This window comes from Tenacibaculum sp. (genome assembly GCF_048269885.1).
Classification (GTDB): domain Bacteria; phylum Bacteroidota; class Bacteroidia; order Flavobacteriales; family Flavobacteriaceae; genus Polaribacter.
Genome location: NZ_JBLWTZ010000006.1, coordinates 1 through 115,343 on the forward strand (window position 1 = coordinate 1; position 115,343 = coordinate 115,343).

Annotated in this window: 63 protein-coding genes and 2 tRNA genes (1 of these 65 running past the window's edge); 17 read left to right on the plus strand and 48 right to left on the minus strand. The window is 32.0% G+C overall.

The annotated features are described in order from the left end of the window. From ACN0WY_RS05985 to ACN0WY_RS06070, 18 genes are all read right to left on the minus strand, one after another. A partial coding sequence (locus ACN0WY_RS05985; RefSeq protein ID WP_417799824.1) for an amino acid adenylation domain-containing protein occupies positions 1 to 3,045 on the minus strand: 3,045 nt, incomplete at its 3' end. A 76-nt stretch (positions 3,046 to 3,121) separates the two neighbouring features. Continuing rightward, entirely contained in the window at positions 3,122 to 12,925 is a 9,804-nt protein-coding gene (locus ACN0WY_RS05990; protein WP_417799825.1) for an amino acid adenylation domain-containing protein, read from the minus strand. Positions 12,926 to 12,984: 59 nt separating this feature from the next. Continuing rightward, entirely contained in the window at positions 12,985 to 15,525 is a 2,541-nt protein-coding gene (locus ACN0WY_RS05995) for an amino acid adenylation domain-containing protein (protein ID WP_417799826.1), read from the minus strand. Positions 15,526 to 15,629: 104 nt separating this feature from the next. Then, positions 15,630 to 18,737 (minus strand): amino acid adenylation domain-containing protein, encoded by a 3,108-nt coding sequence (locus ACN0WY_RS06000; RefSeq protein ID WP_417799827.1) that lies wholly within the window; start codon positions 18,735 to 18,737, stop codon positions 15,630 to 15,632. A 42-nt stretch (positions 18,738 to 18,779) separates the two neighbouring features. Then, on the minus strand, positions 18,780 to 20,645 hold the full coding sequence (gene asnB / locus ACN0WY_RS06005) for an asparagine synthase (glutamine-hydrolyzing) (RefSeq protein ID WP_330488575.1): 1,866 nt from the start codon (positions 20,643 to 20,645) through the stop codon (positions 18,780 to 18,782). 21 nt (positions 20,646 to 20,666) lie between these two features. Continuing rightward, positions 20,667 to 21,671, minus strand: a complete 1,005-nt coding sequence (locus ACN0WY_RS06010; RefSeq protein ID WP_330488576.1) for a TauD/TfdA family dioxygenase — start codon at positions 21,669 to 21,671, stop codon at positions 20,667 to 20,669. Positions 21,672 to 21,685: 14 nt separating this feature from the next. Continuing rightward, a complete protein-coding gene (locus tag ACN0WY_RS06015; RefSeq protein ID WP_417799828.1) occupies positions 21,686 to 46,906 on the minus strand; it encodes a non-ribosomal peptide synthase/polyketide synthase in 25,221 nt (8,406 codons plus the stop codon). 118 nt (positions 46,907 to 47,024) lie between these two features. Next, positions 47,025 to 48,584: an NAD(P)-binding domain-containing protein gene (locus ACN0WY_RS06020; RefSeq protein WP_330488578.1), complete on the minus strand. Its 1,560-nt coding sequence runs from the start codon at positions 48,582 to 48,584 to the stop codon at positions 47,025 to 47,027. A gap of 89 nt (positions 48,585 to 48,673) precedes the next feature. Further along, positions 48,674 to 49,630 (minus strand): LLM class flavin-dependent oxidoreductase, encoded by a 957-nt coding sequence (locus tag ACN0WY_RS06025; protein WP_330488579.1) that lies wholly within the window; start codon positions 49,628 to 49,630, stop codon positions 48,674 to 48,676. Positions 49,631 to 49,664: 34 nt separating this feature from the next. Beyond that, the gene (locus ACN0WY_RS06030) at positions 49,665 to 50,453 is read right to left on the minus strand and encodes an aspartate/glutamate racemase family protein (RefSeq protein ID WP_330488580.1); all 789 of its coding nucleotides are present in this window, start codon (positions 50,451 to 50,453) and stop codon (positions 49,665 to 49,667) included. Next, positions 50,453 to 51,796 (minus strand): serine hydrolase domain-containing protein, encoded by a 1,344-nt coding sequence (locus tag ACN0WY_RS06035; RefSeq protein WP_330488581.1) that lies wholly within the window; start codon positions 51,794 to 51,796, stop codon positions 50,453 to 50,455. Before ACN0WY_RS06035 ends, ACN0WY_RS06030 begins: the two co-directional genes overlap by 1 nt. 58 nt (positions 51,797 to 51,854) lie before the next feature. After that, complete coding sequence (locus tag ACN0WY_RS06040; protein ID WP_417799829.1) at positions 51,855 to 52,826, minus strand: 2,3-diaminopropionate biosynthesis protein SbnB; 972 nt, start codon at positions 52,824 to 52,826, stop codon at positions 51,855 to 51,857. A 26-nt stretch (positions 52,827 to 52,852) separates the two neighbouring features. Continuing rightward, positions 52,853 to 53,812, minus strand: a complete 960-nt coding sequence (sbnA, locus tag ACN0WY_RS06045) for a 2,3-diaminopropionate biosynthesis protein SbnA (RefSeq protein ID WP_417799830.1) — start codon at positions 53,810 to 53,812, stop codon at positions 52,853 to 52,855. A 341-nt stretch (positions 53,813 to 54,153) separates the two neighbouring features. Beyond that, a complete protein-coding gene (locus ACN0WY_RS06050) occupies positions 54,154 to 55,314 on the minus strand; it encodes a dipeptidase (RefSeq protein WP_330488584.1) in 1,161 nt (386 codons plus the stop codon). Positions 55,315 to 55,328: 14 nt separating this feature from the next. Then, positions 55,329 to 61,781 carry an amino acid adenylation domain-containing protein gene (locus ACN0WY_RS06055; RefSeq protein ID WP_417799831.1) on the minus strand — a complete coding sequence of 2,151 codons (6,453 nt, stop codon included), beginning with the start codon at positions 61,779 to 61,781 and terminating at the stop codon, positions 55,329 to 55,331. 36 nt (positions 61,782 to 61,817) lie between these two features. After that, complete coding sequence (locus tag ACN0WY_RS06060; protein WP_330488586.1) at positions 61,818 to 62,672, minus strand: hypothetical protein; 855 nt, start codon at positions 62,670 to 62,672, stop codon at positions 61,818 to 61,820. Between the two features lie 56 nt (positions 62,673 to 62,728). After that, positions 62,729 to 63,256, minus strand: a complete 528-nt coding sequence (locus ACN0WY_RS06065) for a UpxY family transcription antiterminator (RefSeq protein ID WP_330488587.1) — start codon at positions 63,254 to 63,256, stop codon at positions 62,729 to 62,731. A 141-nt stretch (positions 63,257 to 63,397) separates the two neighbouring features. Continuing rightward, the gene (locus tag ACN0WY_RS06070) at positions 63,398 to 64,003 is read right to left on the minus strand and encodes a hypothetical protein (protein ID WP_417799832.1); all 606 of its coding nucleotides are present in this window, start codon (positions 64,001 to 64,003) and stop codon (positions 63,398 to 63,400) included. Positions 64,004 to 64,184: 181 nt separating this feature from the next. Here ACN0WY_RS06070 and ACN0WY_RS06075 point away from each other — a divergent pair, with 181 nt between their 5' ends. Next, positions 64,185 to 64,943: a response regulator transcription factor gene (locus tag ACN0WY_RS06075; RefSeq protein ID WP_330488589.1), complete on the plus strand. Its 759-nt coding sequence runs from the start codon at positions 64,185 to 64,187 to the stop codon at positions 64,941 to 64,943. Here ACN0WY_RS06075 and ACN0WY_RS06080 read toward each other — a convergent pair. The 3 genes from ACN0WY_RS06080 to ACN0WY_RS06090 all read right to left on the minus strand — a co-directional run bounded on the left by ACN0WY_RS06080 (position 64,940) and on the right by ACN0WY_RS06090 (position 68,936). After that, a complete protein-coding gene (locus ACN0WY_RS06080) occupies positions 64,940 to 65,695 on the minus strand; it encodes a ThiF family adenylyltransferase (protein ID WP_330488590.1) in 756 nt (251 codons plus the stop codon). The genes ACN0WY_RS06075 and ACN0WY_RS06080 overlap by 4 nt on opposite strands. Positions 65,696 to 66,049: 354 nt before the next feature. Further along, positions 66,050 to 66,676 (minus strand): tetratricopeptide repeat protein, encoded by a 627-nt coding sequence (locus tag ACN0WY_RS06085; RefSeq protein ID WP_417799833.1) that lies wholly within the window; start codon positions 66,674 to 66,676, stop codon positions 66,050 to 66,052. 103 nt (positions 66,677 to 66,779) lie between these two features. Further along, positions 66,780 to 68,936: a TonB-dependent receptor gene (locus ACN0WY_RS06090; RefSeq protein WP_330488592.1), complete on the minus strand. Its 2,157-nt coding sequence runs from the start codon at positions 68,934 to 68,936 to the stop codon at positions 66,780 to 66,782. Between the two features lie 235 nt (positions 68,937 to 69,171). Here ACN0WY_RS06090 and pdxH point away from each other — a divergent pair, with 235 nt between their 5' ends. Genes pdxH through ACN0WY_RS06105 form a run of 3 tightly spaced genes read left to right on the plus strand, consistent with a single transcriptional unit; the run spans position 69,172 to position 71,243 of the window. Beyond that, positions 69,172 to 69,819 (plus strand): pyridoxamine 5'-phosphate oxidase, encoded by a 648-nt coding sequence (gene pdxH / locus ACN0WY_RS06095; protein ID WP_330488593.1) that lies wholly within the window; start codon positions 69,172 to 69,174, stop codon positions 69,817 to 69,819. 30 nt (positions 69,820 to 69,849) lie between these two features. Next, positions 69,850 to 70,338: a histidine phosphatase family protein gene (locus ACN0WY_RS06100; protein WP_330488594.1), complete on the plus strand. Its 489-nt coding sequence runs from the start codon at positions 69,850 to 69,852 to the stop codon at positions 70,336 to 70,338. 8 nt (positions 70,339 to 70,346) lie between these two features. Beyond that, positions 70,347 to 71,243, plus strand: coding sequence for an exopolyphosphatase (locus tag ACN0WY_RS06105; protein WP_330488796.1), 897 nt, complete (start codon positions 70,347 to 70,349; stop codon positions 71,241 to 71,243). A 136-nt stretch (positions 71,244 to 71,379) separates the two neighbouring features. On the opposite strand, the gene ACN0WY_RS06110 is transcribed toward ACN0WY_RS06105, so the two are convergent. The 7 genes from ACN0WY_RS06110 to ACN0WY_RS06140 form a co-directional block, all read right to left on the minus strand. Beyond that, positions 71,380 to 72,828 carry a DUF389 domain-containing protein gene (locus ACN0WY_RS06110; RefSeq protein WP_330488595.1) on the minus strand — a complete coding sequence of 483 codons (1,449 nt, stop codon included), beginning with the start codon at positions 72,826 to 72,828 and terminating at the stop codon, positions 71,380 to 71,382. Between the two features lie 119 nt (positions 72,829 to 72,947). Next, a complete protein-coding gene (locus ACN0WY_RS06115) occupies positions 72,948 to 74,063 on the minus strand; it encodes an aminopeptidase C (RefSeq protein ID WP_417799834.1) in 1,116 nt (371 codons plus the stop codon). 70 nt (positions 74,064 to 74,133) lie between these two features. Then, positions 74,134 to 76,533 carry a TonB-dependent receptor gene (locus ACN0WY_RS06120; RefSeq protein WP_417799835.1) on the minus strand — a complete coding sequence of 800 codons (2,400 nt, stop codon included), beginning with the start codon at positions 76,531 to 76,533 and terminating at the stop codon, positions 74,134 to 74,136. Positions 76,534 to 76,648: 115 nt separating this feature from the next. Next, a tRNA-Tyr gene (locus tag ACN0WY_RS06125) sits at positions 76,649 to 76,731 on the minus strand. A 47-nt stretch (positions 76,732 to 76,778) separates the two neighbouring features. Then, a tRNA-Lys gene (locus tag ACN0WY_RS06130) sits at positions 76,779 to 76,851 on the minus strand. 133 nt (positions 76,852 to 76,984) lie between these two features. Next, positions 76,985 to 77,749: an ABC transporter ATP-binding protein gene (locus tag ACN0WY_RS06135; RefSeq protein ID WP_330488598.1), complete on the minus strand. Its 765-nt coding sequence runs from the start codon at positions 77,747 to 77,749 to the stop codon at positions 76,985 to 76,987. After that, positions 77,749 to 78,489 carry an ABC transporter permease gene (locus ACN0WY_RS06140; RefSeq protein WP_330488599.1) on the minus strand — a complete coding sequence of 247 codons (741 nt, stop codon included), beginning with the start codon at positions 78,487 to 78,489 and terminating at the stop codon, positions 77,749 to 77,751. The genes ACN0WY_RS06135 and ACN0WY_RS06140 overlap by 1 nt, the downstream gene beginning before the upstream one ends. Before the next feature lie 118 nt (positions 78,490 to 78,607). Here ACN0WY_RS06140 and pafA point away from each other — a divergent pair, with 118 nt between their 5' ends. Continuing rightward, positions 78,608 to 80,245, plus strand: coding sequence for an alkaline phosphatase PafA (gene pafA / locus ACN0WY_RS06145; protein ID WP_417799836.1), 1,638 nt, complete (start codon positions 78,608 to 78,610; stop codon positions 80,243 to 80,245). Between the two features lie 101 nt (positions 80,246 to 80,346). Here the strand turns inward: pafA and ACN0WY_RS06150 are convergent, their stop codons facing one another. Continuing rightward, positions 80,347 to 80,502, minus strand: coding sequence for a YqaE/Pmp3 family membrane protein (locus ACN0WY_RS06150; protein WP_081728322.1), 156 nt, complete (start codon positions 80,500 to 80,502; stop codon positions 80,347 to 80,349). Positions 80,503 to 80,620: 118 nt separating this feature from the next. On the opposite strand from ACN0WY_RS06150, the gene ACN0WY_RS06155 reads away from it, so the two are divergent. After that, positions 80,621 to 83,392, plus strand: coding sequence for a T9SS type B sorting domain-containing protein (locus tag ACN0WY_RS06155; RefSeq protein WP_417799837.1), 2,772 nt, complete (start codon positions 80,621 to 80,623; stop codon positions 83,390 to 83,392). Between the two features lie 70 nt (positions 83,393 to 83,462). Here ACN0WY_RS06155 and ACN0WY_RS06160 read toward each other — a convergent pair whose 3' ends face one another. The 4 genes from ACN0WY_RS06160 to ACN0WY_RS06175 all read right to left on the minus strand — a co-directional run bounded on the left by ACN0WY_RS06160 (position 83,463) and on the right by ACN0WY_RS06175 (position 88,121). Continuing rightward, complete coding sequence (locus ACN0WY_RS06160; RefSeq protein ID WP_417799838.1) at positions 83,463 to 85,961, minus strand: M14 family metallopeptidase; 2,499 nt, start codon at positions 85,959 to 85,961, stop codon at positions 83,463 to 83,465. 101 nt (positions 85,962 to 86,062) lie between these two features. Beyond that, the gene (locus ACN0WY_RS06165) at positions 86,063 to 86,683 is read right to left on the minus strand and encodes a thioredoxin family protein (RefSeq protein ID WP_417799839.1); all 621 of its coding nucleotides are present in this window, start codon (positions 86,681 to 86,683) and stop codon (positions 86,063 to 86,065) included. A gap of 6 nt (positions 86,684 to 86,689) precedes the next feature. Next, positions 86,690 to 87,202, minus strand: coding sequence for a TlpA family protein disulfide reductase (locus ACN0WY_RS06170; protein ID WP_417799840.1), 513 nt, complete (start codon positions 87,200 to 87,202; stop codon positions 86,690 to 86,692). A 130-nt stretch (positions 87,203 to 87,332) separates the two neighbouring features. Beyond that, complete coding sequence (locus tag ACN0WY_RS06175) at positions 87,333 to 88,121, minus strand: S1/P1 nuclease (protein WP_330488605.1); 789 nt, start codon at positions 88,119 to 88,121, stop codon at positions 87,333 to 87,335. A 122-nt stretch (positions 88,122 to 88,243) separates the two neighbouring features. Between ACN0WY_RS06175 and ACN0WY_RS06180 the strand changes: the two genes are divergently transcribed. The 7 genes from ACN0WY_RS06180 (at position 88,244) to ACN0WY_RS06210 (ending at position 95,508) form a co-directional block, all read left to right on the plus strand. Beyond that, positions 88,244 to 89,104, plus strand: a complete 861-nt coding sequence (locus tag ACN0WY_RS06180; protein ID WP_417799841.1) for an SPFH domain-containing protein — start codon at positions 88,244 to 88,246, stop codon at positions 89,102 to 89,104. A gap of 3 nt (positions 89,105 to 89,107) precedes the next feature. Continuing rightward, the gene (locus ACN0WY_RS06185; protein ID WP_417799842.1) at positions 89,108 to 89,275 is read left to right on the plus strand and encodes a hypothetical protein; all 168 of its coding nucleotides are present in this window, start codon (positions 89,108 to 89,110) and stop codon (positions 89,273 to 89,275) included. A 1-nt stretch (position 89,276) separates the two neighbouring features. After that, on the plus strand, positions 89,277 to 89,444 hold the full coding sequence (locus tag ACN0WY_RS06190; RefSeq protein WP_330488608.1) for a DUF4177 domain-containing protein: 168 nt from the start codon (positions 89,277 to 89,279) through the stop codon (positions 89,442 to 89,444). 1 nt (position 89,445) lies between these two features. Beyond that, on the plus strand, positions 89,446 to 89,946 hold the full coding sequence (locus tag ACN0WY_RS06195) for a hypothetical protein (RefSeq protein WP_417799843.1): 501 nt from the start codon (positions 89,446 to 89,448) through the stop codon (positions 89,944 to 89,946). 138 nt (positions 89,947 to 90,084) lie between these two features. After that, positions 90,085 to 90,252 (plus strand): Arc family DNA-binding protein, encoded by a 168-nt coding sequence (locus tag ACN0WY_RS06200; RefSeq protein WP_081728321.1) that lies wholly within the window; start codon positions 90,085 to 90,087, stop codon positions 90,250 to 90,252. 96 nt (positions 90,253 to 90,348) lie between these two features. Then, positions 90,349 to 93,543 carry a WD40/YVTN/BNR-like repeat-containing protein gene (locus tag ACN0WY_RS06205; protein ID WP_417799844.1) on the plus strand — a complete coding sequence of 1,065 codons (3,195 nt, stop codon included), beginning with the start codon at positions 90,349 to 90,351 and terminating at the stop codon, positions 93,541 to 93,543. Positions 93,544 to 93,588: 45 nt separating this feature from the next. Then, entirely contained in the window at positions 93,589 to 95,508 is a 1,920-nt protein-coding gene (locus tag ACN0WY_RS06210; RefSeq protein ID WP_417799845.1) for a S9 family peptidase, read from the plus strand. Between the two features lie 62 nt (positions 95,509 to 95,570). On the opposite strand, the gene ACN0WY_RS06215 is transcribed toward ACN0WY_RS06210, so the two are convergent. Beyond that, the gene (locus ACN0WY_RS06215) at positions 95,571 to 96,263 is read right to left on the minus strand and encodes a hypothetical protein (protein WP_417799846.1); all 693 of its coding nucleotides are present in this window, start codon (positions 96,261 to 96,263) and stop codon (positions 95,571 to 95,573) included. Positions 96,264 to 96,397: 134 nt separating this feature from the next. Between ACN0WY_RS06215 and ACN0WY_RS06220 the strand changes: the two genes are divergently transcribed. Genes ACN0WY_RS06220 through ACN0WY_RS06230 form a run of 3 tightly spaced genes read left to right on the plus strand, consistent with a single transcriptional unit; the run spans position 96,398 to position 99,159 of the window. Then, positions 96,398 to 97,063 (plus strand): DUF2490 domain-containing protein, encoded by a 666-nt coding sequence (locus ACN0WY_RS06220; RefSeq protein WP_417799847.1) that lies wholly within the window; start codon positions 96,398 to 96,400, stop codon positions 97,061 to 97,063. Positions 97,064 to 97,106: 43 nt separating this feature from the next. Continuing rightward, positions 97,107 to 98,414 carry a DUF819 domain-containing protein gene (locus ACN0WY_RS06225; protein ID WP_417799848.1) on the plus strand — a complete coding sequence of 436 codons (1,308 nt, stop codon included), beginning with the start codon at positions 97,107 to 97,109 and terminating at the stop codon, positions 98,412 to 98,414. Positions 98,415 to 98,454: 40 nt separating this feature from the next. Further along, positions 98,455 to 99,159, plus strand: coding sequence for a DUF4369 domain-containing protein (locus ACN0WY_RS06230; RefSeq protein WP_330488614.1), 705 nt, complete (start codon positions 98,455 to 98,457; stop codon positions 99,157 to 99,159). A 65-nt stretch (positions 99,160 to 99,224) separates the two neighbouring features. Here the strand turns inward: ACN0WY_RS06230 and ACN0WY_RS06235 are convergent, their stop codons facing one another. The 12 genes from ACN0WY_RS06235 to ACN0WY_RS06290 form a co-directional block, all read right to left on the minus strand. Then, a complete protein-coding gene (locus ACN0WY_RS06235) occupies positions 99,225 to 100,061 on the minus strand; it encodes a universal stress protein (RefSeq protein WP_417799849.1) in 837 nt (278 codons plus the stop codon). A gap of 83 nt (positions 100,062 to 100,144) precedes the next feature. Then, the gene (locus ACN0WY_RS06240) at positions 100,145 to 100,843 is read right to left on the minus strand and encodes a sulfite exporter TauE/SafE family protein (protein WP_330488616.1); all 699 of its coding nucleotides are present in this window, start codon (positions 100,841 to 100,843) and stop codon (positions 100,145 to 100,147) included. Further along, a complete protein-coding gene (locus tag ACN0WY_RS06245; RefSeq protein WP_330488617.1) occupies positions 100,843 to 101,289 on the minus strand; it encodes a FixH family protein in 447 nt (148 codons plus the stop codon). The genes ACN0WY_RS06240 and ACN0WY_RS06245 overlap by 1 nt, the downstream gene beginning before the upstream one ends. 65 nt (positions 101,290 to 101,354) lie before the next feature. Beyond that, a complete protein-coding gene (gene ccoG, locus ACN0WY_RS06250) occupies positions 101,355 to 102,776 on the minus strand; it encodes a cytochrome c oxidase accessory protein CcoG (RefSeq protein ID WP_330488618.1) in 1,422 nt (473 codons plus the stop codon). 36 nt (positions 102,777 to 102,812) lie between these two features. Further along, positions 102,813 to 103,736, minus strand: coding sequence for a cbb3-type cytochrome c oxidase N-terminal domain-containing protein (locus tag ACN0WY_RS06255; RefSeq protein ID WP_330488619.1), 924 nt, complete (start codon positions 103,734 to 103,736; stop codon positions 102,813 to 102,815). Between the two features lie 15 nt (positions 103,737 to 103,751). Next, entirely contained in the window at positions 103,752 to 103,919 is a 168-nt protein-coding gene (locus ACN0WY_RS06260; RefSeq protein ID WP_125066974.1) for a CcoQ/FixQ family Cbb3-type cytochrome c oxidase assembly chaperone, read from the minus strand. 5 nt (positions 103,920 to 103,924) lie between these two features. Then, the gene (ccoN, locus tag ACN0WY_RS06265; protein ID WP_330488620.1) at positions 103,925 to 106,126 is read right to left on the minus strand and encodes a cytochrome-c oxidase, cbb3-type subunit I; all 2,202 of its coding nucleotides are present in this window, start codon (positions 106,124 to 106,126) and stop codon (positions 103,925 to 103,927) included. Positions 106,127 to 106,159: 33 nt separating this feature from the next. After that, positions 106,160 to 106,324 carry a cbb3-type cytochrome oxidase assembly protein CcoS gene (gene ccoS, locus ACN0WY_RS06270; protein WP_073184498.1) on the minus strand — a complete coding sequence of 55 codons (165 nt, stop codon included), beginning with the start codon at positions 106,322 to 106,324 and terminating at the stop codon, positions 106,160 to 106,162. Between the two features lie 123 nt (positions 106,325 to 106,447). Further along, the gene (hemN, locus tag ACN0WY_RS06275) at positions 106,448 to 107,812 is read right to left on the minus strand and encodes an oxygen-independent coproporphyrinogen III oxidase (protein WP_330488621.1); all 1,365 of its coding nucleotides are present in this window, start codon (positions 107,810 to 107,812) and stop codon (positions 106,448 to 106,450) included. Between the two features lie 49 nt (positions 107,813 to 107,861). Continuing rightward, complete coding sequence (deoD, locus tag ACN0WY_RS06280; protein ID WP_330488622.1) at positions 107,862 to 108,560, minus strand: purine-nucleoside phosphorylase; 699 nt, start codon at positions 108,558 to 108,560, stop codon at positions 107,862 to 107,864. A gap of 39 nt (positions 108,561 to 108,599) precedes the next feature. Next, positions 108,600 to 109,265, minus strand: coding sequence for a deoxyribose-phosphate aldolase (deoC, locus tag ACN0WY_RS06285; protein ID WP_330488623.1), 666 nt, complete (start codon positions 109,263 to 109,265; stop codon positions 108,600 to 108,602). Positions 109,266 to 109,270: 5 nt separating this feature from the next. Next, positions 109,271 to 111,643, minus strand: a complete 2,373-nt coding sequence (locus ACN0WY_RS06290; RefSeq protein ID WP_417799850.1) for a heavy metal translocating P-type ATPase — start codon at positions 111,641 to 111,643, stop codon at positions 109,271 to 109,273. A gap of 104 nt (positions 111,644 to 111,747) precedes the next feature. On the opposite strand from ACN0WY_RS06290, the gene ACN0WY_RS06295 reads away from it, so the two are divergent. Further along, positions 111,748 to 112,434 carry a Crp/Fnr family transcriptional regulator gene (locus ACN0WY_RS06295; RefSeq protein WP_417799851.1) on the plus strand — a complete coding sequence of 229 codons (687 nt, stop codon included), beginning with the start codon at positions 111,748 to 111,750 and terminating at the stop codon, positions 112,432 to 112,434. A gap of 55 nt (positions 112,435 to 112,489) precedes the next feature. On the opposite strand, the gene ACN0WY_RS06300 is transcribed toward ACN0WY_RS06295, so the two are convergent. After that, the gene (locus ACN0WY_RS06300) at positions 112,490 to 112,801 is read right to left on the minus strand and encodes a DUF3467 domain-containing protein (RefSeq protein WP_417799852.1); all 312 of its coding nucleotides are present in this window, start codon (positions 112,799 to 112,801) and stop codon (positions 112,490 to 112,492) included. A gap of 89 nt (positions 112,802 to 112,890) precedes the next feature. After that, positions 112,891 to 115,343, minus strand: partial view of a DNA-directed RNA polymerase subunit beta' gene (gene rpoC, locus ACN0WY_RS06305; RefSeq protein WP_330488626.1) — the 3' portion only. The gene runs 1,822 nt beyond the window's last position; 2,453 of the gene's 4,275 nt are visible here — the last part of the coding sequence; its start codon lies beyond the right edge, outside the window; it ends in the stop codon at positions 112,891 to 112,893.

Here is a 115,343-nt window from a genome sequence, read left to right on the forward strand (position 1 = left end):
CTTCTCTAATAAAACATACACACTCGGAACCATATACTCTGGTAATACTCCTTGTAAATACTCCTCTAATTCTCTCGAATCTATACCTGTTGGACTCGTGTAATAACAAACCAGGTACTTGTCATTTTCTGATCCTTGTACCTGAACCACACTCTGGGCTACCTTTGAGTAAGATTCTACCTGATTGATAATCTCTCCTAACTCTATACGGTATCCGCGAATTTTAACCTGTGTATCTTTTCTGCCTATAAATTCTATCGTACCATCTGCCAACCATCTCGCCAAATCTCCAGTACGATACATCGTTTCCCCTGCTCTGAACGGGTTTTTTATAAAACGTTCAGCAGTTAGCTCTGGTCTGTTTACATACCCTTTAGCAACTCCTAAACCTCCTATATAAAGCTCTCCTATTGAACCTTTAGGTACTAAATTCCCACTAGTATCTAATATGTAAACATGAGTATTGGATAAGGGGTATCCAATTGGAACATTACTTTTTTGATTTAAATTATAGTCATTTAAAAGTAAGCACGTAGAATCTATCGTTGCCTCAGTAACTCCATAACTATTATAAATCTTAATTTTATTTCCATACTTTTCTTGTAGACCTTTTGCATCATTCAAGCTTAAAATATCAGAACCAATAATGACCGTCTCTAAGCTTGAAATGTTTAATTTGTTTGTATCAGCAAACTCTAAAAAGGGAACTAAAACTCCTGGTGTAAACTCTACAATATTGATGTTGAACTTTTTAATTTGCTCACTAAGTCGTTCTGGTATAAAATCTTCCACTTTACACAACACCATTTGTCCTCCAAAAAGTAATGCTCTACAAAAATCTCCTATGAATACATCAAATGAAAAGTTTGCCATTTGTAACAGCTTTGTATTTTCATCTATTTTATACAACTCCTTCCACATATATGCTTTTTCACAAAGTGCTCCATGAGTTATTTTTACTCCTTTCGATTTTCCTGTAGTACCAGAAGTATAAATGATATAGGCTAAATCATCTTTGGCAACTTCTTCTAGTCTTTCTGTTACTTCAATTTTCTTATTAACATGTTGCTCAAAATCTTCATCAATAACAAATGCTTGAAAACTTTCTGGTAGCTCATTTACACAGTCTTTAGTCGACAGTACCCAAGGTGTTTTTAACTCCTCCAAAATCGCTGCTATTCTTTCACTTGGAAGCATTTTATTGATAGGAGCAAAAACTCCACCTGCTTTCAATATTCCAAGCATATATATCAACGCTTGAGGGCTTTTCTCTACATAAACGGGTAAAATAGTTCCTTTTTCTACACCTTTCTGTTTAAGATATAATGCTAAAGCACTAGATTCCCTCCCTAATTCTTTATAAGTTAAAACCTCATCTTCATAGATTACAGCTATATTACCTGGGTGCAGCTTTTCTTGTTTTTCAAATAATTCCAATACGGAAGTTTCTTCATACACAATAGTGCTAACTCCTTCTCCTAAGTCTTTTATTAACGTACTCTTTTCCTCATTTGTTACGATATTTAACTCCCCTATTGATTTATTAGGTGCTGATAAAATTGATTTTGTTAGTTCTTTAAAATGTTCTCCAAACCTTATGATAGTTGCTTTATCAAACAAGTCGGTTGAAAACGTAATATTAAACAAGAGTCCTTTATCCCATTTTAAAGCTGTTAAATCTAAATCATACAAAAGAGAAGCAAATTGGTTGTTGTAACCAAGCACCTTATCGCTTTCCATACCCACTTCACTCTCAAAATCACTTTCTTCTTCTTCTTGAAGTGTTAACATGACTTGAAACAATGAAGTACGACTTTGGTCTCTTTCTTTTTCTACACGCTGAACTACTTTTTCAAAAGGCACATCTTGGTACTTAAACGACGTAAGAACTTGACTTGTTAGTTTTTTAAGGTAATCTTCATATGTACTGTTTTCATCAATATCACTTTTTAAAGCGATACTGTTTACAAAAAAGCCTATTAAATCTGCTATTTCTTCTTGAGAACGATTGGCAACTGGAGTACCTACACATATACTTTTTTGTCCTGTGTAACGATGCAGTAATATTTTATAAATTGATAATAAAATAATGAAAAGTGTTCCTCCATGCTGTTTAGCCAATGCTACTAGCTTTTCAGTCGTTTCTTTGTCTAATTGAAATTTATGATGGTCTCCTCGTGTACTTTGTATTAAAGGTCTTGGAAAATCGGTGGGAAGCGATAATGGCTCTAAGTTAGACAGGCTTCTTTCCCAAAACTTTAATCTTTCCTCCAATATATCATCTTTCAAGTAATTTCTCTGCCAAATAGCATAATCTGCATATTGAATAGGGAGCTCTTTAAACTTTAAAGAAGTACCTTCTGTATACTCTTTATAAAAAGCTTGCATTTCATTAGCCAGTACTACCATTGACCAACCATCTGATGCTATATGGTGCATGATTAAAACCAACATGTAGTCTTTTTGATCAATGTGAAGAACATTGGCTCTTAACATATAGTCTGAATCTAGCTGAAATGGCTTTTTCATCAAGTCTTTAATCAAACTTTCAAGCTGATCTTCCTGAGTACTTACATATGAAATTTCAAAACCATCTGCTTCCATTACTTCCTGATACCCTACCCCTTCTTCTTCTTTAAGAACTGTTCGCAATATTTCATGTCTATTTATCAGTTTTTTGAAAGCATACTCAATACCTTCTACATTTATTTCTTCTTTAAAACGTAGAATGATAGGCATATGATAATTCAATGTTCCTTGAAGCTTATCAATAAACCAAAGTCGTTCTTGAGAAAAAGATAATGGAATTTTGCTAGGACGAGTTCCTACTTTTATGGCATGATTCTGATCTTGTTTTATTTCAGAGATATCATCCATAAAAAATTGAATAATGTTTTCTTTATTAGAGCGTATATCATTCAATATTGATGCAGGGATTGTTGTATCTTTCTTTTTACGAAACTTTAATTCTCCATTATCTACAAAGAGTTTTATTCCATTCTCCTTAGCTTTATGAATAATATCAAGAACTATATTGCTTTCCATAGTGATAATTAGTGTTAATAGTTAAATACACTCTTATTTAGAATAAGAGTGTATTCTATGTAATTGTTTGAAGGTACTACAGTACTCCTTCTTCAAAATTTTCAGTTAGAGAGAAATCTTCCATATCATCCTCATTGTCTTTTTCTTCTATGGCTAGATTTAAAACTTTAGCAAGTTCATTTATTGTTCCATATTTAAAGACTGTATTAAAAGGAATATCTAAATCTAAAACTCTTCGAATTCTTGCTATAAATTTCATTATACGAAGTGAGTTAGCTCCTAGTTTAAAAACATTATCATGAATACCTATCTTTTCAATACCAAGTATTTCTTCCCAAATTTGAACAAGTTCTTTTTCTAAGTCTGTTTGAGGTGGTGAATACGTATTGGTTAATTGAGCATTCGGTTCTGGCAGAGCTTTTTTATCAATTTTACCACTAACTGTTATTGGAAATTCTTCTAAAACTACAAATGATTCTGGAATCATATAATCAGGAAGTTTCATTGTAAGATTGCTTTTAACCTTATCAACATCTATTAAATTTCCTTTTATATAAGCTATCAACTGTTCATCTCCGTTTTGTTTTTTAACCAAGACTAGTGATTGTCTTACTTCAGGAAAAGTATTTAACGTTGCTTCAATTTCTCCCAACTCTACTCTATTCCCTCGTATCTTAACCTGATCATCAATTCTTCCTAGAAACTTTATATTTCCATCTTGTTGCCATAAAACAAGATCACCTGTTTTATACATTTGCCCTCCATTTATAAAAGGGTTTTCTACAAAACGTTCTTTCGTTAAATCTTTTCTATTTAGGTAGCCTAAAGCCAAACCTTTTCCTGAAATACAAAGCTCTCCAGGAGTACCTATTGGTTGAATCGTATTTTGTTTATCTAATACATAAACATTTACATTAAACAATGGGGTTCCTATAGACACAGAGGTACTTCCTTCTTTCATATTTTCGGTAGAATACCACGTGCTGTATATGGTTCCTTCAGTTGGTCCATATATATTTTCTAAAGCTATCTCAGTGTTCAAGCTATTAAACCTTTCTACTAAATTTACGGGAAGAGCCTCTCCTGCTAAGAAAATATATTTAAGACTTTTAATGTTTTCTATTCCTATATTTTCTACTTCATCTAAGAATACCGAAAACAGTGAAGGTCCAAAGTTTATGTGAGTAACTTTATGTTCGGCTATAATTTTAATAATTTTTGCTGGTTCTTTGCTCTCTGCTCTTGGAAGTATTGTTAATGAACCTCCTCCTTTATACCAGCCAAATATTTCCGAAATAGATACATCAAAAGAATAATTTGTTTGTAATAAATAAGAATCTTTCTCTGTAATTGGATACTTATGGTTCATTGCCGAAAGTAAATTCACCACAGCTTGATGGGATATCATTACTCCCTTTGGTTTTCCTGTTGATCCAGATGTATAAATAATATAAGACATCCCTTCTGGAACAGACTGATCCTCAAAGCTATTGTTCTGTTCATAAATTGTTTGTAAATCCTTTTCTAAGTTTACTATATTTATGCTAGGCTCACTTATACCTTTTACATACTCATTTCTTGTAATGATAAGGTTAAGTCCTGAATCTTCAATAATAGAAACTATTCGTTCGTTAGGGTGTTTTATATCTAGTGGCAAATAAGCTGCCCCAGCTTTTAATATTCCATAAAGTATTGGAATTAAATCCAATTCTCTATCAAGATATACTCCTACTACATCTCCTTTTTTTACTCCTTTCTCTTGAGTTAAATATACCGCTACTTGATTAGCTTTTTGATTAACCTCTTTATAGGTAAGCGTTTCTTCTTTGTAACGAATTGCTTCTTTATTAGGTGTTTTTAATACTTGATCTTCAAATAAAGATATTAATGTTGCTTCATTATCAATCGCAAGTTTCGTATCGTTAAATGCAGTAAGTAATTGTTCTTTTTCTTTTTTACATACAACACTATTATTAGACATTGGAGCATTAATATTACTTATAAACATTTGTAATACATTCGTAAAATGTGTTCGTAATTGCTCTAATAAATAGGTATCTACTATACTTGTTGAATAAGTAAGCACCAATTTAAACCCTTGATTATGAGCAAACATAGAGAAATTCAACAACGTATTCTCATTCATATAGTTATCAAAACCTAATTCTACATCTTCTTTTCCTTTGCTTTCTTCATCTTCAATCATATCATTAAAGACTCTAAAATCAATATAGTTGAATGATGTATCATATATAGAATTACTTTCTTGACTATGCTCACCAATGGTATCCAAGATCTTATAAAAAGGCATACGTTCATGGTGTTTTAACACTCTTAATTTTTGTTCAATAAAGTGGATATAGTCTTTCCATGTCATTTCTTCTTTGAACTGTGCTCTGAAAGGAACCGTATTTAAAAAACATCCTAATAATTCTTCACCATCTGGAACAAGAGGTCTATTATTTGTTATAATTCCTACAGTAATATCGTTGCTATAACTCAGCATTTTCATTGTATAAACATAAGCGGCAAAACACAAATGTTTAAAACTTGTATTGTGTTCTTTTGCTACTTCTTCCAGTTGTTGTCTTAGAGCCACTCCCATATCATACTTGTTGTGCTTGTATTCATGAGGTAATCCTGTAGGTTCAAATTGTAAGCGAGTATAATCTTCTAGTTCTTCTTTCCAATAGTGCTGGCTAGCGGTACTCTCTAATGCTACCATTTCTCCTAAAATTTGATCTTTATATGTACTCTTTAGATTTTCAGGAGCAAATGTTGGATCTTTTAACAATTGAAAATATGTATTGTTAAGCTCAGTCATGAAAGAAGATAAGCTCCATCCATCAAATAAAGAATGGTGCAAATCAAAAAGTAAGAATTGGAAATCGTCTTTTATCTTTATGATATTCATTCTCCACAAAACAGAAAAAGATAATTTTGTTGCTTTTACTCTTTCTTCCTGCATCTTATTGTGAATATAATTTTCCTGCTCTTCTGTTGATAGTTCTCTAATATCTACAAAATTAACTTCAGGAGTAATCTCTTTCTTTACAATATGAGCAAAGTGTTCTAAATCAAATATTTTCCTTAGAGTGTCATGCTTTTTTATTAAAAGATTAAGTGCTTGTTTAAAAACTTCAAAATTGAAGTCTTTGAAAGGAAAAGGATAAATATTTTGTTCATGATAAAGAATTTCATGAATATCGTCAGAGTTTCGCTTTAGAGAATGAAACACCATTCCTTTTTCTATTCCATTCATTGGATACACCTCTTCATACGATTCTAAAAATGTATTACGAGATTTATAATCTTCTTGAAATGAATCTAATTCTTCTATTGCTAATCTCAATGCTTCTTCTTGTTCTTTATGGTCTACATCTAATACCGCTTGTGACAATTCTAAAACCGTTTGATGCGTATATAAATCAGCGATGGTTAAAGAAGACTGCAACAATTTATTAATTTCAAAAATTAATCCTATCGCTTTTAAAGAATCTCCCCCTAGGCTAAAGTAATTATCATTCACTCCTACTCTTTCCACAGCTAATATTTGCTGCCAAACTGCTACAATTATTCTTTCAACATCATTAGAAGGAGCTTTATAACTAGCTTGTAACAAAGCCTTTGGTTCTGGCAATTTTCTTACATCTATTTTATTATTATGTGTTTGTGGAATCTCATCAATCTGCATAAAATAAGAAGGTACCATGTATCCTGGAACTCGTTGGCTAAGGTACTGCCTAAGCTTCTCTACATCTATTTGTGTTTTTGCAAGAAAGTAAGCACATAAAAACATATCTCCTTGCGGTTCTTTCATAATGACAAATGCATCTGTTACTTCCTCATGTGCTGTCAATTGGTACTCTATTTCACTAAGCTCAATTCTATGCCCTTTTAACTGTACTTGATGGTCTGTTCTTCCGATATATGATAACTCTCCATTTTCTTCTAATCGAGCCAAATCACCAGAGCGATATAATATATCATTAGCTTTGTAAGGGTTTTTTATAAAACGCTCATTGGTCAATTCTTTTTTATTCATATAACCTCTAGCAACTCCTAAACCTCCTACATAAATTTCACCTGTTACCCCCTGAGGCACCAAGTTTTGATCACTATCAAACAAGTACATAAGTGTTGTTGGTATGGATTGTCCTATGTTACTAGTTCTTTTAAGCATCTCCGCCTCTTTGATTTCTTTGAATGATGTATGAACAGTAACTTCTGTTATACCATACATGTTAATAAGTTTTGTAGCTGGATGTGTTGTATGCCAAGAACTCAATTTTGAAGGAGTTAATGCTTCTCCACCAAAAACAACATAACGAAGGCTTGATGCCACTTCTTTTGACAATTCACAAGCTTTTATAAAACTATAAAAGGCAGTAGGTGTTTGACTTAAAACGGTTACTTTATGCGCTAAAACTTTTTCTAAACAAATAGTCGGATCCTTTGTTTCTTGTGAAGAAAGTACGATTAGTTTTCCTCCGTATAATAATGCTCCATACATTTCCCAAACACTAAAATCAAAACAGTGATTATGAAACATCGTCCATACATCGTCCTTGTTAAACTCAAACTGTAACTTACTATTTATCAACAGCCTTATTACATTCTTATGCTCTAACATTACTCCTTTAGGCTTTCCTGTAGTCCCAGAAGTATAAAGGGTATAACAAAGATCATCTGGAGAATTAACATGCTTAGGATTAGCAACTGATTCACTAACATTTACTATGGTATCCCATACAACAAGGTCGCACTTTTCTGCAATTATCGAGGCATGTTCTGATTTTGTAACTACCAAGTTTAGTTCGCTATCCTCTAAAATATAGCTAGTACGATTTAAAGGGTAATTTACATCTATAGGTATATAACAGCCACCTGCTTTTAAAATTCCTAACATTGTAATGATTGCATGATGGCTTTTCTCCATATACAAACCAACCTTATCACCTCTCTCAACCCCTTTTTCTAATAATGAATATGCTACTTTATTCGCTAACATATTTACCTCTTCGTATGATAGAGCTTCATCTTCAAAAACTATGGCTGTATTTTTGGGGTGTAAAGAAACTTGCTCTTCAAAAATAGATACAAGAGTTTTTTCTTTAGGGTATTCAATATCACTATCTACATAATCATTAACAGATAATAAGTATTTTTTTTCTTCTTTAGGTAGAATTGCATTTTTATCAATTGGGTCATCTGCATGAGAAATAAATTGATTTAGTATGTTTTTATAATATAAAAATAAGCGTTCTGAAAGAAGTTCATCTAGTACTGTTGTAGAGTAACAAATAGTTAATAGAAACCCTTTTGACTCTGCATTAATATTAAAATCGAAAAGCGTGTTATTATTCATAAAACTTTCGAAAACATACCCTAATTTTTCAGTATGTTCTACTTCATCATCATTCATTAAGCCTTCTAAAACTCTAAAATCTGTGAAGTTAAATGATGTGTCAAAAATGGGATTACTTTCTTGACTTTCTTCCCCTACAGCCTCTAGAACCTTATAAAAAGGCATTTTCTCATGATATTTTAATTCTCTTAGTTTTTGTTCTACAAGCATTATATATTCACTCCAAGTACAGTTTGAAGGCACTTTAGCTCGAAAAGGAATTGTATTTACAAAACATCCTAGTAACTGCTCTCCATCTATGGTTAAAGGACGATTATTAGTAACAATACCTACCGTAATATCATTAGCGTAGGTTAACATACGCATTGTATAAATATAGGCAGCAAACGTAAGATGTTTGAAACTTGTTCCATATTTAACGGCTATGCGTTCTAATGAACTTCTCATTTCTGTACCCAAATCGAACTGGTTCATTTTGTATTCATGTTGCAACCCTGTACTAGGAAATTCTAAACGTTGGTACCCCGCTAATTCTTGCTTCCAATAAGATACACTCGCTGTTTTACTTACCGCAGAAAGTTCTTCTATAATATGATCTTTGTAACTACTTTGTAATTTTCTAGGGAGGTAGTTTTTATCTTCAACCAGCCTAAAATACACACTATAAAGCTCTGATATAAAAGATGATAAACTCCACCCATCAAACAAAGAGTGATGAGAATTGAACATGAGTAAATGAAAACCTTCTTTTACTTTTATAATGTTTATACGCCATAGAAGTGACATGGAAAGAACAATTTCCTTGTAACGCTCTTCATACATCTTCTCTTCTACAATCTTATACTTTTCCTCGTAAGATAATTTCTCGTTTGAAATATCCATATAGTTTATTTCTGGAGATACTTCTTTTAAAACTATATGTGCAAAATTTTTAAGATCGTAGATTTTACGTAGTGCATCGTGCTTTTCTAAAACCAGCTTTACTGTTTTTTTAAATGTGTTTAAATCAAAGTTCTCATACGGTATAGGATATACTTTTTGAATGTGATAAACATGTCTGTCAACATCTTTCATTGAATAAAAAACCATTCCTTTTTCTACCCCATTCATAGGAAATACTTCCTCATAGTTGTCTAAAAAACGGTTATGTTGTTTGTATTCTTGCTGAAAAGCTGATAGTTCTAATTCTGCTTGTGCTATAAACTTTCTGTTTTTTTCATCCTCTTTCTTGTCTAAAAGTAAACTTAGTTCTTTAATTGTTTGATGAGAATGCAAATCTGCAACTGTTAATGAACACTTAAATTTTTTATTAATTTTTGAAATAATTCCTATTGCTCGTATAGAATCTCCTCCCAACCCAAAAAAATTATCATTTGTTCCTATTTTGGATAGTGATAATACATCTGACCAAATATTTACCATAATTTCCTCTTGATAATTTTCTGGAGCCATGTAACTTTCTCCGATCATTTTTATCGGATCGGGAAGCTTCCCATAATCAACCTTATCATTTGCAGTTAAAGGCATAACATCTACTTGAACAAAAAGAGTTGGTACCATATAGCCTGGTAGCTTTTCTGATAAAAATTCTTTTAACTCTTCTGCTGATAGTTGAGTTTTTGCAACATAATAGGCACATAAATTTTGATCCGTTTCTTTATTACTTCCTCTCACCATAAGAGCAACTTGATCGATAAAATGATGCTCCATCATTTGGAATTCTATTTCTCCTAACTCTATTCTAAAGCCTCTAATTTTTACCTGGTCATCAATACGTCCTTTAAATATCATTTCTCCATCTCTTGACCACATTGCCAAGTCTCCTGATTTATACATGTAAGTTCCTTCTGAAACGGTATTTGGAATAAACCTCTGTGCTGAAAGTTCCTCTTTATTTAAATATCCGAGCCCTACGCCTTTTCCAGATATGTAAAGTTCACCAACAACTCCTTTAGGAACAGGTTTCAAATTGCTATCCAACACGTAAGTACTCATGTTAGCAATAGCTTTACCTATAGGAACTGAAACAGATTTTTTACCTGCGTTAAACTCATAAACCATACAGCCTACAGTTGTCTCTGTTGGTCCATATTCATTATAAATTTTCACACTCCCTCCAAATTTACTATCAATATCTTTTGCTAACTGATATGTAAGTTCCTCTCCTCCAACAACAAGCCTTTTTATATTACTGGTTGCTAAGCTTTTTGATAATTTATCACTGATATTTATAATTTTTAAATGAGAGGGTGTTAATTTGATCGTATCAACTTTATTATCAAGAATAATTGATTCTATAGTTGCCTCCTCTTCAACATCTTTATAAACTAACACCTTTCCTCCTGTAACAAGAGGAATAAAAATTGACGTTATAGTAAGATCGAAAGAAAAAGAAGTATATAGAGGGAATGTCGCTGGTTCTCCATGCACATAATGTTCAGATGCCCATCCAATATAATTTAATAATGAGCTATGGCTAATCATTACTCCCTTTGGGTTTCCTGTTGAACCAGAAGTATAAATTACATAACAAAGGTCAGATAACGCTTCTTCTCTTTTAGGCAGCTCTTTAGACCAATCACTTTCTTTGAATTGATCTATAAATAAAACTGTTTTAGATTTCACTATCTCAGTAGTATTAGTACTAGTGGTTATTACTACTTTTATGTTACTGTCTTTTATAATATATTTTATTCTATCCTCTGGATAATCTACATCTATTGGTAGGTAAGCTCCTCCTGCCTTTAATACAGCTAAAAGACTTATAACAGCCTCTGTACTTTTATCTAGTAAAAGTCCTACTAAAACACCTTTCCCTACTCCTAATGCTTGTAGCTTATGTGCTAATTGATTAGAACGTTCATTTAACTCTTTATAGGTTAAAGTTTCCGTACCTGATACTAAAGCTGTGGCTTCTGAAAATTTTAACGCTTGATTTTCAAATAGCGAGATAATTGTTTTTTCATCAAAAAAATGTTTCGATTCTCCCGTGCTTTCACTTATAAGCTCGATACTTTCTGATGTTGATAGTAAGGCTACCTCAGATACTTTAAGTGAGGTATTAGTTGTTACTTGATTAATAACCTTTTTAAAGTACTGAGAAAATTCTTTTATTGTTTGTTCTGTAAATAAATCTAAAGCATATTCAAATTTAAATAGGAGTCCTTCATCTCCTTCAAAAGCAAATAAACTAAGGTCTACTTTTGAGGTATTATAATGCTTGTGCTCATATAATTTTATTTGTAATGAATCTATTTCCGAAGTGTCTTTTTCTATATTCTGAAGAATAAATAATGTATCAAATAATGGGTTATGGGCAGGGTTTCTTTCTAAACCTAAATCGTCAACCAAACGTTCATAAGGATAAGACTGGTTATCAAAACAACGTATCGTTTTGTTGGATACTTCACTAAGATAATCTTTAAAGCTTTTTTCTTGTTCAGGAAACAAACGCAATGCTAAGGTATTAACAAACACACCTATTATTTTTTGTAAATCTGCATGTGTTCTTCCAGCCACTGGAGTTCCAATGATAATATCTTCTTGATTACTTAATTTAGATAATAAAATACTATAAGCTGATAATAGCACTGAAAATAATGAAGTGTTATGTTGCTTAGCTAACTCTTTTAATGAGGCTGTTTCTTCTTTAGATACTTTAAAATAATAGGTACCTCCTCTATACGTCTTTTCTGTTGGTCTAGGAAGGTCTGTAGGAAGGTTTAGCAAGGGCAGAGTGCCTGAAAAATCATTTCTCCAAAAATCTCGTTGAGAAGCTATTGACTGTTGATTCTCTTCACTTAAATACCAATTGAGATAATCTCTGTATTTGACAACTACCTTTGGAAGATCATTCCCTTTATATAACTGTATGAAATCGTGAATTAGCACCTCTTGCGAAGTACCATCTGAAATAATATGATGTAAATCTACCAACAATATATGTAGGTTTGGATTAATTGTAATTAAACCTACACGTAATAAGGGTCCTTCTGAAAGGTCAAAAGATCTTACAAATTTTTCTATAATACCCCCTACTTCAGCTAAAGAAGCATCGTAATATTCTACCTCAAAATTAACTGTTTCTAAAATTTCTTGCTGAGGGTTGTGTGCTGAATCTAAACTAAAAACAGTTCTTAAACTCTCGTGGCGATTGATTAAGTTTTTAAATGCTGTTGATAACTTCAATTTATCGAACTCTCCATGAATTTCATAAGCTTGTGGTAAATTATACACCAATGAATCTCCAGTTAGATCGTCTGAAATAAACATACGCATTTGAGCAGAAGTAAGGTTAAATATCTTTTCTTCTGTACCCTTGGGAATACTAAATACCGCTGCTTTTTTCTCTTGAATACTATTTACATAGGCCATTAACTCAGATTTATTAGCCTTTATTTCTTCTATCAAAGAATTATTAGAAAAAGTTTTCGGTACACTTATTTTTAAGTTATCGTTAACAACACGTATATCTATGTTTTCTTGTTTTAGTTTTAAAATCAGTTCTTCCATAATAATTAGGTAAAGTGTTTATTTGGTATTTTAATAGGTAGTTTAGTTGGAGTAAAAAGTTATATGTCAATTTCTAGTTTTGACTCTTCTGACATGGTTGATGAGCTTTCTTTAAGCCATTGTTTAGCCTCTATAAATTTTGCTTGTTGTTGTATGGTTGCCTGTTGAAATGTTTCAACCAATGTAATTGGTACTTCAAAGTTTTTTTTGATATTATTGGCTATTTGTATTGCCATCAGAGAATGCCCTCCTAAAGTAAGAAAGGAAGCATCTGTACTAATTTTTTCTTTCTCTAGATTTAGAATTTCTGACCAGATAGTTAGCAACTTCTCTTCTGTTTTATTTTCTGGAAGCTTATGCTCTTCAGTTACATTTATTTCTGGGTCTGGAAGTATTTTTTTATTTAATTTGCCACTGGTTGTTAATGGCAATTCTTTTAATTCAACATAGTAAGAAGGAATCATATACTCTGGTAACTTGTTTGATAAGAAATCTCTTATGTTACGCATATCATTATTTTCCTTTACAACACAATACGCTACCAAACAAGGTTCGTTTTTATATTCTCTAAGATCAACAACTACTTCTTTTACCGCATGAAAACTTAAAATGCTATTTTCTATATCTCCAAACTCTATTCTATAACCTCTAAGTTTTATTTGATCATCTTTTCTTCCTACGAACTTAAGATTACCATTTGGTAACCACATGCCTAGATCTCCTGTTTTATATACTTTTTCTTCTCCTCTAATCCAATTTTTTCTAAACTTTTCCCCTGTAAGTTTTTCTTCTTTGAGATATCCATGTGCTACACCATCTCCGGCAATTATAAGCTCTCCTATGATTCCAATTGGCATTAAATTTCCATATGCATCAGTAATATATACGCGCTCGTTAGGCAATGGTTTTCCTATAGGAATAAATGCTTGTTTTTCTATTTCTTTTTTAAGTAATGGATAATAGGTAGAGTCAACACAAGTTTCTGTTGGACCGTACATGTTAAAAATTTGTATTTCTCCATTTACTTTTTTGAAAAAGTGCGCTATTACTTTTTTAGGAAGTTCTTCTCCCGCTAATATCCAAACTTTAAATTCTTTGAATTGGTAGCCTTCCTCTAATTCTCTAACTAATAACCTAAAGTGTGTTGGAGTTCCGTCGGAAAGTTGGATGTTATTTTTTTCGTAAAAGTTTAATAAGTTATTCCCTGCAGAACATTCTTCTTGGCTTGCGATATATAAACTATGCCCTTGTAATAATGCTCCAAATATTTGCTGAATAGAAGCATCAAAAACATGAGAAGCTAGCATTGCAACTCTTAACTGGCTTGTTAAATTATGATATACTTTTTCTTTAAGTCCATTAACTAGGTTAATAACACTCTTATGAGATACCATTACCCCTTTAGGAGTTCCTGTAGACCCAGAAGTAAAAATACAATACGCTATCTCTTCTACCAATCCATTCGACTCTATATTATTTGGTGACTCGCTTGTTATTTCTGGCGTATTTATATCCAATACTTTTCCATGAAAACTAAACGAAGTTTTTAAAAGCTCTTGATGAGTTAATAGTATTTTAACTTCTGCTTTTTGCAGTATATAATCAACTCTTTCTTTTGGAAACTGAGGAGACATTGGAAGATACGTACCTCCTGCTTTTAAAATTCCTAATAATCCTATCATTGTCTCTATAGACCGATCTAGGTATACCCCCACCATTTCATTGCTACGAAGACCTTGTTTTAATAAGTAATTTGCTAATTGATTTGCCTTGGCGTTTAATTCTTCATAAGTTAACTCACTTTCCTTATATTTTATCGCTAAAGCCTTAGGCGACTTAGAAACCTGTTCTTCAAATAATTTATTTAATTTTTTGGTATAGGTTTGCTCTTTAGGCTGCTCATTAAACAATTTTAATTCTTGTAACTCCTCTTCTGTGGTAAGCAAACAATCTTTTAATTGTTTATCCTTTTGTACTAATATTGTCTTTAATAATATAAAATAACGCTTGGCTATCTCTCTTATATAATTAAAATTATAACAATCAGAATTACACTTAATTTCTAAAGAAAGTTCGTTGTTTGCACTAAAAATAAATTGCAAATCTGGGTAATTCGATTGACTAAAATTATCCACTTGTATTTGTTTTAAGTACATACCGATTTTTGTAGCATTCAACTTTTTATTCCAAACATCATCTATTAATGAATTTTCATTCTCAAAATCGGCCTTTAAACAACTTATTAGCTGTATTAACAACGCTTTCAATGTTAACTTGTTTGTGTTTGAAATTCTAACTGGAATGGTTTTCTTAAATACCGAGCTTTCTTCCTTTAAAGAAAAGAGAGGAGTACAAATAAGAGCTTCACTTTTACTTGTTATTTTTTGAATAAGTACTCCCAAAACTGATAGTAATACCATGTATTTTGCTTTATCAGAAGGTGCTATATCATGTAGTAATTTTAACAGTTCTTCTGTTGCAAAAATCTTATCTTCTTTATACGTTGTTGCTTCTGAAAATTCTTCCTTGTTTTCTTCATTGAAATACGCTTCCAACTCAAAACCTTTTAATCGCTTTTCCCAGTAATTATTTGTATTCATTGTAGTAATTATCCTTAAAGGTTTTAGAAATAAAATATAGTTTTCTACCCTAACAATGAATTTTCACTGTTAGCGTACTTTTATTTTACTTAAATATTTTGTTTTTAAAAGTTGAACGAGATTTCGTCCATTATTTGATTGAGCTCAACTTCTTTCTTTGTATAAGTATGGATTTCTCCATTTGGATTGTTTCCTAATTGTAGTAGTATAGATTTAAACTCTTTTACCAATGCTAAAGCATCTTTTTTATCTAAATAGCTCTTTGCATACTTGAGTTTAAAGTTTAACGTTTCAGGCATTTCAAAGACTTTCATTTCTAAAGGGTAGTTAGAAATTTTTGTATTTATTTCATAAAAATTAATAGGATATTCTTCAGAAGATGCGTTTACTTTTGTCATATCTTGATAATTAAATAAAACATCAAACATTCTATTATTATGTTCTTGTTTTTGTTTACTTAATTCTGCCTTGACATCAATTAAACTATATTGTTGTTTACTAGTTGCTTCTATAAAAAACTCTTTTAATTTCAACGCGTAGTTTATAAAAGGAAGGTCTTCTAAAATGGAATGTCTAATAGGTAGCATATTTACGAAAGTCCCCACTATATTTTCAGTTTCTTCTTGAACCCTTCCTGAGGAAGTTATTCCTATTACCATGTCTTTTTGGCCTGTAGCTTTTAACAATAGTAATTGCAGTGCTCCAAATATTCCTGTAAAAACTGTGATGTTTTCATTAAACAACGCATTTATAAAATGTTGAATTGCTTTCTTGTCAATATTGAACTCTATATGTTCTCCTGCTTTATCTGCTTCTTTCTCTGGTACTAAAGTTGAAAATAGATTTAATTTAGGAACTTCATCTTTAAATTTATGCAACCAAAAATCTTTTAATGCATCAAAATCTTTTTGATTTCTGAATTCGTTTTCCCATTCAGCATAGTCTTTATATGTATAATTTAATGGTGCTAGCTCTCCATTCATATATAAAGTCATAAACTCTTTATGAAGTATTTGTTGAGAAACCCCATCTGAAGCAATATGATGCAGATCTACAATAAGGTAAAAACTATCTTCTGTTTTAAACAACCCTGCTCGTAACAATGGTGGATTACTAAGGTTAAATGGCTTAATAAAAGCCTCTATTTCTTTATCTAGGTTTGCCTTTTTTATATCCTTCTGTGCTAAATGAAAAGCTATTTCTTCATGTATTTTTTGTCCAAATGTATTTCCATTTATTGCGAATGAAGTTCGCAAACTTTCATGTCTTAAAATTATTTTCTGTATGGTTTCTTCTACTTTCCTTGCCTCAATATCCCACAGTATTTCCCAAACCATAGGCATATTATAATCGATCCCTTGTTTGTTCAATTCATAGTTATAATAAATTGTTTTCTGCGAAGAAGATAAGTTATAATAATCTTTATGTGCTGCTTTTTTTATTGAGTAAACACTTTCTGTACCTTTACTTAAGCTAGCAATTAAAAGAGCTTGCTTTTCAATAGTTAAATTTTTAAACAAGTCTTTTAATGTCATACGAACACCAAATTCAGAATATAATTTTCCTATAAGTCGCATTAAAGTTAATGAGCTTCCTCCTGCACTTTGAAAGTTTTCATCTACAGAAATAGTTTTATCTCCTAAAATGGTTTTCCAAACCTTCAATATTCTTAATTCATAATCATTTTTAGGCGCGACAATTACTTTTTTCTCTTCATTCAATATCAATGTTTTAAAATCTATTTTCCCATTAGGCAGTAACGGGAACTCATTAACTTCAATAAGTGATGAAGGAATCATATAATTTGGCAGGTGATTTTTTACATAGTCATAAACCTCATCTTTTACCTCTTTTTCTTTAAAAAGTTTTTCCTTAATATAATATGCTATCAATTGCTCATCGTTTGATGTATCTTTTGTTACCACAACATTTTCTACTAGTGGACTTTCAACTAAGACATTTTCTATTTCATCAATTTCAACACGAATTCCTCGTATTTTAATTTGCCTATCCGTTCTACCTAATAGTTCTATTGTATTATTTATAAGCCTCCTTGCAAGATCTCCTGTTTTAAATGCTATTTTTTCTGCTGATGTTCCTTCATTTAAAACAATAAATTTTTCTTTGTTAAGTACTTCGTCTTTCAAATACCCTTTAGTAATATAGGGTGAACTAATATAAAGCTGTCCGGATACCAAGGGACCACAAGGCATAAGGTTATTATCTAAAATCAACACTTCTGTATCATCTATAGGACTTCCAATTGGTACTTTTCCTTTAGACACATCTGAAGGTTGAATCTCATAACAACAACGAATCATGGTTGTTTCGGTTGTTCCATAAAGGTTTACTAATGTAATTCTATTATCAAATACCTCATACCATTTCTTCAACTCGTATGGAATAATCTTTTCTCCAGACAAAAGTACATATCTAAGTTTTGCATAGTTTTCAGAAGAAAGGTTATGAGAGTTAAACACCCTATAAACACTAGGTACACAGTGTATAATTGAAATTTCTTGTGAATCTATCCATTTTACCATTTTTTCTGTAGTAAAAAAATCTTCTTCTTTAGGAGGTACGCAAATCGTTGCTCCATTGAATAAAGGAGTAAAAACATCTCTTAAAAAGGCATCGAAATACGGACTTATAAATTGACTAAATCTATCAGATTCTTTTATCGTGAATTTTTTTGTTTCCCATTGTAGGAATTGAAGTAAACTTTTATTCTTACCTATAATTCCTTTAGGCTCTCCTGTAGAACCAGAAGTAAAATAAACATACAATGCGTCTTCTGCATCGTACTGAGGTGTTGTTATCTCATACGTTTTAGCATAAACGGTCTTAAAGTCTATTTTAGAAACTGTTTCGTATACTCTCGATAGGCTTGTTATGTCATTTGCTACTAAATAAGACAGTTCTAATTTTGATACCATGCCTGCCAATCGTTTTTCTGGTAATTCTCCATTCATCGGTACAAACACACAGCGAGCATTCATTATTCCTAGCATTGCACTAACCATATCGGTTACTGTTGTTGCTTGGATTCCGATGTAGGCACCTTCTGGTACATTTTTATCTTGTAGATATCCAGTAATTTTATTGGCCTTATCTAATAATTCAGCATACGTAATAGTACTTCTATTTTCTTCAATAGCTATTTGTTGGCTATTCGTTAATAAGCTCCTACACAGTGCTTCTTGAATAATCATAAATTATAGTTTAGGTTGTTATAGTTTAAGTTGAAAAGAATTCTAATTCTCAATAAAATTATCGAGAAACATTCCAAAAGTGGTAACGATGAGAAGTAAGTCCATTTCAAAAGGTACATTAACAGTAAATCCTTTTTGACTATATATTTTTTTCAATCGTTCAATTTCATCAGGATTAAAAAATCCTTGTCTTTTAATTCTATCATAAGAAAGAATATCTGATACATATTCTTTGTTGTGTTGTAATAAATAGGGGCTTCCTGGGGCTACAAAACCAAACTTCTCTCTTTCACATACAGCTTTAGGAACAAACTTAGCTGCCATTTTTTTGAGAATATATTTCTCAACAAAATCTTCACTTAATTTTAAAGTATCAGGAACCTTAGTTGAAAATTCAACGATGTTCTTATCTAAAAAAGGGAATCGAACTTCTATAGAATTTGCCATTGCCATTCTATCTCCATGATCAGAGATTAAATGATCTGTTAATCGAAGTTTGTAATCTATATACGCTCTTTTATTTAACAAGCTCCTATTTGCAATACGTTCTGGGTTAATTATAGGATGATTTAAACAGTTTACTTCTTCATAAGCTGTATTTAATGAGGATGAATAAAGTTGTTTTTTAACTTTATTATGCTTCATAAAATCCAACTCATAATAAAATGATTCATCTCCCCATAATTTTTTTCGTATAGCTTTTTCTTCTCTACTGGTATCATTTACCAGCATACTCATTTCTCGCATTTTATCAAACCTAAATCCTACATACCCTGCAAAAAACTCATCTGCTCCTTCTCCTGAAAGAATTACTTTAATTTTCTCATCTCGCACTTTACTAGATAAATACAGAGAGGCTGTATTATAGGTTTCTTTAACAGGACATTCACTATGGTAAACAGATTTTTTCAATCTACTAGCAATATCATTAAAGTAAAACGTTTTTTTATTTAAGTTAGAATTCCCTGCATTGGCAACTATGTTTTGGTAAAATGATTCTGAAATTTTGGCATCAGGAAAATCAATAGAAAATGCTTCTTTTCGAATATTAGGAAGTAATTGGTTTATTTTCATTCCTATCATTGAAGAGTCCAACCCACCACTTAAATAATACCCCGTGGGTACATCTGAACGTAAACGTAAGCCTACCGCTGTTTCAAACAGTTCTTCTAGCTCTTCTAGATATGAGGCTTCTGAACGTCCGTTCATTTTTACTTCTCCTTCAGGATAAATAAGGTCCCAATATTCTATATTTTTAATCTGCCCCTCTTTGGTAACTTCTAAATAATGACCATTCTCTAAGCTTTTAATTCCCTTAAACATTGTTCTTGGACTTATAAGCCCTGCAAAAGTCATTACCTGATCTAAGCCAACTGGATCAACCGATGTTTTTACTTTTGGATACTCTAGAATTGCTTTTATTTCTGATGCAAATACAAATGTATCATCAACAAAAGTGTAGAAAAAGGGTAAGATTCCTAAATGATCTCTTACACAAAACATCGATTCTTTTCTAGTATCGTATAAAGCAAAGGCAAATTGCCCATTTAGTTTATCTAACAGCTTCATTCCATACTCTTCATAAAGATGAACTATTACCTCTATATCTGTATTTGTACTAAAATGATGCCCTTTATTTCTAAGTTCTTCTCGCAACTCTACGTAATTAAAAATTTCTCCATTACAAATAAGGATTAAAGATTTATCTTCATTAAATACAGGTTGCATTCCGTTGTCTAACCCAATTATACTTAATCGGTTAAATCCAAAGGCGACATTTTTATAAAGTAATGTATTTTGCGCATCGGGTCCTCGATGAAATATTTTTTTATTCATCTGTTCAGCAACATACTTATCTTCCTGATTTAGCGCTCTCGTAAAGTTTATGAATCCGTTAATTCCACACATAAAAGGTGCTTTAAATTATATTTATTTTAGGTCTAGGTTAAATTGATGTGGTTGTGACATTGCTGTAAGAATGGTACGCTTTCCATCATAGGGACGTCTACTATGAGCAAACATCATATTGTCTAACAATAAAAAATCATTCTTTTGCCAAGGAAAACTTATGGCATGCTCTTTATAAAAGTCTTTGAATTCTTGGATTACTTCATCACTAATTTCGCTTCCATCTCCAAAGTAAGTTACAAATGGTAAATCTTTTTCTTCGAAAAACTCCAACACCATTGGATCGTATAACGACTTATGACCAAAGTACATATGATTAAACCAAACTTCTTCATTAGTTATCGGATGTTTTTGAATAGCAGGAAGTACCCATTGAATTCTCAAGTGATCATCTCCTACCCATTCATATCCTATTCCATTATCATCTAAATATTTATTAACTTGATTTTTATCTTCTGTTTGATAAATCGTTCTCCAATCTAAGCCTACTCCTGGTATGGTATTTCTAACGTATTTTACTCCTTTTTTTCGAAAGGCCTCTAAAGTTTCTTCTTGTAAGTAATTAAATAACTTACGTTCATCTGCAATAGGGGTTTCTCCTTCTACATCTGGTGGTACTAAACAAAAAAATGCAATTAACCTATTGAATGTTTTTGAATATGAATTCTCTGTATGCATATGAATCTCTTGGTCTTTAGGGTGACTTGTAGAGGTATATACATTTTCATAAACTTGATCTCTTGGAGATGTTCTGTTTTTGTACTCTAACGGATCTCCTGCAAATACTTTAAACATTGTATTAAAATCTGCTGCTCCTTCTATAGTAAATCCTCTTAACAATACTGCCCCATTTTTTAACAGCAGTTCATTAACACTCTCCTTTGCTTTTTTTGCCCACTCAATACCATTTTCATTATTCTTTGCGGTTATTGTAACAGGACAAACTCCTATTTCAGAACTTATTTTCACCTCTGCTCCTAATGCAGTTGATAGATCTTCTGTTGACACAATGGTTACTTTCTCCATAATATTATTGACTTTTAGTAATTAATTTGTTCTTTAATAAAGCTTTCTGACTGTTCTAGTTTAATATCTTTAATCGCTTGCTGAGGATTGTTGATAATAGTCATTAAAATATTGTAATAGAAATTCATAAAAACTTCCATCGTACTATTACTATATAAATTGGGGTCATAAATAAATGCAATACCTATGGTTTCCTCTTTTTCTCTTACTTCTATTTTGAATTCATAATCTTTTCGTGAACTTCTTTTACTTTTAAGAGGAAGGTGTTCAAAAGCATTGGTTTTATCAGAAGCTATTAACAAAGTATTCATAAAAGCAAAGTGTACCTTAATCATTGCTCTTCCTCCGATACTTCCGTCTTTATGTAGTTCTGAAACTAATTGGTCGTATTGATAATCTTGATTATCATAAGCTTCTAATACTACTTTTTTAATTTCAGACAATAAATTAAGGTAAGAGGCTTCTGGCTGTATTCTAAATCGTAATGGTAAAACGTTCACAAATGTTCCAACTATTGTATTAAGTTGATTATGTGCTCTACCTACGATATCTGTTCCAATAATTATATCATGGTTTCCAGAAATTTTAGACAACAAGATGTAGTAAGCAGATAGTAACAACATGAATTCTGAAACCTCAAATTCTTTAGCTGCTTTTGTTAATTCTTGATACTTTTCTACATTAACATAAATTTCTTTTTCTTCTGCTCCTAAAAACGCTTTCTTCTCAGACGAATCAATATCAGTAGGCAGATCTAAATACGGTAATTCTCCAGAAAGCTGATTAAACCAATAATTTTTCTGTTGCTCAAGCTCAGCTCCCATATCTTGCATCCAATGTGCGTAGTCTACATAACGTAGTTCTAAATCTTCCAATGTATTTTCTTGATACATATCGATAAAATCATGAACTAGGATGTTTACAGAAGTTCCATCTGCTACAATGTGATGAATATCTATGAAAAGTAAATCTCCTAAATCACTATCTTTTAATAGACCTGCTCTAAAAAGAGAGTGACTTGTAAGCTCGAACGGACGGATAAAACTTAAAAATGCTTCTTGTGCGTTGTCATAATTTTCTAGGTTCAGAATTTCCAGTTTAAATTCTTCTGCTCCATAAATTTTCTGGAAGATTCCTTCTTCTGATAACACAAAACCTGTTCTTAAACTTTCATGTCGCTTTACTAATTGTCGAAGTGTATTTTCTAACTTTTCTTTTACAACTTCTCCATTAATTTTAATTGGAATAGAAATATTAAAGGCTACGCTTCCTTCGTGCAGCATCTGCTGATAAAACATTCTATTTTGAGCAGGAGATAGTAAGTACAACTCTTTCTCACCTATGTTTTTAATTTGTTTTGTTTCTTCTTTTGGCTGAGTATTTTTTATTATTTGAGATAACTCAATAATCGTTGTATGCTCAAAAATATCTTTCAACTTTAGCTTTACTCCAAATTCTTTCTGAATACCAGACATTAAATGGAAAGCTTTAATTGAGTGCCCTCCCAATTCAAAAAATGAATTTGTAATCCCTATGTCTTCTGTTGAAATTTTTAATATTTCAGACCAAATTTCAATTAGTTTTTCTTGTGTTTCATTTGTTGCTACCTCTACAGTTGTATTAATTAACATAGGTTCAGGTAACATTTTTATATTTAGTTTTCCATTCACATTTAATGGAACGGTAGTTATAGGAATAAAGAAAGAAGGTACCATATAATTAGGTAGCACATCTCTTATAAAAGCTCTTAATTCAGCTACATTTATTTCTTCTTTTTCAATATAATATGCACAAATGTATTGCTCATTTTCAGCATTTTGCCTAACAACTACTACCGCTTCTGTTATCCCTTTATAATTGAGAATGTTTTGCTTAATATCGTCTAATTCAACACGTATTCCTCTAATTTTTACCTGTCGGTCTATTCTTCCTAAAATCTCAATTGTGTTTGTTCTGTCTTTTTTTCCAAGATCTCCTGTTTTGTATAAAATATCTTGTTCACCATCTCCATAAGGATTCTTTATAAATACTTTGTTATTTTCTTCAGGAAGATTTAAATACCCTAAACTTCTATAAGGTGTACGAATGTAAATTTCTCCAACAACTCCTGCTGGGCATACGTTTAAAGACGAATCAAGTATTACAAACTGAGCTCCTATTATTGATTTTATTGGAATATATTTCTTGTCCTTATCTTCTGGTTGAATTAAATAGTAGCCTTTTGCTAATGTTGTTTCAGTTGGACCATAAATATTTACTAACTGTACTTTATCTTTAAATTTATTGAACCAGTTTTGTAGTTCGAACGGAACAATTTTTTCACCTGCAAGTAGAATATACTTAAGTTTAGTGAATAATGACTTCTCTACGCTTTGGGTATTGAATATTTTAAAGAAACTAGGCACACAGTGTATTAATGAAATTTCATTTTCATCTATCCAAGAGCTCAATACGTCTCCTGTAAGGAGTAAATCTATTTCTGGAATACATATAGTTGCTCCGGCACATAGCGGTACAAATACATCTCTTAAGAACACATCAAATCCTGGGTTTGTAAATTGGCTAAATCGGAAAGAATCATCTATACCAAAAGTGTTTATTTCCCATGAGATAAAGTGCTCTAATCCCTTATTTCTTCCTATAACACCTTTAGGTTTCCCTGTAGATCCTGATGTAAAATAAACATACACAGGGTCATTTAATTCGTACGTTCGTTTTTCTACCAGTGTTTTTTCTTCAGTTTCTAAAATGAATGGAATATCTAAATAAGTAGCCTTTGTGGTTCGTTGAAGCTTTTCAATTGAACCCATCTTTTGATCTGTTAAAACATATTGGCTTTGTGTTTGCTCTAAAATTGAAGATAATCGTTCTTGAGGCAACCCAAATTCCAAAGGAACAAACGCTAGTTTGGCCTTTAAAACTCCTATCATTGCGGCAATTAGAAGATGGCGATCTTCACACAATATTCCTACATAAGTATTTTCAGGGATTTTAGCTTCTATTAAAGAGTTTGCTATTTTAGTGGACTCTTCTTCTAATAAAGCATAACTAATTTCCGCCCCTTTGTACACGATTGCACATTTAGTGGGGTTGTTATTTAAACCAATAGATAATGTTTCTTGAATTGTTTTTTCTGTAATTCCTTTGCTAAGGTCTTTACGCAATTCATCTTTTACTTTTTGTAATTGATTACTTGAAAGTATCTCTAGATGTAATATTGGCTTTTCTTCCTCTTTAATAATTGCTTCTATACTATTTCTAAAGGCACTTATTAACTCTTTTATCAGAACTTCTTCATAAATATTCTCATTATAATCAAACAGAATTTCTGTTGTTTCAAATGGTAATATTTTTATGTTCAAATTATAATTAATTTGTACTTCACTTTGTATGCTGGTTACCTCAAAGCCCGTTTGTTCTTTGGTATTATTGGCAACTTGTTTTCCTATAGGGAAGTTTTCAAAAATTAAAATATGGTCTAAAAGGTCTCTTCCTAATTCACTTAATGCTTGTATTTCTGATAACGGATGGTACTGATATTCTTCACTCTCCAAAGCATTAAGTTGTACCTTTTTCAATACATCCTCTATATTTTCTCCTTCTTCAAATCGAATTCTTACAGGAATTGTATTGATAAATAAACCAAGCATGTTCTCTATTCCTGCCAATTCTGCAGGACGCCCAGAAACTACTGATCCAAACACAACATCTGTAGTTGTATTGTATCTGCTAAGTACCATTGCCCAAGCTGTTTGTATTAGTGTATTAAGACTAACTCCGTATTTTCTCGATACATTATGCAATGTTTTGGTTTGTATTTCATCTAAAACAAAACCATCACTTACTTGGTTGTACCCTTCTCTTTTAACTTGCTTTTGAGGAAATGTTGTAACTGTATCAAACCCTGCTAAATATTTTTTCCAATAATTAGCTGATACTTCTTTTTCTCTTTTTTGTAACCATGAGATATAGTTTACATAAGGAGATATTTCTGGCAACTTTATTGGTTTACCATTTATGAATTGTTCGTAAACCTCTTTAAATTCATTTACAATGATTCCCATACACCATCCATCCATAAGAATATGGTGATAACTCCAAATAAACGCAAATGATTTTTCTGTAGTTTCAAGTACTGTTAAACGCATTAAAGCACCTTTTGTAAGATCAAACTTTCTAGCTTTGTCTTTTGTTTTGTACTTTTCTAACACTTTTTCTTCACTACTATTTGCAACCTCATCAATAATTTTTACATATGTAAAATCTAGTTGCTGATGATTCTTCACAAACTGTAATGGTTGGTCTAGACCTTCGTGAAAGAAATTTGTTCGTAAAATATCATGACGTGCTAGTAAGTACTCTAAAGTATCGGATACTGTTTTGATATTTACATCCCCCTCTATATGACATGTTACTTGTTCAAAATAATTTTCAGACAAATCATCATATATTGAATGGAAGAACATTCCTTCTTGCATTGGTGAGAGTAGATATGCATCTTGTAAATCATATCGTTTTTGCAGATTTGTTACTTCGGAAATACTTAATTTATTATATGTAAGATCTGAAGGGGTTACTTCTTTCGTTTCCAAATGCATACAATAAACAATCGTCTCTTCTAAACATTTTTGGTAAGACAGCATCAGAGATTCCATTTCAACAGCATCAAATTCTTCTTCTCCATATGTTAAGCGTATTTCTAATTGTTTTGATGTAACAATTCCTGTTATTTCAACATCGTAAGGTCTCTTGCTTTCTAATGCAACATCGTCTCCTGAAAGTCCATCTACTATTTCAAAGCTTTTTCCTTCTATATCAGTATCAAATTGCCCTAGGTAGTTAAAGCTAATCTGAGCTTTATTTTCTTCAACACTATGCTCTTCTTCAAGGTATGTAAGTAAAAGATAGTCCAAACCACCATTTGGAACCCCGCGAAGCGTTTCTTTTGTTTCTTTAATATGAGACTTTAAATTTTTATGAACATGGAAACTTACAGGATATATAGTCGTAAACCATCCTACCGTTCTATCTATTTTAACATTAGATATACTCTCTTCTCTACCGTGGCCTTCTAGATCAATTTTTAATAAATCGATACCGAACTGGTTTGCGAAAGCTTTTGTAAAGCTCGCCAAAAGTATATCGTTAATTTGTGTATTGAACGGTTTATGAACATCTGTAAGTAATGTTTCGGTCAACTCTTTGTTAAGAGAAAAACGAATACTTTGAGCCTTTTTATAAGTATTAGAAACAGTATTGTTTTTGGGGATTTTCACAAAAGGTTTCTGCATAACTTCCTCCCAATATCCTTTTTGTTTTTTAAATTCATTAGACCTTTTATAAGTCTCAAGCTTATCTGCCCAAAGTTTAAAAGAATCGCTCTTTAATGGTAACGCTAATGCTTCTTTGTTTTTAATTTGCTGATGAAGCGTTTCCATATCTTCAAATAAAATACGCCAAGAAATACCGTCAATTATTAAATGATGAATAATTACAACTAAGTAGGTTCCTTCATCTGTTTCAAAGTATCCTACTTTAAATAATGGCCCTTCTTGAAGAATTATTTCTCTTTGAAGTTTATTACTTTCTGCTAATATTAACTCTTGGAAGTTTCCTTGACTCTTGAAGTTTTTCTCTTCTATCTCTAATGTTATTGTTTCTTCAATTACCTGTTTTTTATGTGCCCCATCATCTACAAATTTTGTTCTTAAAACATCGTGATGTTCAACTAACTTTTGAAATACTTGTTTTACTTCATTTAAAGTTATTCCGTCGTTGAACTTTAAGGCTACAGATTGATTGTAGTGTTGAGAATTAAAATCAGACTCCTTAAAGAACCATTGTTGAATACCTGTTAAAGGCACCTCTCCGACAACTTTTGATTGATCTGCTATAACCTCAATAGATTGAATGGCTCTTGCTTGTTCAATAATTGTAGGTAAAGTCATGATTGTTTTAACTGGTAATTCTTTTCCTAATGCTCTTAGACGAGAACTTATTTGTACCGATTTTATGGAATCTCCTCCTAATGAAAAGAAATGATCTGTTATTCCTACATGGTCTATTCCTAATACAGATTTCCACACATTAACTAATACCTTCTCTTCTGAAGATGTTGCTAAAACATAGGCTGATTTTATTGTTTTTGCTGTTTTTAACAACGCCTTTTTATCCAGCTTTCCACTAGCATTTAATGGCATTTCTTCTAGTGCAATGTATTGACTAGGAACCATATACTCTGGGAGGTTATTTACTAAATATTCTCTAAGATTTTGTTCATTTACTTCTTCATTTGAAACATAATAGGCCACTAAGTTTTTTTGTTCTCCGTGTTCTTGAACAAGTACAACTCCTTCTTTTATTGGTGAATATTTAACCAAATAATTTTCTATTTCTCCTAGTTCAATTCGATACCCTCTTAGTTTTATCTGATCATCAATTCTTCCTAAAAACTCTATATTTCCACTATCAGACCAGCGTACCAAATCTCCTGTACGGTACATTTTTTTACTAGTATCAAATGGATTTTTAACAAATTTACTTTCAGTTAAATCAGCTCTATTGAGATAACCAAGTGCTACTCCTTCTCCTGCAATACACAATTCACCTGGAACTCCTATTGGTTGCGGATTATTAAAAGTATCTAAAACATAAAGCAACACATTGCTAATCGGTTTTCCAATAGGTACATTTACAGAATTTTCATTTCCTGTTGTTGTGTACCAACTACTATAAATGGTACCTTCTGTAGGCCCATAAATATTTTCTAGTGAAATATTCGTTTTTAAAGCATAAAAACGTTTTATAAGGCTTAATGGAAGTGCTTCTCCTGCTAAGAAAATATGTTTTAAGCTTTTTATTACCTCTAGAGAGTTATTCTCTATTTCCTCAAGGAAAACAGCAAATAATGAAGGCACAAAATTAACATGAGTAACTTGATTTTCTTGTATGGCTTTCATCATTTTTAACGGTTCTTTTTCTTCGCCTTTTGGTAAAATGATTAATGTACCTCCATCAAGATACCATCCAAATAACTCAGCTACAGACACGTCAAAAACATAATTTGTTTTTAATAAATAACTATCTTTAAATGTTAGCGGATATTTCTCTTGCATAGATTGCACTAAATTCACAACTGAATGATGTGCAACCATAACTCCTTTTGGCATTCCAGTTGATCCTGAAGTATAAATCACGTATGCTAAATCATTTGAAGACACCTTCAGTTCTATCGTACAAGCCTGATTTAAAACTAAATTTTCTATTGTTTCATAGTATATTTTCTCTGTAGAAACAGTAGCTAACTCCGCTTCAAACTTTTCTATAGAAAGTAGCAGTCTAACTTTCGAATCTTTAATAATTGTTTGAATTCTTTCTATAGGATTATTGGTGTCTAAGGGTAAGTATGCTGCCCCAGATTTTAAGATTCCATACAGTAAGGGTACAAGAAGTAAATCTCGCTCTAAATACACCCCAATTAAGTCTCCTTGATTTATGCCTTTTTCACTAATTAAATAATTGGCTATTTGATTTGAAAGAGCATCCAACTCACCGTAAGTCATCTCTTTACCCTTATAATACAAGGCAGTTTTATTTGGATTTTTTGCTACTTGCTTAACAAATAGCGACATAATTGTTTCATTTGGAGTGAACTCTAAATGAGTATTGTTAAAACCAGTAGTTAGCTGTAACTTTTCTTCATTAGACAAAATTTCAACTTGCCTTACTTTACTGTTTTTAGAACTCGTTAAAATTTCATGCAACACATTTGTTAAATGCTCACTAATTTTTGAAATAAATTCTTTTGAAAATACAGCATTGTTATATAAAAACTTAAATCGTAGATCTTTTCCCGGTACAACTACTAGCGTTAAGTCATAATTGGTTTCTTCAAAAACCTGAGATTCTTCTATCGTAAAAGGAGCTTTCTCATTACCTAGATTATTTGGTAAGTCTTTATTACTTACGGGTAAATTTTCAAAGACTATGATATGATCTAATAAGTTTCTTCCTAATTCACTTATTCCTTGAATTTCTGCCAGAGAATAATGTTGATATTCATCGCTTTCTAATGCTTTCTTCTGTGTATTTGCTAGAAGTTCACTAACTGTAGTGTCTTCATTATAACTAATTCTAACAGGAATGGTGTTGATAAATAATCCTATCATATTTTCCACGCCCTCTATTTCCGAAGGACGTCCAGAAACCACTGTTCCAAATACTACATCTCTTGTATTGTTATATCTTGACAATACAATACCCCAAGAAGTTTGAATTATATTATTTAACGTAACTCCCTGTTCTCTAGAAAGCGTTTGTAACGATGTTACTACTTCTGAACTTATATAGTGTTCATAAACTGCTTGTTTATTTTTTTCTTGAGATTCATTACCTTTTTTCGGAATAGTTGCTAAGGTGTCATAACCTGCTAAGTAAGTACTCCAATAGTTAGATAGTTTAATTTTATCTCTTTTTTCTATCCATGAGATGTAATTTGAATACGGCTTAACAACAGGTAATTCAATACTCGTTTTATTTGTGAAGTGTTTATACACTTGTTCAAATTCTTGTAATAAAATTCCTATACACCATCCGTCCATTAATATATGATGATAACTCCATATAAATTCAAATGATGTGTTACTTATTTGTAATACAGTTAAGCGAATTAACGAGCCTTGTAAAAGGTTAAATTTATTGTTTCTGTCTTTAATTCTATACGCTTCTATTAGCTCTTCTATTTTTTCTCCATCCACACTTTGACGCATATCTATTAGAGAAAAATCGAATTCTTCTTGATCTAAAACTATTTGCAGAGATCTATCAAACTCATCTGAAAACACCGTTCTTAAAACATCGTGACGCTTTAACAAGTAGTTGAGTGTTTTGCGTACTACTGATATATTTAATTCTCCTTCTATTTTACAACTTACCTGTTCGAAATAATGAGATGTTTTTGGGTCTAACAAAGAATGATACATCATCCCTTCCTGCATAGAAGATAAAGGATACACATCTAAGACTTTGAACTTACTTTGCAGATGATTAACATCTGTAATGCTTAACTTACTGTAAGTTAAATCTGACGGTGTTAATTCTCTTCCCTTATAATCACAGCAATAATTAATTACCTTTTCTAAAGAAGCTTGATACTTACTCATTAAACGAGAAATCGTAGCATCGTGAAAATGGTTTGTATTATATAGTAATTGAATTTCTAACTTTCCAGAAACAACCATTCCTAAAATATCCCAATCATAATCTCTTTCATTATGAAGATGAATATCTTCTCCTTTCAAATTAGGTACAATTTCAAAACTTTTGTTCTCTACATCTGTATCGAACTGCCCTAAATAATTGAAACTCACTTGTGAGGTTCTTCTTCCTTCTACTGTTGTACTTTCTAAATTATTGTACAGCAAGTAGTCTGCTCCCTTCATAGGAATGCTTCTCAGTCCTTCCTTAACCGATTTAATTAGTGAAGAAATCGTATTATGTGAAGTAGAGAATGTTACAGGGTAAATACTTGTAAACCATCCTACTGTTCTACCAATATTATTATTAATAAAAGACTCTTCTCGTCCATGACCTTCCATATCCATTCGGATATGATTTATATCGTACTCAGCGGCTACTGCATTGATAAATGCTGCTAATAATAAATCGTTTACCTGTGTATTAAATGCTAAATGAGCTTTAGTTAATAAACGTTTTGTTGCTGCTTCATTTAAATTAAACGCAATCTTCTTAGACGTTAAATAACTATTGTTGCCTTCTTCTCGATCTCTTTTTATGTATGATGTTTCTTTTTTGTCTTCCTTTTCCCAATATTTAACACTGTTAGTAAATGGGGCTCCCTGTAGGTATTCTTTTACTTTTTTTGCCCAAAGCTTAAAAGAATCTGTTTTTAACGGTAACTCTAGTTCTTTATCTGTTTTAACCTGATTATATAACGTTTCAAAATCTTCTAATAAAATTCTCCAAGAAATTCCATCAACTATTAAATGGTGGATTGCTATAAACAAATAACTCTCTGACTCTAAATGATAAAGACCTATTTTTAACAAGGGACCATCTGTGAGATTAATTGTACTTTGAAGTTTATTAACTCTACGAATTATTTCTTCCTCATAGTTCATTGATTTCTCAAAGCTATGTTCATCAATAAATATGTCCATCTCTGGAGAAACTATTTCTTGAATCACTTCCTCTTCTAATCTAAATGTTGCTCTTAAGACATCATGATGTGTTGTTATTTTAGATAAAATTAACTGTACCTCTTCTACACTTAGCGTTGTGTTAAATTTTAACATCACCGACTGGTTGTAGTGTTCTTTGTATGCTTTATTCTTTTTGAAAAACCACTCTTGTATGCCTGTTAACGGGATTATTCCTGTTACCTCCGATTGATCAGAATAAATTTCAATAGGTTTTAATGATTTTGCTTGTTCTTTTATTGTAAAAACAGACATTAAAGTACGAACAGGAATATCATATCCTAAATTTCTAAGTCTTGAACTTATTTGAATTGATTTTATAGAGTCTCCTCCAACAGAAAAGAAATTATCATAAATCCCAACAACCTGTATTCCAAGTACCTCACACCAAACTTTTGTTAATAATTTTTCTTCAGGAGTTTCTGGCAATTCTAAACTCATTTCCCTATTACCTTCTGGAATAGGTAGTGCTTTTTTATCTAATTTTCCGTTAGGTGTTAATGGTATAGCATCTAGTTTATGATAGTAATGAGGAATCATATACCCTAACAGTCTTGTAGATAAAAATTCTCTAAAACGAAGGGGTTCTATATTGTCGTTTGCTATGTAATACCCCACCAAGTGTTCTGTATTCCCTATACTTTTAAGAGTAACAACAGCATCCTTAACTTCAGGAAATTCCATTAAGTTATTTTCTATATCTCCCAACTCTATACGATAGCCTCTTAACTTAATCTGGTCATCTATACGTCCTACAAATTTCAGTGTTCCTTCTTTTGTCCAGCAAGCTAAATCTCCAGAACGATACATTTTCTGACCCTCTATAAATGGATTAGAAACAAACTTTTTATCTGTAAGCTCTTGTTGATTATAATACCCCTTAGCCAATCCTAAACCTGCTATAAACAATTCTCCTACAACTCCTATTGGCATAGGCTGAAGTGCTTCATTCAGTATGTATATTTCTGTATTTAATATTGGTTTTCCAATAGATACCGATACTGCTTTTTCAGTTACAGAAAACTGATGGATTGTACATCCTACAGTTGTTTCAGTAGGTCCGTATTCATTATAAATAGTAACTTTTCCTTTAAATTTATCGTATACTTCTTTTGCTAAAGCATATTCAAGAGCTTCTCCTCCTACAATCATTATTTTTAGCTTACTTTTTTCAAAGTAAGAAGTTAACTTACTACTTGCAACAAGTATACGTAAGTGAGAAGGAGTTAGTTTTATACCCTCCACCTTGTTATCTATAATAATATCTTCTATTAAGCTGTTAGATGTATTCTCTGGGTAAATAACAACACTATCTCCTTTAGTCAAAGGAACAAAAATAGTTACGGTTAAGTCGAAAGAAATTGTTGTATAGAAAGGGAAGTTACCTAGATTTTCTTCAAATGAACAGACATAATTAGCTAGTGATTTATGTTGTATTGCTACTCCCTTTGGAATACCAGTTGACCCAGAAGTATAAATAATATATGCAAGGTCATCTAATTGAACATGCTCTTTGAATTTTGTAGAATAATTGAGTATTGTATTCCAATTTTCTTTAATATTAATAACAATCAACTCTTCCTCTACTTCTTCTATAGACTCACTCGAAAACAAGTGTTTTACACCACTGTTTTTTACTATATTTTGTTTCCTTTTTAATGGATAATTGATATCAATTGGCACGTAAGCGCACCTCATTTTTAATATCGATAACAAAACAATAACCATTACATCGCTTCTCTCCATTTGAATACCGATTAAGGTTCCTGGTGTAATGCTATGATTCTCTACACAATAGTTAGCTAAAGAATTCGACATTTCATCTAGCTCTTTGTATGTTATAGATTTGTTATTAAAAACTAATGCTTCTGCATTTGGGGTTAATGCTACCTGTTTGGCAATAAGATCTAACAGCGTTTCATCAATATCTTTCTTTGCGAAACCTGGATTGTTAAACTCTTTTAAAAGAGTGTTTCTCTCTTTTGTAGATAAATAATTTATTTCATTTATCTGTTGTTGAGAATTTAGAATAGCATTTGTTAAAAAGGATTCTAAATGTGTTAACATTCTACTTATGAAAGACTCTTCATAAATATCTGTATTATATTCTAACAGTACAAATAGCCGCTCATTTTCCTCTTTAAATGAAAAAGTAATATCAAATTGACTTACATTTCTAAGATGTTTTTCATAAGGTTTTACTGAAATATTTTCTAATTCAATAGCAATGTCTTCCTGATTTTGTAGCACTACCATTACATCGAATAATGCAGCTCTAGAGGTATCTCTATTTAAATTTAATTTTTCAACTAAATCATCAAATGGGTATTCTTGATTTTCATATGCTTCTAAAAGCGTTCTTTTTTGTGTTTCAACTAAATCTTCAAAATTCCCCTCTTTATTGAAGGTTGTTCTGATAGCCAAAGTATTTAAAAACAAACCTATCTGGTTTTCTAAATCTGCATGTGTTCTTCCTGCTATTGATGTTCCTAAAATGATATCCGAATTATTAGTATACCTATAAAACAATCCATTAATTCCTGCTAACAAAGTCATAAAAAGAGTTGACTTCTGACGCTCATTAAACAAACCTATGTTTGTATACAACTCATTACTAAAAACATGTGTTAATGTATGTCCTTGATACGTTTTTATTAAAGGTCTTATTTTTTCAGTAGGCAACTCTAAAACAGGTAGGTTACCCGATAATTTAGAAATCCAATAATCTTCCACTTTGCTAAACTCAGGGTTCTTTTTCTTTTCAATATTCCACAATACGTAATCATGGTATTGAATATTCAGATTTGGAAATTCTATTTTATTACCAGTAACTAATTGGTTGTATAAATACATTAGTTCTTCAGATAATACTTGCATTGACCAACCATCACCCATAGTATGGTGAAGACTCAATACTAGGTAATATGTTTTATCTTCTTGCTTGAGTAATTTTATTTTTAAAAGAGAAGCTCCTGATAAATCTATTTCTTCTTCTAAGAATGTTTTAATTTCTTTATCAAGATTTTTGTGGTCTACTGCTTGTTTTTCTAATTCAAATGTAAAGTTCTTAGCATTTATTACTTGTTGTACTATCTCTCCATTCACCTCTAAAAAACTTGTTCTTAAACTACTGTGACGTTGAAATATTAATTTAAATGCTTGTTCTAATTTAGGAATGTCTAAATTTCCTTCAAGCTGTAAAACTCCTGGTATATTATACGCTTTACTACCTCCTTCGAACTGACTAAGTATCCACAATCTTTTTTGAGCTGAACTCAAAGGATAGTACTCTTGACTTTCCGATTTAGGAATTGGTTTATAAGTATCTTCATTTATTATTTTTACTAGCTCTTCTATAGTAGGATATTCGAACACTTGTCTTATTTCTACAGTACTAGATAGTTCTTTATTAATATTATTAATAAGCTGCGTAACTTTTAAACTATGTCCTCCTAACTCAAAGAAATTATCTGTAATTCCTATATTTTCAATATTCAATACATTTTCCCAAATGCGAACCAGTATAGATTCTACTTCATTTCTAGCCGGCACATATTCATTTCTTATAATATCCTTTTCTGAAAAAGTTAAAAGAGCTTCTCTATCTATCTTTCCATTGGGTGTTAATGGCATAGATGACAACTCCTTAAAGTAACTAGGAATCATGTGTTCAGGAAGACGATTTTTAAGTGCTTCCCTCAGATTTTTTGATTTCAATTCAGAATCAGATGTATAATAAGCTACCAAGTATTTATCTCGTTCCGAAGTTATTATTACCACTGCTCCTTGATTTATTGAAGGTAATGAAATTAACGCATTTTCAATTTCTCCTAATTCTATTCGATATCCTCTTAATTTTACTTGCGTATCCTTTCTTCCAATAAACTGAACGTTTCCATCTGGTAACCATCGTGCTAAGTCACCCGTTTTGTACATTTTCTCTCCGTTTACAAACGGGTTCTTTATAAACTTTTCATTTGTTAAATCGGGTCTATTCAAATAGCCTTTTGCCAAGCCTGCTCCTCCTAAATATAACTCTCCAATTGCTCCAATAGGTTGAAGATTATGAGTCTCATCTAAAATATACATCGCTGTATTTGGAATAGGTTTTCCTATAGGAATTATTTGGTTTTTTATTCTTTCTTTATTTTCTATTTCATAAATAGAAGAAGTTACACTCGCTTCTGTAGGCCCATATGCATTGTAATATCTTACATATTTTATAATTTCTGTAACTATCTTATAACTTGGTGCTTCTCCACCTGTCATTAATATTTTTGCTTTGGCTAACTTAGACAAGTCTAACTTGTCAAGATAGGAAGCAGGTAAAGTCACTATTTCTATATCATTATCAAAGATATACTCTCCAAATTGTTTGGGATTTTTTCTGCAATCATCACTTAAAATATGCAATGTTCCATTAAATAATAGTGTAGCATATGTTTCCCAAGCAAAAGCATCAAAAGAATATGAGAAGAATTGAATTGACTTTTTCTCTCCAAAAATTTCTTTTTGGAAATAAATAGTGTTGAGAATTGACTGATTTTCAATCATAACTCCCTTTGGATTTCCCGTACTTCCTGAAGTATATACTACATACACTAAATCTTTAGAGGTTGATTTGATATGTACGGGCTTTGATACTGGAGTTGTATTCTTGAAGTCTAGTAAAACCTCTTCATTTATACTTACTTTACACTTTGAATCGGTTTCTAAATACTGAATACGTTCTTCTGGATATGCTATATCAATTGGTACGTATGCAGCTCCTGTTTTTAATATTGCAAAAATTGTTATAATTATCCATTCACTTCGCTCTATTTTTATAGATACCAAATCTCCTTTTTCTACATGATATGTATCTAATAGATAATTAGCTAGCTCGTTAGATTTTTCATCTAATTCTTTAAACGTAATTTCTTTCCCTTTAAAAACTACTGCTACTTTAGTAGGGTTTCTTTTTACTTGTTCAGTGAACAATTCTACAATTGTTTTTCCTTCAGGATATTTAACAGGGTGATGATTAAATTTTTCTAATTGGATTTTCTCCTCAGCAGGCAAGAAGCTAAACTCTTTAACCTTTTTATCTAAACTTTTATGTATCGATGCGAAAATTTGCCTTAAATAAGAACAGATATTATCTATTAATGCTCTCTCAAAATGATTTTCGTTATATTCAAATTTTATCGCTAGGTTTTTTCCGGGAAATACACCTACTACTAAGTCGTAATTAGTTTGTTCAAAAGCTTTTATATCTTGAATATTAAACGCTCTTTTTTCATTTAACGATTCTGCTGCTAAGAGTCCCTCATCTAAAGCATAGTTTTCAAAAGCTATAAAATGATCAAATAAATTATTTCCTAGACTACTTTGAGCCTGAATTTCTCCAATTGATTCGTAATGGTAAGCTTCACTTTCTAATGCTTTTTCTTGAATTTTAGTAAATAAGGAAACTAAAGAGGCTTCTGAATCAAAAGTAACTCTGACTGGAATGATATTCATAAACAAACCTACCATATCTTCAACTCCATCTAATTCTAGTGAACGACCAGAAACGATAGACCCAAATACCACATCATTCGTATTGTTAAACTTGGCTAAAATTAGCCCCCAAATTCCTTGAATTATTGTATTTACAGAGACTCCTAATGAAGTAGAAACCTTCATTATATTCTTCATTTCATCATCTGTCGTTACAAAATATTTAGAGTTTAATTTAAAATTATTATTCTCTTTTTGCTTACTAGGAAGTGTGACTATTTCCTCATAATTTTCTAAATACTTTTTCCAGAAATTCAACCCCTCATTTACTTCTTTTGATTCCAACCATTTAATGTAATTTTTAAATGGTTGTATGGTTGGTTTTGTTTCTGTAATGTTTTTAAGTTTATTTTCATAAATATGAATAAAATCTTTCAACACCAGTCCTAAACTCCAACCATCAAGGAGTATATGGTGGTAGCTCCAAATAATATGATACAATTCGTCCTCTAACCTCAGAACAGTTACTCTTATTAAAGTATCCTTTCCTAAATCAAATTTTTTACTTCTATCTTTCTTTTCATATTTTTCTATGACCTCTTCATCCTTTGTATTAGCACATTCACTTCTTACATCTAAGTACTGAAAATCACTTTTTCTTTCTTTCATTACCAGCTGCAACGTAGCATCGTATTTATCATAAATAAATGCTGTTCTCAGAATATCGTAGCGTTGCATGAGCTCTTGAATACTTTGCTCCATGATCTCCGTATTTAACCTATCTGTAATTTTATGAGATATTTGGTTAAAGTAATGATCTGAATTTGCATCGCGTAGCGTATGAAATAATATTCCTTCTTGCATTGGAGACAGTTTATAAACATCCTGAACTGTTGGATATTCTAACTTCAATGCTTTTAACTCTGAAAGAGATAAGTCGTTAAATGTAAAATCTGAAGGAGTTAATTCTATGGTGTCTTTTGCGCTACAAAAAGCAATAATCTGTATCAATGAATTTTCATACAAACTCATGAGTTCAGTTATTGTTTCTTCTTTGTACTGCTTTGAACTATACGTTAGCTTCATTTCTAAACAGCCATCAGCTATTAACCCTAAAATTTCCCAATCGTGATGTAATGTTTCTTCTGGAGAAATAACATTTCCAATACCTTCAATAGCAACGTCAAATGATTTATCTTTTACATCTTCATCAAATTGTCCTAAATAATTAAAGAAAATTTGAGCTGCTTCATCTTTAAACCCTTTATTGCTTTCTGACTTGAAATATTTAGCTATTAAATAATCAAACCCGTTGTTTGGAATTTTACGGAAACTTTCTTTGGTTTCAATAATGTTTTCAGTAAGACTTGTACTTTGACTGTTTAAGTATAATGGGTAAATACTCGTAAACCACCCTACTGTTCTATTTATGTTAACATTTGGTAAAATTTCTTCTCTACCATGTCCCTCTAAATCTATTTTAAGGTTGTTAATTCCATACTTTTCTTTTACACTTAACATTAATGCGGTTAATAAAACGTCATTAATTTGTGTATTAAAAGGCTGATGAACAGAAGTTAAAAGAGCATCTGTCAACCTTTTAGTTAGTTTGAATTTTACTGTTTTTTGCTCTTGAACTTTATGATTTCCTTTTGGAAAATCTTTAGGTATTTTCGAATAAGAACAGGTTACTTTATCTTCCCAATAAGTTTTCGCTTTTGCAAAACGACTGCTTTGCATATATTTCTTTATAGCATCTGGCCAAGATATAAACGCATCTGTTTTTAAAGGTAATGCTAGAACTTGCCCATTACTTAATTGTTTAAATAACGTTTCTATATCTTCAAATAAAATTCGCCATGAAATTCCATCAATTACCAAGTGATGAATAACAATAAGTAATTTACTTGTTTTGGTATTATTAAAAAGTGCCAATTGCATAAGCGGTCCCTCTTCAAGGTTGATGCCTGACTGAATTCCCTCCGCTATTTCTAGTAATTTTGCTTCCTTATTTTCTTCTTCTGTAAGATCAAACTCTTTAAGTCCTAAAGGTAAATCGACCCCTTTATTCACCGCTTTTAATTGCTCTTCTTTTTTCTTAAAAATTAAACGTAAAGCGTCGTGATGCTCTTGAAGTTTTGTAAAAACTTTAATTATTTCTTCTTTGGAAACCTTTTTAGGGAAATTAAGTAGTACCCCTTGGTTATAATGATGAGGATGAACGGTAGAATGATCGAAAAACCATCTTTGTATAGGAGATAATTCTTGAGCTCCTGTAACGAGTTCCTGTATCGAAGCTGTTTCGGTTTTCTTTAACTTTAAACTTAATTCTTTAATTGTTTGACTTGTAAAAATATCTTTTACCGAAACTTCGTATCCAAGATTACGCATTCGAGAACTTATTTGGATCGATTTTATTGAGTCTCCTCCTACTGAAAAGAAATTATCCATTACTCCAATAGAATTCACTCCTAAAACTTCCGACCAAACATTGATTAATATTTTTTCTTCTTTTGTAGTAGGTGCAATATAATTTTCACCAGCCTCTACTGTTGGTTCAGGCAGTTTTTTCTTATCAACTTTACCATTAGGAGTTAATGGCATTTTATCTAGAATCGTAAAAAATGTTGGTACCATAAAACTTGGTAACCTATCTGAAAGATATGCTCTGAGTTTAAGAGAATCTGTATTTTTATGAAGTACACAATATCCTACTAAATGTTTTTCTCCTTCATATTCTTTAGCTACAACCACCGACTCTTTTACGAACTCATTTTCGTTTAATAAGCTTTCTATTTCACCCAACTCAATTCTAAACCCACGAATTTTAACTTGATCATCAACCCTACCTAACAATTCCATTTCTCCATTAGGTAACCATTTCGCTAAATCTCCAGTAAAATATATTTTCTCTTCCGGCTTGAAAGGATTGCTAATAAATCTTTCTTTAGTTAATTCCTCACGATTCCAATAACCTTTAGCAACTCCTTTTCCTCCTATGTAAAGATTTCCTACGACTCCTTGAGGCAATAATTTCAAATTATCATCAAGTACATATAATTGGGTATTAGCAATAGGGTTTCCTATGGTAACTTTTGTTAAGTTCTTTTCAAAATGTTTTACACTTGACCAAATTGTTGTTTCCGTAGGTCCGTACATATTGTACACCTCAGCCTCAGTTTTCTGTCTTAAGCTATGAATTAATGTAGCCGGTACAGATTCTCCTCCAACCAAAATAGTTTTAAGTGATTTTAAGAATTTTTCTGATTCTTTATCACTTTCCAACAGCTTTAAATATGAAGGTGTAGCCTGAAATGCAGATATTGGTTTTCGTAAATTATTCTTTTGTATAGAAAATACATCTTTAAGCTCTTTTAAGTATTCAAGGCCTTCAATTATTTTCTTTTGTTCTACGCCAAAATCTATCAAACACCCTATTTCATTTACGCCAGCTGCCGATAGCTTTTGAACCATGTTTATCGCTGTACTTTTCGTTCCAATTAAAGAGCTTGTTTTATAATAGCGTTTAACAGCATTTTGAAGTATTTTATCTTCAAGTTCTTTGGTTAATTCTCCTTCTATATAGCCAGCTTCCTGATATACAATTTTACTAACCCCAATAGCAGTTCTTAAGTATTCTTTAAAAGGTTTTTCTACAACAGCTTCAACTTCTTCCATAGTTTTTCCTACATAGGTATGTAACATCACTGCTACTTTTCCTTCTCCTTCATATCCAGCTTCCTTTCTTGCTTGTCTGTAAACACGTATTTTTTTACTTAATTCTTCAATGTCTTGTCCTAACAGATGTGTTAATAAGTTAGCCCCCATTTGCCCTGCAGATCTAAAAGAAGCTTCATTTCCTGCTGTTGTTAGCCAAATAGAAAGTTCTTTATTTGTCTTATTCTGGGCTTCTTTACGCTTTCTCCATAATTCTTTTATTTTATTGATATTTTCATGTGTTATTTTGTGCCTATCTGCATAACTGTATTGAGATAATGAAAAATCATCATGATTCCACCCAGGAGCAAACGACAAGCCTATTCGCCCTCCTGAAATTTGATCTACGGTATCCCATTCCTCTACGATTCTTTCAGGTGAATGAAGAGGTACCACAACACTACCACTTCTTAATTCAACATGTTCTGTAATTGTTGATAACATTGCACTGGTAACGGAAGGATTTGGAAACAATCCTCCAAATTCATGAAAGTGTCTTTCTGGTGTCCAAATTGCATTAAAACCATTCTGATCAGCATAATTAACTGTTTCTAAGAATAAATTATATTTTCCATCTTCAACCCCATGGTTATAACTAGCAAAAAAGAAGAGACCAAAATCCATAGTACTCACCTCGTTTTCTACATAACGATCTAACTCGTTATGAGAAGCATCTGAAGGGTGAATTGTAACTTCAACTCCTCTACATAAGGTCCATAAAAGCTCTAAAATTGAAATATCAAAAGAGATACTGGTCATTGCTAGCATTCTCTCTTCTGTTGATATCGGTAACCTTTCATCCATTCCTATAAAGAAATTGGCTAGGTTTTGATGTGAAATCATCACCCCTTTTGGATTTCCAGTAGAACCAGAAGTATAAATCATGTAACACAAATCAAGAACAGTATTGGTGTTAGGTTTTATGAGGTTTTCTGCTGGTTGCCAGTTTTCAGTATTAAGTGCTATTAATGCACCGTTATAATTAAAATCTTGATCTGTAATTAATAGTGTAGCCTTACTATCTTTCAGAATATATTCTTTTCTTTCCTTTGGATAGGATGGGTCTATAGGCAAGTATGCTCCTCCCGCTTTTAAAATTCCTAAAATAGTTATTATGGTAAATTCAGACCTGTTAGTCATAAGTCCTACTATATCTCCATTTTTAACCCTATAGTTTTCTATTAAATAATTAGCAAAACCATTAGACAACTCATCTACCTCTTTGTATGAAAACTCTCTTCTTTCAAAAACAATTGCTGTTTGATCTGGTGTCTTCTTAGCTTGTGCTGCAAACAATTCTACAATTGTAAGTTTAGGGGTCTCTTTTTTAGTGGTATTAAACTCATTTAGTAATTGATTTTTCTCTTGACTTGATAAAACATCAACATTAAACAACTGAATAGCCGGATTGTTTGTTACTTCACTAATTATTCTTTTAAAATAATATGCAAAACGCTTAATTGTTTTCTTCTTAAATAATGCAGCATCATAATCAAATTGTAATTCAATCTCTCCTTCTACTTGAGCAGCGGTAAGTACAATATCAAATTTTGATGCTTTATGATCAAACGTGTAAGGTGCTAAAATTAAACCGGGAATTTTAAGCTCTTCTGTTTCGAAATTTTCAAAGAAAAAAGCAACATCATACAATGGGTTATGACTTGGGTTTCTTTCTATATTTAGCTCTTCAATTAATTGTTCATACTGATACTTTTGGTGCTCAAAACATGCTAACAATGTAGCTTTTACAGAATTTAAAAATTCTGTAAAAGATGCTTCTTCCTTAATTTTAGAACGAACCGATAGCATATTTAAAAATATTCCTATAATATTTTCAAGTTCTGCATGTGGTCTTCCAGCTGAAGGAGTTCCGATTACAATATCTTTTTGATTACTTAATTTATTAAGTAAAATATTAAATACTGCCATCAATATCATGAACATTGTTACTTCTTCTTCTTCTGCAATTTTATTTAGTTTGCTAACTTCAGACTCATTAATTTTAAACTTAAGATTTTCTCCTTGATATGTTTTTACTAAAGGTCTTGTAAAATCAGTAGGTAAATTTAATGCCTCGACTTCTTCATTAAATTCAGTCATCCAATAGGCTTTATCTTCAGCAATCATTTTTTTATAATCATCATGCTGTTGCCATTCTGCATAATCTTTATATTGTACTTCTAGGTTTGGAAGCACTTCTTCTTTATATAAAGAAATAAATTCTTTTATAAATATAGCATGAGATAATCCATCATTTACAATATGATGCATGTCAACCATAAATATATATTCTTCTGCATTTATTTCAAATAATCCTGCTCGTAATAAAGGACCTTCGTTTAAGTTAAAAGGCTGTACAAATTCACTACACAAGTATTCTAAATTATCCTCTACTTTAGTATGTTGTAACTCAAAGTTAATTTCATCTGAAATGATTTGTACAACATTTCCTTCTATAATATCAAATTGAGTTCTTAACGTTTCATGTCTATTAATTAACGCTTCAAATGTTTTAGAGAATCGCTCTTTATTTACATTCCCTTTAATCTTAACAGCATAGGGCATATTATATGCTGTAGAACTCTTATCCATTGTATAGAGAAAATACAAACGCGTTTGTGCAGAAGAAGACACATAATAAGGCTTTGACGATGCCTTAGGTATTGAAATAAATTCTGTCGTTTCTGTATTTGGTATTAGAGATGCCAACTCTTTAACCGTAGGATTATCAAAAATTTCCTTAATTGTTATCTTTATCTCAAATTCTTTAAATATAATATTGGCAAACTTGATTGCATTTAATGAGTGCCCTCCTAACTCAAAGAAGTTTGATTTTAATCCGATTCTTTTTTCATCAACTTTTAATATTGAAGACCAAATAGCAATAATCTTTTGTTCTATTTCAGTTAATGTTTCGTTTATAACAAGCGTACTTGTTTCTATCTCAGGGATTGGTAATGATCTTTTATCCAGCTTTCCATTATGAGTTAAGGGAATTCTATCTATATGAATATAGAATGTTGGAATCATATAAGACGGAAGTCTTTCTGCAAGAAAAGAACGAAGTGTTTTTTGATTTATCTTTTCTTCTCCAACATAATACGCTGCTATGTGTTTTTCTTCTTCATGAACAACTTCAACAACTACAACGTCTTTTATTGCTTTAAATGTTGATAGTTGATTTTCAATTTCTCCTAACTCTATTCTATACCCTCTTAATTTTATTTGATCATCAATACGTCCTAAGAACTCTATTGTGCCATCACTCTTCCAACAAGCAAGATCTCCAGTACGATACATTAATTTTCCCTCAGAAAAAGGATTGGAAATAAATCTTTGATTTGTAAGGTCTTCTCTGTTAAGATATTTTAAAGCTAACCCTTCTCCTGATATGTATATTTCTCCTTTAGCTCCTTTGGCTACTGGCTTTAAAAATTTATCTAATAAATAAATTTGAGTGTTAGCTATGGGTTTTCCTATAGCAACAGATGCCGTATTTTTTTCTTTTTCTGAAAATTTATGAATCATACAACCTACTGTTGCTTCAGTAGGACCATATTCATTATATATTTCTATTCTTCCCTTATATTTTTCAGAAATAGATTTTGCTAATGAATAATCTAAAGCTTCACCACCTACAATAAACTTCTTTACATTACTATGTATAAACTTTTCTGTTAAAGACTCACTTATATTAATAATTCGTAAATGAGAAGGGGTTAGTTTAATTATATCTACTTTATCATCTAAGAGTACTTGCTCTATTAATAAACTATCATCTGTATCTTTATATAAAACAACTTCTCCTCCATTTATAAGAGGAACGAAAATAGACGTAATAGTTAAATCAAAAGAGATAGAAGTATATAAGGGAAAGTTTCCTTTTTGGTCATTTAAATAATACTTTGAAGCCCAAGTAATATAATTTAAAAAAGAACGGTGTCCTATAGCTACACCTTTTGGAACCCCAGTAGACCCTGAAGTAAAAATAACATAGGCTATTTCAGATTGCTTGGTATTGAAAAGATATTCTTTTTCTTCTTCAAGAATAAGGCGGTATTCTTCACTAAGATTTAGTACGCTTTTAGGTAAGGCTACGTCTAATGGTACATATTCTTTTCTTGTTATAACAGTTTCTAAACAAGCACTTTTTATAATTGTGTTAATTCGTTCAGCTGGGTATTTTGGATCTATAGGAACATATCCAGCTCCTAGTTTTAACAAACCTAATAATACAGGGATGAATACTGGTTCTCTCTCTAACATCACTCCTACCAAATCGCCTGATTTTACATCTTTCTTAAGAGAAAGATAGTTTGCTATTTGATTTGAAATCATCCCTAACTCATTATATGTCATAAGGAGTTCTCCATCTCTAATTGCAATAGCATTGGGAGTCGTTTTTCTTTGTTTTTCGAAAAGAGATACAACTGTTTCGGTATCTGATAAATCAACTAACGTATTATTAAAATCGACTAATAACTCTTTATAGTTTTCTTCAGACATTAAAGAAACTTCTTCTGAATTTTTAGAGGAATCTGTGATTATTGCACGAAGTAAGCCTTTATAATGTTCTGCAATGGTTTGAATTTGATTTTTGGTTCCATAATGTTCATCATAATCAAATTCAATTTCTAAATTTTCATTAAAAAACACTGTTATCGTTAAAGGAATACTATTGTTCTCATAGGTAGACGCTAAGTGTAATGAGAATTGTTTGTTTTTCCCTAAAACATTATGATCTAAAGGATAATTTTCAATTGCAATTACCGAATCAAATAAGCCTTCATATGATTTTAGTCCAACTATTTCCTTTATTTCAGAATATGCTGTTCCTTCAAACTGCTTATCATTGTCTATAAGTCCTCTATGCGTATCTTTAACTAATTGCAACAAAGATGTTGTAGTGTTGCTTTTTATACGCATCGGTAAAATATTGATTAGATTACCTATAACATGTTCTATTCCTCTTAACGAAGGAGGACGGTTAGATTGAGATCTTCCAAAGATTACATCTTTAGTTCCTGAATATTTTTGAAGCAATAATCCATAAGCAGCATAAATTACTGCTGCTTTGGTTACTTGGTTTTTATTAGCAAAATCATCAATAGGTGCTAAATCAGCTTTAATTACAAACTTGCTTCTATTGGTTACTTTTCTCTTCTCTTTGGTTGTAAACAACTCACAAATAGTATAGTCTTGCAAATAAGACTTCCAGAAGGTTTCTTTTTCTTCTTTTAACTGTATTATTTCAGTTTTCTTATATACTTTTTTTAAATCTGGTTTTGCAGCAAAATGAGGTATTTCTCCATCCTTTAAAGAATTATAGGTCTCAAAAAGCTCTTTTAATATTACCCCTGTACTCCATCCATCGTAAAGCACATGATGATGTGAAATTGTAAGTACGTATTCATCTGTGCTTTTCTTTATCAAAGCTATTCTCAAAGGAAGTTCCACAAGATTAAATCCAATCTTACGGTCTTCATTAATAAGTGTGTTAAGTTTCGTTTCTTTCTCTATTGAATTTAGTGAAGAAAGGTTTATAAACTTATAGGGAGAAGTTGTTTCTTTTAAAATAACTTGTATTGGATTACTTATCCCTTCCCAGCGGAAAACAGACCTTAAAGCATCATTATTTAATTGAACTAAATTTGTAGCTTCTTTAAATAACGATTCATCAAGGGTACCTGTGATTGAAAATGAAATTTGAACTGTATATAAATCTTTGGCACCTTTAATCCACTCAATTAATATTCCTTTTTGAGTATTATTAAGCGCTACAATATCTTGAATATTTGCTTTGTTTAGTTTCTGTTCCATTATCGGTTTTTTTAAACTTTGGGTTGGGTTATATAGATAATTCACAGTGCTTAGATGAAAGCACTATGAATCAATAACTTATTATTTTACTATTAGGAAGAGCTTTTTAGATAATTACTTAAACAGGAACAACTGAAAGTTTCTGCTTTACTTTTTTAATGAATTTTTTAAGAGGATCTATATGAATTGATTCTTTCCAAACCGCTTCTAAATCTTCTATAATATGAAACTCTTCCATTAATTCATCTCCTTTGTAGTAACGAATTATTGGATGGATAAAAGCACTGTTTTGAGCGTTTTCATAATCGTTTCGATGTACACGATTTACCGAAGTATGTTCACCTGTTTCAATTTTTTTCCCAAACTCCATGGTTAAAATAAAGTAGTCATCTGTATCTTTTACAAACTTCTCCTTAATATAATCTACAGGTAAACTATTATAATAAAGCAACTTATCATCTTTAATTAAAACTAAATCTCCAAGATATCCGTATTGATTCCATAACGAAGAATTAGAATTGATACGATCTATTATTTCTTCTCCAATTACATCAACATTCCATTCAATTTCTGATGATAATAAAGAGGCATCGTGATTCTTATAGGCTAATATTCTGGCTAAACAGGCTGCATTGTACCTAAACCCATGTACAAATCCTGAAGCTTGTTTTTTATAGTCTCGCATATGCGTAATTGTTCCTGCATAATACAGTCCTTCTATATTGGTAGATTGGTAATCGCTTTCTTGGTTAGGAAAACGATTTTTAATTGTTAATTCAGGTTTACAACTTTCATCAAAAATAGAATCATCAAACCTAAATCCTGTACAAAGGATAATAGAATCGTATACTAACTCTTCTTCTTCAGATGCATTGTTATTGTAAGTAATGCTTACCTTGTATTGGTTTCCTTCTTTTACTATTTTATTTATACTTGCATCTAATACAGCATTTTGAGCTTTTAATTGATACGTATCTAAGAAATTGTTGTTAACAGCTCTTAAGTTACCTACATAATGTGAGTTCCAAGCCATTACTAAACTATTTTCACTACACACATGAGTAGTAGCTGTCGTTGCTATTAAATCATCTGCTGTTTCAAAAGCAGAATTGCCTTTTCCTATGATTAAAACTTTTTTGTTTTCATACGCTTTTTTGTCTAGAGACATGGTCATATAGTGTTCTCCATGATTTATCCCCGGAATCTCTGGAATGTATGGTTTTACCCATCCTGTAGCGACTATTAAATGATTACAGGTGTACACCTCTCCTGTTGAGGTAGCCAAGGTAAATACCTCTTCTTTTTTAATATTTTGAATCTCTACTCCATAATCAATTGGTAATGCATATGCTTTCGCAAAGTCGTTGAGATAATCGACAAATAAATCTGCATTTGGAAAATACTCTTTACTATACTCTTTGAATAATAATTCATCTTTATCACATAATAACGAATTCCAATCAAATCTTAAGTCCAAGTTTTTATCTTCAAAACCTGTATGAACTTTGTTTATAGAGATTAATGTTCTATGTCTAGGGTAATCTTTAAAATAAGACCCTGCAACGTTATTTTTTTCTACTAGTAAAAAATCTAGGTTATATTTTTGAAAAAAATACCCTAATTGCAATCCAGCTGGACCTGCACCAATGATTATATAATCTTTGTGTTTAGTTTTCATATTAATTTGCTTTATAGGTTATAAAAAAGTTTTACGCACAATAAGCTATTATGAGGCGAGTACCCCCTATCAATTATGCTTGTGCCAACTTATGAGTGGTTACTTTTTTTTAAAAAAGAGAGTAGTTCTAATGTTTTATTAGGAGAGGTTTTTGGAGATAGTATTCCTACAATTTCATTTACGCCAATTGAGCTTACTTGTTTAAGAAAATCTGAGCTAGACTTCTTTGTCGCCACTAGTGAATTTGCATATGTTAAATATTTTTTTTCTTTTTCTAAATCAATATTACAAACTGTTTTATAAAAAGAATTAACATAATCTAAGTATGTTATTAATTCTGTACTCTCAGCCGCTTTTAATTTTTCTTCTTTGTCTATTAAATAAGCTGGTAATATTAATGAAACTATACCCTGAGTGTGATCTTGATTCCCATAAGCTTTTCTATAAGCATTAATTTTTTCTGCTAAGCTTTCAACGGTTTCTTCTAAACAGTAAACAAGTATATTGGCTTTCATAGCTCCAGCCATTTTATACATTAGTTCATTATTATTTTTTATAGAAACCCACAATGGTAATTCTTTTTGAATTGGTTTAGGAAATGTTTTTAGCTCTACATCTATTTCCGCTCCATTCTTCCGAACAACACTCCCCCCTTGCCACAGCGTACGAACAGCTTTAATCTTTTCTTCTATTCTTTTTGCTGCTTCATCAATAGTACATGAATCGATAGATAAACCAACTCTTCCTTTTGAAGTATTATCAATTACTGACCACTCTTCTGTAATTCTTAAAGGGTCTTGATTCCCTGCAATAGAACTTTCTCCTCTTAAACCTATTTTAGAAGTAATCATAGATAATGCTGCGTTTATAACAGAAGGATTGCTATTAGAAGAGTTCATCGCATGTGCTTCAATATCTACTGTCCAAAAAAAATCTAATTCATTACTATCTGCTTTCTGTACAGTTTTAATTACATTATCATACCCATTAACATCAGTGTAATTCTTTAATAATGGATAAAAAGTTCCTATTCTAGAGCTCATCATTTTTTCTTGTTTTTATATTGTGGTTAGGAGTTAATTACAATGTGTGTAATGTTCTTACTTCATTATTTTTTGTATGAACAATGGAAGCTTCTTGTACCAGAGCTCTCGCCAATGACATTGTTGAATCTATAACTTTAATTCCTGAGGTATTTTCAGAAAACACCAGAGATAATTCAGTACAACCAAGAATAATTGCCTCAACATTATTTTTATAAAAAAAATCTAATGTTTTGTTTTTTAATTGTTTTACTTCCTTTGTTCTGATATTAGGGCTGGCCTTTATTCCAAAATCTACGTCATATATCATTTTATGAATCACGTTATCTTGGAATTCAAAATTTGGCAGAATAACTTCGTAACCTCTTTCTTTTAAAGCACTTTCATAAATCTTTGACTTATAAGTTCCGTTGGTAGAAATTACACCTACTCTTTTAACTTCAGGGTATGTTTTACCTAAAATATCACAAGTAATTTGCGGCATGTGTAATAGCTTTAATGTACTTCTTCTTTTATTTAAGTCTTTTTTAATTTCATCGAATATTACACTCGAATGAGCTGTATTACATGCTATACCTATAATTGTAGCCCCTGCGCTTTCTAGTTTTCTAACAACTTTAGATATCTGAAATGCTGGATTTACTCTTATTTTCCCTTCTAGAAAAGCTGTTCTATCAACTATGTGTTTTGGGAATGACATCAATACCATAGAAAGGTGTTCTTGATCTTTCGTTACTGGAGTCAAACTATTAATGTAGTTACATAACATTATACCAGATTCTGGTCCCATTCCTCCAACAATCCCAATTACTTGTTCCCCAATCATTATTTAGTTAACCAACGTGAATACAAAAAATCAAGATTAGGGTCTGGATATGTAGTCGTATATTTATCTGCTATATACTTGGCAATTTCATACTCCCTATCTTTTAAATAATATACTAAGTCAATAATATCATTGGAAGTAAATACCTTTTCTTTTTCATTAAAAATTTTAGTTAACTTTTTCTTAGTTTCTTTCGCTCCTTTTGTTCTGTACAAACTAAAAATCTCATTTGCTTTATTAGGACTTTGATTTGTATACACTATTCCTTTATAATACTCAGAAATTTGGCTCTTAATCGTCAATTCATTAATTGCTACTCCTAACATTTCCGCTCTATCTGAATTTGCAAAAAAGACAAAACCGCAATCTTTAGTTAGTGAATAACATGCCAATCCTTTGAACCCATTGTTATTTCCCCCTTGAAGTAATAATGTATCGTTACTCGTATATAAAATTTCGAATCCTGGCCCATAAAACAACTCCCGATCATTTCTCATTCTAGTGGTTGGACTTAACATGCGCTCTTTTGTTAGGTTTTTTTTCACAAATAGCTGACTCATTAACATTGCATAATCATGAGCATTTGAATGAATTCTTCCTGCTAAATCTGGTTTTTTATTTCTTCCTTTATTTATAACCTCTCCAAATACATTATGTGGCTTTGCGTAATTTATATTTCCGTCTCCAACTGCAGTTGTATAAGTTCTTTTAAGTCCTAATGGCTTATACACGTAGTTTTTCATAAGATCTTCTATTGATTCTTCTTCAACAAGTTCTTTAATTACATTAGCTAGAAATGTATACCCTTCTCCTGAATACACAAATTTTTCTCCTGGGTTAGCTACAATTTCTAATACCTCTGGATCGTTTTTTCCTTGGTGGTTTTCTATTCCTGAATTATGACTTAAAACCATTCTTGCCGTTATCTTTTTATAACGTTCATCGTGTTCTAAAGGTTTGTATTTATAATATTCATATAAGGGCTTATCTAAAGCTAACAATCCTAAATCAACCATTCTATAGGCTGCATAAACTGTGAAACTCTTAGATAATGAACACGCTTCAAAAATTGTTTCTTTATTTATTTTTTCTCCTCTTTCTTCAAGAGATTTTTCTCCAAACGCATTGTAATAAACTTCTTGCCCTTTATTTATAACTGCTAAAGAAAGTCCTGCTATACCAACCTCTTTCATTAAACGCTTTATTTCACCCTCTAAAGTGTTGATGTTTACTTTTTCATTATCAACAATAAAATAAGGTTTTGCTTTTTGAGCTTGAGTACATACAATAGTCAAAAATGTAACCAATATTGTTAATACAATTCTTTTGTTAAAATTTCTCATCTGAATTTCGTTTTTAATTTATCTTAAGTATTTTATTAAACCTATTAGTTACTTTATATTAGTTTAAAAATATCCCTACCTTGTTTTTCATAGCTCTTCTAACATAGTTTTGTGATATGGCAATATCAAATGCAGCCATCCCCATAGGATTAAACATTACTGCTTGGTTTTCTTCTAATGTTAAAAAGATGTTTTCACTTACTAGGTCTAGAATAGATTTTGTATCTTCTTTTTGTAAGCCTTTTTCTAGGTGAAAATTTTCAATATCTGTATTCTCTCTACAAATTTCCTCCCAGTTATCTACAATAATTGCTTTTGCAAACCACTCATAAGTTTCCGCTTTATAATCTCTTAATGAAATATTTAAATGCAAAGAACCAGGTTTAGGTTGCTTGTTAATGTATGTTACTTTAGACACTGTACAAGTCATAAAAATATCTGCATCTAAATATGCTTCTTCCCATGAGTCTACAACCACTATTTTAGCTTTAAGTTCTTCATTATTTATGAGTTCAGTATTGACACCTTTCAAATCAAAAATTCTAATTTCTTCACACTTATCTTTTAAAAGACTGTAACACATATCTAAATGATATTGTCCAATAGGTCCAAAACCTATAATTCCCACTTTTACACTCTTCGGATTCTTCGCTTCTAAATAATGTTTTGTTATCATTCCACTTACAGAAGCTGTTCTTATTGCTGAGACAGAACCGCTGTTTAAAATTCCTGAAGGCACCCCTGTATCAGCATCGTTTAAAATTACCACACTATGAGCTCTAGGTAATCCATTCTTTATATTTTGGGGAAAACTTGAAATCCATTTTATTCCTGCTTTATTAATTTCTCCTCCTACAAATGCAGGCATGGCTATTATTCTATTTGTTTTTTCTTTATACCGTAAATAAGGCTTAATAGGTTGTGCATAATCATCATTAATCATACATTCAACAGATTTTTTAATTGTTTCAATATTTTCTTCCCAATTGAATCCTAATTCTTTTATGTGACCTTCATTTAAATAAACCATTGTTCTTTCTTTTGTTTTATATAAAATTACATTGTTCCTTTTTTTAACTTTTCAAACCATTCATCACTATAAATTGTACTGTTATAGCGATCTCCTCTGTCTGCCATAATACACATTACATTTACAGGAGAAGTGATGTTTTTATTACTGAAATATTTTTTTATCCCGGCATATACGGAGCCAGATGATCCTCCAGAATAAATATTATAATTCTCTAAAAGTTTTCTACTGCTTGTTACTGTTTCAACTTCATTAACCCAAACTACTTCATCTATCATTGCTCTTTTTAAGATTTCTGGCTTCATACTTGACCCAATACCTGGTATATATCTTTTTTGTGGAGGACTATCAAACACTACTGATCCATAAATATCAACTGCAATCACTTTGGCTTTTGGAAAGTGCTTTTTTATCCTAGTTGAAACTCCCGTTATTGTTCCTCCCGAGCTAACCCCCATAAAAAGATAATCAATACCATCAGGAGCTTCTTCACACATTTCTTTTCCCAAAGAATAATAGTACGCTTCAGCATTGAGTGGATTTCCATATTGATTCACCCAATACATATTTTCTTTCTCTTTTAAAATTTGTTTGATCTTTTTTATTCTATTTAATAAGTATCCTCCATGTGCATCAGGAGTATCTATCTTTATAATCTCTGCTCCGTTTAACTCTATTAACATCTCGTTAATGGGGAGAGTGTTTTTATCGATTACACAAATAAATTTTAAATTGTGAAATTTCGCATAAGCAGATAAGGCTACACCAAAATTACCTGAAGAAGACTCTATAAGTGTCGTTTCTCTATTAATAATCCCAGTACTTAAAATCTTATCAATAACATATGATGCCGCTCGATCTTTTACACTTCCAGTAGGATTGTAAAATTCTAATTTCATACAAATGTTGATGAGATTATTTGCTTCTAATTCAATGGACATCATAGGAGTTTGACCTACTTTCTCCAAGATATTTGTTAGCACCATATAGTGACTTTTTTAGGTTAATGTAGTGGACAGGTATTCGGGCATTCTTATTAAAGAATGTTCTTAATTGTACTTTTCTGCTCTTGTAGCAGTTGTTATCTTTTTTACACTATTTTTTATCTAAAGATTTTTAAAGACTAATCTTTAAAACATTGTTGTTCGGCTACAGTAAATAGCTCCTTTTATAAATCTCTTTAAATAATTTAATATGCAGTTTTGCTTGCTAAAGCCTGGAGGTATTATGTAAAAGTAACTTCTCAGTTATTTTTATCTAATACATTTATTAATTTGTACTTATATGTATTAACCTGTAGTAGAAATACTGTAATAAAGCTATTAACTTACAAGTTCTTTAATAGGAATTTTTTTAAGTTACCTCCCATTATCATTTCAATTTCTTTTTCTGTAAAATTTTGTTGTAACATTTCATCTACCAAATACGAATAACCTGTAACGTCTATCGGAGTTGTTACTGAACCATCAAAATCAGATCCTAATGAAAGGCACTCTACTCCTATAAGCTCTTTTACATACTTCATTGTTTTTACTATGCCCTTTATTTCGGTATCCCCTATTGCTTCAGAAAAAAAAGCTATCCCTATTAAAGCTTCTTTTTTTGCTAAAGATTTTAATTGTTCATCAGATAAGTTTCTGTATGATTCCTTAACTCCATCCACTCCTGTATGAGAACTTACAATCGGGCCTTTATACAGTTTTAAAATATCACGTATCATTTTATCAGAAGTATGTGCGATGTCTAAAATCATGTTTCTCTTCTCCATTTCTTTTAAAACCTGTTTTCCAAATTCGGTTATTCCTCCTTTTTCAATTCCATGTGCCGAACCGCCTAATTTATTGTCAAAAAAATGAGACACTCCAAACATTCTCACCCCCGAATTATATAGTTTAGATACGTTTTCTATCTTTCCTTCGAGGCAATGTCCTCCTTCGATACCTATTAAGCCTCCGATGGTCTTTTTATCTTTTTTTCTCTTGTTTAATAAATTGACCAAATCTTTTTTTTCTCTAAGAATAATGAAGTTTTTATCATATGCATCAGCATAGCTTTTTAGCTTATTGCATTGATACACTGCCCTATTAAACAAACTAAACCAATTAGTAACAGGTTTCCCTTGTAAAATAGATAACAATGTTATGTTATCAAAAGTATTACCGTCGGTACTCTCAAAATTATGGCCTTTTGGTGATTTTGTTACAATTGTAAATGCCTGAAAAGCAACATTGTTCTCACTCATTCTATGAAAATCTACATGACCTCTTTTACTTTTTTTTGATAAATCTCTATCCCATAATAGAGCATCGCTATGTAAATCTCCTACAAAATCTAGTTTTCCATACAATTCTTTAGCTTCATTTGACAACTCAGCTACATTCCAAGTTGTCTTATTTTGTGATGTATCTAAGAATGATGGGGCTATTAATACTGTTACAAAATAGGCTAACAATAATACAACTGAGGCTATCATTATTTTCTTTTTCATGTTTCCTTATTTTTCTATTCAAATAAGACCTTTAAATCTTCATTATCTAAATAAGCTGCTTCAAAATCTGAAGATGTAAAGTGAATGTCTTCCTCATTTTTAAGGTAATTAAGTACTTCAAGTATATTTGCTTTGAAACTGTTAACTATCTTTTCCGTTACATACTGTGTTTCTTCATTGTGGATATAATGTGCCTGTATTTTTAAAGTATTATTAAGTACTATAAGGTTAAACTCTAACAATGCACTTGTTTCATTTTCTGGATCAGATTCTACACCTAAATATTCATTTACTATTGAGAAGACATCATTTGAAGTCTCATTTGAAAACTCTCCTAAATAATTAAATAAAATATTATTCTTTGTTTTTTCTTTACTCAGTTGGTTATTTAAGTATTTTAAAATTCCATAATGCATCCCCCCATCTGGTAAGCTTTTTATAAGGTCTTTCGTATCTTTTATAGATTCTTTTATTGAAGGGTTCCTTTCAAAACACAGGGGAAACAATGAGGTAAACCATCCTATTGTTCTCGAGGTATTTACAGCTTCTAAGTCTCTTCCATGTCCTTCCAACTCTATTGTTACCTTATTCGTTTTATATTCTTCTGTCAAGGTTTTTGTCAATGCTACAATTAATAGTATCTCAGCATTCGTATTGAAAACAGTGTTTGCTTCTTTCAGCAAAAATGATGTATCCTCTTTTGATAATTCGGCCGTTATTATTTTTTGCTCCCTTACTTTATTTTGAATTATTTCAGTTGGATATATAGTAAAGTCATTCTGTTTTATTTCTTTCCAAAAATGAATTTCTTGCTCAGATAATTGTCTTGATAACTCTTTTATCTCATTCTGATAAGTTATTAATGATGCCGATTTTTTTGGTAGTCTTAAATCAGCTCCTTCTTTAACAGCTTTATATGTTTGGTAAATGTCGTTTAACAAAATTCTCCAAGAGACTCCATCTACAATTAAATGATGAGCGGTTATAAATAAATAATCTACTGCTTCAATTGTTATTATTGCTACTTTTAGTAGGGTACTGTTTATTTTCATCGACCTTTTAACAGATACCAGTACTTTAGGTATTTCTTCTTTTATCAGGTCTGCAAACTTTCCTTTTAGTTCGAAATTCTCTAATTCGAAAGGTAAATTTTCATTTCGCTCTCTATAGTAAAGAGTTTGTGCTTTTTCATTGTAGCTTAAACGAAGTGTATCATGATAATTAAATAATTCTATAAATGTTTTTGATATAAGTTCTTCTTCTATCTTATCTTCCCATCTTAATAAGACTGATTGAGTATAAAAGTTAGGATTTTGCAATTTTCTATCAAAAAACCAATGTTGAATAGGGTTCTTTTCTACTAACTTTCCTGTTAACTCTTCTTCAGTATCAGCCTCTTTTATAATCTCAACATAATTCATCAACTGTTGTATATTAGGATAGGTAAGTATGTCTTTAGCATTAACTTTTATATTCTTTTCATACAACCTAGAGGCTATTTGTATTGCTTTAATAGAATCTCCTCCTTCTTCATAAAAATTATTTGTTATTCCTATTCTAGAATTCCCTAATATTTCTTTCCATGCTTCCACTAATAGTTCCGCTACCTTTGAAGTTGGTGCTATCGATTCTTTATTGGAAGCTTGAATTGGATTGGGCAATTGATTATATGCTACCTTACCATTTATAGTAAGAGGAATTTCGTCTATTACTATAATTTGTTTCGGAACCATATAATCTGGAAGCTGTTTTCTAAGTTCTAATTTGATCTCCTCTTGAACTTTTTCTACCTCTTCTTGATTACTTAATGTAAGATAAACCCATAACGGTTTTTCTTTTTTATAAACAGCTACTACATTTTTAACGTTCTTATTTGTGTATACTACCTTTTCTATTTCTCCGAGCTCTACTCGATGACCATTAATTTTAACCTGATCATCTAATCGCCCTAAATATTCAAGATTACCATCTAACTTTCTTTTTACCAAATCACCTGAACGATACATTAATTGCTCTGGTATGAATGGATTGGGAATAAATTTTTCCTTTGTTAGTTCTTCTCTATTTAAATAGCCTTCTGATACCCCATCTCCAGATATATATAACTCGCCTGCTATCCCTAAAGGAACAGGTTTTTGGTACGTATCTAATACATAAACTTGAGTATTCGCAATTGCTCTTCCTATTGGAACATTATTGCTTTTATCTACCAAAGGGTTATATTCGTGTACTACACAACCAATTGTAGTTTCAGTAGGACCGTATTCGTTAAATAGTCGAATCTTACCTTCAAAAAAGTCCATAATATCACTAGCTAACAGAGAATCTAAAGCCTCTCCACCTACAATTAATGTTTTTAATTTGCTTTGGGTTCTTTCTTTCTTCAATAAAAAAGAATCTTTAATCATCTTTAAATGTGAAGGGGTCGCTTTTAATACTGTTACTTGGTTGTCTTCTAAAACACTTTCTATCAAAAACTTTTCATCTGTTTCTTGATAAATTTTTAACGTGCTTCCTGAAATAAGTGGTAAAAATATTGATGTTAACGTAAGGTCAAAAGCAATAGAGGTATATAGAGGAAATGTTGAATTTTCATTAATGTTATAGGCCTTTGTTGCCCATTCTAAATAATTCATTAACGAACTATGTGCTACCTTTACTCCTTTAGGTTTTCCTGTAGATCCAGAGGTGTAAATCATATAAGCTAAGTGATTAGCTCCTTCAATAGCATTCATTCCAACATCGTTAACTCGTTCTAACAAAACCACCTCTCTCTCTTCTATGCGTATAGGCTTCCAGCCTTCTGTAATGTATGAGTTTTTACTTATAGTTTCTGTAACCAATGCTATTTCTGCTCCACAATCTTCAACTATAAACTGAATTCTATCCTCAGGATAATTTGCTTCAATAGGAATGAAGCATCCTTCTGCTTTTAATACTGCTAAAACAGACACTACAAAGTCTATGTGTTTTTCGAAAATAATGGCTACAGGAACGTTTCTTTTTACTCCTTTCTCTTGAAGTTTCTTCGCTAATAAGCTTGATTTTCTCTCTAAATCAGCGTACGATAACTCAGTGTTTTTATTCACTGAAACTGCTACTGAATTTAGATGTTTTTTTGCCTTAAAACTTATAAGCTCATGTACTTTTAACGATGTATATTCTTCTGCTTTTTTATTCCTAAAAAAATAATTTTCCATCGTCTCTTCAGAAACTAATGTCAAATCAGCAATTGATCTATTTGGGTTGGTTACTACCTGATGTATCAACTGTTTATAATGTTCTGCAAAAGCGATGATACTTTCTCTTTTAAACAATGCTTTTGCAAACTCAATATAATATTCCATTTTCTCAGGCATCTCAATAATTTCTAAAGTCAAATCAAACTTTGCAATACCTGAGTCAAAGAAATAAGACGTTGTTTTTAAACCATCCGTTTCCAGTATTGGAATGTCCATATTTTGATATACAAACATTGTATTAAAAAAAGGACTACCACTAGGGTCATTCTTAATGTTTAAATCTTTTATAAGCTCACTAAAAGGATAGCTTTGGTTTGTTAAATCATTAAGAACATTCTTTTTTATTTGTTGAAGGTACTCTGTAAATGGTATTTCTCCTACTGGAAAATTACGAAGTACTAAATTATTTACGAACATTCCTAGTAGTCCTTGTAATTGATAATGTCCGCGTCCTGAAACAGGTACTCCTACAACAACCTCTTCTGACCTAATATATTTTGACAGCGTAATTGTATAAGCTGCCAACAGCACTACATATAAAGACACATTCTGCTTATGAGCTACAGCTTTGAGTTCATCTGTCAACTCTTGGTTTATACTAAAAGAATATTTTTCTCCTTCATAGTTAAAAATACTTGGTCTTTTAAAATCTGTGGGAAGCTCTGATTTAGATAAGTCTCCACCTAATCTTTCTAACCAATATTTTTGCTGTGCACTCCCTTTTTTTGTTGCTAAGAAATTACTTCTCCATGCTGCATAATCTTTATACTGAATTTCTAGTGCATCAACAGATTTACCTTGATACACGGTATACACTTCTTTGAGTAATAAACTCATTGAAATACCATCTATAATTATATGTGGTGCATCTATGAATAGAACATGTTTGTTTTTAGACTCTTTTAACAATTCTATTCGAAATAAAGGCGCTTGATGCAAATCAAATGGAATTACCCTATTTTTCAATTCCGAATCAAGATTCTTACTTTCTATTTCTGTTACCTTTAAGGTTAGGTCTATCGAATCAACATATGTCTGATAAGGTTTTTGGTTTTTAAGTGTAAAATGTGTTCTTAGTACTTGATGTCTTGCAACAACCTCATTAAAAGCCATTGCTAACTTTCCAACATCTAAACGCCCATTAAAACAAATTGCCAAAGGCACATTGTAAGCTGTTGCTTCTGGATTTAACTGCCAAAAATAATAGAGCCTTTCTTGCATTGAGGTAAGTGAGTACCCCACTTCTTTTCCTTGTATTGGAATTGCCTGATAAGTAGTTTTACTCTTATTATTTTCTAATAGTTCTGCTATGTCTTTAACCGTTTGCTTCTCATACAATTGATCATAACCTAATTCTATATCAAATTCTTTTTGAATAATATTTAAAACCTGAGCTCCTTTTAGTGAGTTTCCTCCTACCTCAAAAAATTTATCAGAAATTCCAAAATTCCTATGGCCTAGCACTGTTTGCCATGCCTTAATTATTTTACTTTCTACAGGAGTTTTTGGTACATCATGATTTTCATTTTCACTTAAGGTTTTATAATGCTCATTAATAATTCTTAAAACATCATCAAACTCTGAATTGCTATAACGCTCAATCAATTTATAACGCTGTACTTTTCCACTAGTAGTTTTAGGAATTTCTTTTACTGGTATGATATCATCAGGTTCAAAGCCAAACACAAAATTAATTTTCTTCTTTACAGCTATAAGAGTATCGATAAATTTTTCAGGGGACTTTTTGAAATAAACAAAAACAATGGTTTTATTTTCTCCTTTAGAGTTTACATGGCCTGCTACAACTACTTTTCCTAGTTCTATATCTAAAATACCATCTAAAATTTTCTCTAAGTCATGGGCATAATAATTTTGTCCATTAATAAAAATTACATCTTTTAGTCTTCCACTAACAAAAAGATCTTCTTCATAAAAGAACCCCATATCACCTGTGCTCAACCAACCATCTTTACCTATGGTTTTATGAGTGGCTATTTCATTTCCATAATATTCAGCAGTAACGTTGTTTCCTTCTATTTGAATTTCACCAATTATTCCTTCTTCCACCGGAACTTTATTTGAATCTACAATCCTAACACGGCATCCTTTTATAGGTTTTCCTACATTAACTAATGATAGAGATTTATCTTTATTTATAACATGAACACGGTCTCCCATTCCTAGATATTTCCTATCAACTTCAATAGACTTCACATTTTCTATTGGGTTTGAAAATGTAACAGCTAAACTAGCTTCTGCTAATCCATATACTGGAAAAATAACATTACTTCGAAGTCCGTAATTAGAAAATACATTATAAAACTCATTACATAAATCAGCAGAAATAGGTTCGGCTCCATTAACAATTATACGCAAACTTGATAAATCAAGATTTTTAATACTGTCTTTTTTAAATCGTCTTATGAGATAACTATAACCAAAATTAGGAGAAGCAGAGAATGTTATTCTGTGTTCTGAAATTTTTTCCAACCATAAGAGGGGACGTCTAATAAACAGACTTGTTGACATTATATAATGATTCCACCCAGCTAAAAAAGGGGTTAAATGAAACCCTATAAGTCCCATATCGTGCGTTAAAGGCATCCATGAGAAAAACAAATCGCCATCTGAAGGAGCATTAATCCCATCTAGTATCCCTCTGATGTTTGTTATTAAATTCTTATGAGTTAAAGTAACCCCTTTAGGGTTTCCTGTAGAACCTGATGAAAACTGTATATACGCTATATCATCTTCTTTTACATCTGCAGCAATGGCTTCTTTTTCAACCGAGAAGAGTTCTTCAATAAATAACGTATTTTCTTTTATTCTTAAAAACAGCTCTTCTGTTTTAGATACAACTGCTTCCTTTGCTATTCGAGATAAATACTGTGGTGAAACTATCAAGTGTGGTTTCTTTAATAACCCCCACACTTTAAAAAGTTTATGAAAATGATCTGCTGTTCTTCCTTGTGCTAGTGGCACAGGAATTATTCCTCCTAATAAACAAGCCCAAAATACTATGATAAAAGTTTCGTTATCTTCTATTTGAAACACTAACTCTTCTTTCGGCTGAATCCCCTTACTTTGTAAAAAAGCTAAAACCTTGTTTGCTTTTTCTCGCAATTCTTTTCCTTTAAAAAAAGTTTCCTTATCACTTCCTTCAATAAAAGTAAGTAAAAGGTTATCGTTTTTTTGGTTATTTAAAACATCTATAAGAGTATTCATTCTTGAGTAAATTGAGAGTTTAAAAAGGAGTTTATTTTACATGCTCATACTTAAGAGAGAGCTTATAGCTTCATTTTCAAGACTTCCATGTTTACTAAGTTTTTCTTTTGGATGAATAAACTCTAAAAACCTTTGGTAATCATTGAAACTCTTTTCTCCTAAAGTTACCGTTTCAAAAAGTTTGTAAAACTGATTTGTTGATTTTTGATTAATCTCAGCATTTTTAAGTCTAAATTTTAGACTCAACTGAATACGGATTCCTCCATCGTGAAACCCTCTATGTAATTCAGACTGTTTAAATACTACAATATCTCCTGGTGTAGGGTTTTCATACTTATCTATATTGAGATTCTTTTTAGCTAATGGCAGCACGAGCCCCGAAGCTACTTTTACTATTATTAAATCTGTATCTTCAGGAATTGAATTCCCAAAAAAATGGTAAATCTCTTCAGAGTTTTCTCTAGAATAAATTACAGGAATCTCTGTAGGATCTCCAAACTGAGTATATAATTCAGGGTTTTTACCTTCAGAAACAATCTCTAAGCCTGTCGATTCAGAATCGTTGTAAATAGGTATCCAAACATTATAACAATCACCATCTACTAACGAGCAGGTTCCGTCTGTATGCCACCCCATATTACTAGATTTCATTCTTGAATCCATTGTTGTACTACTCGCAAAAAAGATAAATGAATTTAAAAACTCTACCTCTTTCCCCAATTCTTCCTTAAAAAAAAGCTGTAACTTTTCATATATAGAATCTATATTTTTAAGTTCAATCATGTTTTTAGATTGAGAACTTTCTATGTTTTCTAAAACACTTTTCTTAATAAGGTCTAACTCTTCTTGAACAAAAAAATGTTCGCGATGATAGGTCGCATTAGTTGTCATAATAGTAGTTTTTTTTTGATAGTAAATTCTAAGTAGTAGTACTTAAATATGTTAGCTTAACAAAGCTTTTTCTTTTGTATCTCTTCTAATAAATGAGAAGGTATCACTGCAGTTATATTTTGACGTAATGAGTCAATTCTTACAATAAGTTTATTGTGATTGTCAGCTTTTATAATTTCACAATCTAATCCATTCAACGAGCCATAAGAAATCCTCCTAATCTCTCCTACCTGAGGAAGTTTTGAGTCTGTTTCTATCTCAGAAATATTTTCATCCCCTATAAGTAGTTTTATTTGAGTAATTTCTTTCTCGTTAACACGAGCATAGTCTTTCCCAAAACGAATATATGCACAAGCTCCATTTACAGACAGAGCTTGATGAAACTCTAGTGATGAGTTAATATTTACAAAAACATACGATGGAAATAACGGTTTTAGAATTGTTTTTTTTCTATCGCTCCACTGTCTAATCGTTTTTACTTGTGGTAAAAAAGATTCTAAAGAAATTTCTTTTAATGATTCATGTACCTTTTTCTCCCAACAAGATTTAACGTACAATACATACCAACCACAATCAAATTTCATAACAATACTTATTTACTTAAACACAGCTTCGCTATTCCCTATCACAGAGGGCTTATTTATTTTTTAAAAACGTGGTAAATATAGTTCTCAAAAAAAAAAAGAAAACTACACAAAAGGGTAGTTTTCTTTTTTCGCCCTAATTTACAGTAGTTTTCCGTCTGTAATTAAGTGCTTATTTTCCTCATAAAACTCTATAAGTCCATTATAGGGTAAACTTATTGGTATGGTCTCTGACCCTAAGTAATTAACTGATTTTCCTACTACGACTGGTTTAATTCCTAATAAAAAAAGCACTCTTAATAATTTACTATCACATTCTGCAAAAGCAATATTGTTTTTATTTTTACATACCGGAGCTATAGCGCAAAGCATTAGTTTTTTAAATAGGTTAATATCTTTAACCCCTTTTTTTATTGCAAATCGTCCTATATGCCATATTTCATGTAATTCTTTGTCTTCAACAACCATTAAAGGATTGATTCCAAAAATACTTTGAATTGGGAGTTTATCTACATAATTCCATTTCAAAACACGTATCGCTCCTGTTATTTCTCCAGCATGATCTTTACAAACAAAAATCTTAGAATTTTTAATATATCTTATCTCTTCTTTATAAACAGACAAAATATCTTTTTTTTTTATTAGTTCTCCTTTCCCTTCTGAATGATGTTTGAAATTTTCCTCAACTACAAATTTTGATAAATTAAATATTTCTTTTGTTGACAGTCTTTCTAAATAGTTTTTCATGAGTATTGTTTTTTTATACACTCAAAACTAACTAGTTAAAACCATCAACTTACTACACAAAATAGTAGTTCGTATTAATAAGAAAGCAACTTGTCTTTAGAAATAATGTTATATTAATAAAAAATATTGCTTATTACTAAATTATTTGCTTAATTTGGCACCAAAGCCCCCCTACTAATCTATGAATAACGTGAATGACTTTTTTTCATCGCGAAACACTGTATATCATGTTTCTGATGAGGAGAAAAAACAAACAGAGAACTATGTAGAGGCAATTAAAGCCTTTGCAAGGACGACTTACAAAAGTATTTATGTAATTGACTACCAAAAGAAAGGATTTGAATTCGTTTCTGAAAATCCTCTTTTTCTTTGTGGCCATTCAGCCAAGGAAGTTGAAGAAATGGGATACCTTTTTTATTTTAATTATGTAATCCCCGAAGACTTACAATTACTTTTAAAAATAAATACCATCGGTTTTGATTTCTATGAGGGAATACCTATTGAAGAAAGAAAACTTCACTCTATTTCTTATGATTTTCACCTGAAAAATAAGGAAGGAAAAGTTCTTTTAATAAATCAAAAACTTACTCCTTTATTTCTTACTAATGAAGGAAAGATATGGAAGGCTATTTGCATTATTTCTATTTCTAATGAGCAAAACTCTGGAAACATAAAAATATCTAAAAAAGGGGAGAACAAGATTTTTAAATATGATTTACAGGGCGACTTTTGGAAAATAGAAAAGAAAATAGAGTTGTCAAATAGAGAAAAAGAAATTTTAAGATATTCCGTTAGAGGTTTTACAATAAACGAAATGGCTGAAACAATGTACGTTTCTCCCGATACAGTTAAATTTCACAGAAGAAAACTATTTGAAAAGTTAGAAGTAGCAAACATTTCAGAAGCAATTGTGTTTGCAACTAACAATAAACTAATTTAACTTCCAAACAAAGAAGAAAAATAAAACTCAGGAAAACTCTTTACCTCTCTTTTTGTAGCGATATTAAAAAGTAGATGTACACACATTCCTGCTACGTTCCATGATCCTACCGATAATTGAGGTGGAGATAACTTTTCTTTTTCATGGATATAGTCATGTATGATGTTTTCTAACCACTCTTGGGGTTCTCCCCAAAATCTCATATAACTAGAAACATATTCAACGACACTTAATTCACTAAACTTTTCTCCTTTTTTAGCTAAAGACCTTAAAGAAATACTATCTGGTGTAATTACTGTAACTAAACTTCCCCAACCTAAATTATAAGGATGTAAAACTGGAATATTCTTTTGTTGACAGATTTCATCAAAAAGCAATGGAACGTCTGATGAAAAATCTAATGCATTAATAGCCACCTTATGTCCTTCTATTAATTCCTGAACGTTTTCTTCTGTTAAAAAGCAATTATGAATTTTAATATTTGCATTGCTATTTATAGATTCTAACCTCTCTTTTAACGCCTTAACTTTATGAATCGACACATCTTTTTCCCGGTAATTTTGTCTATTTAAATTAGAACTTTCTACCTGATCTCCATCAATTATCGTTATGTTTTCAAAACCAAAACGCAACGCACACTCAGCTATTATACTTCCAATACCCGCTCCTCCTAATAATACTGGAAAATTTTTAACAATTTCCTGTTCATTTTGATTAACATATAGCCTATTTCTGTCATACCTGTGTTTCATAACAGTTAATTTTGATACAAAAATAGGTTATCAAGAAAAGAAATCCCTAAACAAAAGGGTAGTTTTTGCTTTCATTGGAAGAAAACAAAAAATAACCCTTTAAAAACCAAACACATAAATCACAGCTCTTTATGTTAATTAACACAACATTAACAAATAAATGATTCCACTCAAACACTAGCAACAACCTTCTTTTTTACAGTGAAAACCTTAAATACAAATTTCAAGAGGTGAAATACACATTTGGATTTATAAAACTTCGTTTACTTTTTGTGATACACTTCACTTAATTAATATTCCTCCTTTTACTACTCCTAAAAAAATTAACTTCTTTAACCTATTAGTGTAAACGTATTAGGACTTCATACATTTTTTTAATACTTGTTCTGCCCTTAGTACATTAAATTTAGGGTAAAATTTTTCAGTTATTTTTTCTTTTTTACCTAACGCTATCGCTTTTTTAACATTATTACAAAAAGGTTCTGTAGATTGACCAAAAAAACGTGCTGCTCCCATATCTGATTCTGCTTTGCTTAAAATAACTCTCGGATTGTTCGGTGCTATTTGCAGTGCTTTTTCATACAAACTTGTATTTTTCATCGACATGGTCATTCCATATTTTTGACCATCAAATGCCATATATGAAACATGTAACAATGCTTGTGTTATTAATATTTCTGGATTTTCAGGTGAAATCGATTTTGCGGTATCCAAAAATTCCTGTGCCTTATTTAATTTGGCTATCAACCTTGCTTCTTCTTTTATTTGAAAGCTTTCTACTATAAGAATCATTCCCGCATAATAAGATGGTAACCAGTTTTCTCTTTCTGCTGTTGAAATACGCTCAAATAATTGAGCTGCTTCCGTTGTTTTGTTGTCTTTCCATAACTCAAATGCCTTTGTCATTCCTTTTTCATATTGAGTTTGTGCTGAAATACTTATTGCAAATACTAATAGTACTAATGTGATTACTTTTTTCATGTTTAATTGATTTTTAGTTTATACTTCAAATATCTTTTGATTCTTGCTATGTATATAAAAAAGAACACTGAGCTGTTCTTTTTTATGGCTGAATTGTTATTCTTTATAAGTTGTTTAGCTGGTTCTCTTTTTTATTATCACTAATCGTCCAAAAAAAACCAACAAAAAAGAACCTATCTGCCGATGGTATTATAGCTTGTCGGTTAAAACTACCTTCAGAATTTGGTGCATCCTTATAATTATATCCAAACACATTTTGTGTTCCTAAAACATTATTTACCGAGAAATACAGTATTTTTTGTTGGCTAAGTAAGTATGCCCAATTCAAGCTTACAGAGTTATAATTCTTTGTTTTTTGATTTAAAAACCCGCCTTTATTAGGGTTGGTATAACTTCTACCTGAAGCAAAATTATAACTCACCCCAACTTGACTTTTCCAATCTTCTATCCAATGCTTTGCTACAACAGATACATTATGCTTTGATGCAAAATTTGGTGTAGCTTTTGTTGAGTAATTTTTATAATCTCTTTCTGTATCTAAAAACGAATAGGACACCCAATAATCTGTATTTTTCACATTTTTATTATCCCTCCAAAAAACATCTATTCCTTTAGCATACCCTTCACCTAAGTTTGAGTAGTTTGAATAGGGTAATGCTCTATTAGTATCATATTTTACTAAATCTTGATACTTTTTATAATACCCTTCTATTCTTAAAATCTGTTTGTTTTTTACATACTGATAATTCGCTATAAAATGAGACGTATTCTCTGCTTTAAATTGCGTATTGAATTTTAGGTATTCATTTTTAGGGTTCTGATAAAAGCGTCCGTAAGCAAATGAAAACTGTGCATTTTCTCCTGATTTGTATGCTATAGAAGCTCTTGGTGAAATGGTGAATTCGTCTAACAATTCCGAGTTTTCCATACGCACTCCTACTTTTGTTGCTAACTTTTTACTAAAAAAGAGATCTATTTCAACAAAACTTCCAAAGATATTATTATCAAATCCGTAAGTCGTATTTCCGTTTGTTTCACTGTTATAATCTTCAGAAAAATCAGTTATAAAATATTCTGCTCCAAAACTTAATTTAAATCGATTTGAAAATCTCTTTTTTAATGTTGCTTTAACATGAGCTGAGTTTTCATTATCTACAACTTTATCATCCAGTATATTCATTTTTGAATTATCGTTGGTAAACGAGGCTCCACCTGAGACTGTCCAGTTATTCGCTAACTGTTGCTTATAGGATCCGTTGAAATACAAGTTTCTATTTTTCAAACCAAAACGAACCCCGTCTTCATAGTTAATATCATTTTGAATCAGATCAAAATCAGTATAACTATAAGCTCCATATAATTTCAACAAAGACTCGTTTTGAAACCTAAATCGGTATACCGCTTCTCCATTTAATGATTGTACTGGTTTGTTCCAAGCATTTCTGTCGGGAAACAACTTTTGATAAGGTGCTAAATTGATATACGAAGCGTTCACACTTAGTGAATTCTTTCCAAATACTTGTGTGTTTCCTACTCCTAAACCAACTGTCATTAGTGAGATATCTGTCTTCTCTTGTATTGTTTCGTCATTCGTATTTAGTAATAAAACACTAGACAATGCTTGACCGTATTCCGCAGAATATCCTCCTGTTGAAAACGTGATTCCTTTAAATAAAAACGGAGAAAATCGACCACGAGTAGGAATGTTGGGGGCAGAAGGACTATACGGAGTAAACACGCGAATTCCATCAATAAAAATTTGTGTTTCATCCGCTTCCCCTCCACGAACAAATAAACGCCCATCTTCACTTACCGAAGAGGTTCCTGGTAAGGTTTGCAAGGCTCCTACAAAATCTCCCAAAGCACTTGCGGTTGTTACTACATCTAAAGGTTTTAACGCTGTTACTTTTGCGTTATCTCCTGCTTCAAAAGTTCCTGCATTTATGGTAACGGCATCCAATGTATTTACATCTTCACGAAGTGTCACTTTCAAATTTTTAAACATTGATACATCGGCTGTTTTTGTATAGGTTTCAAAAGAAATAAAAGACACCGTTAATGTTTGTTGTCCTTTTTCTGAAGTGATAAAAGAGAAGTTTCCTTTTGCATCAGATGAAGTTCCATCATACGTTCCTTCTAAATACACATTGGCTCCTTCAATAGGAGTCCCTTTCGCATCGATTATCTTTCCTGAAATGGTAGTTTGTGCAATTAATAACGCATGCATTAAAAAGCATACAATAAGTAATAAATGTTTCATTTTGTTCGTTTTTGACGCTACAAAACTGCTCTCTTTTCACCCCTTAGCACAAAAAGAACTACTCAACTGTATAATTTTACGGATGAATTGTTTTGCATATCAAAACTAAGATTACTTAACTCCCTTTATTTTACCATTCTTGCTTTTGATTGTTCAAATCTTGCTAAATTTTAATACCTAAGACCTACAATACTTTTGATAATGTTGTACTTTTACATAGTATAAATTAACAATAATGGCACACGATTTAAGTGACTATAGAAAATCTTACGAAAAAAGAGCATTACTAGAGCATAACTGTCCTGAAAACCCTATTGAATTGTTTAGAGATTGGTTTTTTGCTGCAGATGAATCTGAAATGGTAGAGGAAGCAAATGCTATGACAATTGCGTCTATCGGACTAGATGGTTATCCGAAAAGCAGGGTTGTTTTATTAAAAAAATACACTTGGGAAGGTTTTATTTTTTATACCAATTACCATTCAGAGAAAGGAAAAGCTATTGTAAATAACAATCATGTGTGTTTGTCTTTTTTTTGGGCTGGTTTAGAACAACAAATTATTATTAAAGGAAAGGCTGAAAAGCTTGCTGAGAATTTGTCTGACGGGTATTTCGAATCGAGACCTGACGGGAGTAAATTAGGAGCTTGGGCTTCGAATCAAAGTGAGGTAGTTACCTCTCGTAATGAGCTAGATGACAAGCTTGCTTCTTTTGAAAAAAAGTTTGAAAATCAAGAAATTCCTAGACCTAAACATTGGGGTGGTTTTTTAGTAAAACCAGTTTCTATTGAGTTTTGGCAAGGACGTCCTAACCGTATGCACGACCGTATTAGATACACTTTACAAAAAGATTTTTCTTGGAAACTTGAACGTTTAGCTCCTTAGTTTTATATTTACATAGCTTTTTACAATTAAATGAAAACACTTTATATCGTTCGTCACGCAAAATCATCATGGAATTATGAGAGCGTTAAAGATATTGACAGACCTTTAAAAGAACGTGGTATTAATGATGCCCATCTTTTATCTAAGTACCTAGCGGAAGAAATAAAAAGACCTGACGTATTTCTTTCCAGTAGTGCCAATAGAGCACTACATACAGCTGTTATTTTTTGTGAAAATTTTGGATATCCTTTATCCAACCTCAAAATAAAACGCCAGTTGTATAGCTTTAGTGATGGTTATTTGGTAAAAACTGTAAAAGCTCTTGATGATAGCTTTAGTAGTGCTATTGTATTTAGCCACGACCACGGTATTAATAGTTTTGTAAATAAGTTTGGAAACAAACCTATTGCCCATGTAACTACTTGTGGGGTTATTGGAATAGAGTTTGATACAAAACACTGGAAAGATATTAAAAAGGGAAATACAATTTTAGTGGAATTTCCTAAGAATCACAGATAAATCAATACATTTTGAAGATAAAGAAATACGGCGCTATTGATATTGGATCTAATGCAGTAAGGTTATTAGTAGCTAATGTTATTGAAGAAAAAAACAAAGAACCTTTATTTAAAAAATCATCTTTAGTTCGTGTACCCATTCGATTAGGGGCTGACGCTTTTGTTTCCGGAAAAATATCAGAAGCAAATACTCAAAGAATGCTTGATGCTATGCAAGCCTTTAAATTAATCATGAAAATTCATGGTGTTGAAAGGTACAAGGCCTGTGCTACTTCAGCAATGAGAGAAGCTGAAAATGGCGAGGAAGTTGCCGCTACTATTTTAAAGAATACCGATGTTAAAATTGATATTATTGATGGAAAAAAAGAAGCTGCCATAATTTCTTCAACTGATTTAAATCAATTAATAGAATCAGACGCTACCTACTTGTATGTAGATGTTGGTGGGGGTAGTACGGAATTCACCTTATTTTCTAGAGGGAAAATTATCAACTCTAAATCGTTTAAAATTGGTACTGTACGAGTACTCAATAATACCAAACCCGAAAACAAAGTTCTTTTTAAAAAAGTTCAAAAATGGATTGAAGAAAATACTAGCGACTATAAGCGAATTTCTTTAATTGGTTCTGGAGGAAATATTAATAAGTTATTTAAAATGTCTGGTAGAGACGCTGGAAAACCTATTTCTTACATTTACCTCAATGCTCAGTATCAATTCTTAAAAAAGATGAGTTATCAAGAGCGTATTTCAGAATTAAGTTTAAATCCAGATAGAGCCGATGTAATTATTCCTGCTACAAAAATATACTTGTCTGCTATGAAGTGGAGTGGAGCAAGAAAAATTTATGTCCCCAAAATTGGACTTTCAGACGGAATCATCAAAAGCTTATATTTCAACAAACTTTAACCATTATTTGTGACTCTTTTAAAATTATGGTGTCTTATAAATGGTAATTGGAGTCATCTCTTATTTACTGTGAATACTCTAACAAGTAATCAAAAAATTAAACCGAGCTTATAGCTCGGTTTTTTATTTTTTGTTTTTATTTTCTTCGTATCTGAATTTTCTCTGTTTTCAATTCTTTCTGTATCCAGCTTCTCAATTCTTTTTCATTTTTAACGATAATAGAATCCTTCAACCTTTCATTCCATTTAACAGAAACTACAGTAGTCGTATCAACTTTTATAAAATCACTCGATGATAATACCTTCGCTAAGCTCATTTCTTTAATTTCATTAAATCGAATTTTAGCTTCTGTACTAATTTTACTGAAAGGTATTGAGTTTTTATCTCTATACAACGCTTCTTGTTCTATAGTTTGATTTAAGTTAGAGATGGTTCTTTTCAAGTCATCAATCTCCATATGTAAACCTTTTATAATATTGTCTTTTTCATCTAACTCTTTTACAGCCCTATCATAAGCATCTACTACTCTGTCAACACTCTTAGCTTTATTTTCATTAATAACTAGAGAATATGAATCTATTTTAGGAAACGTTTTTAATTCATTCCTCAAAAAAGATTCCGTTGCGTCGCTTACATCACCATTAAAGAACAGTTGTATTGTTTTTTCTTTAACCTCTAATTTTTCACGCTGCAACCATAAGTTAGGATTATCATATACTTTTGCTTTTAAAAACCTTTTATAGCTTGCATCTATTACACTTTCATTATACACTCCAACAAAGGTAAATACTGCCGGAACCATTACTAAAAAGGCAATAAAAGAGGCTACTTGTGCAATTCTTTTACGTTTGGCTGAATTTACATAGCGAATCATAGTAAAGCCTAATAACTTCAATACTAAAAAGGTTGCCAAAGCAATAAAAATAGTATTGATGGTAAATAAATACATCGCCCCTAAAAAGTAGTCGAAATTACCTATTGCCAAACCATACCCTGCTGTACATAAAGGTGGCATTAAAGCTGTAGCAATTGCCACTCCAAAGATTACTGAAGCAATCGTTCCTTTTTTGGTTCTGGCAATAATTAATGCCAATCCACCAAAAAAAGCGATCAATACATCGCGAATATCGGGTCTTACCCTTCCTAATAATTCTGAGGTTTCTTCGCGAAGTGGAAATATAAAAAAGAATAAAAATGCAGTTAATAAACTTAACACAATCATCGTTGCTAGGTTTGTTAACGATTTTCGTAATGTATCAATATCGTTAATAGCAATCGACATACCCACTCCTAAAATAGGTCCCATTAGTGGAGATATTAACATGGCTCCAATTACAACTGCTGTTGAATTTGCATTTAACCCGATAGACGCCACAAAAATAGAACAGATTAAAATCCAAGCTGTTGCTCCTTTAAAAGAAATATCGCTTTTTATTGCTTCTATTGTTGCCTCTTGGTCTGTATCATCTCTAAAATCGAGTAATTCTAAAATAAACTTTTTTATCTTTTCCCATAAACCTTTTGCATCCTGCTGTATCTCCTGCTTTGACTGCTCTGCAGCTTCTTCTTGTTTATTTTCTTCCATAATTTTTGATTTCTGTTAACTTCGGAAAGATACAAAATTCCCTTGTTAGAAAAGATATAAAAAACGCTTGAAGATTCTAAACCTCCAAGCGTTTTACATCCTCTTAAAAGAGTTTATTCTTATTTGATCTCTAATTTGCTTTTTAATTTTGGCGTAACTGCATCTTTATGTAATAAAACAGATATGGTTTTCAACCTAAAATAAGGAACCGACATGTATACATACCCTTGGTTTCCTTGATTTTTACCCCAAGAATTCTTTACTTTAAAATAGGTGTTTCCTTTTTGGTCTTTCACCAAACCTACAATGTGCATTAAGTGATCATCTGTCGTATTAAAATTTTCAAACTCACTTTGACGCAAACCTGGTGTAATTGTTCTTTCTTCTACTATTTCAGTCAATGCTTTTTTGTTTTCTGTACTACTAGCAGGAATTATAGCTACTCCGTTTTTTGATGAAAACGTTTCTTCCGAAACGTCACAATCTAACTCTACGGTGTATCCTTTGTTAATTGCTTCTTCTGTTACTGCTACTAATTCATCTAAAGAAACATTGTAAAATGCTCCATTTGAAAAATTGTCTGGAATGTTTAAAATAAATTGATCGTATTTTTTCACATGTTCAAATGAACTAATTGTTACGTAATTTGAAGGAATAATCTTAACGTATTCTGCAAAAGACTTAGGGGTATATTTTTTCCCTTCAAAAGTAAACTCTTCTGTATTCTTCCCTAAATATACATCTAAAACACTTTCAACTGATTGTTTCCATTTCGGACTTAACTCTCCTGCTGGGTTTTTGATATAGGCATCTAACATCGATTTTAATACTGCAATCATTTCTGCATGATTGTGTTTATTTTGTCCCAAATCTAAACCTGTAAAAACCTGCTCAGGAACCACGCCGTATTTTTCTACCGAATTAATAACATCATGTGCCAAACCTCCTTCACTAAATTGTGCTTTTCCTTGACGGTATAAATAATTAGTAGCTTTATCAGAATACGTATTACGAACCGTATACATTTCAGATAAATCGATTTTTTTACCTGTTAACCTGATAATTTCTGATTCTAAAAAAGAGGTGGTAGAAAAACTCCAACACGTTCCTGTTCTTCCTTGACTTTTTACTTCTGTATCTTCAATATCTTTTACTGTTGAAAACTGATATTTTTGTGCTGAAATTGCTGTTATACTTAAAAAAGTGAATGCTGCTCCTAATAGAATTTTTTTCATATGTAAAAATCTTATGCTAATTTAAGCAAGCAATTTACTCTTTTTAAAAGAGTATCAAACTTCAAAACTGTTAAAAATCAACGATAACTCCTATACGAGGTAAAGCTCGTCCTGTTGTACTTGCTATTTCTTCTAACAAATACCTAGAAGCATCATTAGGATCGGTTATTCTTCCGTTTTCGTCTTCAATAGGTAGTAAAAATGGTTGTTGTTTAGCGCTACTAGCATATATATTTTGAATATCAAAATACAAATTAATAGCGGCTTTTTTTAAGAACCATGTTTTATCGATACGTATATCTAACTGTGTATATGTATCCAATCGTTTCGAATTGAGTTTGGAGTAATCTAAAATTCCTCCGTTTTGCACATCGTAGTTGTCTTTTAAAGAAGAGGCCTCTAAATCGTAAGGTGTATAAGGCTTTCCTCCAACTAATCGAAATTTCGTACCTATCTCCCAATTTTTATTTAGTTTTTTTCCTGCTGTAATTGTTAGCAAGTGCTTATTATCCCAAGTGGAAGGAATATAGGCTCCTTGTGCATCTTTAAATTCACTTCTTACAAAAGTATACGATGCAATTCCGTACAATCCACTATACGATTTTTTCTGTGCCAATAACTCAAATCCATACGCTCGACCTTCAGATGTTGAACTCACTGCTTCGTTTCCTATAATACCAAAATCAGCACCTAGGTTTGCTAAGCTTATTTGATTTCTTAGCGAAAAAGGATAGTTTTTATATCCTTTGTAAAACCCTTCAAAAGTTATTTTTGAACCTGTATCAGGCTTATAACTCAATCCGCTTACAAAATGATCTGATTGTATATACTTCAATCCTTTTTTATTCTCAAACTCCCCTACATTATTTTTATATCCTAACACCGTATAAGATGGTAATTGATAATACCGACCAACTGAAGAACTCACCGTCCATTTTTCAGACAAATCATAGCTCAACGATAACCTCGGTGAAAATTGATTGAACGGATTTTTCATTTCTGAATTGTAGTCAATTCCGTCCATTCTAACTCCAAAAGAAACTCCTAACTTTTCATCTAAATATCTTTTTGACACTTGTCCGAAAACTCCATATTTAACAAAATTAATTGCTGAATTAAAATCGTAGATAATTACTCCATCTGAATTAGCATTTTTCTGATAATTATTATTCGTATATCTTGCAGTTTCCAGATTAAAACCTAGATTAAAATCAATCTTATTGCCACTTTTAAAACTGTGTTCATATCGTAACTTATTCTCTATTTCTTTTGATGAATAATCTAACAATAAGTTTGCTGGTATTTCTTCATTTAAAAAATATTTTATCGCCTTGTTTTTCCACTCATTTCGACTAAGCACAACTAAATGTGTTGAGTTTGGTGCAAAATACTTATAACTGGCTCCTACTGTATAATTCCATTGACTGTTTACGGGAACAGCATTTAAAATAACTTTATTTCTCTTTATCGTTTCTAAATCTGTTTCACCATCGTTTACCTCTTTATTTATTTCAAAATCATCAATAGCTCCCAAAGCAACTATTGATAATTCACTATTTTTTGATAATTGCGATTTAACATTTACTTGAAAATCACTATAGGTTGGTAAAAAAGGTAGTTTTATCAACTTAAATAAAAACTGTAAATACGATTGACGTGCAGAAAACATAAAAGTTGTATTCTTTCCTAATGGACCATCTAAGGTTATTCCTGCATCTGAAGTGCCAATAGTTGCTCTTGTGTTTAGTGAATTTGGGTTTCCTCTTTTTTGAGTAAACTCTATAACAGAACTTAACGAGTTGCCTCTATTGGCAGGAAATGCACTTGAATAAAAATCAACTTTACGAATTAAATCCGCATTCATAATTCCCACAGGACCTCCTGTAGCTCCCTGTGTTTGAAAGTGATTAATTACTGGTACTTCAATTCCATCTAAATAAAATTTATTTTCAGAGGTTGCTCCACCTCTAATAATGATATCATTTCTAAATCCAGGATTAGAGGCTACTCCTGGAAAAGACTGAATTACTTTTAGTACATCTCTATTCCCTCCAGGGTTCTTTTCTATTTCTGCTACCCCCAAACTTTGAAGCGATAAAGGACTCGTTACAGACTCTTTAAATAATGGCGCTTGTATTTGAACTTCTTTTAGCTGTGTTGCATCTTCAATCAACTCTAAGGTTATATATGGCGAATTATCTTTAGTAACTAAATACTCATCAGAAATTAACGTTTTATAGCCTACAAACGAAGCCTGTATTTTATTATACCCCAAAGGAACATTATTCAAAACAAACTCTCCTTTTTCATTTGAAACTGCTCCTATTTCTGTTCCATAGACTAAAACATTTACGAAAGGAAGTACTTCTCTTGTTTTAGAATCAATAAGCTTTCCTGATATTCCCCCACTATTTTGAGATACCCCAACAAAAGATTGCAGTAATACTAAGAGTATCAACACTTTTCTCATATCATATTATTTTAAGACCAAACAAAAATACATATTTTGTTTAACAAAAAACATAAAATATTAAACAATATAATTAGACAAACAAAAAAACCCAATCGATATGATTGAGTTTTTGTGGGGAGAGCAGGATTCGAACCTGCGAAGTCGTAAGACAACGGAGTTACAGTCCGTCCCATTTGGCCGCTCTGGAATCTCCCCAAAGCTTTTAAAAAAAGCTTCTCAGTAAATTAGAGAAGCTTTACTAGTGACCGGGCTGGGGCTCGAACCCAGGACCCTCTCCTTAAAAGGGAGATGCTCTACCAACTGAGCTACCCGGTCATTATTTGCTTTTGCTTTTCTGCGTTTGCGGGTGCAAATATAGAAGCTTTTATTGTTTCCACAAACTTTTTTTTGAGTTTATTTTAAAAAAAAATCCGTGTTTTTTGTTACTCATTAATTAACAGAAAGTTACCTAAACATCATTTAAGTATGCTTTTCTAACTTTTTTGAATAAGTTAGATGAATACACGAAATCTACCACTGCATCGTTATCTGTTTTGAAGATTTCTTTGTGTGATCCTTCCCATGCTTTTACCCCATTTTTTAGAAAAACAATTTTATCTCCTATTTCCATCACCGAATTCATGTCGTGTGTATTAATCACAGTCGTTATTTGATACTCATCGGTAATTTCTTGAATTAAGTTATCTATAACAATTGATGTTTGCGGATCTAATCCTGAATTTGGTTCATCACAAAATAAATATTTAGGGTTCATTACAATCGCACGTGCAATTGCTACGCGTTTTTGCATCCCTCCTGATAGTTCTGCTGGAAACTTTTTATTAGAGTTCTCTAAATTTACACGGTTCAACACAAAGTTTACTCTATCTAACATTTCACTTTCAGGTTGTTTGGTAAACATCTTTAAAGGAAACATTACATTTTCTTCTACTGTTTGCGAATCGAACAAAGCACTTCCTTGGAATACCATTCCTAATTCTTGACGAAATTGGCGTTTGTCTTCTATGGTCATATCAACATTTACCCGTCCATCATAAACAATAGTTCCTTGCTCTGGTATATGCAAACCGATTAATGACTTTAAAAATACTGTTTTCCCTGAACCACTCTGACCAATAATTAAACTTGTTTCTCCTGGTTTAAATGAAGTTGTTATTCCTTTTAAAATCTCAACACCATTAAATCCTTTATGTAAATTGTTTACTTCTATCATTAGGTTAATAACATTTGAGTTAAGAAATAATTTGCGATAACTATGAGTACTGTAGTCCACACTACAGATTGTGTACTTGCTTTACCTACTTCTAATGAACCTCCTTTTACATAATATCCATGGTAGGAAGGCACTGTAGCAATTAAAAAAGCAAACACCACTGTTTTAATCAATGCATAGGTTATAAGAAACGGGTCAAAATCTAATTGAACTCCTGCAATATAATCTGCTCCAGAAAACAGCCCCGATAAAACTCCTGCTACCCATCCTCCAAAAATTCCTAAAAACATCCCTAAGATTATTAAAAAAGGATAAAAGAAAACAGTGGCTATAATTTTAGGCAACACCAAATAATTTAGTGAGTTAATCCCCATTACTTCTAGGGCATCTATTTGCTCTGTAACACGCATAGTTCCAATACTAGAAGTAATATACGAGCCTACTTTACCTGCTAAAATGATTGAACAAAACGTAGGTGCAAATTCTAAAATTACAGATCGTTTTGCCGCAAAACCAATCAACGATTTCGGTATAAACGGACTTTCCAAGTTCAATGCAGTTTGTAAGGCGATTACCCCTCCAATAAAAAACGATATAAAAGCTATAATTCCTATCGACTTATGCCCTAACTCATCTATCTCTCTAAACAAAGCTTCCCGAAATACTCTTGCTCTTTGTGGTCTTGAAAAAACCTGTTTTAGCATTGAAAAGTATTTACCTATATGCTCAATGTAATTCATTAAATGAAATATATTTTCTTTTTTGCTAAAATATTAAAAAACCATTAACTCATCGCCTTATTTACAAGTTTTAGCTTGCTTTTTGTGTACCTTTGAGTTTTAATTTTCAAAAAACAAAATGAGAAAAATAGCTTTTTTAGCAGCTATAATATGTTTAACGAGCTGCTCTGTTAATAAAAAAACAAATACTCAGAAACCAAAACTTGTCGTTGGTGTTGTTATCGACCAAATGCGTTACGATTACCTTACTCGTTTTGCTAATAGGTATGGAAACGATGGCTTTAAACGTCTACTTAGAGAAGGGTACTCTTTAGAAAATGCACACTATAATTATATACCTACCTACACCGCTGTAGGGCATACTTCTATATACACTGGAACCACACCAACTAACCACGGTATTATTAGCAATCATTGGTACGATAAATATTTAAAGAAAACTATTTACTGTGTTGATGATGACAACTACAATACTGTTGGTAATGACGGTGAAGGAGGAAAAAAATCTCCTTATAGAATGTTAACGACTACCGTTACCGACCAGTTAAAACTGGCTCAAAACATGAATGGTAAAACTATGGGTATTGCCATAAAAGATCGTTCTGCTATTTTACCTGCAGGACATACTGCTAATGCTGCTTATTGGTTTGACGGTGGTGATAAAGGACAATGGATTTCTTCTTCTTTTTACTTGAATGAATTGCCTACTTGGGTACAAGAGTTTAATGCTTCTGGAAAAGCTGACGAATATTTAAGTAAACCATGGGAAACTTTATATGATATTAGTACGTATACTCAAAGTATTGATGATGATAATAACTTTGAAGTAACTTTCAAAGGGGAGGAAAAGCCAGTTTTTCCTCACGACATCCCTACTCTAAGAAAAAGCAATAATAATTACAGTATAATAAAAGGGATTCCTGCTGGTAATTCTATAACTACTGACTTTGTCAAAGCGGCTATTATTGGCGAAAGCTTAGGAAAATCTGAGTATACTGACTTTTTAGCAGTTAGCTATTCTTCAACTGATTATGTTGGACATCAGTTTGGAGTTGCTTCCAAAGAAATTGAAGATACTTATTTACGCTTAGATCAAGATTTAGCAGAGTTATTTAAGTTTTTAGACACCCAGGTTGGAAAAAATAACTACACCTTATTTTTAACCGCTGATCATGCTGCTGTTCAAGTTCCATCTTACTTAGAATCTTTAAAAATCCCAGCTGGTTATGTTAAGCCAGTGGCTTTCAAAAACTTTTTAAATGAGATTACCTTAAAGCATTTTAAATCTGACGAAATCATTGAAAACGTTTCTAACTTCCAAGTTTTCTTGAATAAAGATAAGATTAGTGAATTAAACCTTAACTATGAAAACGTAGCACAAACCATAGCGGATGAAGCTGTCAACCATGCTAAAATTTATAAATCGGTAACTGCAAGAACGATGCAAACGACTACCTTTACCAACGGAATTTTACATGTATTACAAAATGGTTACAATCAAAAATTTTCAGGTGATGTGATTTTAATCCCCAATCCGTCAACTATTGCTAGTAGTTCAAGAAAAGGAACTACTCATGGTTCTGGATACTCATATGACACTCATATTCCGATGATTTTCTACGGAAACGGAATTAAACAAGGAGCTTCTAAAAAGAAATACGAAATTGTAGATATTGCTCCAACCATTTCTAATTTATTACAAATAGAATTCCCTAACGGTTGTTCTGGAAAAATTATAGCAGAAGTTCTTGAATAAAAACCTTAAAGAGCTGAAAAGAAATAAAAAAGCCATTTTGATAAAATCAAAATGGCTTTTATTTAATTAATTCATTTTCAAATTATCAAATTACACCTTGTTTAATTCGGATTGTTTAATATGATTAGTGCAGCAATTACTCCTGGAACCCACCCACAAAGTGTTAGTAAAAACACTATTAAAATAGACCCACAACCTTTACCTATCACCGCTAATGGAGGAAAGAAAATTGCTAATAAAACTCTTAATAAACTCATAGTACTTTTTTGTTAATATACTTAAAAGACGAGTTTATTTGAATTTTGTTACAATTACTAATCCTTATTAGTTTTTATATTCTCCATAAAAAATTATCTTTGTCAAAAAAAAAGCCTTATGAAAAAAAAACTACTCTCTTTAAGTTATTTCTTTTTGCTTTTTATTTCCCTTAAAACTTTTGCTCAACTAGAAGCACACTTAAAAGAAGGTGAAGGATGGATAAAAGGAAACTATGTTGAAATAGGAATAAACAGCAAAGGGGTTTTTGGAGCCAACACGAGTAATAAGCCTGCTACATTTCATGACAATAGAGAAACATCTAATTTTTTATTTGGATTCATAGCAAACCCTCAAAAAGACGATTGGGTAGATTATGATGGTGATTTTTTTACCCCCGGTGCAGCTGAAGAAGGTTTTGTTATAGAAATTAATGGCATAAACTTTAGTAATAATAATGTAGATTTTGTTGAGGGAATAGATGGAGAGATTCTAAGCAGTGAAAAAATAGAATCTGATTGTTTTGATAATCTTGCACAAATTACATGGCAAGGAACTGTAGATGACTTACAAATTAAAAGGTTATTTAGCGTAACGGAAAACGGTCTTTTTATTCAAATGATTACCTCAATCACTAATACAAGTAATGTTGTTAAAAATGATGTTTATTTTATGAACAACGTTGACCCCGATAACAATGTTACTCTAACAACTGATTTTTCTACAAATTTAGAAATTGTTAGCCAACCTAGTCCTACTAATAACATTTCTATAGTAAAGGCTACTCAAAATCCTGTAGGAGACATCAATGATCAGGATGGATCAGCTGTTAGTTTTTATGCTAACGATCAAAGAGCTAAAGTAAGTTTTGGAGGATTTAGCAACAGAAGTGCTAGTCAGATATGGAATGGAATTGGAGTAATCAATACAGTAGGTGCAACTACTTTAGCCGATGAAGCAATGTCTATTTCATTTAATTTAGGAAACATATTACCCAAAGAAACTAAAACCTTTGTTTACTATTATATTTTAAAAGAAATAGATGAAACTTTTGTTCCTTTAATTGTCAATATTAGTACTTCAAATCCAACTGGCTGTGATGCCAAAGATGGTTCTATTTTATTATCTGGTTTAGACAAAGAAGAAGAGTACCTAATCAGTTATATGAAAAATGGTGTTCTTATTCCCGAGAAAAATTATACAACTGATAGTGCTGGAGACATCAAACTTCTTAACCTTGAGGAAGGAGAATACTCTAACTTTAAAATAAAGTATAAAGGCTGTGCTACAGAGCTAAACTCTATTTACAAGCTTGCTCCCCCGTCTCTTCCAAGTCCTACTTTTCATATAAGCCCTCTTACTAGTTGTGGAGGTAACGATGGTATAATTACCTTATCTCAACTATCAGCCTATGAAGAGTATACTATTAGCTATACTAAAAATGGACTTCCAGTTCCTGAGGTAAAATATACAACCGATAGTTTAGGAGACATAAATATATCTGGGTTGGAAGAAGGAACTTATGCCGATTTCAAAATAACCTATAAAAGTTGTGTTAAAGAATTTAATAAAGCACACTCTTTAACTCCTCCTCAACCTGCTGTTCCTACTCTTGATAGTAATGCTCCTACTAATTGTGAAGGTGACAATGGAGAGGTTATTATTTCAGAACTACCTCCTAATGAAGATATTACTATTAATTATCAAAAAGACGGAATTAATGTCATTGAAATTACACTAACTTCTAGTAATGATGGAAAAATTATAATCGACAATTTAGTAAATGCGACCTATTCTGACTTCAATTTTGTATATCCCTCAATAGCTTGCTCAAATTCCTCAGATAAAATTATCACCTTAAAAGGAACTACTCCTTTTCATGTAACAAGTATTCCTGATCAATATTTTTGTGATAACGATTTTGATTTTATTACCAATATTAAACTTGATCAATTTGACCATATTGCTTTAGGCTCATTAAATAGTGATGAGTACACTGTAACTTATCACACATCATTAGAAAATGCCACGAATAGCATAAAATTAAATAAAGAAAACTACACAACAACAGGAGTAGGAACCTACTCTCTATTTGTCAAAGTAACTTATAACGACTCTGGTTGTTATAACGTAGAAGAATTTCCAATAACAATTAATATTCCCGCTGATTTTAATATAGATGATACTTACTTATGTAAAAGAACCGATACAAATTATGCACTCCCTGAAATAGCAACAAACCTCAATAGTAGTGAATATACTTTTGAATGGTTATTAGACGGTGTTCCTTTAAGTTTAACAACACCTACGATAACTGCTAATCAAGCCGGTACATATAAAGTCAAAGTAACATCAATAGCTACAGGGTGTTCAAGTACTGATACAGCTAAAATAATTCCTTCAGGGGAACCAGACGCCCTAAAATTAGTTTTAAACTCTAAATTGTTTGCAGACAATCATATTGTAACCGTACACGCTAATGGTTTAGGTAAATATATATACCGTCTGAATGATGGTGCATATCAAGAGAGTCCCGTTTTTGAAAACGTTCCCCCAGGAAATAATACATTTTACGTTTTAGATGAAAATGGTTGTGGGGAAGTAAATATTAGTAAAACAATAATAGATTATCCTAGGTTTTTTACCCCCAATGACGATAACATTAATGATATTTGGCATATTATTGGGGTAAAAGAACTTAACAGTCCTACAGTTCAAATATTCGATAGATATGGTAAACCTCTTACTATTTTAACTAAAGAAAGCGACGGTTGGAATGGTATATATAATGGAAAAAGGCTTCCTACAAATGATTATTGGTTTGTATTATTTTTTATTGATGAAAATGGTGTAAGTCAACAAGTAAAATCTCATTTTTCTTTACTTTACTAAAAAATAATAGTAAAAAAACTACCTAGCTTTGTACAAAGCTAGGTAGTTTTTTACCTCTTTTAAAGTCTTTCTACATCAACTTCCCAAAGAAAATTGCATTCATGAGCAATTTATTGGTTCCTAGCCAAAAACCTCTAAAGTTTGTATTGTCTGTAAAAACAATTATTCTTCCATTCCCCAAGCGTCCGGCTTTAAACGGAACGGTGCTTTTTAACTCTTTTAAATTTTCTTTAGATATATAACCACTTAATAACGGATTACTTGTATACTGAATTGGGTTATTATAACTCTTTGCATCGGGTTGAATGAATTGCTTGGTATTTCTAAATAATGCGATTTTATCATTTTTGTAACCAAAATTAATTGGATGTGAGCGATCAACCCTTGCTTCAAAAATAGCTCCTCCAATTACTTGCGCTCCCGATTGTAACGAACGGTTTTCAAATGACACATTGTTTATAGAGTCAATTTTAGTTTTATTAAACTTTACATTAATAAATCCTTTGTTTGATAACCAGTTTATTGCATTTCTATATCCTACTAACACTCCTCCATTACGCACCCATACTTTTAGTTTTTCTACTAAATTCTTATCAATTGAGCGACTATTCGGAACAATAATCGTCGTATATTTATCAAGGTTTACTCTCGTAGCATAATCGGTATCTAACTTTGTTAGTTTCATATCGTAACGCTGATCCAACAAATGCCAAATTTCTCCTGCATCGTAACTTGTAATTCCGTTACCTACTAGCATCGCTACTTTTTGTTTTTTAACCGCTTCAAAATTTCTACTTCCTAAATCAATTCCTTCGTTCAACCCTGTAGCTACTCCATTAATTTCAAGATGATTTTCATTCGCTATTGTACTTAAAAAATCGAATAACTCTTTTCCGTTTAACTCTTGATTTTGAGCTGGAATAAAAATGGTTCCATAGTCGTATGAATTGCCATCGTTTGTAAACTTTTTCATCGCTACTTTCGCTCGTAATCCTTTTTCTAAAATCGTATTTAACGCTTTAGGAGTGTTGTACTCATTCCAAGAAAATAAATACCCCACACTACTTTTTTGTTGAATTGTTCCTTGTTTTACTGGTAATTGAGTCACCTCAGCTCCTGCTTTCGACAACGAAACATTATCCGCAAAATCAACTCCAAACGCATAATTGAATGTCCAAGCAGATACATCGTAAAACAAGCTATCTTTAAAGGTTGTTCGTACATCAAACATTGCTTTTACCAATCGATGATTTTTTTGGTTCATAGGTACTACATAGCTATACCCTTTTTTGAAGCGTTTACCATTCGATGTAAAATCTTCTTTTAACTCATGGAGTTTTATTTGATGGCGTTGTAAAACCTCAGCTAAATGATTTGTCTTTGCAGCATCTTTTTCATCGCCAAACACTATTGCTTTTTTCGTTTCTGAGCTTCTTGAATTTTTATAAAAATCTTGTTGATATTGTAAGATTTTAGTTCGCATATTTTTAGCAGCTTCCAAGGTTGACAATGCTGCTGTAAACTGATTTCGAATGGTAAATGGAAACGTTAAAACTCCGTTTTCACTTTCTTGCGCATGACCGCGTGAACTTCCTTGTTCAAACAAAATTCCGATTCCTCCATTAATATCTGGAAAAGTCGATCCTTTTCCATAGTAAAAATCATCAAAACTTTCTTCTGAGTAATAGGTTGAGCCAATTTTATCAAATGCTTTTGCATGATACGTAGCTATTTCTTTCGTTAACTCTTGATTCATTTTTGGAGTTAACGGATTTGTCCTACTCGGAATTCCTGGTTGGAAAAAGAAGGTAGAATTGGTTCCCATTTCATGATGATCGGTTAAAATATTCGGTAACCACTTGTGAAAAGTTTGAATTCTTGCTCTACTCTCAGGTAATTGAACTGGCAACCAATCGCGATTCATATCAAACCAATAATGATTGGTTCTTCCTCCTGGCCAAACTTCGTGATATTCTCTATCATTCGGATCAGGATTGATATTATTTGCCTTATTTATATTTGCCCAATAAGCAAAACGTTGTAAACCATCTGGGTTCATTGCTGGGTCAAAAAGTATTATCGAATTATTTAGTAATTCTTCTATTTTCTGCCCTTCTCCTGCTGCTAAATAATAAGCAGCTGCTAACGCTGCATTTGAACCACTTGCTTCATTTCCATGAATAGAAAAACCTTGATACACCACAATAGGGCTATTAGAAACATCTATAGAAGCATCGTTTGTTGCTTTGATATGCTTTTCTCGTATCGCTTCTAAATTTTGATGGTTTTTAGAGGACGTAATTGTTAGCAACACCAACGGTCTTCCTTCATAAGTTCTCCCTCTGTTTTCAAACCTCACTCTATCAGAAGCTTTGGCTAGTGCTTTCATATATTCTACCAACTTATCGTGTGTTACATGCCACTCACCTACTTCATGCCCTAAAACAGACTCTGGAGTGGGAATATTTTGGTTATAAGAAACATCTTTTGGCAAGTAATAATTCAAATCGATAGTTTGAGCGGTTACTGTTGCACTAACAAACAGTAGTGATAGTAATAATTTCTTCATTATTTTCTTAGTTTCATTTTGCGTTTGATTATAAAATTAGGCAATAAGCAAAATCCCGCATTACCCGCGGGATTTATCTTTTTTCATCTTTATTTATTTAATTACCAACTTCTTTTATCTTTGATGGAACAGCCAATTGCTCTTGTATCTGTTTTTGTTGGCTTTTCTCCTTTTAACAAAGCATCTACAGCATTTTCAACAAAACGTTCTTTTACATTTGCTTCATTACGCGAACTATCATCTATAGCACCAATATATTCTACAATTAATTTATTATTCTCTTTATTTAAAACATATACATGAGGTGTTTTAGTTGCTCCATACATAGGATACACTTTCTGACCTTCGTCAAACAAATAAGGAAATGTAAATCCTTTTTCTTTGGCACGTATTTTCATTGCTTCATAACTGTCCCCCTTTGATACTTCAGGATCGTTCGGATTGATAGCAATGACTGGGAATCCTTTCTTTTTATACTTGTTATCTAGAGCGATTAATCTATCTTCATTGGCTACAGAATACGGGCACATATTGCATGTAAATACAACAATAAATCCTTTTGCTTCTTTATAATCTGCTAAGGAAACCATTTTACCATTTATATTTTTTAATGCAAAGTCTGCTGCTACATCTCCTACTTTATAACCTCCGGAGTTATTACTAGTAAATGCAGAAATAGATGCAACCACTAATAACATCAGTATTATTTTAAATGTCTTCATAATTATTTAGTTTAAAAAGGTTTGTAATTCGTTTTGCAACTCTTCATAGCTAAACGTTTGTTCATAAAACTTTCTCTTTTGCCTGTTGTAAATTAAGGTTGCTGGTATTGAACCTGACCAGTTCTCTGCTATATCTGGTATCCAAAATTGCTCATTTGAATCTTCAAAATGAAGTATTTTAGCTTGTAGCTTTTTCTTTTTGATAAATGGTATTAAGTTCGTTTCTATTTGCTTAGAAAAATCTAGACTTACCAAAACAACCTCTACATTTTTACTTTTATATTTTTTATGAAGTTTTTCAAAAGCTGGCAACTCTTTTACACAAGGCATACACCAGGTAGCCCAAAAATTAACGACATACGTTGTATCATTATTCTTATGTAAAAATGGCTTTAATTCTTCGTAATTTAACGTAGTTATTTTACTGTTCTTAGTTGTGTTCTTAACCTGAGCTTTGGTGGTTGTTCCACTAAAAAAAGCGGTTACTATAAGTATGAGTAAGAATTTGCTTCTATGCATTTTAAAACGATTTCTCTCAAAATTAACTGTTTATCATATTAAAAAGATAGAATTAACTAAATATTAACAAGAAAAAAGCTCGGAAAATATATTTTTCGAGCTCTTTATTTTATGACTATATTTTGTTGTACTAACTAAAAATTTCATTTAATAATTTGGCTAAACGCAAACCTCCTTTTTGCAACTGTTCTCTCACTACAGGAAAGTATACATACGAATAACGATAACGTAAGTTTTCTCCTACTTCAGCAGATTTGTAGACCTCTTTAGTAATTTTGTGTGTATCATGTAACCAATCTACAACAGTTCCTTTTTGAATTACTTTGATTTGTTCTTTAGATAAGTCTCTAGCATTATTAGCTAATTCAACATAACTCATATCCCACTTATTAATTAAATCTTCATCCCAAACTCTGTGTAAATTAGAACCTTTTCCATGCCATTGAACCTGAATTTTATTACCTCCTAAATCTTCTTTTTGTCCAACATGCATGGGTTGATGTAAATCTCCCACTAAATGCACCAACATCTTTAAGTAAAAACGTTTGTCTTCAATTGAACTATTTTCATCTTTTAACACTTTTACACAGTGCTCTATACCAGTAATCATATCTCCTTTCGGATTTTTTTCGGTATCTTCATAACGAGCATCTAATGGCATGTTTACATAATGCCAAGTATAAAACTTCCCATATTTCTTTCTATCAGATTTTATTTCATCTGCATAAGTAGATACAAATGCTAAGCTTTCACCTTGTAGTAATTTTTCAATTTTCTTTCTAGCCTTCTTAGTCAAGTGTTTTTCTGCAATTTTTCCAGTAGCTCTGTGACCTGTTGGCCCCCATACATCTTTGTTGTTAGCTATTGATGAAATACTCACTAACAATGCAACTAATACTATTAAAAATTTTGTCTTCATGAATGGTTTAAATTATAATCGGAAGCTAAATTATAAAATATAATCATCAAAAATTTGGATTTAACAAATTTTAATTTATATCTTTATGATATCATTTTAATATCACTTTAACTAAAACAAACATGAAAGCAGAAAAAATTATCAAACCAGCAAATGGGTACCTAATGTTTTTTATTGTACTTATTCTTTTTATTGGCGGAATCGCTTTGGCAGTAAAAAGCGAAAACCCAATATTTATATTAATGTCTGTATTAGCATTTATTTTAGCATTAGGTTTCATTTTGGTAAACCCTAATTCTTCAAAAGTTCTATTATTCTTTGGAAAATATGTAGGTACGGTAAAACAAAATGGTTTATACTGGGCTAATCCATTATATAAAAAGAAAACCGTTTCGTTAAGGGCTAGTAATTTTGACAGTGAGCGTTTAAAGGTTAATGACAAACTAGGAAACCCAGTAATGATAAGCACCATTTTGGTTTGGAGAGTTACCGAAACCTACAAGGCTGCTTTTGATGTTGATAATTATGAGAATTTTGTTCGTGTACAAACAGATGCTGCTGTACGAAAACTAGCTAGTATGTATCCGTATGATAATTTCGCAGATGAGGGACACGAAGAAGATATTACACTACGTTCTAGTGTAAACGAAGTAAGTGAAGCTTTAGAAAAAGAGTTAGAAGAACGATTAGCTATTGCTGGTATTGAGGTTTTAGAAGCACGAATTGGTTATTTAGCCTATGCACAAGAAATTGCAAGTGCCATGTTAAAGCGTCAACAAGCTACAGCCATCGTTGCTGCTCGTCATAAAATTGTACAAGGTGCAGTTGACATGGTTGATATGGCTTTAGAAGAATTAAGCAAAAAAGAAATTGTTGATTTAGATGAAGAACGCAAAGCTGCCATGGTTAGCAATTTATTGGTTATTTTATGTGGAGATAAAGAAGCTTCTCCAGTAGTAAATGCAGGAACTTTAAATCATTAGACTATGAAAAAAAAGAATAAAGAACATAAAATTATTTTAGGAACTACTGTAGGTGTAGCTATAGGTTCAGCATTAGGAGTTGCTTTAAACAATATTGCTATTGGTATTTCAACAGGAATAGCGATTGGAGCAGCTATTGGATTGACTATGGACACCAATAAAAGCAAATAAAATGAAAGAATATAAAATTATACATAGAAAGTTCAGTTGGTCTAATGGAAGGCAAAAATTTGAAGATGAAATTAACAACTATGCTAAACAAGGTTGGCGAGTAGCTAGCAGCTACCAAGTTAGTGACGGTAATATTGAGCTTATATTAGAAAGAGATAAAAACCGATAAGATGAACGTTTTTAAAGAAGAACAACGATTTACTCAACTATGGCTGTTAGTGTTATTAGCATTATGCCTAATTGTACCTGTTACACTTATCGTTAAAGAATATACACAACAAAACTCAACAATGAATTCTACTGAGTTTATACTTGTTCTTCTTGGAATTACTGCTTCTTTTACTTGTATCTTTATCTTTAAACTAACCACACGAATTGATGAATACGGAATTCACTATCAATTTTTTCCTTTTCACTTGTCATTTAAAAAAATAGCTTGGTCCGATATTAATAAAGCATATATCAGAACCTACGACCCCATTGGTGAATATGGTGGATGGGGATTCAAAAGCGGTTTACTTTGGAATAGAAAAAAAGGAACTGCTATTAACATTTCAGGAACTATTGGCATACAACTGGAACTTAAAAACGGTAAAAAACTATTGATAGGTACCCAAAAAGAACAAGAAGCTAAACATGTATTAGAAAACTATCAACGCAAAATAAATTAACGTGACACAAGTAATCACCACCATTATAGTATATATCTTAATTTTTATGATCTCTTTACTGTAAATTAAAAGAATTTTGAAATTGTATTTTTGCAACCATTTTTTGCGTTTCAAAAAAACACTATTATAAAACACAACATGGCAAAAAAGAAAGCTTTTGCACTCCGCATTAATGAAGATATGTTAAAAGCCATTGAAAAATGGGCTTCTGATGAGTTTAGATCTACCAATGGACAGATTGAGTGGATGCTTATGCAAGCCCTTAAAGAAGCCAAAAGAGAGCCAAAAAAGAAAGAAGAAGAATAACAAATCTTAAGAACTTGTTAAAAAAAACGTCCAATTTTATTGGGCGTTTTCTATTTTGTACATTGTACAAACTTAAATTACAAGCAACTAACTCTTATGAAAAACCTTTTTTATCTGCTATTTATAACCTTCTCTTGTGCAGCTTTTTCTCAAGAATTCTCAATGGATTTAGTCAAAAACATGAAACTGAGAAACATTGGTCCTGGTGGAATGAGTGGACGTGTCACAGCCATTGACGTTGTTGAATCCAACCCTGATATTATGTTTGTTGGGACAGCTTCTGGAGGTATTTGGAAGTCTACCTCAGGAGGTATTAAATGGGAACCTATTTTTGATAAAGAAGTAACTGCTTCTATTGGTGCTTTAGCCATACAACAATCCAATCCTAGTGTAATTTGGGCAGGAACTGGTGAAGGAAATCCTCGTAATAGTTTAAATGGTGGCTATGGAATTTTTAAATCTCTTGATGGTGGTAGGTCATGGAAGTCCATGGGATTAGAAAAAACACGTCACATACACCGTGTGGTGATACACCCAAACAATCCGGATGTTGTATACGTAGGCGCTATCGGATCTCCTTGGGGAGAACATAAAGAACGTGGTGTATATAAAACTACCGACGGTGGTAAAACTTGGAAACAAATTTTATTCAATAATAATAAAACAGGTGCTGCTGATTTAATTATGGATCCATCCAATCCTAATAAACTAATAGCCGCTATGTGGGAACACAAACGTGACCCTTGGTTTTTTAAATCTGGAGGTGAAGGGAGTGGTTTATACATTACTCACGACGGTGGCGATAACTGGAAGAAAATTACCGAAAAAGAAGGCTTCCCTAAAGGTGAACTAGGTAGAATTGGCGTAGCAATCGCTCCTTCGAACCCAAATACTGTATATGCTCTTGTTGAAGCAAAGAAAAACGCTTTATATAAAAGTGAAGATGGTGGTTTTTCTTGGAAAAAGATTAATGATAAAAAAGGCATTGGAAATCGACCTTTTTACTATTCAGAAATTTATGTAGATCCTCAAAACGAACACAAATTATACACAGTTTTTACCTATGTAAATGTTTCTATTGACGGAGGAAAGCGTTTTAAACAACTTATGCCTGCTTATGGTGTTGATAATGGTATTCACCCAGATCATCACGCTTGGTGGATTCATCCTAAAAACGGAAAATTCATGATTGATGGAAATGATGGAGGAATGAATGTTACCAAAGATGGAGGTAAAACTTGGCGTTTTATTGGGAATTTACCTGTTGCACAATTTTATCATATTAATGTAGATAATGAGTTTCCTTACAATGTGTATGGCGGTATGCAAGACAATGGCTCTTGGCGCGGACCTGCTTATGTATGGAAAGACCAAGGAATACGAAATTCTTATTGGCAAGAGATTAGTTTTGGAGATGGTTTTGATGTTATTCCTGATAAAGACGATTCGCGTTATGGCTGGTCTATGAGTCAACAAGGTTATGTATCTCGTTACGATTACAAAACAGGTAATAACTATACCGTTCGTCCAACACATCCGGATGCCAACATGAAACTACGCTTCAATTGGAATGCTGCTATTAATATTGATCCTTTTGATAATTCTACACTATATTTTGGAAGCCAGTTTGTACACAAATCAACCGATAAAGGGTTAACGTGGAAGGTAATTTCTCCAGACTTAACCACCAACAATCCTAATAAACTCAAACAATCAGAAAGTGGTGGATTAACTATGGATGCTACTGGTGCAGAAAACCACTGTACTGTTTTAGTAATTGAACCCTCTCCTATTGAAAAAGATATGTTGTGGGCTGCTACTGATGATGGACAAGTACATATTACTAAAAATGGAGGGGCTACTTGGACAAATGTTGCCAAAAACTTGAAAGGTTTACCTGAAAATAGTTGGATTACGCAAATAAAAGCATCTAACAAAAATAAAGGAGAAGCTTTACTAGTTGCTAACGATTATCGTCGTTTTAACTATAAACCTTATGCTTACAGAACAAAAGATTACGGAACAACTTGGGAACGTATTGTTGATGAAAATGATGTAAAAAGCTTTACACAGTGTATTATTGAAGACCCAATTGAACCAAATTTACTTTTCTTAGGAACTGACGATGGTTTATATATTTCTTTAAACGCAGGAAAAAAATGGACTAAGTGGACTGAGGGCTTCCCTACTGTTCCTGTAAAAGATTTAGTAATACACCCAAGAGAACACGATTTAGTGATTGGTACTTTTGGTAGAGCAGCATGGGTATTAGATGATATTCGTCCCTTAAGAGCAATCGCTAAAAACAAAAATATTCTTACCAAAAATATTGAGTTATTCACACCACCAACAGCATATCAAGCAGCATATCAACAACCCACTGGTAGCCGATTTGGTGCTGATGCTATGTTTAGTGGAACGAATAGAGGTCGTGGTGCTTTGGTTCAGTTTTATGTGAATAAACCAAAACCAGTAAAAAAGTCTGATGAAAAAAATAAGAAACCACTAAAAAAAGAGGATGAGAATACTGTGAAATGGGACTCTATCAAATTTGAAGTTTTTGATGGTAACAGACTTATCAGAACTCTTAAAAGAAAAACTCCTGAAGAAAATGGTATTCATAAAGGTGTTTGGTTTATGAGTGAAAAAGGAGTTGCCAGACCTTCTAGAACTATCAGAAAACAAAAAAGAGAACCTAGAGGTGTTCGAGTAAAACCTGGTACTTACAGCATAAAAGCGACGTTTGGTAATCAAACATCCGAACAAAACATTACTGTAAAGTTTGACCCTAGACTTCATATTTCTCAAAATGCAATCGATCAAAAATATGCAACAGCCAAAGATTTAGAGGCTCAACAAAAAACCATCACTAATGCAGTAAAACAGTTAGTTGAGAGTAAAAATATTGCCAATAGTTTCAACCAAAAGCTATCTAAAAAAGACAAACAACTTTATAAAGAGTCAATTAAAAACTCCAAAGATATTGTTACGAAAATTGATACCCTTTTAGCCATCTATTTAGGAAAAGTAGATACAAGGCAAGGAATTACCCGAAACCCTGAAGCAAATATTGTTCAACGTTTAGGAACTGCTAGTGGATATGTGAATAGCAGATTTGGTGAACAAACTTCTACAGAAAAACAATTAATTATTCAATTTAAAGAAGCGCTAAAATCTGCACTAGAAAAAACCAATGCTTTCTTTGATAAAGATTGGAAAGAATATAAGATTGAAGTTGAAAAAATAGATTTATCCCCTTTTAAAGAAACCAAACAATTTAGCTTAGAATAAAAAAGCTTTGTTGAAAACGAAAATTAATAACCCAAACATACATTTATGAAAAAACATTTCTTACTACTTGCCATTGCCTTTTCGGTAATTGCTTGTAAAACGGATAAAAAAGAATCTGTTAAAACCAGTACAGCCCTCAAAAAATATTCTATCGAGCAAATGATGGATAACGAAAACGTTTTTGGTGGAAGTTTTTCTCCTGACAACTCTAAGCTACTTGTAACTAGCAATCGTTCTGGAATTTATAACATGTACACCGTTTCAACCTCAGGAGGAGAATTTGAACCTATTACTAAATCAGATAGTTCTTCTGTTTTTGCTACATCTTATTTTCCAAAGGATGAAAGAATGTTATTTAGAATGGACAATAATGGAGATGAAATTTATCATCTCTTTTTAAGAGAGCTCAATGGTAACATTAAAAATTTAACGCCTACCCAAGGCGCTAGAGCAAGCTTTTTTGGTTGGGCTAAAGATGAAAAGAGTTTCTTTTTTACTTCAAACAAAAGAGACAATCGTTTTATGGATCTCTATGAAATGGAGCTTGAAACGTTTACTCCAAAAATGATTTATGAAAATAAAGAAGGCTATAACGTTTCGGCTATATCAAATAATAAAAACATACTAGCCCTAAGCAAAACGGTTAATACCAACGATAGTGATTTGTTTTTGTTTGATAGAACCACCAAAGTAATCACCAAAATTAACCTAACATTGAGTGGTAATTCTGCTGCTGATTTTTCTACTGATGATACCGAGTTCTACTATACAACTGATGCTGAAGGTGAATTCGCTACCTTAATGAAATATACTATTAGTACCAACGAAACAGAAAAAGTACTAGCCAAAGATTGGGATATTTCAGGAAGCTACTTTACAAACAATGGCACCTACAGAGTGACATATATTAATGAAGATGCTAAAAACGTAATTGAAGTTTACGATGTTAAAGCTGGTAAAAACATAGAACTTCCTAATGTTGATGGAAAAAGCATCACTAGTGTTGGTTTTTCTAGAGACGAAAGTATGATGCGTTTTTATGCTGGTGGCTCTAATACTCCTTCAAACTTATATGTATACGACTTAAAAACTAAAAAGCAAACGCAACTAACCGATGTGTTAAATAAAGAAATCAACCCTGCTGATTTAGTAAAAGCGAAAGTAATTCGTTACCCATCTTTTGATGGAGTAACTATTCCTGCAATTTACTATGCACCTCATCAAGCTTCAGAAGATACTAAAGTTCCTGCTTTAGTTTGGGTTCATGGAGGTCCTGGAGGACAATCACGTCAAAATTTCAGTTCAAGAATTCAATATTTAGTAAACCATGGATACGCTGTTTTAGCTGTAAACAACCGTGGAAGTAGTGGTTATGGCAAAACCTTTTTTACTATGGATGATTTAAACCATGGAGAAAAAGATTTGCAAGATTGTGTAGAAGGGAAAAATTGGTTGGCAAAACAACCTGAAATTGATGCTGAAAAAATAGGTATTATCGGAGGGTCTTATGGTGGTTATATGACGATGGCTGCTTTGACATATACTCCAGAAGAATTTGCTGTTGGAGTAAACATTTACGGAGTTACGAACTGGATGCGTACCTTAAAAAGTATCCCGTCTTGGTGGGAATCTTTTAGAGAAGCTTTATACAAAGAACTAGGAGATCCGCACTCTGCAGACTCGGTAAGGTTGAAAAGAATTTCTCCTTTATTCCATACCGATAAAGTAACAAAACCTTTAATGGTGTTACAAGGGGCCAAAGACCCAAGAGTTTTACAAGTAGAATCTGATGAAATTGTAGCTGGAGTTAAGAAAAATGGGGTTCCTGTAGAATATGTACTGTTTGATGATGAAGGACATGGTTTTGTTAAAAAAGAAAATCAAATAGAAGCTAATAGTAGAATTTTACAGTTTTTAGACACCTATTTAAAGAAAGAAGAACCTATTCAAAACGATGAGTTATAATTTTTTGATTATACCTTTTAATTAAGCAGCCCTCGATAATTCTTATTGAGGGTTGTTCATTTTTACTTTGCCCATATAAAATAAACTAGTAAACCATATAAATAAAGTTGTCCAATTATTATAAATATAAGCAATAGTAATAATTGAGTACCTAATGCAGCTAGCCATTTAACTCTATATACTCTCTTTATTAAATAAACTATCACTAAATAGATTAACAATACTAAAACAGGCATAAAACTACCTGAAATATTCAAAAACAAAGTTAAAAGAACAATTATTAAACTTATCCAATTAGCTGTACCGTACATATAACAATGAATTGCTAAATTTTCTGCATAATTATATTTAGGTTTAAAGAACCAATAAGTTATCAATGCTATTGCAGGGATAGAAAACAGATATACCATATTCATTGATGACAAATAAAAGTTTTGTGCTTTTACAAACTCTTCATAAAAAGTTACATTTAACTGCTCCTCTAAACTATTAATCATTTGTTTATTTTGTGTACTACTTTCTGAAAAAAAAGCTCTAAACCCTTTATGATAATTTATAAACAATGAATATCCTGCCACACTAAATAACAAGTATTGAATAGGATTATTTAAAAACCTTCTATTTTTAAATAAATATATTTGTATTGCTACATACGGTTTTCGTAACAACATTATAAAAGTATAAGCAATTCCTTTTTCGAAGTTTAGAAACTTTAACCCCTCTTTTCTAATTTCTTTTACCGATAATCTATCCATAGTTTTTTAGTTAAAACCAAAACTAATTAAATTATTCAATTTATTATAATCTTTTTATTTTTGTGAGTATAACTCAAGGTTTCTTACATATTTATGTAAGGGTTTTACTATCACAAGGAAGCACTTAAATCATTATGCGAAAATTATCTTTATTAATTATCATTTTATTTTCAATAAACAATTTCGCTCAACAATCAGCAGCTCCAGACCCGACAAAAGAATTAGGTGTATGGTATATGTATAACGGATCTCATCAAATTACCGATAAGTTTAGCCTAAAAACCATGGCACATTTCCGCTTCTTTGAAGTTGGAGATGACATGCAACAATTTATTGGACGTTTAGGTGGTAATTATAAATTTAATAAAACCCTAAGTGCGACTGTAGGATATGCTTTCTTAAATACTGATCGAACTTTTAATGTTGATGCGGGTGACTTCAACGAACACCGTATTTATGAAGACCTAAATGTAAATCATAAAATAGCTAGTGTAAACTTAGCGCATCGCTTTAGAGGTGAACAACGTTTTTTTGAATCGACCACCGGCAATTTCTTTCGATATCAACTAGCCTTGGGGCATCCTATCGATAAAAAATGGTCGACATACCTATATAATGAAACCTTTTTAGATTTTGAGGGAGAGGCCTATAATCAAAACTGGTTTGGCGCAGGTTTTAAATATAAAATATCTGACATTGTAAAACTTCAGGCAGGGTATCAACTAATACATGTAAACGAAGCTGGTAACTTTAATAGAATTCAATTAGGAGTTGCAATTAGTACAGATCATAGAAAATAGAACTAACTAATATTTCATACTTTAGCGGCAAATTATTTTTTAAATGGAAGCACCTCTTTTTACAAACGATGCAATCGTATTTGGTATTTTAATGATTTCGTTAGGTTTTGTATTTTATACAGAATCTAAAACTACAGGGTTTTGGCCTAAGTTTTACAAAATAGTCCCAGGGTTATTTATGGCTTATTTTATCCCTGCAATATTCACAACACTTGGTATTATCTCCCCAGAATGGGAAACTACTAGTGCTGCTGGCGAAGTCGTAAAAAACAAATCACAACTATACTATGTTTCTAGCCGATTTCTATTACCTGCTGCCTTAGTTTTAATGACATTAAGTATTGACTTAAAAGCTATTTTCAACTTGGGTTCAAAAGCACTAATCATGTTTTTTACAGGAACTGTTGGTATTGTTATTGGAGGACCGATTGCCATTTTATTAATTTCTGCCTTTTCACCAGAAACTGTAGGAGGAGCAGACTTTGATGCTGTGTGGAGAGGACTTTCTACCTTAGCTGGTAGCTGGATTGGTGGTGGAGCTAACCAAACTGCCATGCTAGAAATTTACAAATACAATCCTGCAAAATATGGAGGAATGGTATTTGTCGATATTGTAGTAGCTAATATTTGGATGGCAATCATTTTAATTGGAATTGGTAAAAAAGACAAAATAGACAAGTGGTTAAAAGCTGATACCTCAGCTATTGAAGATTTAAAAGAAAGAGTTTCTAACTTTACCCAAAGTGTGAAAAGAAATCCAACTTTAACCGATTTTATAATTATGCTTGCCATTGCTTTTGGTACTGTTGGTTTTGGCCATTTTGCAGGAGCCTATTTAAGTGATGTTTTTGCTTCTATGACTGCTAGTATGGAATCTCAGACTTGGAGAAACATCTTCTCTTTCTTAGGTTCAAACTTTTTCTGGTTAATTAGTATATCCACTATTGCTGCAGTTGTCTTATCTTTTACCAAAGCAAAAAACTATGAAGGGGCTGGCGCTAGTAAAATAGGTAGTATTTTTATTTATGTGTTAGTAGCAACCATTGGAATGAAAATGGACTTGACCTTGATTTTTGATAATGTAGGACTAATCGCTATTGGTTTGGTATGGATGGCTATTCATGCTGGATTATTAATCTTAGTCGCTAAATTAATCCGTGCTCCATATTTCTTCTTAGCTGTAGGAAGTCAGGCGAATGTAGGTGGAGCTGCTTCTGCTCCAATTGTAGCACAAGCTTTTCACCCTTCTTTAGCAACTGTAGGTGTTTTATTAGCTGTTTTTGGATACGCTATCGGTACTGTAGGTGCAATTCTCTGTACAATTTTAATGGAAATAGCCTCAAAAGTTTAGGAGAAATCTGCATATTTGCAACAGACAAATTTTGAATTCAATGAAGAAAATTATTGCTCTTTTCGCAATTGCACTTGTTGCTTTTGCTTGTTCCTCTAAAAAAGAAGGGAACATGGTGGTTAAAGGTCAAATTAAAGGATTAAAAAAAGGTACTTTGTACCTTCAAAAAATGAAAGATACCGTATTAGTATCTGTTGATTCTATGGCGCTGTTAGGTGATGATAAATTTATACTAACAGATAACGTTGAGTCTCCTGTGATATATTATTTAACTTTTAATGGTAATACCACAGATAAGCATATTATGTTTTTTGGTGAAAAAGGTGAAATTACCATAAACGACAAAATTGAAGAGTTTGGTTTTAAGCCTGAAATTAAAGGTTCTAAAAATCAAGAAGTAATGGATGAGTACCGTAAAATAAACCAACGATTTATAGATCAACGTTTAGACTTTGTTAAAAAAGAAGTTGAGGCTCGTCAAGCTCAAGATGAAGTACAGCTAGAACAAGTAGAAGCAGATTTTAAGAAAATGATTCGTCGTCGTTTCTTATTCTCTACAAACTTTGCTATTGCAAACGCTGATAGCGAAGCTGCACCATATATCGCATTATCTGAACTATATGATGCTAATATTCAACTTTTAGACACTATCAATAATAGCTTAACTGACAACGTTAAAAATTCTGAATACGGTAAACGTTTACAAAAGTTTGTAGCTGATATAAAAGCTAAAGAGGGGAAGTAAGTTTTCTTTTCTTCAAACACTAAAAAAGCTCTTTCAATTTGAAAGAGCTTTTTTAATGTTTTATTTTAAATTTTGAAAGACAATACTGGTAACTTGCTATGGTTAGTAATATCTTCAGAAATACTCCCTTCAAAAAAGTGTGCTAACCCCTTTCGTCCATGTGTTGCGACCACCAAAGCATCTGAATTGGCTTTATTGGCATAGTAAAACACGCCTTTTTCTACAGTGTAATCAGATATTATTTTTACCTTACGAATACTTTCTTCGTAGCGTTCATTCGTCTGATTGAAAAAACGTTTCATTCTTTCTTCTAGCTCTTTTGTGCTCTTAAATTTAGACGTTGGCGTACTTACATACACAAGTTCTATAGCTGCATTAAGCTTTTTAAGAAGTTCTTTTGCTTCCATGTAGGGTTTAACATCGTCATCAGAAAAATCGCAAGCAAATAATACGTTGTCTATTTGTTTTGTTATCGGTTCTTCTTTTACTACTAATACAGGTACATGTGCATAACGAATTACCTTTTCTGTATTTGAACCAATAAACATTTCTTTTAAACCGCTTGCTCCCTTAGACCCCATAACAATCAAATCTGCTCCTTCGTTTCTTGCCAACTGGTCTATTTCGCTAAAAATTTTAAAATGTTTTATAATCGGCGTTACTTTTATGCCTGATAAATATTCTTTCTCTAAAAACTCTGCTAATTTTTTCTCAGACATTTGTAGGTAAAACAACATTTCTTGTTGTAAATAACTTTCTGATCTACTTAAAACAGCATTAGATAACTCGAGCATATGTACTACCAACACTTCTGCATCAGACTTTTTTGCTAAAAAAGCTGCTGTTTGCAAAGCATTTTCAGAATATTCAGAAAAATCAACAGGAACTATAATTTTTTTCATGATTTATTACTTTTAGGTTTTACGTCTTCTATAAAGTTACCTAAATTTTATTAGTAACACTATGACAATTGTCAGTATTTTTTTTAGTGACAACCTTCAACTGAGTTATGAATATCGGTCACTGGAAGTGGAGATATATAAGGTATTCCTAACCCTAATCCTCTAAAAATAAACAATACTCCAATAAAAACTACAACATAGGGTATTGCCTGTTGAACTCTTTTTCGCACCAAGCCATTTGCAAAATTACCTGCATATACTACAGCTGTCATTAGTGGTATTGTTCCTAATCCGAAGAGAAACATATATATACTACCCGAAAACATGTTGGTTGTACTTAACGCTCCAAAAACAGCCATATACACTAATCCGCAAGGCAAAAATCCATTTAAAAAACCGATAGTAAAAAAAGTATCGTTTCCTTTTTTCTTCAACTCTTTTCCTAAAGATGATTTCACCTTCATTACCAATTTATTTATTGGATTAGAAAAGTTATATTTTTGAAAGGTTTTAGGAACAAGGATTGCCAAAATCATTAATACGCCAACAATGATAGAAAGTTGTTGCTGAAATCCGAAGAAATAAAACCCTTTTCCTAATAAACCAAACAAAAATCCTATGACACTATAAGTAAATAAGCGTCCGAAATGATAACTGGTAATTTGAAAAAACTGCTTTACTTTATTCGTTCTATCTACGGGTAACATAAAGGCTATAGGCCCACACATGCCTATACAGTGAAAACTACCTAATAAACCAAATATGATTGCTGAAAGAAACATTAATACACCAACTCTTTCTGAAATAAATAATCTTTATTTTTGTAGTTCCAGGAAACTGTTATGTTCCAGCGACCACCCAACAAACGTTTCTCAGGCACGAGCAAATATGTTTCGGAAATCGAAATAGGCATTTCAAAATCCAATTGTTTATCAGATGGTCTGTATAGGAACACTTTTCCTTTTATATCTTTAGGAGTAAAGTCCGTTGGAAAATGGACTTTAATTCCTTCAGCTACTTTTTCTATTGTAATATTGTCTTTTAATGCTTTCGCATTTTTAGTTGCATCTAATTTGTTCTGAAATTCTAATTCTTGTTGATAATATTTTTCAGTTACCAAATCGTGATTATAATTTTTACCTGTACTCATTGTGATTACGAAATACATGATAAAACCTATAAACCCTATAATTGCTATTACTATACCCGTGCCCCAGTTTAGTTTCATTTTATTATGTTTTATAGCTATTAGCTGTTGGCTTTTAGCATTAATTCTATTTACTTTCGACCAATCTATCTATAACTTCTTGGTCCTAAAAAGTTGGTTGTAGTAGTTTCAATAAGTTTATCGCCACTATACACCCCAATTTTTAGTTTTTCTTTTTCGTCTTTCATTTCAGATTGATGTAACTCTATGAACAACGTTCCTTCTGCCAGTCCTTGTTTTGGTACTTCAAAATTTTGATGTGTTACCGTTTCTATTTTTCCTTTATGAGACAATAATTTATAACTCACATTATCAATCTGTTTTGTTGTCTTATTTACCACTTTAAAAGTGTAAATATTACTAATAACCCCGTTTTCTTTATGTTGATATAACTGACCTGGTAATCGTAAAATTGTTGCTTCTACATCATTTCTTAAAAACAGCATTCCTACTAAAATTCCTATTAAAATAAACAATACTGCTGAGTACCCTTTCATTCTTGCAGTGAACTTAAAAGGGGCTTTCTTAACAATATTTTCTTCACTTGCATAACGGATTAAGCCTTTTGGTAAACCTACTTTTTCCATCATGTGATCACACTCATCAATACAAGCGGTGCAGTTTACACATTCTAACTGTGTACCGTTTCGAATATCTATCCCTGTAGGGCATACATGTACACATTGAAAACAATCTATACAATCTCCTTTTCCAGACGCTACTCTATCTTCTTTTTTATTAAATTTTCCTCTTCCAGTCTTACCTTCTCCTCTTACATGATCGTAAGCAACATTGATTGTTTTATTATCTAACAATACCCCTTGTAATCTACCATAAGGACAAGCTATAATACACACCTGTTCTCTAAACCATGCAAAAATAAAATAGAACACCCCTGTAAAAATTAGCAATGATATTAAAGTGCTAATATGGTCTAATGGGTTACCTGTTATGTAACTTATTAATTTATCACTTCCTATTAAATATGCTAAGAAAACGTTTGCTATAATAAAAGAGATGATAAAAAAGGCTATCCATTTTAACACTCTTTTTCTAATTTTTTCAGCATTCCAAGCTTGTTTTGCTAATCGTATTTGTTTGCCTCTATCTCCTTCTATTAAATATTCTATTTTTCTAAAAACCATTTCTAAAAAAATGGTTTGTGGACAAATCCAACCACAGAAAATTCGACCAAATACAACAGTAAATAGGATGATAAATACTACTCCTATTATCATTGAAATCACCATTAAATGGAAATCTTGAGGCCAAAAAGGAAATCCGAAAATGTTAAACTTGCGCTCTAAAACATTAAATAGTAAGAACTGATTTCCGTTGATTTTAACAAACGGTGCTAGTAATAAAAACGCTAACAAAAAATAGCTTACATAACTTCGATACTTATAAAACTTTCCACTTGGTTTTTTTGGAAACACCCAAGCCCTTTTTCCTTCATCATTTATAGTACCAATACTATCTCTGAATTGTTCGTTTTTGGGTGTTTCCATAATCAACTATTAAAAACTAATTTGTAACTACTATTTTTATTGAATACTGTCTTTTACTTGTTCTTCAGATGGTTCCGAAACAGTTGCCGCTTGACCTTCTTCTTTGTATAACTCTCCTTGAGGCTCTTTTGGTTTTGCTGGAGTTGTTCCTTGTAAAGAGAGAATATAACTCGCTACCTTTTGAATATCTTGAGGCTTTAGTGTTTTATTCCAAGCAACCATACCTTTACCATCTCTACCTCCATTAGAAATAGTGTTGAAAATATTTTTGATCCCGCCACCTAATATCCAATATTCATCGGTTAAGTTAGGTCCAATACCTCCACCACCATCGGCAATGTGACATGCAGCACAGTTTAAATTATATACGGCTTTACCTCTACTTAAATCACCCGCATCAGTTAAAACTGTAACTGTTTCAGCATCGATAACTGCTTCTTTCGAGTTTGATTTAAATGCTGCTAATTCTCTTTTGGCTTCTGCTACTGCTTGGGCATATTCCATTTCTTGATTGTCTGCTCCCAATACATGGTATCTTACTAAATATACCGCTGCAAAAATGATTGTTGCATAGAACATATACAACCACCATGGTGGTAAGTTATTGTCTAACTCTTTAATTCCATCATAGTTATGATCTAGAATAATTTCATCCTCCTCTTCAATAGCCTTGGCTGCTGTCCATTTATTGATAATTTTCTTAGCCCAAGCCCAGTTATCAACTTCTTCAGGATGAATACCTTCTTTTTCCATTTGAAGTTGCTCTGCTTTTTGTTGTGCTACGATATTTAAAGCCTCTTTTAACACAACTGCTGTTACGAGTCCTACAATTGCTATCCATACCAATGGATGTTCATACAGGCTGAATGGGTTTTCGTATGATTTAATTGCAGTAGCAATAGCAAAAAAGGTAACTGCAACAAAAACGATATATACTATAGATTGAAAATATTTTTTCATCTTGCTTTAAATTTTCTAGTTATCTAATGGTAAATTACTTACCCTACTTATATACTCTTTCTTGGCTGTAAACACCCACCAAAACAACACTACAAAAAATGTAAAGAATATGGTTAGTGAAATAATTGGGTATATTTCAATACCAGCAATAGTTTCCATATGGTTTTTTACAAACTTTAACATGATTTCTAGTTTTTAGTGCTTAATTGGTCTTCCACATCTTTAATCTTAATATCGGTACCTAATCGTTGTAAATAAGCGATTAAGGCTACAATTTCTCTATCTTTCATTTCTATGAAAGTTTGTCCGTTTTCCTGAGCATACTTTTTATCTGCTTCATAATTCGTTTTGAAATCAGGATCTGCATATAAGTTCTCTTGAATTTTAGTTCCTTGTTCTTCCATGCTTGTTTGCGCATTGGCTATATCTTCTTCTGTATAAGGAACTCCTAAGCTAACCATTGCTTTCATTTTGCTTTCGGTATCACTCTTATCTAACTTATTTCTTACTAGCCATTGGTATGCTGGCATAATAGATCCTGGCGATGTACTTTGTGGATCATACATATGATTTAAGTGCCAGCTATCGTTATACTTTCCTCCAACTCTTAATAAATCTGGTCCTGTACGTTTAGAACCCCATAAGAATGGATGGTCGTATACAAACTCTCCTGCTTTTGCAAATTCTCCATAACGTTCTACTTCCGATCTGAATGGACGTACCATTTGTGAGTGACAACCTACACATCCTTCACGGATATAAATATCTCTACCTTCTAATTCTAGTGGAGTATAAGGTTGTACGCTTGTTATTGTAGGGATATTAGATTTCACTAATAACGTTGGGATAATTTGAACAACCCCTCCAATTAAAATTGCTACTGTAGCATAGATCGTTAATTTTACAGGTCTTCTTTCTAACCAAGTGTGCCATCCTTCTTTAGAAGTTCTGTATTTAGATACTTTTGTTAATGCTGCTGCTTCTGCTAATTCATCTGTTACTCCACTTCCTGATCTTACCGTTTTAACAATGTTGTATAACATTACAAATGCTCCAAGGATAAATAAACTTCCTCCAATAGCACGCATCCAATACATTGGAATAATTTCGTTTACTGTTTCTAAGAAGTTACCATAGGTTAAGGTTCCGTCTGGATTAAACTGTTTCCACATGGAAGCTTGCACAAATCCTGCAACATACATTGGTAGTGCATACATGATAATCCCTAAAGTTCCAATCCAGAAATGGAAATTTGCCAATGCTGTAGAGTATAGTTTTGTTTTAAACATTCTTGGCACTAACCAGTACAACATACCGAAAGTTAAGAATCCGTTCCAAGCTAAGGCACCTACGTGTACGTGAGCAATAATCCAATCACTAAAGTGTGCAATTGCATTTACATTCTTTAACGATAGCATTGGTCCTTCAAACGTTGCCATACCATATCCTGTGATTGCAACTACCATGAATTTTAATACTGGATCTACTCTTACTTTATCCCAAGCTCCACGAAGTGTTAATAATCCGTTGATCATACCTCCCCAAGATGGTGCTATTAACATTACAGAGAATGCTACTCCTAAATTTTGAGCCCAATCTGGTAATGAGGTATATAATAAGTGGTGAGGTCCTGCCCAGATATAGATAAAAATTAACGACCAGAAGTGTACAATAGATAACCTATATGAATATACCGGACGGTTAGCCGCTTTAGGAACAAAGTAATACATTAACCCTAAAAACGGAGTGGTTAAGAAAAAGGCTACTGCGTTGTGCCCGTACCACCATTGCACTAATGCATCTTGAACTCCTGCATACACTGAATAACTTTTCATGAAACTTACAGGCAATTCTAAACTGTTAAAAATGTGCAATACCGCTACGGTTACAAAAGTTCCTAAATAAAACCAAATTGCTACATATAAATGGCGTTGTCTTCTTTGTAAGATTGTCCAAATCATGTTAGCACCAAAAGCTACCCAAACTAGTGCTATGGCAATATCGATTGGCCATTCTAATTCAGCGTATTCTTTTGAAGTGGTATACCCTAACGGAAGTGTTATGGCTGCTGCAACAATTATTAACTGCCATCCCCAAAAGTTAAAGTTACTTAAAAAATCACTTGCCATACGGGCTTTCAGCAATCGTTGTAGTGAGTAGTAAACTCCTGCAAAAATGGCATTTCCTACGAATGCAAAAATTACTGCGTTCGTATGTAATGGTCTTAAACGCCCAAAACTTAACCACGAAATACCGTCTGTTAAATTTGGGAATAAAAACATAAAAGCCAATAACAATCCTACTGAAAAACCTACTATTCCCCATAGTAAGGTTGCGTAGATGAATTTTTTTACGATCTTATTATCGTAATAAAATTGTTGCATTTCCATAATCTATTTGAATTTAATATCTATTGTTAATTGTTAGTTCTTTGTTTCTTCTTTTACCAGTTCATCATCAAACAACATGCGAACCGATGGTGTGTACGAATCATCGTACTGCCCTTTTTTTACTGAAACAATAAATGCTATAAAGAAAATAATAGCCACCAAAATACTTAGTGATAGTAGTAAGTAAATAACGCTCATATCTTGCCTGATAATTATAGTTCAAAGATACTTGTGAAGGTTTTCTTAAAATATGACTTTTGTCATGTTTCAATTTTTTTTCATAAAATAACTCGAAGATTATTTCTTCGAGTTATTCGCTGTTTAAATAGTCATTGAAAACAGTTTGGTTTCAGGTTGCTTTTCGTGTAACTTCTTATCGAATGCCATACAGATATTACGTACATAGGGTCTTGCTTTTTCTGGAACGGTTAACTTACTCCCTTCAATAGAAACCAAACCATCAGCCATCATTTCTTCTAATTTTTCTATAGGTGTTTCTATATTTTCTATGTGTAATGAGTCTTCTTCCCACGAAGTGGAAAAATGACACATGATATTTAAAATATGTTTTCTGATAATCAAATCTTCATCAGACAATATATGACCTCTAAACACAGGAATTTCTCCTTCGTTTACAACGCTTTCATACTCTTTTACCGTTTTTACATTTTGTGCAAACCCGTACCAAGAATCAGATATTGACGACATTCCTAAACCAATCATTAATTGTGTTTTGTTGGCGGTATAGCCCATAAAATTACGGTGCAACGTTTTCTTTTCTGTGGCTTTATATAAGCTATCCGTTGGCAAAGCAAAATGATCCATTCCTATTTCTATGTACCCCATTTCTGCAAACAACTCCTTTCCTATTTCATACAACTCTCGTTTTTCTTCATTTTTAGGCAAGTCATCTTCATTAAATCCTCGTTGTCCAACTCCTTTTACCCACGGAACATGCGCATAACTATAAAACGAAATTCTATCAGGTTCTAGCTCTTTTGTCTTATTAATGGTATGTATTACATTTTCTTTTGTTTGAAATGGAAGTCCAAATACCAAATCGTGACTGATAGATGAGTACCCTATTTCTTTTGCCCAATTATGTACGTTTTGTACGTTCTCAAAAGGTTGTATTCTATGAATTGCTTCTTGCACTTTTGGATTGTAATCTTGCACTCCAAAACTTACTCGTGTAAACCCTAAATCGTACAAGGTTTGTAGGTGTTCTTTTGTGGTGTTGTTTGGATGCCCTTCAAAACTAAATTCATGATTGGGATGTTTTTCTGCATTGATAAAAATCCCATCAATTAATCTTTTTAATTGTTTTTCTGAAAAAAATGTTGGTGTCCCTCCTCCTAAATGAATTTCTTTTATTACAGGGGTTTCTTCTACCAAATCAACATATAACTGCCATTCTTTTAAAACTGTCTCTATATACGGATCTTCCATTTCATGACGCTTTGTTATGTGTTTATGACATGCACAAAACGTGCATAAACTCTCACAAAATGGTAAGTGAATATATAAGCTAATTCCTTCTGAGGAATTACTTTCGATAAATGATTGTTTAAAAGTTTTAATCCATTTTTTTTTTGAAAAACTATCGTTATCCCAATACGGAACAGTTGGATAACTCGTATATCTTGGCCCTGGAATGTTATATTTTTGAATAAGTGAATTTTTCATATGTATTAAGTTAAAATTGTGAGACCTCTCGACTACGCTCGAGGTGACATTAAGCCAATTCTAAAGCGATTTCAATCATTTCTTTAAAGGTTTGTTCTCTTTCATCAGCGGTTGTTCTTTCTCCAGTAACTAAACTATCTGAAATGGTTAAAATTGACAGTGCATTTACTTTGTGTTTTGCTGCAACAGTATATAATCCATTTGTTTCCATCTCAACACAAAGTACTCCATAATCTGCCCACTTTTTATAGCTTTCAAATTCATCGGCATAAAACTCATCTGAGCTTAAAATGTTTCCTGCTTTTAATGCAATTCCTTTTTGCTTCGCTGCTTCAATAGCTTTTTGGAAGAGTTCAAAACTTGCTGTTGGCGCATAGTCAGCTCCGTTAAAACGTATGGTATTCAATCCTGAATTTGTTGATGCCGCCATAGCAATAACAATATCTCGAATTCTTACTTCTTTTTGATAAGAACCAGCTGAACCTACTCTTATTAAATTTTTAACTCCGTACTCTGTAATTAACTCATGAGCATAAATTAATGCAGACGGAATTCCCATTCCTGTTCCTTGTACAGAAATTTGTTTTCCTTTATAGGTTCCTGTGAATCCTAACATACCTCGAACATCGTTATAACAAACTGGATTTTCTAAAAATGTTTCTGCTATCCATTTTGCGCGCATAGGGTCTCCTGGTAATAAAACAGTTTCTGCTATTTCTCCTTTCTTTGCTTCTATATGTACGCTCATTCTTTGTTCTTTTAGATTTTGAATTATTAAAAACTTATTTTAATACTGATTCTGATCTGAAACACCACTCGTTACTAATAAAACACCTGACGAAGTTCCTAAACGAGTTACCCCCATTTCTATATACCTCTTAGCTGTCTCTATATCTCTAATACCGCCAGCTGCTTTTATCTGTGCTTTTCCATCTACAATACTATCCATTATCGCTACATCTTTGAAAGTAGCCCCTCCAGTACCAAAACCTGTAGATGTTTTTACAAAATCGGCCCCAGCTTCTACTGCAATTTGACTTGCGATTGTTATTTGCTCTTTAGATAAATAGCTGTTTTCAAAAATTACTTTTAATATATTTTCTCCTATTTCTTCTTTAATCAATCGAATTTCTTTTTCTACATAATTTTCTTCACCCTCTAACAACTTACCTATATTGATAACCATATCTATTTCAGAAGCTCCATTTTTTATACATTCTTTGGCTTCAAAAATTTTAGTTTTGGTAGTCATTGCTCCTAAAGGAAAACCTACTACAGCTGCTATTTTTACATCCGAATCTTTTAACTCTTTGGCTGCCAATTCTACATAACATCCATTTACACAAACTGCATAAAAATTATATTTTTTGGCCTCATTACACAGCTTTACTATATCTGCTTTAGTTGCTGTAGCTTTTAATAAAGTATGATCTATATATTTATTAATCTGCATCTTTTTTATTTTATTTTTCTACCTAACATATTGGTAGCTATTGTTGTAAATACTACTACACTAATTGAACTCAACGGCATTAAAATAGCTGCTATTACTGGCATCAACTGCCCCGTTACCGCAAAATAAAGTCCAACAACATTATACATTAAAGATAATAAAAAACAATACTTAATAATTTTTATCGCTTTTTGTGATGCTTTTACATAGTTTCCTATTTCACTAAATTTTGTAGCGTCTAAAATAGCATCGCAAGCAGGTGAAAACACATTGATATTTTCTGATAAGGCTATTCCTACATTACTTTGAGCTAACGCTCCTGCATCATTTAGTCCGTCTCCAATCATTAATACACTTCTGTTTTTTTCTTGTAGCTCCTCTACATAATGTAGCTTATCTTGCGGTTTTTGATTAAATAAAAACGTTGTTTCTTCAGGCAATAACTCTTCTAAAAACTTTTTTTCTCCTTCATTATCTCCAGAAACTACAGATAGTTCATATTTTTTATTTAAACTTGAGAACAAGTTTTCAACTCCTTTTCTGTAAGCATTCTTAAACACAAACTTTCCTTTATATTCATTGTTTACACTAATATGAACCGAAGTATCTAAGTTTACTTGTTCTTCTGCATTTTTTACAAAAGAAGACGAACCTATTTTTAATTTTGTTTGCTGATAGCTTGTTTCTATTCCTTTTCCTACATATTCTTGGTAATCATCAACGGGTAACATTGCTTCTTCTAAAGAAGCGTACAACATTCTACTTAGGGGATGATTTGAGGCTCTTAATGAGCTTTTTAATATCGCTTTTTGGGTTTTATTTAAATCTTCACCTTCATATTTTATCGTATTCTCTTTATTGGTGGTAAGCGTACCTGTTTTATCAAAAATAACTGAGTTTATAGCTGCTAATTGTTCTACTACTGTAGCATTCTTTAAATAGAATTTCTTTCTTCCAAAGATTCGTAAGATATTCCCTAAGGTAAACGGTGCTGCTAAGGCTATGGCACAAGGACATGCAATAATTAGTACTGACGTAAATACGTTTAATGCTACACTTGAATCATAGGATAACCAAAACGCTGTAGACAAAAACGCTATCGACAATACAATGATGGTGAAGTTTTTACTGATTTTATCGGTTAATGTTTTAAACGATGAATTTTTATCTTTTTGAAATACATCATTACTCCACAACTGTGTTAAGTAACTTTGTGAAACCGAAGCTAACACTTCCATTTCTATACTTCCTGACAGTTGCCTTCCTCCGGCAAATAATTTATCTCCTGACTTTTTATTCACAGGAACAGCCTCGCCTGTAACAAAACTGTAATCTATTTTCGCTTCTCCATTAATTAAAATTCCATCAACAGGGATTAATTCTTGGTTTCTAATTAACAATCTATCGCCTTTTTTAACATCATAGATTTGTGTGTTTTCTTCTTTTTTATCCGCTGTTATTTTTGTGACTGCAATTGGAAAGTACGATTTATAATCACGTTCAAATGATAAAAAGTTATAGGTCTTTTGTTGAAAAAACTTCCCTAATAGTAAGAAGAACACTAACCCTGTTAAACTATCAAAAAAGCCTGTTCCTAAATCCAACATAATCTCTGCTGTACTACGTACAAATAGCACTAAAATTCCTAGAGCAATAGGAACATCAATGTTTAAAATTTTAGAGCGAATTCCTTTGTATGCTGAAATAAAATAATCAACTCCAGCATAAAACACTACAGGTAACGAAAATATAAACATTAACCAACGGAAGATTCCTTTGTATTGCTCTAACCAGTATTCTGATACTTCAAAATACTCTGGAAATGATAAAAACATAACATTTCCAAAAGCAAAACCTGCTATTCCTAGCTTATAAATTAAGCTACGATCTACCTTCTTTTTTCCTACTTCGTAATCTTCAAGACTTATATAAGGTTCATAACCAATAGAACTTAATAGTAATACTATTTCTTTAAGGGATGTTTTTTCGGAATTATATGTAATCCGTACTGTTTTCTTAGGAAAATTAACTTGAGATGAAGATACAAACTCTTGTAGTTTATGTAAGTTTTCTAATACCCAGATACAGGAACTACAATGTATATGTGCAATGTATAAATTTACCACTTGTGCATTGCCATCGTTAAACTCTAATAGTTTATCTACGATAGATTCATTATCCAAGAAATCATATTTTCCTTGTATCTCTTCAGGTATTGCTCCTGGGTTGTTTTGAAAATCGTAATAACAAGTTAAATCGTTTTCTGAAAAAATTTCATAAACCGTTTTACAGCCGTTACAACAAAAGAATTTATCTTCTATTGTAATTGTTTTTGTGTCGCACTCGTTACCACAATGAAAACATGTTGTGCTTTCCATATTTACTCTTTTGCCTAGTACAAATGTCTGATAACATCTCTAATTAAAACATGATAATTGTCAGGTTTTCCGTATATTTGATTAGCAAAAAAAAGGGCATATCTATGAGTAAGTGTGAGCAATGTATCATCAGGGAATTTAATTCTTTGAAGGCTTTAACAAAAGATGAATTGATAAGAATAACAGGGTGTAAAACGTCTAAAAAAATAAAAAAAGGAGAAATTCTCTTTGATGAAGGCGAATACATAAATGGTGTTTTTTGTGTTAAAGACGGTGTTTGTAAAGTGTCTAAAATGAGTGATAATGGTAGAGACCAAATTATTCATTTAATAAAAAAAGGAGATATTTTAGGAGAGCGAAGTTTGATTAATAATGAAGCTTCCAATTTAAAAGCTATTGCCGTGAATGATATGGAAGTATGTTTTATTCCTAAAGAAGAAATTATTAGAGATTTAGAAAACAACTCTAACTTTTCTATGGGCATTTTAAAGAAAATGGCCAATTCTTTAAAGAAAGCAGATGATGTTATAGTAGATATGGCTCAAAAAACCGTAAAACAACGTTTAGCTGCTACTCTTTTGCTTTTAGATGCTAAATTTGACAAAAACGAAAATGGCTCTATAAATATCAATTTATCTCGAGAAGACATGGCTAATATTATAGGAACAGCTACGGAAAGTGCTATTCGTTTACTCTCTGAATTTAAAAAGAAAAAACTAATTGATTTAAAAGGAAAAGAAATCTTTATAACCGATATAAAAGCTTTAAAAGAGCTTTCAGAAGGTTTTTAAAACCTAAAAATATTATTAAAACAAAAAAATCGTCTATTCAGACGATTTTTTTGTTTTAAGCTTCCCCAGTGGTTCCTCCAAAATTCATTGGAATTGGTGGTTGCTCATAATCTTTTATTTCTCCATGTGCTTGTTCAAACTTACGAATATTATCTGCTAACGCTTTTGACAAACGTTTAGCGTGTTGGGGAGTTAAAATAATTCTTGATTTTACTTTTGCTTTAGGAACCCCTGGCATGATATTAATAAAATCTACTATAAACTCAGATACTGAATGATTTATAATAGCTAAATTACTATACGTTCCTTCTGCTATTTCTTGATCTAACTCTATATTTAATTGCGGCTCTTTCTTAGTATCTTCCATAATTAAGTTTTAATATTAGGTATTTAAAAAACAAGGGTTTAGAGTTCTTAGAACTCTAAACCCTTGATATTATTTATAAACTTACGTTTTTATAAGCTTTGTTCAATCTCATCCTTAGGTCCAACTACTATGTCTTCGTAAGCTCTCATTCCGGTACCTGCTGGTATACGCTTACCAACAATTACGTTTTCTTTTAATCCTTCTAAGGTATCAACTTTACCGTTTACAGCGGCTTCATTTAATACTTTAGTTGTTTCCTGGAATGATGCAGCTGAGATAAATGACTTCGTTTGTAACGATGCTCTTGTAATACCTTGCAATACCTGTTCAGCTGTTGCTGGTTGTGCATCACGTGCTACTACTAAGTTTTTATCTTCTCTACGTAATAAAGAGTTTTCATCTCTTAATTGACGAGCTGTAACTATTTGTCCTGGTTTTAAGTTTGCAGAATCTCCTGAGTCTTCAACAACCTTCATTCCGTAAATAGCGTCATTTTCTTTGATGAAATCCGTTTTGTGAACTAATTGATTCTCTAAGAATAAAGTATCTCCTGAATCAATAATTCTAACTTTACGCATCATTTGACGTACTACAACTTCGAAATGCTTATCGTTAATTTTCACCCCTTGTAAACGATATACTTCTTGAATTTCGTTTACTAAGTATTCTTGAACAGCTGAAGGTCCTTTAATATTTAAGATATCAATAGGAGTTATAGCGCCATCAGATAATGGCATTCCTGCTTTGATAAAGTCGTTTTCTTGAACTAAGATTTGATTAGATAACTTAATTAAGTATTTCTTAATCTCTCCCGTTTTAGATTCGATAATAATTTCACGGTTACCACGCTTAATTTTACCAAACGATACAACTCCATCAATTTGTGCTACGACAGCTGGGTTAGAAGGGTTACGCGCTTCGAATAACTCTGTTACACGTGGTAAACCTCCTGTAATATCTCCTGCTTTACCAGACTTACGAGGAATCTTAACTAAAGTTTTACCAGTTTCTACTTTATCTCCATCACTTACCATTAAGTGTGCTCCTACTGGTAAACTATACGAACGTAATGCATTACCATCAGCGTCTTCGATAATTAAAGAAGGAATAATCTTCTTATTCTTAGAATCTGTAATTACTTTTTCTTGGAAACCTGTTTGTTCATCTATTTCTACAGAGTAGTTAATTCCTTGCTCTAAGTTGTCAAACTTAACTTTTCCACCAAACTCAGAAACAATAACTCCGTTAAATGGATCCCATTGACATACTGCATCTCCTTTTTTAATTGTCTTTCTATCTTTATCAAAGATGATAGAACCGTAAGGAATAATGTTAGTACTTAATACGATGCCTGTTTTCTTATCAGTAATCTTAATTTCTGCAGTACGAGAAATTACAATATCAACTTCTTCTCCTGCTGAATCTTTCCCTTTTACAGTACGTAAATCATCAATTGTTACAGAACCGTCGAATTTAGCAATTAACTTATTGTCTTCAGAAATGTTTCCTGCTACCCCTCCAACGTGGAATGTACGTAATGTTAACTGTGTACCTGGTTCTCCAATAGACTGTGCAGCAATTACACCAACAGCTTCACCTCGTTGAACTTTTTGACCAGTTGATAAACTTTGTCCGTAACATTTCTCACAAATTCCTCTTTCAGATTCACATGTTAATGCCGAACGAACTTCTACTTTATCTACTCCTGAAGCTTCAATTTTATCAGCTAAAACTGGAGTTATTAACTCTCCTGCTTCAACTAATAACTCATCGGTAGTTGGAGCATAAACATCATATAATGCGGTACGTCCTGAAATTCTTTCACTTAAAGGTTCAACGATTTCATCGTTTTTCTTTAAGGCAGAAACTTCTAACCCTCTTAATGTACCACAATCTTCTTCGTTAACGATAACGTCCTGAGATACATCTACTAAACGACGTGTTAAGTATCCTGCATCGGCTGTTTTTAATGCGGTATCGGCTAGACCTTTACGTGCACCGTGCGTTGAGATAAAGTATTCTAAAATTGATAACCCTTCTTTAAAGTTCGATAAAATTGGGTTTTCAATAATTTCTCCACCTCCTGCAGTCGATTTTTTAGGTTTTGCCATTAATCCACGCATACCTGTTAACTGACGAATCTGCTCTTTCGATCCACGCGCTCCAGAATCTAACATCATAAATACCGAGTTAAATCCTTGTTGATCTTCGCGTAAACGCTTCATTGATAATTCAGTTAATCGGTTGTTGGTAGATCCCCAAACATCAATTACCTGATTGTAACGCTCTTTTTGCGTTAACATACCCATGTTATAGTTCATTACAATTCCATCCACTTCTTCGTTCGCTTCAGCAATCATGGTATGTTTTTCTTCCGGGATAATGATATCTCCTAATGAGAACGATAAACCACCTTGGAAGGCAAACGTATATCCCATTCCTTTGATATCATCTAAGAATTTACCTATTGATGGAATATCTGTTACTTTTAAGATATTACCAATAATTCCACGTAATGATTTTTTTGTTAATACCTCATTAA

Excerpts from the sequence above, each read along its gene's own strand:
- ACN0WY_RS05990 (WP_417799825.1), bottom strand. The coding sequence starts at position 12,925 with ATGGAAGAACTGATTTTAAAACTAAAACAAGAAAACATAGATATACGT.
- ACN0WY_RS05995 (WP_417799826.1), bottom strand. The coding sequence starts at position 15,525 with ATGAATACAAATAATTACTGGGAAAAGCGATTAAAAGGTTTTGAGTTG.
- ACN0WY_RS06000 (WP_417799827.1), bottom strand. The coding sequence starts at position 18,737 with ATGATTATTCAAGAAGCACTGTGTAGGAGCTTATTAACGAATAGCCAA.
- asnB (WP_330488575.1), bottom strand. The coding sequence starts at position 20,645 with ATGTGTGGAATTAACGGATTCATAAACTTTACGAGAGCGCTAAATCAG.
- ACN0WY_RS06010 (WP_330488576.1), bottom strand. The coding sequence starts at position 21,671 with ATGGAGAAAGTAACCATTGTGTCAACAGAAGATCTATCAACTGCATTA.
- ACN0WY_RS06015 (WP_417799828.1), bottom strand. The coding sequence starts at position 46,906 with ATGGAACAGAAACTAAACAAAGCAAATATTCAAGATATTGTAGCGCTT.
- ACN0WY_RS06020 (WP_330488578.1), bottom strand. The coding sequence starts at position 48,584 with ATGAAAACTAAACACAAAGATTATATAATCATTGGTGCAGGTCCAGCT.
- ACN0WY_RS06025 (WP_330488579.1), bottom strand. The coding sequence starts at position 49,630 with ATGATGAGCTCTAGAATAGGAACTTTTTATCCATTATTAAAGAATTAC.
- ACN0WY_RS06030 (WP_330488580.1), bottom strand. The coding sequence starts at position 50,453 with ATGATTGGGGAACAAGTAATTGGGATTGTTGGAGGAATGGGACCAGAA.
- ACN0WY_RS06035 (WP_330488581.1), bottom strand. The coding sequence starts at position 51,796 with ATGAGAAATTTTAACAAAAGAATTGTATTAACAATATTGGTTACATTT.
- ACN0WY_RS06040 (WP_417799829.1), bottom strand. The coding sequence starts at position 52,826 with ATGGTTTATTTAAATGAAGGTCACATAAAAGAATTAGGATTCAATTGG.
- sbnA (WP_417799830.1), bottom strand. The coding sequence starts at position 53,812 with ATGGTGCTAACAAATATCTTGGAGAAAGTAGGTCAAACTCCTATGATG.
- ACN0WY_RS06050 (WP_330488584.1), bottom strand. The coding sequence starts at position 55,314 with ATGAAAAAGAAAATAATGATAGCCTCAGTTGTATTATTGTTAGCCTAT.
- ACN0WY_RS06055 (WP_417799831.1), bottom strand. The coding sequence starts at position 61,781 with ATGAATACTCTTATAGATGTTTTAAATAACCAAAAAAACGATAACCTT.
- ACN0WY_RS06060 (WP_330488586.1), bottom strand. The coding sequence starts at position 62,672 with ATGACAACTAATGCGACCTATCATCGCGAACATTTTTTTGTTCAAGAA.
- ACN0WY_RS06065 (WP_330488587.1), bottom strand. The coding sequence starts at position 63,256 with ATGAAATTTGATTGTGGTTGGTATGTATTGTACGTTAAATCTTGTTGG.
- ACN0WY_RS06070 (WP_417799832.1), bottom strand. The coding sequence starts at position 64,003 with ATGAAAAACTATTTAGAAAGACTGTCAACAAAAGAAATATTTAATTTA.
- ACN0WY_RS06075 (WP_330488589.1), top strand. The coding sequence starts at position 64,185 with ATGAATAACGTGAATGACTTTTTTTCATCGCGAAACACTGTATATCAT.
- ACN0WY_RS06080 (WP_330488590.1), bottom strand. The coding sequence starts at position 65,695 with ATGAAACACAGGTATGACAGAAATAGGCTATATGTTAATCAAAATGAA.
- ACN0WY_RS06085 (WP_417799833.1), bottom strand. The coding sequence starts at position 66,676 with ATGAAAAAAGTAATCACATTAGTACTATTAGTATTTGCAATAAGTATT.
- ACN0WY_RS06090 (WP_330488592.1), bottom strand. The coding sequence starts at position 68,936 with ATGAAACATTTATTACTTATTGTATGCTTTTTAATGCATGCGTTATTA.
- pdxH (WP_330488593.1), top strand. The coding sequence starts at position 69,172 with ATGGCACACGATTTAAGTGACTATAGAAAATCTTACGAAAAAAGAGCA.
- ACN0WY_RS06100 (WP_330488594.1), top strand. The coding sequence starts at position 69,850 with ATGAAAACACTTTATATCGTTCGTCACGCAAAATCATCATGGAATTAT.
- ACN0WY_RS06110 (WP_330488595.1), bottom strand. The coding sequence starts at position 72,828 with ATGGAAGAAAATAAACAAGAAGAAGCTGCAGAGCAGTCAAAGCAGGAG.
- ACN0WY_RS06115 (WP_417799834.1), bottom strand. The coding sequence starts at position 74,063 with ATGAAAAAAATTCTATTAGGAGCAGCATTCACTTTTTTAAGTATAACA.
- ACN0WY_RS06120 (WP_417799835.1), bottom strand. The coding sequence starts at position 76,533 with ATGAGAAAAGTGTTGATACTCTTAGTATTACTGCAATCTTTTGTTGGG.
- ACN0WY_RS06135 (WP_330488598.1), bottom strand. The coding sequence starts at position 77,749 with ATGATAGAAGTAAACAATTTACATAAAGGATTTAATGGTGTTGAGATT.
- ACN0WY_RS06140 (WP_330488599.1), bottom strand. The coding sequence starts at position 78,489 with ATGAATTACATTGAGCATATAGGTAAATACTTTTCAATGCTAAAACAG.
- pafA (WP_417799836.1), top strand. The coding sequence starts at position 78,608 with ATGAGAAAAATAGCTTTTTTAGCAGCTATAATATGTTTAACGAGCTGC.
- ACN0WY_RS06150 (WP_081728322.1), bottom strand. The coding sequence starts at position 80,502 with ATGAGTTTATTAAGAGTTTTATTAGCAATTTTCTTTCCTCCATTAGCG.
- ACN0WY_RS06155 (WP_417799837.1), top strand. The coding sequence starts at position 80,621 with ATGAAAAAAAAACTACTCTCTTTAAGTTATTTCTTTTTGCTTTTTATT.
- ACN0WY_RS06160 (WP_417799838.1), bottom strand. The coding sequence starts at position 85,961 with ATGAAGAAATTATTACTATCACTACTGTTTGTTAGTGCAACAGTAACC.
- ACN0WY_RS06165 (WP_417799839.1), bottom strand. The coding sequence starts at position 86,683 with ATGAAGACATTTAAAATAATACTGATGTTATTAGTGGTTGCATCTATT.
- ACN0WY_RS06170 (WP_417799840.1), bottom strand. The coding sequence starts at position 87,202 with ATGCATAGAAGCAAATTCTTACTCATACTTATAGTAACCGCTTTTTTT.
- ACN0WY_RS06175 (WP_330488605.1), bottom strand. The coding sequence starts at position 88,121 with ATGAAGACAAAATTTTTAATAGTATTAGTTGCATTGTTAGTGAGTATT.
- ACN0WY_RS06180 (WP_417799841.1), top strand. The coding sequence starts at position 88,244 with ATGAAAGCAGAAAAAATTATCAAACCAGCAAATGGGTACCTAATGTTT.
- ACN0WY_RS06185 (WP_417799842.1), top strand. The coding sequence starts at position 89,108 with ATGAAAAAAAAGAATAAAGAACATAAAATTATTTTAGGAACTACTGTA.
- ACN0WY_RS06190 (WP_330488608.1), top strand. The coding sequence starts at position 89,277 with ATGAAAGAATATAAAATTATACATAGAAAGTTCAGTTGGTCTAATGGA.
- ACN0WY_RS06195 (WP_417799843.1), top strand. The coding sequence starts at position 89,446 with ATGAACGTTTTTAAAGAAGAACAACGATTTACTCAACTATGGCTGTTA.
- ACN0WY_RS06200 (WP_081728321.1), top strand. The coding sequence starts at position 90,085 with ATGGCAAAAAAGAAAGCTTTTGCACTCCGCATTAATGAAGATATGTTA.
- ACN0WY_RS06205 (WP_417799844.1), top strand. The coding sequence starts at position 90,349 with ATGAAAAACCTTTTTTATCTGCTATTTATAACCTTCTCTTGTGCAGCT.
- ACN0WY_RS06210 (WP_417799845.1), top strand. The coding sequence starts at position 93,589 with ATGAAAAAACATTTCTTACTACTTGCCATTGCCTTTTCGGTAATTGCT.
- ACN0WY_RS06215 (WP_417799846.1), bottom strand. The coding sequence starts at position 96,263 with ATGGATAGATTATCGGTAAAAGAAATTAGAAAAGAGGGGTTAAAGTTT.
- ACN0WY_RS06220 (WP_417799847.1), top strand. The coding sequence starts at position 96,398 with ATGCGAAAATTATCTTTATTAATTATCATTTTATTTTCAATAAACAAT.
- ACN0WY_RS06225 (WP_417799848.1), top strand. The coding sequence starts at position 97,107 with ATGGAAGCACCTCTTTTTACAAACGATGCAATCGTATTTGGTATTTTA.
- ACN0WY_RS06230 (WP_330488614.1), top strand. The coding sequence starts at position 98,455 with ATGAAGAAAATTATTGCTCTTTTCGCAATTGCACTTGTTGCTTTTGCT.
- ACN0WY_RS06235 (WP_417799849.1), bottom strand. The coding sequence starts at position 100,061 with ATGAAAAAAATTATAGTTCCTGTTGATTTTTCTGAATATTCTGAAAAT.
- ACN0WY_RS06240 (WP_330488616.1), bottom strand. The coding sequence starts at position 100,843 with ATGTTTCTTTCAGCAATCATATTTGGTTTATTAGGTAGTTTTCACTGT.
- ACN0WY_RS06245 (WP_330488617.1), bottom strand. The coding sequence starts at position 101,289 with ATGAAACTAAACTGGGGCACGGGTATAGTAATAGCAATTATAGGGTTT.
- ccoG (WP_330488618.1), bottom strand. The coding sequence starts at position 102,776 with ATGGAAACACCCAAAAACGAACAATTCAGAGATAGTATTGGTACTATA.
- ACN0WY_RS06255 (WP_330488619.1), bottom strand. The coding sequence starts at position 103,736 with ATGAAAAAATATTTTCAATCTATAGTATATATCGTTTTTGTTGCAGTT.
- ACN0WY_RS06260 (WP_125066974.1), bottom strand. The coding sequence starts at position 103,919 with ATGTTAAAGTTTGTAAAAAACCATATGGAAACTATTGCTGGTATTGAA.
- ccoN (WP_330488620.1), bottom strand. The coding sequence starts at position 106,126 with ATGGAAATGCAACAATTTTATTACGATAATAAGATCGTAAAAAAATTC.
- ccoS (WP_073184498.1), bottom strand. The coding sequence starts at position 106,324 with ATGAGCGTTATTTACTTACTACTATCACTAAGTATTTTGGTGGCTATT.
- hemN (WP_330488621.1), bottom strand. The coding sequence starts at position 107,812 with ATGAAAAATTCACTTATTCAAAAATATAACATTCCAGGGCCAAGATAT.
- deoD (WP_330488622.1), bottom strand. The coding sequence starts at position 108,560 with ATGAGCGTACATATAGAAGCAAAGAAAGGAGAAATAGCAGAAACTGTT.
- deoC (WP_330488623.1), bottom strand. The coding sequence starts at position 109,265 with ATGCAGATTAATAAATATATAGATCATACTTTATTAAAAGCTACAGCA.
- ACN0WY_RS06290 (WP_417799850.1), bottom strand. The coding sequence starts at position 111,643 with ATGGAAAGCACAACATGTTTTCATTGTGGTAACGAGTGCGACACAAAA.
- ACN0WY_RS06295 (WP_417799851.1), top strand. The coding sequence starts at position 111,748 with ATGAGTAAGTGTGAGCAATGTATCATCAGGGAATTTAATTCTTTGAAG.
- ACN0WY_RS06300 (WP_417799852.1), bottom strand. The coding sequence starts at position 112,801 with ATGGAAGATACTAAGAAAGAGCCGCAATTAAATATAGAGTTAGATCAA.